The 115,343-nt window shown below is 64.7% G+C and carries 69 protein-coding genes, 2 tRNA genes, 1 other RNA gene and 3 pseudogenes (2 of these 75 cut by a window edge); 25 read left to right on the top strand and 50 right to left on the bottom strand.

Annotated features, from left to right (window positions below):
* From ABQU90_RS12990 to ABQU90_RS12960, 7 genes are all read right to left on the bottom strand, one after another.
* Positions 1–492, bottom strand: partial view of a lysophospholipid acyltransferase family protein gene (locus ABQU90_RS12990; RefSeq protein WP_055853173.1) — the 5' portion only. Its footprint begins 141 nt before the window's first position; the window shows 492 of its 633 coding nt (coding positions 1–492); it begins with the start codon at positions 490–492; its stop codon lies off the left edge, out of view.
* Positions 489–1,133 (bottom strand): CDP-alcohol phosphatidyltransferase family protein, encoded by a 645-nt coding sequence (locus tag ABQU90_RS12985; protein WP_323522841.1) that lies wholly within the window; start codon positions 1,131–1,133, stop codon positions 489–491. The genes ABQU90_RS12990 and ABQU90_RS12985 overlap by 4 nt, the downstream gene beginning before the upstream one ends.
* A complete protein-coding gene (locus ABQU90_RS12980; protein ID WP_323522840.1) occupies positions 1,133–2,626 on the bottom strand; it encodes a TIGR04222 domain-containing membrane protein in 1,494 nt (497 codons plus the stop codon). Before ABQU90_RS12980 ends, ABQU90_RS12985 begins: the two co-directional genes overlap by 1 nt.
* A complete protein-coding gene (locus ABQU90_RS12975) occupies positions 2,623–3,066 on the bottom strand; it encodes a hypothetical protein (RefSeq protein WP_323522839.1) in 444 nt (147 codons plus the stop codon). The genes ABQU90_RS12980 and ABQU90_RS12975 overlap by 4 nt, the downstream gene beginning before the upstream one ends.
* Positions 3,063–4,400, bottom strand: coding sequence for a phosphatase PAP2/dual specificity phosphatase family protein (locus ABQU90_RS12970; RefSeq protein WP_323522838.1), 1,338 nt, complete (start codon positions 4,398–4,400; stop codon positions 3,063–3,065). The genes ABQU90_RS12975 and ABQU90_RS12970 overlap by 4 nt, the downstream gene beginning before the upstream one ends.
* Positions 4,397–6,151 (bottom strand): bifunctional alpha/beta hydrolase/class I SAM-dependent methyltransferase, encoded by a 1,755-nt coding sequence (locus tag ABQU90_RS12965; RefSeq protein WP_323522837.1) that lies wholly within the window; start codon positions 6,149–6,151, stop codon positions 4,397–4,399. Before ABQU90_RS12965 ends, ABQU90_RS12970 begins: the two co-directional genes overlap by 4 nt.
* An 86-nt stretch (positions 6,152–6,237) precedes the next feature.
* On the bottom strand, positions 6,238–6,852 hold the full coding sequence (locus tag ABQU90_RS12960) for a CDP-alcohol phosphatidyltransferase family protein (protein ID WP_323522836.1): 615 nt from the start codon (positions 6,850–6,852) through the stop codon (positions 6,238–6,240).
* Positions 6,853–6,927: 75 nt separating this feature from the next.
* On the opposite strand from ABQU90_RS12960, the gene purH reads away from it, so the two are divergent.
* From purH to yccS, 4 genes are all read left to right on the top strand, one after another.
* Positions 6,928–8,511, top strand: a complete 1,584-nt coding sequence (gene purH / locus ABQU90_RS12955; RefSeq protein WP_323522835.1) for a bifunctional phosphoribosylaminoimidazolecarboxamide formyltransferase/IMP cyclohydrolase — start codon at positions 6,928–6,930, stop codon at positions 8,509–8,511.
* A 22-nt stretch (positions 8,512–8,533) separates the two neighbouring features.
* Positions 8,534–9,385, top strand: coding sequence for a hypothetical protein (locus ABQU90_RS12950; protein WP_323522834.1), 852 nt, complete (start codon positions 8,534–8,536; stop codon positions 9,383–9,385).
* A gap of 34 nt (positions 9,386–9,419) precedes the next feature.
* Positions 9,420–10,715 (top strand): phosphoribosylamine--glycine ligase, encoded by a 1,296-nt coding sequence (gene purD / locus ABQU90_RS12945; protein ID WP_323522833.1) that lies wholly within the window; start codon positions 9,420–9,422, stop codon positions 10,713–10,715.
* A 314-nt stretch (positions 10,716–11,029) separates the two neighbouring features.
* A complete protein-coding gene (gene yccS, locus ABQU90_RS12940; RefSeq protein WP_323522832.1) occupies positions 11,030–13,243 on the top strand; it encodes a YccS family putative transporter in 2,214 nt (737 codons plus the stop codon).
* 166 nt (positions 13,244–13,409) lie between these two features.
* On the opposite strand, the gene ABQU90_RS12935 is transcribed toward yccS, so the two are convergent.
* Positions 13,410–13,486: non-coding RNA, sX9 sRNA (locus tag ABQU90_RS12935), on the bottom strand.
* 61 nt (positions 13,487–13,547) lie between these two features.
* Positions 13,548–14,738 (bottom strand): MFS transporter, encoded by a 1,191-nt coding sequence (locus ABQU90_RS12930; RefSeq protein WP_323522831.1) that lies wholly within the window; start codon positions 14,736–14,738, stop codon positions 13,548–13,550.
* Positions 14,739–14,835: 97 nt separating this feature from the next.
* Here ABQU90_RS12930 and ABQU90_RS12925 point away from each other — a divergent pair, with 97 nt between their 5' ends.
* From ABQU90_RS12925 to ABQU90_RS12905, 5 genes are all read left to right on the top strand, one after another.
* The gene (locus tag ABQU90_RS12925; RefSeq protein WP_323522830.1) at positions 14,836–15,738 is read left to right on the top strand and encodes a LysR family transcriptional regulator; all 903 of its coding nucleotides are present in this window, start codon (positions 14,836–14,838) and stop codon (positions 15,736–15,738) included.
* A gap of 66 nt (positions 15,739–15,804) precedes the next feature.
* A complete protein-coding gene (locus tag ABQU90_RS12920) occupies positions 15,805–17,727 on the top strand; it encodes an MFS transporter (RefSeq protein ID WP_115552781.1) in 1,923 nt (640 codons plus the stop codon).
* Positions 17,728–18,035: 308 nt separating this feature from the next.
* Positions 18,036–18,380 (top strand): CD225/dispanin family protein, encoded by a 345-nt coding sequence (locus tag ABQU90_RS12915; RefSeq protein ID WP_115512730.1) that lies wholly within the window; start codon positions 18,036–18,038, stop codon positions 18,378–18,380.
* Complete coding sequence (locus ABQU90_RS12910) at positions 18,380–18,790, top strand: DUF2752 domain-containing protein (protein ID WP_055853205.1); 411 nt, start codon at positions 18,380–18,382, stop codon at positions 18,788–18,790. The genes ABQU90_RS12915 and ABQU90_RS12910 overlap by 1 nt, the downstream gene beginning before the upstream one ends.
* A gap of 75 nt (positions 18,791–18,865) precedes the next feature.
* Positions 18,866–19,198 (top strand): hypothetical protein, encoded by a 333-nt coding sequence (locus ABQU90_RS12905; protein WP_055853207.1) that lies wholly within the window; start codon positions 18,866–18,868, stop codon positions 19,196–19,198.
* A gap of 199 nt (positions 19,199–19,397) precedes the next feature.
* Here the strand turns inward: ABQU90_RS12905 and ampE are convergent, their stop codons facing one another.
* The 5 genes from ampE to ABQU90_RS12880 form a co-directional block, all read right to left on the bottom strand.
* A complete protein-coding gene (gene ampE / locus ABQU90_RS12900) occupies positions 19,398–20,291 on the bottom strand; it encodes a regulatory signaling modulator protein AmpE (RefSeq protein ID WP_055853208.1) in 894 nt (297 codons plus the stop codon).
* 136 nt (positions 20,292–20,427) lie between these two features.
* Complete coding sequence (nudC, locus tag ABQU90_RS12895; RefSeq protein ID WP_323522829.1) at positions 20,428–21,327, bottom strand: NAD(+) diphosphatase; 900 nt, start codon at positions 21,325–21,327, stop codon at positions 20,428–20,430.
* A 313-nt stretch (positions 21,328–21,640) separates the two neighbouring features.
* Positions 21,641–22,027 carry an iron-sulfur cluster insertion protein ErpA gene (gene erpA / locus ABQU90_RS12890; protein WP_055853212.1) on the bottom strand — a complete coding sequence of 129 codons (387 nt, stop codon included), beginning with the start codon at positions 22,025–22,027 and terminating at the stop codon, positions 21,641–21,643.
* 80 nt (positions 22,028–22,107) lie between these two features.
* On the bottom strand, positions 22,108–22,557 hold the full coding sequence (locus ABQU90_RS12885) for a bactofilin family protein (RefSeq protein ID WP_055853213.1): 450 nt from the start codon (positions 22,555–22,557) through the stop codon (positions 22,108–22,110).
* Between the two features lie 3 nt (positions 22,558–22,560).
* Entirely contained in the window at positions 22,561–23,298 is a 738-nt protein-coding gene (locus ABQU90_RS12880; protein ID WP_323522828.1) for a DUF6776 family protein, read from the bottom strand.
* A gap of 128 nt (positions 23,299–23,426) precedes the next feature.
* Between ABQU90_RS12880 and ABQU90_RS12875 the strand changes: the two genes are divergently transcribed.
* The 3 genes from ABQU90_RS12875 to ABQU90_RS12865 are packed head-to-tail and all read left to right on the top strand — an operon-like array spanning position 23,427 to position 28,354.
* Positions 23,427–24,053 carry a DUF4126 domain-containing protein gene (locus tag ABQU90_RS12875; RefSeq protein ID WP_323522827.1) on the top strand — a complete coding sequence of 209 codons (627 nt, stop codon included), beginning with the start codon at positions 23,427–23,429 and terminating at the stop codon, positions 24,051–24,053.
* A 38-nt stretch (positions 24,054–24,091) separates the two neighbouring features.
* The gene (locus ABQU90_RS12870; protein ID WP_323522826.1) at positions 24,092–26,056 is read left to right on the top strand and encodes an EAL domain-containing protein; all 1,965 of its coding nucleotides are present in this window, start codon (positions 24,092–24,094) and stop codon (positions 26,054–26,056) included.
* 39 nt (positions 26,057–26,095) lie between these two features.
* A complete protein-coding gene (locus ABQU90_RS12865) occupies positions 26,096–28,354 on the top strand; it encodes an ATP-binding protein (RefSeq protein WP_323522824.1) in 2,259 nt (752 codons plus the stop codon).
* A 651-nt stretch (positions 28,355–29,005) separates the two neighbouring features.
* Here the strand turns inward: ABQU90_RS12865 and bfr are convergent.
* The 3 genes from bfr to ABQU90_RS12850 all read right to left on the bottom strand — a co-directional run bounded on the left by bfr (position 29,006) and on the right by ABQU90_RS12850 (position 30,653).
* Complete coding sequence (bfr, locus tag ABQU90_RS12860) at positions 29,006–29,476, bottom strand: bacterioferritin (protein WP_055853222.1); 471 nt, start codon at positions 29,474–29,476, stop codon at positions 29,006–29,008.
* A 269-nt stretch (positions 29,477–29,745) separates the two neighbouring features.
* Complete coding sequence (locus ABQU90_RS12855; protein ID WP_115526897.1) at positions 29,746–29,955, bottom strand: (2Fe-2S)-binding protein; 210 nt, start codon at positions 29,953–29,955, stop codon at positions 29,746–29,748.
* A gap of 80 nt (positions 29,956–30,035) precedes the next feature.
* Positions 30,036–30,653 carry an RNA pyrophosphohydrolase gene (locus tag ABQU90_RS12850; protein WP_055853227.1) on the bottom strand — a complete coding sequence of 206 codons (618 nt, stop codon included), beginning with the start codon at positions 30,651–30,653 and terminating at the stop codon, positions 30,036–30,038.
* A gap of 118 nt (positions 30,654–30,771) precedes the next feature.
* Here ABQU90_RS12850 and ABQU90_RS12845 point away from each other — a divergent pair.
* Positions 30,772–30,848, top strand: a tRNA-Met gene (locus ABQU90_RS12845).
* Positions 30,849–30,901: 53 nt separating this feature from the next.
* Positions 30,902–30,975 (top strand) — tRNA-Gln (locus ABQU90_RS12840).
* Positions 30,976–31,465: 490 nt separating this feature from the next.
* Here the strand turns inward: ABQU90_RS12840 and rpsI are convergent.
* Positions 31,466–31,858: a 30S ribosomal protein S9 gene (gene rpsI / locus ABQU90_RS12835; protein WP_055853228.1), complete on the bottom strand. Its 393-nt coding sequence runs from the start codon at positions 31,856–31,858 to the stop codon at positions 31,466–31,468.
* 2 nt (positions 31,859–31,860) lie between these two features.
* The gene (gene rplM, locus ABQU90_RS12830) at positions 31,861–32,289 is read right to left on the bottom strand and encodes a 50S ribosomal protein L13 (RefSeq protein ID WP_006451009.1); all 429 of its coding nucleotides are present in this window, start codon (positions 32,287–32,289) and stop codon (positions 31,861–31,863) included.
* A gap of 181 nt (positions 32,290–32,470) precedes the next feature.
* Between rplM and coq7 the strand changes: the two genes are divergently transcribed.
* On the top strand, positions 32,471–33,124 hold the full coding sequence (gene coq7 / locus ABQU90_RS12825) for a 2-polyprenyl-3-methyl-6-methoxy-1,4-benzoquinone monooxygenase (RefSeq protein ID WP_323522823.1): 654 nt from the start codon (positions 32,471–32,473) through the stop codon (positions 33,122–33,124).
* A gap of 559 nt (positions 33,125–33,683) precedes the next feature.
* On the opposite strand, the gene ABQU90_RS12820 is transcribed toward coq7, so the two are convergent.
* Together ABQU90_RS12820 and speD are read right to left on the bottom strand one after the other, a co-directional pair.
* Positions 33,684–33,998, bottom strand: coding sequence for a DMT family transporter (locus tag ABQU90_RS12820; RefSeq protein ID WP_323522822.1), 315 nt, complete (start codon positions 33,996–33,998; stop codon positions 33,684–33,686).
* A 164-nt stretch (positions 33,999–34,162) separates the two neighbouring features.
* Complete coding sequence (speD, locus tag ABQU90_RS12815; RefSeq protein ID WP_005990692.1) at positions 34,163–34,957, bottom strand: adenosylmethionine decarboxylase; 795 nt, start codon at positions 34,955–34,957, stop codon at positions 34,163–34,165.
* A gap of 137 nt (positions 34,958–35,094) precedes the next feature.
* Here speD and crp point away from each other — a divergent pair, with 137 nt between their 5' ends.
* Entirely contained in the window at positions 35,095–35,787 is a 693-nt protein-coding gene (gene crp, locus ABQU90_RS12810) for a cAMP-activated global transcriptional regulator CRP (RefSeq protein WP_055853235.1), read from the top strand.
* 317 nt (positions 35,788–36,104) lie between these two features.
* On the opposite strand, the gene ABQU90_RS12805 is transcribed toward crp, so the two are convergent.
* From ABQU90_RS12805 to ABQU90_RS12775, 7 genes and pseudogenes are all read right to left on the bottom strand, one after another.
* On the bottom strand, positions 36,105–36,821 hold the full coding sequence (locus ABQU90_RS12805) for a haloacid dehalogenase-like hydrolase (RefSeq protein ID WP_055853237.1): 717 nt from the start codon (positions 36,819–36,821) through the stop codon (positions 36,105–36,107).
* Positions 36,814–37,611 carry an indole-3-glycerol phosphate synthase TrpC gene (trpC, locus tag ABQU90_RS12800; protein WP_311239007.1) on the bottom strand — a complete coding sequence of 266 codons (798 nt, stop codon included), beginning with the start codon at positions 37,609–37,611 and terminating at the stop codon, positions 36,814–36,816. Before trpC ends, ABQU90_RS12805 begins: the two co-directional genes overlap by 8 nt.
* 141 nt (positions 37,612–37,752) lie before the next feature.
* Complete coding sequence (gene trpD, locus ABQU90_RS12795) at positions 37,753–38,790, bottom strand: anthranilate phosphoribosyltransferase (protein WP_323522821.1); 1,038 nt, start codon at positions 38,788–38,790, stop codon at positions 37,753–37,755.
* A 126-nt stretch (positions 38,791–38,916) separates the two neighbouring features.
* The gene (locus tag ABQU90_RS12790; RefSeq protein WP_323522820.1) at positions 38,917–39,549 is read right to left on the bottom strand and encodes a flavin reductase family protein; all 633 of its coding nucleotides are present in this window, start codon (positions 39,547–39,549) and stop codon (positions 38,917–38,919) included.
* A 202-nt stretch (positions 39,550–39,751) separates the two neighbouring features.
* Positions 39,752–40,330 carry an anthranilate synthase component II gene (locus ABQU90_RS12785; protein WP_055853244.1) on the bottom strand — a complete coding sequence of 193 codons (579 nt, stop codon included), beginning with the start codon at positions 40,328–40,330 and terminating at the stop codon, positions 39,752–39,754.
* A gap of 604 nt (positions 40,331–40,934) precedes the next feature.
* A pseudogene (locus ABQU90_RS12780) lies at positions 40,935–41,799 on the bottom strand (IS3 family transposase); the annotation flags it as partial.
* A gap of 73 nt (positions 41,800–41,872) precedes the next feature.
* Positions 41,873–42,004 (bottom strand): annotated as a pseudogene (locus ABQU90_RS12775) (transposase); the annotation flags it as partial.
* Positions 42,005–42,192: 188 nt separating this feature from the next.
* On the opposite strand from ABQU90_RS12775, the gene ABQU90_RS12770 reads away from it, so the two are divergent.
* The 3 genes from ABQU90_RS12770 to ABQU90_RS12760 all read left to right on the top strand — a co-directional run bounded on the left by ABQU90_RS12770 (position 42,193) and on the right by ABQU90_RS12760 (position 46,293).
* Positions 42,193–42,855: an imm11 family protein gene (locus ABQU90_RS12770; protein ID WP_323522819.1), complete on the top strand. Its 663-nt coding sequence runs from the start codon at positions 42,193–42,195 to the stop codon at positions 42,853–42,855.
* Positions 42,856–43,751: 896 nt separating this feature from the next.
* Positions 43,752–45,734 (top strand): XVIPCD domain-containing protein, encoded by a 1,983-nt coding sequence (locus ABQU90_RS12765; RefSeq protein WP_503064304.1) that lies wholly within the window; start codon positions 43,752–43,754, stop codon positions 45,732–45,734.
* A gap of 100 nt (positions 45,735–45,834) precedes the next feature.
* Entirely contained in the window at positions 45,835–46,293 is a 459-nt protein-coding gene (locus ABQU90_RS12760) for a hypothetical protein (RefSeq protein WP_323522817.1), read from the top strand.
* 97 nt (positions 46,294–46,390) lie between these two features.
* On the opposite strand, the pseudogene ABQU90_RS12755 reads toward ABQU90_RS12760, so the two are convergent.
* Positions 46,391–46,842: pseudogene (locus tag ABQU90_RS12755) on the bottom strand (DDE-type integrase/transposase/recombinase); the annotation flags it as partial.
* Positions 46,843–47,269: 427 nt separating this feature from the next.
* Between ABQU90_RS12755 and ABQU90_RS12750 the strand changes: the two are divergent.
* From ABQU90_RS12750 to ABQU90_RS12730, 5 genes are all read left to right on the top strand, one after another.
* On the top strand, positions 47,270–48,112 hold the full coding sequence (locus tag ABQU90_RS12750; protein ID WP_323522816.1) for a hypothetical protein: 843 nt from the start codon (positions 47,270–47,272) through the stop codon (positions 48,110–48,112).
* A gap of 125 nt (positions 48,113–48,237) precedes the next feature.
* Positions 48,238–48,642 (top strand): helix-turn-helix transcriptional regulator, encoded by a 405-nt coding sequence (locus ABQU90_RS12745; RefSeq protein ID WP_323522815.1) that lies wholly within the window; start codon positions 48,238–48,240, stop codon positions 48,640–48,642.
* A 12-nt stretch (positions 48,643–48,654) separates the two neighbouring features.
* Positions 48,655–48,942 carry a hypothetical protein gene (locus ABQU90_RS12740; protein WP_323522814.1) on the top strand — a complete coding sequence of 96 codons (288 nt, stop codon included), beginning with the start codon at positions 48,655–48,657 and terminating at the stop codon, positions 48,940–48,942.
* The gene (locus ABQU90_RS12735; RefSeq protein ID WP_323522813.1) at positions 48,939–50,378 is read left to right on the top strand and encodes a YfjI family protein; all 1,440 of its coding nucleotides are present in this window, start codon (positions 48,939–48,941) and stop codon (positions 50,376–50,378) included. Before ABQU90_RS12740 ends, ABQU90_RS12735 begins: the two co-directional genes overlap by 4 nt.
* 651 nt (positions 50,379–51,029) lie before the next feature.
* Positions 51,030–51,746, top strand: a complete 717-nt coding sequence (locus tag ABQU90_RS12730; protein ID WP_323522812.1) for a MobA/MobL family protein — start codon at positions 51,030–51,032, stop codon at positions 51,744–51,746.
* Positions 51,747–52,107: 361 nt separating this feature from the next.
* Here the strand turns inward: ABQU90_RS12730 and ABQU90_RS12725 are convergent, their stop codons facing one another.
* The 4 genes from ABQU90_RS12725 to ABQU90_RS12710 are packed head-to-tail and all read right to left on the bottom strand — an operon-like array spanning position 52,108 to position 53,992.
* A complete protein-coding gene (locus ABQU90_RS12725) occupies positions 52,108–52,740 on the bottom strand; it encodes a hypothetical protein (RefSeq protein WP_323522811.1) in 633 nt (210 codons plus the stop codon).
* 10 nt (positions 52,741–52,750) lie between these two features.
* Positions 52,751–53,020, bottom strand: a complete 270-nt coding sequence (locus ABQU90_RS12720) for a hypothetical protein (RefSeq protein ID WP_323522810.1) — start codon at positions 53,018–53,020, stop codon at positions 52,751–52,753.
* 2 nt (positions 53,021–53,022) lie between these two features.
* Positions 53,023–53,241, bottom strand: a complete 219-nt coding sequence (locus ABQU90_RS12715) for a hypothetical protein (RefSeq protein ID WP_323522809.1) — start codon at positions 53,239–53,241, stop codon at positions 53,023–53,025.
* 25 nt (positions 53,242–53,266) lie between these two features.
* Entirely contained in the window at positions 53,267–53,992 is a 726-nt protein-coding gene (locus tag ABQU90_RS12710) for a J domain-containing protein (protein ID WP_323538551.1), read from the bottom strand.
* Positions 53,993–54,229: 237 nt separating this feature from the next.
* Here ABQU90_RS12710 and ABQU90_RS12705 point away from each other — a divergent pair, with 237 nt between their 5' ends.
* The gene (locus ABQU90_RS12705; RefSeq protein ID WP_228318198.1) at positions 54,230–54,427 is read left to right on the top strand and encodes a helix-turn-helix domain-containing protein; all 198 of its coding nucleotides are present in this window, start codon (positions 54,230–54,232) and stop codon (positions 54,425–54,427) included.
* Positions 54,428–54,534: 107 nt separating this feature from the next.
* Here ABQU90_RS12705 and ABQU90_RS22800 read toward each other — a convergent pair whose 3' ends face one another.
* The 17 genes from ABQU90_RS22800 to ABQU90_RS12620 form a co-directional block, all read right to left on the bottom strand.
* Entirely contained in the window at positions 54,535–55,044 is a 510-nt protein-coding gene (locus ABQU90_RS22800) for a JAB domain-containing protein (protein ID WP_407078749.1), read from the bottom strand.
* Entirely contained in the window at positions 55,044–55,994 is a 951-nt protein-coding gene (locus tag ABQU90_RS12695) for a DUF932 domain-containing protein (RefSeq protein ID WP_323522807.1), read from the bottom strand. The genes ABQU90_RS22800 and ABQU90_RS12695 overlap by 1 nt, the downstream gene beginning before the upstream one ends.
* Before the next feature lie 356 nt (positions 55,995–56,350).
* Complete coding sequence (locus tag ABQU90_RS12690; RefSeq protein ID WP_323522806.1) at positions 56,351–57,313, bottom strand: IS1595 family transposase; 963 nt, start codon at positions 57,311–57,313, stop codon at positions 56,351–56,353.
* 105 nt (positions 57,314–57,418) lie between these two features.
* The gene (locus ABQU90_RS12685; protein ID WP_323522805.1) at positions 57,419–58,135 is read right to left on the bottom strand and encodes a 4'-phosphopantetheinyl transferase superfamily protein; all 717 of its coding nucleotides are present in this window, start codon (positions 58,133–58,135) and stop codon (positions 57,419–57,421) included.
* Between the two features lie 88 nt (positions 58,136–58,223).
* A complete protein-coding gene (locus ABQU90_RS12680; protein ID WP_323522804.1) occupies positions 58,224–59,207 on the bottom strand; it encodes an acyltransferase domain-containing protein in 984 nt (327 codons plus the stop codon).
* Positions 59,208–59,253: 46 nt separating this feature from the next.
* Complete coding sequence (gene fabD / locus ABQU90_RS12675; RefSeq protein ID WP_323522803.1) at positions 59,254–60,387, bottom strand: ACP S-malonyltransferase; 1,134 nt, start codon at positions 60,385–60,387, stop codon at positions 59,254–59,256.
* Positions 60,384–61,670 (bottom strand): beta-ketoacyl synthase N-terminal-like domain-containing protein, encoded by a 1,287-nt coding sequence (locus tag ABQU90_RS12670; RefSeq protein ID WP_323522802.1) that lies wholly within the window; start codon positions 61,668–61,670, stop codon positions 60,384–60,386. Before ABQU90_RS12670 ends, fabD begins: the two co-directional genes overlap by 4 nt.
* The gene (locus ABQU90_RS12665) at positions 61,657–61,896 is read right to left on the bottom strand and encodes an acyl carrier protein (protein WP_039412192.1); all 240 of its coding nucleotides are present in this window, start codon (positions 61,894–61,896) and stop codon (positions 61,657–61,659) included. The genes ABQU90_RS12670 and ABQU90_RS12665 overlap by 14 nt, the downstream gene beginning before the upstream one ends.
* A gap of 88 nt (positions 61,897–61,984) precedes the next feature.
* A complete protein-coding gene (locus tag ABQU90_RS12660) occupies positions 61,985–62,770 on the bottom strand; it encodes an enoyl-CoA hydratase/isomerase (RefSeq protein ID WP_323522801.1) in 786 nt (261 codons plus the stop codon).
* Complete coding sequence (locus tag ABQU90_RS12655) at positions 62,758–64,017, bottom strand: hydroxymethylglutaryl-CoA synthase family protein (RefSeq protein WP_323522800.1); 1,260 nt, start codon at positions 64,015–64,017, stop codon at positions 62,758–62,760. The genes ABQU90_RS12660 and ABQU90_RS12655 overlap by 13 nt, the downstream gene beginning before the upstream one ends.
* Positions 64,018–65,129: 1,112 nt before the next feature.
* Positions 65,130–65,333 (bottom strand): hypothetical protein, encoded by a 204-nt coding sequence (locus ABQU90_RS12650; protein ID WP_323522799.1) that lies wholly within the window; start codon positions 65,331–65,333, stop codon positions 65,130–65,132.
* A 241-nt stretch (positions 65,334–65,574) separates the two neighbouring features.
* Complete coding sequence (locus tag ABQU90_RS12645; RefSeq protein ID WP_323522798.1) at positions 65,575–66,012, bottom strand: lipocalin-like domain-containing protein; 438 nt, start codon at positions 66,010–66,012, stop codon at positions 65,575–65,577.
* Positions 66,013–66,105: 93 nt separating this feature from the next.
* Entirely contained in the window at positions 66,106–67,023 is a 918-nt protein-coding gene (locus ABQU90_RS12640; RefSeq protein WP_323522797.1) for an ACP S-malonyltransferase, read from the bottom strand.
* Positions 67,024–67,091: 68 nt separating this feature from the next.
* Positions 67,092–74,309, bottom strand: coding sequence for an alpha/beta fold hydrolase (locus ABQU90_RS12635; protein ID WP_323522796.1), 7,218 nt, complete (start codon positions 74,307–74,309; stop codon positions 67,092–67,094).
* A complete protein-coding gene (locus tag ABQU90_RS12630) occupies positions 74,306–88,846 on the bottom strand; it encodes an SDR family NAD(P)-dependent oxidoreductase (RefSeq protein ID WP_323522795.1) in 14,541 nt (4,846 codons plus the stop codon). Before ABQU90_RS12630 ends, ABQU90_RS12635 begins: the two co-directional genes overlap by 4 nt.
* 57 nt (positions 88,847–88,903) lie before the next feature.
* Positions 88,904–113,470 (bottom strand): non-ribosomal peptide synthetase, encoded by a 24,567-nt coding sequence (locus ABQU90_RS12625; protein ID WP_323522794.1) that lies wholly within the window; start codon positions 113,468–113,470, stop codon positions 88,904–88,906.
* 106 nt (positions 113,471–113,576) lie between these two features.
* A protein-coding gene (locus ABQU90_RS12620; RefSeq protein ID WP_349775720.1) for an SDR family NAD(P)-dependent oxidoreductase crosses the window boundary here: on the bottom strand, positions 113,577–115,343 show its final stretch. It continues 13,242 nt past the right edge of the window; 1,767 of the gene's 15,009 nt are visible here — the last part of the coding sequence; its start codon lies beyond the right edge, outside the window; its stop codon occupies positions 113,577–113,579.

Raw genomic sequence — 115,343 nt, 5'->3', positions numbered from 1 at the left:
CCATTTGCCCTTGGGCATCACGCGTTTGAGGTTGTCGATCCACACCGGCACGAACTCCAGTTCCGGGCGTTGCCGCGCCAGGTGATACAGCCCGCTCTTGAACGGCAGCACGCCTTCGTCCGGGTTGCGCGTGCCTTCGGGAAACAGGATCAGCGAATCGCCCGCATCCACCGCGTCGCACAGGCATTCGATCGGGTCGCGGGTGCGTTGCGCCGGGTTGCGTTCGACCAGCACGCCATTGAACACCGCATGGATCAGATAGCGCCGCAACGCGGTGCGTTGCCAGTAATCGGCCGCGGCCACCGGGCGCACTTCGTGACGCAGGCTGGCCGGCAACGAAGACCAGATCAGCACGAAATCGCCATGGCTGGCGTGGTTGCCGTAATACACGCGGCGCTCGTTGGACGGCGCGCAGCCGCGCCACAAGGCGCGCGCGCCGGTCAAGGTACGGATGGCGCCGCTGCAGGCACGCGCAATCAAACGGGCAATCATGTCCACTCCAATGTGCGCACGATCATGCGCAGCCGCAGCACCACTGTCAGCACCGCACCGGCGATCAACACCGCCAGCGCGCCGATCAACACACAGACCGCGATGCGCGGCTGGCCCATCCACTGCCACGGCATCGCCAGCACGGTCATCAGCGACAACCAGTGCATGCGCTGCACGCGCGCCATCGGCCCCTGCCGTGGCTCGGCGGTGCCACAGGCCAGGCCGAGCATGCGTACGTAGGCGGTGGCCACACAGCACAATGCCGCCGCCCAGCCCAGTTGCGCGGCCCACGGCACGCTGGCTTGCAAACCGTAGCCCAGCCCGACGCAGACCAGTACATCCGACAGCCGGTCCGGCGCATCGTTGTAGACCTCGCCGGCGCGCGACACCAGCCGCGCCTGTCGCGCCAGCACGCCATCCAGGCGGTTGCACCACAGCCGCCCCTGCAGGCCGAGCAAGGCCAGCAGCAGGGGGGCGGCGCCTTCGCGCGCCGGTGCACTCAAGGCGATGTAGAACATCACGCCGGCCAGCGCGGCGAAGGCGATGCTGGCCCACGACACGCCATTGGGCGTTGCGCCGCGTCCACGCAAGGCGCGTGCCCAGCGCTGGCGTCGTTGCAACAGGGTCTGCTTGCGTTGCATCAGTCGCCTCCTCCACCGCAACCACCACATCCACCGCCACCGTCTCCACCGCTATCGCCGCCACCACTGTCGCCGCCACCGCCGCAACTGCTGCCGCTGCTGTCGGTGTTGCTGGTCGTTGGCGCGCGCAGCGTGTGGTAGCTCACCCAGGGCGTACCCACCAAGGCGACGGTGCCGTACAACGCCACCGCTTCGCCGGGGTCGTTGCCAGTGCGCGCCGCATCGGGCCGGACTTCCGATCTGCGCTCGTGCAGGCGCGCGTCGCCGGCCCCGCTGCGGCGCACCGGCACCAGCAAAAATCCCAGCAGCAGCATGCTGACCAGCACCATCAACGCCAGCAGATAGCCCACCGGATACCCACCCTGCAGCCCGATCACCAGCTTGCACGCGCCCAGGGTCCACAGTGCGGCTACCGGCACGGCGCTTATCCCGCGCACCAGCAGCGCCATACGCCGATCCAGCAACAGCCCCTTGTCGATCAGCCGCTGCTGCACCGGTGCGGCCAGCGTGCGCAGCGTCTGCCATGCCAGCACCGGATCTTCTCCATCGCGCACGCACTGCAGTGCCGGTTGCAGCGCCGCCGGCACTGCAACGGTGGGATCGCAATGCACCCACTTGCGCGCCTGCGCATCTTCATCGCGCTGCAGATGCACCGCATCGCAGACCAGCAAGCGGGCAAACAGCAGATCGGCCACACGCCCGGCGCCACCGCTCAGGCAGGCCAGTTCCATCGTATCGACCGCGTGCACCGGCGAGGCGCGTCCGATACTGCGCAACTGGCGGCGCAACCACGCCGAAGCCGACCAGGCCAGGCCGATGCCCACCACAAACACCGCCAGAAAACTGCTGCCGCGCCAGTGCAGCGGCGAGGCGGCCTCCCCGTTGCCGGCAACCACGCCAATCACCAGCGTCGCCACCGCCCAGACCAGCAGCGTGCCGAGGCCGGCACCGCGCCGCGCGCGCATCGGCTCGCCGCGCAGGGCGCGCAAGCTGGCTTCGGCATCGTGGTGCTGCGCCGGCGTGGCTGCAGGCTGCGGCTGTGGCGCAGGCCAGACCTGCGTCGGCGGCGCGCCGAAGTGCGTGCTGTAGCGCTCCAGGGTCTGCCGATACTGCGTCTGGAAACGCGCAGCGTCGTCGCTGTCGCCACGTCCGGGCTGATGATGCAGCGTGGTCTGCAACACCTGCGGGCAGAACTGCTGCCAGTACTCGCGGGTATCGGTGAGATGGGTGTGCCAGACCTGATCGACCAAGGGGCTGGGCGTGACATCGTGGGTGTCGCTGCAGGCCAGAAAACAGAACCGTCGGTACTCGTCCACCGCCAGCTGCGCCTGCGCCACGCTGCAGTGGGCCTGCTTGGCAACACGCCGCACGAACGCCGGCAACGCATCGGCATCGCTGCCGAAACGATACGCCTGCAAGCGCTGCCACAGCGCCAACTGCGCCGCGGTGGCCTGCATCGGTTCGGGCTGACCGGAGGCGTGCGCGTTGCTCATGCGAACACCCGCAGTGCCAGTGCTGCGACCATCCACAGCAACTGCGCTGCCACGCTCACCAGTTGCCAGCGCAGCAAGCGGCGCATGCCGCTCCAGCGTGCCGACCAATCGCGGGTGGGTGGCAGCGTCGCGCGCAGGCCGATGGCATGCAGGGCCGTATCGAGTTGTTGCGCAGCCTGTGTCTCGTCGTTGCCGCGCGCGATCTGTGCGATCACGGCTTCCAGCAGGTCGACATCCAGGCCGACGCGGAATGCCCAATAGCGTTGCACCAGCCCCGCCGCTGCGCTGAGCGCAAAGCTCAGTTGTATCGATGGCGGCGCTTCGGCAACGCCCAGCAAGGCAATCGCGGCGGCCAGCAGCAGCAACGAGAACCGGTCCAGTGCCGCGCCCTGGCGCAACACCGCGCGCATGGCTGCCAAGGTCATCAGAGAGGTGTTCATTGGAGGCTCCGCACGGCCGCGCCGTCGTTCTCTAGCTGACCCGTGCACGCCGCCACGATGGCAGCGCGATGCTGTGCGCCCAGCACGATCGAAGCGCGCGCGGTACGCAGTTGCGCGATGGCCGCGTCCACATCGTTACTGCGGCCACTGCGCACCAACCAGGTCGCAACGCTGGCGGCGCTGCGCGAGTAACCCAGTGCGCAGCACACCAGCACCGGGCCATGCACGCGCGCGGATTCGATCGCGTCGGCGGCGGCGCGTAGCTGCGCGGGCGTGGGCGCCACCAGATCCAGCATCGGCAGCGTGCGGTCGTGCGCACGCGCTGCGTACAAGGACAACTCCGCACTCACGTCCACCACTACGGCGAACGCAGCGCGCTGGCCGGGCAGCGGAATGCGGCCCAGCCACACGCCATCGCAGACCACGCGCGGCAGCGGGTCGCGGCGGGTCCATAGCCGCGAGTTGCACCAGGCTGCCAGCAGATACGGTGCATACAACCAGCGCGCGGCCAGGCTCAAGCCACCATCGGCGCGTTTCTGGAAGCCGAGCGCACCAAGCAGTGCATAGTTCAGCGCGACCAGGCCCAGCGACAGACTCACCCACAGCATCCACAACCCGACGCCGCCGATGTACAACGCCGCCACGGCGCTGGCGACTGCACCGACCAGGTACAACGCGGCCAAACGCCAACGCCGCGGATCGCGCGCCAGGTGCGCCTGCGCAAACGGTGCGGCAATCCGCTCCGGCCACAGCCACACGCACAGCCAACCCGCTGCAAGGCCGGTGGGGATATCCAGAAAATGGTGTTGATACGTGGTCAGCACCGACACGCCGATCAAGCCGAACCAACCGTGCAACAGCCAGCGCCACACACCGGACAGATGCTGCGCGTAACGCACCCACAGCACCACCAGCAACACGATGTGCAGCGACGGCGCCTGATTGAACGGCTTGTCGAAGCCCAGCAGCACGGCGAACAACCAGCCGAACACACCGTCCGTATCCGGGCGCACGAAGCTGTACCGCAACGGCCACAGCACAAAACAGGCCACGCACAGCACTTGCGCGCTGAGCAGACGCAACGCATGCGTATCCAGTTCGCGGCGGGTCCGGCAGACGAAGAACGAGGCGGCGTAGAACAGATCGATCGTCCAATACGGCACGATGGTCCACGGCCAGAACGGCATGCCGTGTTCCCAGCCGAACACCACCGACGGCACCTGCACCGCACGCCCGGCCAGCGTATTGGCCAGGCCATAACTGAGGAAGAAAAACGGCCCCAGGAGCGCCAACCACAGCGCGGCACGACCACTCGGGCGCGCGCCGTGCGTCATGCGTCGATCCGCTGCGCCATCGACACGGTGAAGATGCCGAATGCATCGATCCGCTGCGCCACCTTGCGGAAGCCTGCCGCCTCCACCAGCGCATCCATCTCCTGCTGGCTGCGTCGGCGCATCACCCAGGCCACGCCATCGCGGTGACTGGTGAGCGCGCGCGCGATGAATTCCAGCTGCGGATGCCACGGCTGCCCGGTGTAGAGCAGATAGCCGCCCGGCTGCACCGCGGCGGCCAGGCCGGCCAGCGAGCGCGCCACCTGGTCGTTGTCGGCAAACAGTTCGTACAACCCCGACACCACCGCCAGGGTGGGCGCCGGCTGCACTGCGGCCAAGGCGGCCGGGTCGAACGCATCGCCTTGTTCGAAGCGGGCAATGTCGCCGGCGCCGAGCGTGCCAATCAGCGCACCGCCCTGGGTGACGTTAAGCGCGCTGAAATCGCGCAGCACGATGGCATCGGCACGTTGCGTACCGCTGCCCAGCGCTTCCAGCACATAACGGCCGTGGCCCGCGGCCACATCGAGCACGCGCACCGGCAGGCCGGCCTGGCGCAAGCGGCCTGCCGCATCGCGCAGCAGTTCGCCCAGATGCGCGCCACGGATGCGGATGCCACGCCAGCCGATCGCATCGAGATAATTGCGGTCGATCATGCGCCCCAGCGGGCCACGTCCACGCGCTTGGTTACGGTAGATGTAATCCAGCGTGCTACCGGAATCGAAGCCGGTCTGCAGGCCCAGCGCAATGCCCTCGGACAACGTGCCGCCCAGGCGCAACCCGGCACGCACGCCGCGCCAGCGCAGGTCCTGCAGGCTGTTGCGTTGCGGCGGCCAGGCCAGCCGTTCGGCTTCTTCGAAGCTGGGGCCGGCGCGATGCGCATCGCGCAAGTCCGCACGCACTGGCGGCTGTGCGAAACGCGCTTCGATAAATGCGCGAATGGGCGCGATGGCCAGTGCGCGGTCGCGCTCGCCCAGGGTGTCGTGGAAGAAACCGGGCAGCCAATGCCGCTGCTTGATCGGCGAGCGCAGGTTCTCGTAAAACCGATCCTGCGGGCCGCGGTGCACCACAAAGTCCGAGCCGGACACTAGCAGTTGCGTCGGCACGGTGATCGCCTGCGCATCGGCCACCACGCGGTCGGCCGCCGCATACAGACCCAGCAGCACGCGCACCGAGATCGGACGGGTGATCAGCGGGTCGGTGCGATAGCTTTCCACACGTTGCGCATCGTGGGTGAGCCACTGCGGCTTGACGTAGCTGTTGACGAAGAAGTTGCCGCGCAGCGCATGCATCAGCGCCAGCCCGGCACGTGCGAACGGCACGTACAACTTGACCTTGAACGCCGGCGAGGCCAGCACCAGCGCGCGCAGCGGCGGGGCGTAATCGTGCACCCAGGTAGCCGCGACCACCGCGCCCACGCTCTGCGCAATCACCGCGATGTCCTGCACCGCGATGCCGTGCGTGGCGCCCAGATGCGCGATGAAGCTGTCCAGGTCGCGCACCAGCGCATCGAAACCCGGTGCATCGCCGCGTACGCCCGGCGAGCGGCCATTGCCGCGCGCGTCCCAGGCAAAGAACTGCGCATCGGGCAGATTCAATTCTTCGGCCAGATGCATCACCCGGCCGGAGTGCTCATGCCCGCGATGCAGCAGCACCACCGCCTTGGGTGCAGCACCTGCCAGCTGCGCCGGCCAGTGCCGATAAAACAGCTGCGCACCATCGAAACTGGCGAATTCGCGCTCTACGACATCACGCATCGGATCATCCTGAAATCAGTGAGAAAGAGTTGAGAGCCGTGAAGCGCCAATGAGACGCGGCAGCGCACGGCGCGTCGCGATGTCGATCAGCGCGCCGCTGCCTCGGCCAGCCCGGCGCGCACCCGCCGCCACACCGTGGCACTGCAGGCAAGACTCAAGGCAATGGCGACCCAGGTGACGCCGCGCGCGCCCAGCAGCCCGCAGGCAAGGCCGACCCCCACCACGCCGATCACGAAGGCGCGGTCGCTCTTGCCCATCGGCCCGTCGTAACGGCGACTGGCACCGACCATCAGCCCGAGCACGCCGGTGTATTCGGTCAGCGCCGCCAGCAGCGCAAAGATCCACAGCCAGTGCGCGCCCACGCCGGGCACGCCGAGCAGACTCAAGTACAGCGCCGCATCGGCCACCACATCGCACAGCTCGTTGAGGTAGGCGCCCAGGCGCGACTGCTGGCCGAACTCGCGCGCCAACATGCCATCCACCGCATTGAGCGTCATGCGCAGCAGCATCCACACCGGCAGCAACAGATACAGCAGCGGCCAGCTGGCGCCGGCGCGGTAGACCACCGCGGCCACCATCACCGACACCGCTGCGGCGATGAGCGTCACCTGGTTGGCGGTGATGCCGCCGCGGTACAGCGCGCCGACCATGGGCCGCAGCAGGTCCTGGAAGCGTCCTTTCAGAGCATAGATCGAGGCCATACCAGTGGTTGAGTCCATTCGAGCGCTGGCGCAGCCTACAATATCGGCTGCCCCGCAACGACTGTTCCCTCACTCATGGCCTCCGATTTCCTGCCCGTGCGCCGGGCCCTGCTCTCCGTTTCCGACAAGACCGGCCTGATCGACCTGGCCCGCGCGCTGGTGGCGCGCAAGGTCGAGCTGCTGTCCACCGGCGGCACCGCCAAGGCGATCCGCGACGCCGGCCTGCCGGTCAAGGACGTCGCCGATCTCACCGGTTTCCCGGAAATGATGGACGGCCGCGTCAAGACCCTGCACCCGCTGGTGCACGGCGGCCTGCTCGGCCGCGCCGGCATCGACGAAGCGGTGATGGCCGAACACGGCATCGCGCCGATCGATCTGCTGGTGCTCAACCTGTATCCGTTCGAGTCGGTCACCGCCAAGGCCGATTGCACGCTGGCCGACGCGGTGGAAAACATCGACATCGGCGGACCGGCGATGCTGCGCAGCGCAGCCAAGAATTTCGCCCGCGTGGCGGTGGCCACCGACCCGGCGCAGTACGCCGACCTGCTCGCCGAGCTGGAAGCCAACGACGGCCAGCTGTCGGCCGCCAAGCGCTTTGCGCTGTCGGTGGCTGCGTTCAACCGTGTTGCGCAATACGACGCGGCGATCAGCAACTATCTCTCGGCAGTGGCCGACAGTGCGGAAAACATCCCCACGCGCAGCCCGTTCCCGGCGCAGATCAATTCCAACTTCATCAAGGTCATGGACCTGCGCTACGGCGAAAACCCGCACCAATCCGGCGCGTTCTACCGCGACCTGTATCCGGTGCCGGGCACCTTGGCCACCTTCCAGCAGTTGCAGGGCAAGGAGCTGAGCTACAACAACCTGGCCGATGCCGATGCGGCGTGGGAATGCGTGCGTCAGTTCGATGCGCCGGCCTGCGTGATCGTCAAGCACGCCAACCCCTGCGGCGTAGCCGTGGGCGTGGCCTGCGGCGATGCCTATGAGCTGGCCTACGCTACCGACCCAACCAGCGCATTCGGCGGCATCCTGGCCTTCAACAAGACCCTGGATGCAGCGACCGCCAAGGCCATTTTGGATCGCCAGTTCGTCGAGGTGCTGATCGCCCCCGACTACGAGGTCGGCGCGCTCGAATACGCCACCAAAAAGGCCAATGTGCGCGTGCTCAAGATTCCGCACGGCGCCGGCCTCAACAACTACGACACCAAGCGAATTGGCTCTGGCCTGCTGATGCAGTCGGCCGATAACCGCGGCATGTCGCTGGGCGAATTGAGCGTGGTCACCCAGCGCGCGCCCAGCGATGCGGAGCTGGGCGATCTGCTGTTCGCCTGGCGCGTGGCCAAGTACGTCAAATCCAACGCGATTGTCTACGCCAAGGACAGCCGCACCATTGGTGTGGGCGCCGGACAGATGAGCCGCGTGGTCAGCGCCAAGATCGCCGCGCTCAAGGCCGAAGAAGCCAAGCTGGAAGTGGCCGGCTCGGTGATGGCATCGGATGCGTTCTTCCCGTTCCGCGACGGCATCGACGCCGCCGCTGCTGCCGGCATCAAGGCGGTGATCCAGCCGGGCGGTTCGATGCGCGATGGCGAAGTGATCGCCGCCGCCGACGAACACGGCATCGCGATGGTGTTCACCGGCGTACGCCATTTCCGTCACTGAGCCGAACGACAAGGACAGGTCCATGTGCCGATTGCGCTCCCTCGCCGCCGTGCTGGCTGCTGCCGGCTTGCTCGGTGGATGCAAGCAGGATCCCGTGCCTGCAGCGGCGCCCGCCGCCGCCGCAGCGCCCACCCCTGCTGCGGCCGCCACCACGCAACTGAGCCGCACCGAGCGCCTGGACGGTTTTTTGCGCACGCGCTATGGCGCCAAGGCCGGTCTGGCCGCGCAATGGAGCGGCGAGGCCGATGGCTTCAAGGCCGACAGCCAGGTCTGCGCCGAGCAGCCGGTGGTGGTCGGCGAGCAGGTGCAGCAGCTGCTGGCGGTGTGCCACAGCCTCAGCGATGGCGGCCATGGCAATCCCGGGCTGATCGACTTTTTCGTGCTTCGCAGCGACGGCGACAGCTTCAAGGTGGTGGCCGAAAAACTGTCCGACACCTTCGGCAGCGATGGCAATCCCGGCAGCGTGGACGTGCTGCGGCTGGGCAGCGATTTTTACGGTTTCATCGTGCACAGCTTCTGGATGGGTCAGGGCCTGATGCTGGAATCGCAGGATCTGGTGGTGCCCGGCCCCAAGGGACTGGTCGGCGCCGGCTCGCTGCGCGCGCATATCGACAACAGCGGAGGGCTGGACTGCGACGACCAGGCCCGCGAGCCGGATCAAACCCAGGCGCAATGCATGGCCGAAGCGTTCGATGTGGACTTCACCCTGGACGTGGACAGCAGCAACGCACAGGCACGCATCTGGCCGCTGCGCATCCACGAACACGGCAGCGATTGCGGGCAGACGCTGGACACCACGCATGTGTTCGCACTCGACCCCAAGACCTGGACCTACCCCTTCCCCAACGCTCTGCAGCGCGAAGGCTGCAAGTAGCGCGCCCTTTCCCCCGTCCTAGCGAGCAGCTCTCTTGAAAATCCTTGTCATCGGCTCCGGCGGCCGCGAACACGCCCTGGCCTGGAAGATCGCGCAATCCGCGCGCGTGAGCGAGGTGCTCGTGGCGCCAGGCAATGCCGGCACCGCCACCGAGGCCAAGTGCCGCAATGTCGCGATCAAGGTCGACGACCTCGATGGCCTGCTCACACTGGCACAGCGCGAAGCCGTCGCGCTCACCGTGGTCGGCCCGGAAGTGCCGTTGGTACTCGGCGTGGTCGACCGCTTCCACGCCGCTGGCTTGCGCATCTTCGGGCCCACCGCCAAGGCCGCGCAGCTGGAAGGCAGCAAGGCCTTCGCCAAGGATTTCCTGGCCCGTCATGGCATCCCCACCGCGTATTACGCCGTGCATACCGAGGTGGACGCCGCACTCGCCTACGTGCGCGAGAAAGGCGCGCCCATCGTGGTCAAGGCCGATGGCCTGGCCGCCGGCAAGGGCGTGATCGTGGCGATGACGCTGAGCGAGGCCGAAGACGCGGTGCGCGACATGCTCTCGGGCAATGCGTTCGGCGATGCCGGCGCGCGCGTGGTGATCGAAGAATTCCTCGATGGCGAAGAGGCCAGCTTCATCTCCATGGTCGATGGCACCCACGCCTTGCCGATGGCTACCAGCCAGGACCACAAGCGCGTCGGCGATGGCGACACCGGCCCCAACACCGGCGGCATGGGCGCGTACTCGCCGGCCCCGGTGGTGACGCCCGAGGTACATGCGCGGGTGATGCGCGAAGTGGTCGAGCCGACCGTGCAGGGCATGATCGCCGACGGCGTGCCGTTTACCGGATTCCTGTATGCCGGGCTGATGATCGATGCGCACGGCGCGCCCAAGGTGATCGAATTCAACGTGCGCTTCGGCGACCCGGAAACCCAACCGGTGATGCTGCGGCTGCAGTCGGATCTGGTGGAGCTGCTCGAAGCGGCCATCGATGGCGAACTCGACACCGCGCAGGCGCAGTGGGATCCGCGCCCCTCGCTGGGCGTGGTGATCGCCGCCAAGCCCTATCCGGAAACCCCGGTCACCGGCGAGGTCATCACCGGCCTGGACCAGGTACCGGCCAGCGCCAAGGTCTTCCATGCCGGCACCGCATTGAATGCCGCAGGCGAGGTGATCAGCGCCGGTGGCCGCGTGCTGTGCGTTGCCGCATTAGGCGACAGCGTGCAGGACGCACAGCGCACCGCCTACGCCGGCCTGCAGCCGATCCACTGGCCCAACGCCTTCCAACGCAGCGATATCGGCTGGCGTGCGATCGCCCGCGAGCGCGAAGCGCAGGGCTAAGCCGCGTCCTTCCCCCGCCGGCGGGGGAAGGTGCCCGAAGGGCGGATGGGGGCAAGCACGGACATCCGCTGGTTGTCGGCCGAACAGAGCACAGCTCGCTGGTGGTCGCCGACAAGGCGGTGTTCAAGCTCGCAACCACAGGTTGCAAGGTCGCCAAGCGCGGTAGACGGCCGTGCAGCGGGGGCGGCGGCGCAATCGCGCACTCCGCTCCAGTCCGCACACATGCTGGCTACTGACAAAGAACTAGCCGCTCTCCACACCGGTGGCGCGTGCCTGCGGCAATAATGCCCGGGCACGCTTGCCCATCAGAGACCGTGGCCACCACTTCCTTCGAATCCCGCCTCAGCCGCCTGTGGGCCCATGAAAAGGCCAGTTACGGCCTACGTGTGTTCATCGCGCTGGCGGTGGCCATGGGCGTGTGCTGGCACTGGCAGCAACTCACCGCAGTCCCGGCGCTATTTCTGGGCACCATCGCCAGCGCCATCGCCGAAACCGACGACAACTGGTTGGGCCGCATCAAATCGGTGCTGCTGTCGTTGCTGTGCTTTGCCGCAGCGGCGGCGGCAGTGACGCTGCTGTTCCCGTACCCGCTGGCGTTCGTGATCGGCATGGCGGTGGCCACCTTCTCGCTGACCCTGCTGGGCGCACTGGGCGAGCGCTACGCCTCCATCGCGCAGGCCACGGTGGCGTTGTCGATCTACGCCATGATCGGCATGGACCAGCACGGCAGCCACGATCCGCTGGTGGCCTGGCATGGCGCGGCGTTGCTGTTGATCGGCGCCACCTGGTACGGCGTGCTGTCGATCCTGTGGACCATCCTGTTCGCCAATCGCCCGGTGCGCGAGCGGCTGTCGCGGTTGTTCTTCGAGCTGGGCCTTTATCTCAAGCGCAAGGCCGACCTGTTCGAACCGGTGCGGCAAAGCGACCTGCATGCGCGCCGGCTGGCGCTGGCCGAACAGAACGCCAAGGTCGTCGGCGCACTCAATGCCGCCAAGACCGCGATCATCAGCCGCTTCGGGCGCTCGGGACGGCCGGGCGTGCAATCGGGCCTGTATTTCCGGCTCTATTACATGGCGCAGGAATTCCACGAACGCGCCAGTTCGTCGCACTATCCGTACGAAGCGCTGACCGATGCGTTCTTCCACAGCGATGTGCTGTACCGCTGCCAGCGCCTGCTCGCACTGCAGGGCAAGACCTGCACCGCGTTGGGCGAGGCGATCCGGCTGCGGCAGCCGTTCGACTATGGCGACAACAGCCGTCTGGCCACCGAAGACCTGCGCCAGTCGCTGGATTATCTGCATGCGCGCGCCGACCCCGCACTGGCGCGCCTGCTCGGCGCGCTGGAACTGCTGGTCACCAATCTGCAGACCATCGAACGCAAGCTCTCTGAAGCGGCGCAATCCGATTCCACCAGCGACAACCTCGACACCCGCCTGCGCGATTCCTCGCCGCACACCTTGCGCGAAATGGCCGCGCGGCTCGGTCAGCAACTCACGCCCGGCTCGGTGCTGTTCCGGCATGGCCTGCGCATGGCCATCGCGCTGGTCGCGGGCTACGCGGTGATGCAATCCATCCATGCCGATAACGGCTACTGGATCCTGCTCACCACCGCGTTTGTGTGCCGGCCCAACTATGGCGCGACACGCCTGCGGCTGGTGCAGCGTATCGCCGGGACCTTGATCGGCCTGGTCGCCACCTGGGCGCTGATGCAGCTGTTCCCCGGTACCGAAGTACAGCTGCTGCTGGCCCTGGTCGCGGCGCTGGTGTTCTTCATTGCGCGCACCGATCGCTACATGCTGGCCACCGCCGGCATCACGGTCATGGCGCTGTTCTGTTTCAACCTGCTCGGCGATGGCTTCGTGTTGATCTGGCCGCGGCTGATCGACACCGTGATCGGCTGCGCCATCGCCGCGGCTGCCTCGTTCCTGATCCTGCCGGACTGGCAGGGCCGTCGCCTCAACCAGGTGATGGCCACGGTACTGGCCAGCTGCGCGCGCTATCTCACCCAGGTGCTGGAGCAATACGCGAGCGGCATGCGCGACGATCTTCCCTATCGCATCGCACGCCGCGACATGCACAACGCCGATGCGGCGTTGTCGGTGGCGCTGTCCAACATGCTGCGTGAGCCGGGCCGCTTCCGACGCAATCTGGATGCGGGTTTCCGCTTCCTCGCACTGTCCAATACCTTGCTGGGCTACCTGTCGGCGCTAGGCGCGCACCGCGCCGCGCTCGATGGCGAACACGACCCCACCATCGCCCGGGCCGGCGACTATCTGCAGCGTGCGCTCGGCGACATCGCTACCGCATTGAGCCAACGCCACCCACTGCCGGCGCACGACGAAACCGAAGAACTGGCCATGGCCGATGCGCTGGAACAGCACGCCGTGCAGTTGCCGCCCAAGCAGCGTCTGGTACGCGACCAACTCGCACTCACCCTGCGCCTGCTGCCCAAGCTGCGCGCTGCTGCGGTGGCGGTGACCGATGCGCCGGCCGAGGGTGCCGCGCGTCTGGTGGTGAGCAAACACTAGCGGCGTTTGAGGACAGTGCGGGCTGCTGCCGGTATCGACCACGCCGCTCAGCCCGGCGGCGTTGGCGCAACACCTGCGCGCAATACCGCAAAAGCCAAGCTTTTCAGATGTGCGCATCCATGAAGCGCGCAAGGACGCGTCACTACGCGTCGGCAGCGCGTGGAGCGGCTAACACACCGTAGCGAGCCGCCTTGAGGTGCCTGCGGACGGCGCACGCAGAACCGGAATGCACGGGTGGTACCTACCGCACCGAGCACCGGCGACGCCCGCCTGACGGTAAGCGCAGTCGTTGTGTTAGACGCTGCTACTTCCAGGTGTTGCGCGACACACTCCAGCCCACCCAGCCCAACGCCGCTACGGCCAGCAGCGCACCGCCGATCACCACACCGCTCCAGCCGGCCTGGGCGTACGCCGCTGTGCTCAAGGTCGACCCCAGCGCGCCGCCGATGAAGTAGCAGGTGATGTAGGAAGAGGTGATGCGGTTGCGCGCATCCGGATTGCGCTGATAGATCACGCTCTGATTGGCGATGTGCACGCCCTGTACGGCGATATCCAGCAGCAACACGCCCACGATCAGCAACGCCATCGAGTGCGGCGCAAACGCCAGCAGCCCCCACGACACCAGCAACATCAGCAGCCCACCCCAACTCACGCGGTCGCCATGGCCATGGTCGGACCAATGCCCGGAACGATTGGCCGCCAACGCACCGGCCGCACCGATCAAGCCAAACAGCCCGATCACCGCGGTGCCATAACCATAATTCGGACCGGACAACAGAAACGCCAGCGTGGTCCAGAACATGCTGAAGCCGGCAAAGATCAGCCCACCTAGCACCGCGCGCGCGCGCAGCACCGCATCGTCGCGCAGCAGCGTCAACACCGATCCCACCAGCTGCGGATACGACAACTGCGCATTGCCCGGATGCCGCGGCAGCCCGCGCCATAGCAGCGCGGCGGTGATCAGCAGCAGGCCGGCGGCAATCCAGTACACCGTGTGCCAGCCGCCCACGCTGGCCAGCAGCCCGGCAGCGGTGCGCGCCAGCAGGATGCCCAGCAGCAAGCCGCTCATCACCGTGCCGATCACCCGGCCCCGCTCGTGCGGTGCCGCCAGCGTGGCGGCGAACGGCACCAGGATCTGCGCCGCCACCGAACTGGCGCCGGTGACAATGGTGCCGACCAGCAACATCGCAAAGCTGTGCGAGCTGGCACTGATCAGCAGGCCCAGTGCGCTGAGCACGAACAGGCCAACGATCAGGCTGCGCCGCTCCAGCCGGTCGCCCAATGGCACCAGCAACAGCAGCCCGGCTGCATACGCCAGCTGCGCTGCGGTCACCACCGCCCCGGCGCTGCGCACCTGGATGCCGAAGGTCTGCGCCAGCGTTTCCAGCAGCGGCTGGGCGTAGTAATTACTCGCCACTGCCAGCCCGGTAGCGGCGGCCATCAACAGCACCAGGCGGCGCGGCAATGGCGGATGGGCAGCGGGGTCGACGGTCATGGCAGAGGCCTGTGGAAGGAATGGACGCAGTGTGGGCAGCGGCGATGCATCTTTCCAATGTATTGTTTTCACCGTCACCATCGCGTTTCGAGATCGCATGCTCACCCTGCGCCAGCTGGAATTTGCCGTGGCCGTGGCCGACGAAGGCGGCTTCACCGCGGCCGCACGCCGCTGCAACACGGTGCAATCGGCGCTCAGCCATCAGGTGGCCAAGATCGAAGAGACGCTTGGCGCGCGGCTGTTCGAGCGCGGCACCCGCCGGGTACGCCCCACCGCGGCCGGCGAAGTCTTTCTGCACAACGCACGCGAAACCCTGCGCGCGGCCGAGCGCCTGCACGAAGAAATGGCCCAGGCACTGGGCACCGTGCGCGGCCGGCTCACACTGGGGCAGATCTCCTCGCTCAGTACGGTGCAGGTGCCGCAGCTACTGCGCCAGTTCCGCATCGCACATGCGCGGGTAGACGTGCACCTGCGCACCGCCATGAGCGAGGCCTTGCTGCACGATCTGGGCGAAGGCCGGCTGGATGTGGCCTTGGTCGGCGTCGGCCCGCAGGTCGCGGTACCGGAGCAGCGCCTGCTCCTGCACGAAGAACCGCTCGCCTTGATCGTCGCCCCCAGCCATCGCTTTGCCGCGCGCAAGCGGGTGGCCCTGGCCGAGCTGGAGGACGAACCGATGGCCGGGCTGATCCCCGGTGCCGGGGTGCGCGGCATCATCGATGCGGCCTTCGAGCAGGCCGGGCTGCGGCAGCGCCAGCAATACGAGGTGACTCACGCCGACCTGATGCGCGAACTGGTTGCCGCCGACCTGGGCGTGGGCATCGTGCCGCACACCATGGCCAGCGCCATGCGCGAGGTGGTGACGGTCGCGCTCAAGGAGCGCTTCCGCTTTTTGACCTACGCGGTGTGGCGGCCCGACCCCACCCCGGCCGCACGCGCGTTCGTGGCGCTGCTGCGTGCCCAAGCGGCGCCGCATGCGCCATCGCCTGGCCGGTCGCGCTAAGCGCATAGGCCCTCCACCAGCACCGTGGAAGCCTGCTAGGCTGCGCGCGTTCGCAAAGGAAACTGCATGTCCGGTCACAGTCAGTTCGCCCTGCTCAGGCAGCGCCGCTTCTTGCCGTTCTTCGCTGTCCAGGCCCTGGGCGCGTTCAACGACAACGTCTATCGGCAAGCCATCATCGGCTTGCTGTTTTATCTCGGCATCGATGCGGCGCAGCGCACGCTCTACACCAATCTGGCGCCGGCGCTGTTCATCCTGCCGTACTTCCTGTTCTCCGCGCTGGCCGGCCAGATCGCCGAAAAAATGGAGAAGCAGAAGCTCATCGTGATCACCACCACGATGGAGATCGCCATCATGTCGCTGGCTGCGGTGGGCTTCATCACCGAGAACATGGTGATCCTGCTGATCGCGCTGTTCTGCACCGGCCTGCAATCCACGCTGTTCGGGCCGGTGAAGTATTCCATCCTGCCCTCGGTGCTCAAACCCGAGGAACTCACCGGCGGCAACGGCCTGGTCGAGATGGGCACCTCGATCTCGATCCTGTGCGGCATGATCTTCGGCGGGCTGATCTTCCAGATCGCCGGCAGCCATGGCCCGGTCGCCGCAGCCACCGCGGTGATCGCCATCGCCGTCACCGGCAACCTGGTCGCGCGGCTGGTGCCCAAGGTCGATGCCGGCGCGCCAGAGCTGAAGATCAACTGGAACCCCATCCCCGAATCGCGCGCCATCATGCGCCTGACCCGGCGCACGCCGGCCGTGCGCAACTCGGTGCTGGGCGTGTCGTGGTTCTGGTTCGTCGGCACCGTGCTCACCGCGCAGCTGCCCACCTACGCGCAGCTCAATCTCGGCGGCCAGCAAGACCTGTACGTGTTTGCGCTGGCGCTGTTTTCGATCGGCACCGGCGTGGGCTCGCTGCTGTGCGAACGGCTGTCCGGGCGCACCGTGGAAATCGGCCTGGTGCCGCTGGGTGCGTTCGGCATCAGCGCGTTCCTGCTGGACCTGTATTTCGCCCGCCCCGGTGCCGCGCCGGTGAGCGATCTGTCGATCGGCCAGTTCGTGCAGCAGGCCGGCAGCGTGCGCTTGATCATCGATCTGGTAGGCATCGGCCTGTTCACCGGTCTGTTCGTGGTGCCGTTGTTCGCGCTGATTCAGAGCCGCACGCCCAAGGCCGAACTTTCGCGCGTGATCGCCGGGCTCAACATCCAGAATTCGCTCTTCATCGTGGCCGCCGCCGTCATCGGCATTGCGCTGCAGCTGCCGCAGGTGGTGCTGTTCGGCCACCGCATTCCGATGCCTGGGCTGAGCATTCCGCAGGTGTTTCTGGCGCTGGCCATCGCCAATACGCTGGTGGCGCTTTGGATCTTCACCCTGGTGCCCGAGTTCCTGATGCGCTTTCTCAGCTGGGTGCTGGTGAGCGTGTTGTACCGGCTGCGCGCACGCGACATCGACACCCATGTGCCCGACAACGGCGCCGCCTTGCTGGTGTGCAACCACGTCAGCTACATGGACGCGCTGATCCTGTCGGCGGTGATTCCGCGCCCGGTGCGCTTTGTCATGTACTACAAGATCTTTCGCATCCCGGTGATGCGCTGGATCTTCCGCACCGCCAAGGCCATCCCGATCGCCGGCGCGCGCGAAGACCCCGCACTGATGCAGCAGGCGTTCGATCGCATCGACGCCGCGCTGGCCGATGGCGAGCTGGTGTGCATCTTTCCGGAAGGTGCGTTGACCAAGGACGGTGAGATTGCCGCGTTCAAATCCGGCGTCGAAAAGATCCTGGAGCGCCGCAAGGTGCCGGTGATTCCGATGGCGCTACGTGGCATGTGGTCGAGCATGTGGAGCCGCCGCGATACCCGTCTGGGCCGCATGCGCGTGCCGCGCCGGATGCGTGCGCAGATCGAAGTGGCTGCAGGCCCCGCCGTTGCCGGCGACCAGGCCAGCGCCGCGTTGCTCGAACAGCAGGTCCGCGCACTGCGCCAGGACCAACCGTGAGCCGCGCCGGCGCGGGCTTTGCGTCCTTCGCGGACCGCGAGTAGCCTGTGCGCCACTGCACGCTTTACCGCCGCGTTCGCCAAGCGGACGCGGCAGGTCGTACCGGGGGAAGTCGTCGTGCGCAACATCGTGTCTGAGGCATCTGCCGCAACCGGCAGCCGTCGCGCCTGTCGGCGACCTGCAGTTGCAGCGCTGCACCGCGGCCCTGCGAGCACGACGCACGCTGCCATCCGTCTTGCTGCGGCCGTCATCACCCTCCCCACGCACCCGATCCGTTTGTTGTCGTTTACCACCCAAGGAGCTTCACCATGAGTGCCATCCCACCGCCGATCCACCCCTCGTCCAGCGCAGCGCCCGGCCCGGTGCCCAATCACCTGATCTGGGCGATCGTCTCCACCGTGCTCGGCTTCTGCCTGTGCTGCCCGTCCCTGATCACCGGCATCGTGGCGATCGTGTTCTCCAGCAAGGTCAACGGACTGCTCAACCAGGGCGATATCGACGGCGCGCGTCGCGCCTCCAACACCGCCAAGACCTGGTGCATCGTGACCAGCGTGCTGGCCGCGATCGGCCTGCTGGTCAACATCGGCATGGTCGCCACCGGCGGCATGCAGGGGTACTCGGATTACATGCAGCAGCTGCAGCACATGCAGTAATGGAACTGCGTCCACGCCATTGGCTTGGACTGGGGGCGGCCACCAGCGTGGCCGCCTTTGGCGTATCGCTGCTCTATCGCTTTGACCCGAACGCGAGCAACAGCCCGTTCCCGCCCTGCATTTTTCGCACCGTCACCGGCTGCTACTGCCCCGGTTGCGGCATGACCCGCGCGTTGTATGCGCTGGTGCATTTCGATCTTCCTGGCGCCTTCGCCATGAATCCTGCCGCCGTGCTCGGCCTGTTCACCCTGCCCGGCCTGATCGCCTGGAAAGCCGGCTGGCGCGCCCGCTGGTTCGCACCGGTGGTGAGCGTGATGTCCGAACCGAAATTCTGGTTATGGGCACTCCCCACGTACTGGATTGCACGAAATCTGCCGTGGTACCCGTTTACGCTGCTAGCGCCGGGTTAGGAAAAACCAGATATTCCGTAGCGCAAGAGATCCAACGATTTCACCTAGCTCATATCCGGAACTTACAAGGCCAGCATGGACTTCGAGGTCGGCATTGAATTCAAAGTGATTGGAATAGGAATTATCGTCCTGTTCTTCTTCGTAACCGGAGCCGTGAATTCTCTTGCCGTCAGAATGGCAAATGACCCTCCGAGCAAAAGCAGGAGCATGGGAGTCGTCTTTGGATGCGTCGGAATTCTACTGATGGACCTGGTGTTGTTCTGGCCTTTAATCAGATTTCTCTATTCCTTCACTGACACTCTATCCGGCGTGGCGAATCTGCCACCGTCTTTGCTGACTTGCGGAATGTTTTGCACATTGGGATCCGCATCCATGCTTATCGTTGCTGCATTCAAAAAGAAGCAATGAGGCTTAACGATCACTCAAGCCAAACTCACCTCAAAAAATCTATAAGTAGCTAGTCTCAGTAACTAGCAACTAGCCGCCGCGTGACCACAGGTCGGCTGATGAAGTTAGACGTCAAGCGACAAAGCCACATTCGACAAGATGTCATCACTACGCAAACTTGCGCCTTATAGGCGAGCCCGAACATCCGCATTGCACAAGATCACCGCACCCAACCCGCAATCACCAACAACGCCAGCACCACCATCCACAGCAGCAGCACGCGCCACACCAGGCTCATTGCATCGCGCACTTCCGGCAGCCGGCGCCAGACCGGCACCAGGCCCGAATCGGTGTAGTCGTGCGCTTCTTCGCGCAGCTCGGCACTGACACTGGCACGCGCAACGGCACCGAGAAAATGCGGCTCCAGCGACCAACGGTTGCCATGCGCTTGCCGCCACGCGCGGAACACCGTGTCGAAGTTGCCGACCAATGCCATCGACACCGTGATTAGCTGCGCTACCGGCCATTCCAGCACCGCCAGCAGCCATCGCGCGCCGGCAAGATTGCGCGGCGGCAGCAGCACCGCCAGCGGGCTTTCCACCGCCAGCGCGGTCAGGCGATACAGCACCGCGCCGAAAGGCCCCAGCAACAGAAACCACCACAGCACCGCAAACCAGCGCCGCAGGCCATTGACCACCACCGCCTCGACCAGCGACGGCGCATCCTCGTGCACGCTGCCGCCGGCGGCCTGCAACTGCGAGATCGCATCGCGCCGCGCCCCGGGTTCGTCGGCATCGATCACCGCCTCGACATCGCGATCCAGATCGCGCGGCCCCCAGGTCCAGGCCAGCACCGCCACGCCGAACAGCAGCGACAGGAACCCGTGCCAGACATCGTCCAGCAGCCACTGCAGCACGAGCACTACAAACAAGGCCGGCAACAGCGCCAGCAGCACCCCGTAGCGGCCCTGCCAGGCGCCACGTCCGGCGGCATAACTGTCCAGCCGGCGCAGCCAATGACCAAACCATTCAAAACGCCGCAGCCTGGCCACCTGCGCCGGCACCAGATGGCCCAGCGTGAGTGCGACGACGACGGCAACCAGGGTGGTGAACATGGGTGTCCCTCCTCAGCCGAGTCTAGCCGAGCGGGCACAACCGCCCCGTAACGCGCTTCGCGCGCCGGTACCGTGAGCACCGAGCAAGGGCGCGCATGCGCTTGCCGCAAGCCGCGTGCATGCGCAAGCGATGCCCTCAGCCATGCGTGCGATACCACTGCTCGATCAGCGCGCGCGCAATCGAAATGGCAGGCGGCAGCCCAATCCCGTCCTCGCCGCCTTGCCCAGCCAGCGCGGCGCCGACCTCGGCATGACTCACCCAGCGCGCATCTTCCAGCTCACCGGTCACCTGCGGCACTTCGCTCGCCGCCGCATGCGCAGTAAAGCCCAGCATCAGCGCACCCGGGAACGGCCACGGTTGCGCGCCGACATAGCTGCAGTGCTGGATCCGCACCCGAGTCTCTTCGTGCACCTCGCGCGCCACCGTCTGTTCCAGCGACTCGCCCGGCTCCACGAATCCGGCGATCACCGAATAACGCCGCGGCGCCCAGCTGGCCTGGCGGCCCAACAGCAGACGTTGCCCGTCGCTGACCGCGACAATGATCGCCGGGTCCACGCGCGGATAGTGCTCGGTCTGGCACTGCGTGCAATGCGCAATGAAGCCAGCGCGGCGGAACACGATCGCCCCGCCGCACACGCCGCAAAAGCGCGTGCGCGATTGCCAGTGCAGCATGGCCCGTGCATACGACACCGCGGTGGCGATCTCCGCCGGCCACTCGGCCGCCGCCTGGCGCAGGTCCACACGCTGCGGCGCCTTGACGTCGAGCGGGTCGGCCGACAGGCAAAACCAGCCTTGGCCATCGCGCACGCCCAGGAAGATCGCCGCCTCCGGGCTATCGGCAAGCGCCGAGCCCTGCAGCAGCAACGGTTGCCCCTGCGCATCGGCCAGCGCGGTGCCCTTGGCATCGATCAGCAACACGTTGCCTTGCGGCCACAGTTGCGCCAACGCAGCGGGATCGTCACGCAACGCATCTCCACGATCGAGCGGCGCGTGGGTGAAGGCAAAACCGGACAACGGAAAAATAGACTCGGACATCGGCGCAAGCCTGCCGATAATTGGCGACACCCGCAACCGGCAGTGCATGACGATCGCCGCAGCGTAATCGCATGCACTGCGCTCGCACTCGTGACAGGTCGCTGATGATTACAACCGGTTCGTCGCTGCAGACGCCATGCATCCGCAATGCGGACCTGCCGAAACGCGTTTTGCTCCATCTGCATCGATCATCGCAACAGGGCTTGCCCGCTGTGCTCGATCAGGACGCGTCAGCCAAGTGTGCGACAGGACCATTGGCGACGCAGACCCGCGCCGTCAAACGATCACGACCGCGTCAGACCGCCGAACAGCCTCAGACGCTAAAGCTGCTACCGCAGCCGCAGGTGGTCTTGGCATTGGGGTTACGGATCACGAACTGCGCACCGGTCAGGCTTTCGGTGTAATCCACCTCGGCGCCCATCAGGTATTGCAGGCTCAGTGGGTCGACCAACAGCGTCACGCCATCGGTGGCCACGGCCAGATCGTCTTCGGCACGGTTCTCGTCGAACTCGAAACCGTACTGGAAGCCGGAACACCCGCCTCCCTGGATATACACGCGCAACGCCAGCTCGGCGTTGCCCTCTTCCTGGATCAGCTCGCGCACCTTGGCGGCGGCAGCTCCGGAAAAATTCAGCGGCCGGTCGATGGACTGATAGTCCGGGGCCGGGGCGGCAGTAGGAAGTGAAACGAGCGTACTCATGGCGTCAGCATGGGGGCCAGACGGCCCCACTTCAAGCCGGTTGTGCCAGCGACAGGCTCGCGCTTCAGCCGCGTGCCCGCTCAGGCCTCGGCGGTTTCGGCCTGCAGCGCCTTGACCGGCTCGGTGCGGCTGCCTTCCGGAGCCGGCAGCGCGGCGGTCGCGCCCGCCGTGGCGGCATGGATCAACCGTCCGGTGAGCTGCGCACCAGCGCTCATTTCCACCACCTGGTAGTGCACGTTGCCCTGCACTCGGGCATTGGCGGCCAGTTCGACCCGCTCGGCCGCATGCACGTCGCCGGTCAGCTGACCATTGATGATCACCACCGGCGCACGCACTTCGCCCTCGATGCTGCCCTGCTCGGCCACGGTCAGGATGGCGCTGGCGCCGTCTTCGGCAATCACCTTGCCCAGGATGCGGCCTTCCACATACAGGCCACCGCTGAAGGTCAGGTCGCCGCGGATCACCACCTGCGGTCCGATCAAGGTATCGACCACGGTCTGCGCACCACGGTTGGACTTGTTTCCGAACATGAGCTACTCCCCCGCGCCATTGCCGGCGACTTTCCAATCGAATGTCTGGTTGACCGGCGCCCCATCGCCGCTCAGGGAGATTTTGACACGTTGCGGAGTGAAATCCTTCGGCAGGATCACGCTACCGTCCAACTGCTGGAAATAGCGGAACGAATACGGCTGGGCGGCGGCATCGGGCTTCTGGTGCAGCTCGTTCCAGCTCACCGTCACCAGCTTGCCGGCGCGCACGCCTTCCACCGCAAAGCGCAGCTGGCCCTGGCTGATCGCGCCACGGTTGAGGTTCTGGGTCAGCACCACGCTGTAATTCCAGGTCCCGCCGGCCTCGGCGGTAAACTGCACCGAGTGCGCATTGAGCCCCTTGCGCTGCGCGGTGGAGCCCACCAGCCGCTCGTAGAAGGCCACATCGGCGCGCAGCGCGGCGATCTGCTCGTCGCGCTCGGCCAGCGAGGCCTGCACTTCGGTATTGGCGACGCGGCTGATCTTGTCGGACATCGCCAGATTGACCTGGCGCTGCTGTAATTGTTCGATCAGCCGGCGCTGCTGGGCCTGACTGCGCTGGGCCTGCTGCAGCGAAGCCTCGGCCTCGACCAGACGCGGCGCGGCGGTGCGGCTGGCCATCCACCACACACCACCCAGCGATGCCAGCCAGAGCAGGACGACCACGATCCACAGCCAGCGGCCGCTGGAAGGGCCACCACCGGAGTCACGTTGGACGATCTGAACGCGTGCGGCTGGTCTCATGGGCATCGGGTCCGGACGGGCCGGCGGTGTGGGCGGCGGCGTAGTGTGCCAGAGCCTCGACGGCCGTCGCGCTGGCGCTGGGCCGGCGGTTATCCGATAGTTCCGCATTGTTCGCAGGAAGCAACGCCATGAGCGAAGCCCATCTGTTCGTGATCGGCATCCTGCTGGCCTGGCTGGCCGGCATCCGCGTCTACCTCACCGTGTTCGGCGTCGGCCTGGCCGGCCTGCTCGGCTGGATCGAGCTGCCGCCGGCCCTGCTTCCCGCGCAATCGCTGTGGGTGCTGGGCACGTCCGGCGCGCTGGCGGTGGCCGAATTCTTCGCCGACAAGATTCCCGGCGTGGATTCGGGCTGGGATCTGCTGCAGACCCTGGCGCGGGTGCCGGCCGGCGCGTTTCTGGCCGCCGCCACACTGTCGCCGGACGGCGACCTGGGCGCGGGCGCGTTGGCGGCCGGCGCTGGCGTGGCGTTGACCAGCCACACGCTCAAGGCCGGCACCCGCGCACTGCTCAACACTTCGCCGGAGCCGGCCAGCAACTGGGTCGCGTCGCTGGCCGAAGACACCATCGCCACCACTGCACTGGCGCTGGCCTTGGCGCATCCGTGGTGGGCATTGAGTCTGTCGGTGGGGTCCAGCGTGCTGGCCGCGCTGGTGGTGTGGTGGGTGTGGCGATTGCTGTGGCGTGGCATGCGCCGGCTGGTCGCGCCGATGCGCGCTTCAAGCACGCCGGCTGCACGCCGCTCCCCGCTATCGTGAAGTTCATCGCATAATCATCGCGACTGCAGGGAGTATCGATGGCCGCCCGAGATCCGGTTCCTTTCACCACCCGTGACGACACCGCCACGCGTAATCGCCCGCTGCGCGCCGAGACGCCGCCGGCCGACTATTGGCGTCGCTGGGCCGACGAGGCTGCCAGCGCGGCTGACGACAGCGCGCCGGTGAGTGCGGCGATCATTCCCGCGCCCGCCGCCGCCAACGTTCCCAGCCATGCGACACCCATTGCACCGGCGCGTGCCGTGTCCAACGCCGGCGCAACGCGCGTTGCGCCTGCGTTGCCGCCGTCCTCCGCCGCGCCCGCAGTCAACACCGACGGCGGCGACAACGTCGCGGCCGATGCGCCGTATCGCGTTCTGATCGTCGAAGACGACCGCTCGCAGGCATTGTTCGCACAGAGCGTGCTGCATGGCGCCGGCATGCACGCGCAGGTCGAAATGACCGCCGCCAGCGTGCCGCAGGCGATCCAGGACTATCACCCGGATCTGATCCTGATGGATCTGCACATGCCCGAGCTGGACGGCATCCGCCTGACCACCTTGATCCGCCAACAGCCGGGGCAGCAGCTGCTGCCGATCGTGTTCCTCACTGGCGACCCGGACCCGGAACGTCAGTTCGAAGTGCTCGACAGCGGCGCCGATGATTTCCTCACCAAGCCGATCCGCCCGCGCCATCTGATCGCCGCGGTGTCCAACCGCATCCGCCGTGCGCGCCAACAGGCGCTGCAGCTGGCCGGCGAGCAGGTCAGCGTGCGCAGCAACCCGGAAACCGGCCTGCCCACGCGCGGCCACGTGATGGAGTTGCTCGCCAATGCACTGGAGCGCAAGCAGCCCGGCGGGCTGTTCTTCATCGAAATCGCCAGCGCACTCGGCCTGCGCGAACGCTACGGCTACGCCGCCTACGAACGCCTGATGACCCAGGCCGGGCATCGCCTGGCCACTGCCGCCCAGCCATATCCGCTGGCGCGTCTGAACGACAACAGCTTCCTGCTGCTGGCCGTGGAAATGGACGAAGCCAGCCTGGAACAACGTGCGCTGGATATCCGCGAGCGTCTTTCCGCCAACGCCTTCCCGGTGCGCGAAGAAGAATCGGTACATGTGCGCTGCGCCATCGGCGTGGCTCCGCTGGGCCTTGGCTTTGACGACACCGGCAGCGCGCTGGAAGCGGTCGAGCGCACCGCGTTGCAGGCACGCCTGCGCAGCGACGGTGTGCAGGCCTATCTGGCGCCCAGCCAGGCCGAGCAGCAGGAGCAACTGCGCCTGGTCGAAGGCCAACTTGAACTGGCCTATCAGCCGATCGTGGCGGTGGCTGGCGGCGACACCGCGCAGTACCAGGTGCTGCTGCGGCTGCGCCAGGCCGACGGCACGCTGCTGTCGGCCGGCCAGGTGATCCCCGCCGCCGAGGCGGCCGGACGCATCGCCGATCTGGACCAGCAGGTCATGGATCACGCGCTTGGCTTGCTGCATCTGTATCAGCACGCCAGCCCGCCGCTGCGCCTGTTCGTCTCGCAATCGCCGCGCACGCTGGCCCGCGATGCCTTCGCCGACTGGCTACTCAAGGCATTGGTCGAACGCGGCGTGGCCGGGCAATCGCTGATCGTGGATCTGCGTCTGGACGATGCCCTGATCCACGCGGTCACCGTGCAGCAGTTCTGCGCCAAGCTCATGCCGGCCGGCGTGCAGTTCTGCCTGAGCCAGTTCGAACCCGGCGACGAAGCCAATGCGCTACTGAGCCAGTTGCCGCTGAGTTTCGTGCGCATGGCCAACCGCTTTGCCGATGCGCATGGCAATGCCGCAGTGCGCGACGAGCTGCGCGGCGTGATCGACATCGCCCATCAGCGCGGCCTGTTGATCATTGGCCAGCGCATCGAAGACCCGCAGGCGGCCGCTGCGATGTGGATGAGCGGCGTGGATTTCATTCAGGGCAACCTGGTGCAGACCGTCGGCAAGGAACTGGATTTCGACTTCACGAACGCGGTGCTCTAAATGACGGCGCAGGCGGGAGGCCTTCGCGTCTGGAGCGCTTTGGCCACGGTGACCGCACTCACCGCAGCGGTGGGCGCAGGCCTGCAGTGGAGCGACATCCAGGGCCCGTGGCGCGCGCTCACCGCCATCGCTGCTGCGCTGGCCGTGGTGTTTGCCCTGTGCGCAGCCGTCGCCGCCCAGCGCAGCGCCCGCGCTCAGCGGCGGTTGTCGCAGCGCCTGGACGAGGCGGAGCTGGCCCGCGAGCGCCTGCAACAGGAACTGCAACGCCACGGCGAACTCGAACAGGAACTGCTGCGCGCCAAACAGGCGGCCGAAGCCGCGACGCTGGCCAAGGGTGAGTTTCTGGCAACCATGAGCCACGAGATCCGCACCCCGCTCAACGGCATCATTCCGATGCTGGAGCTCATCTCCAGCGGCCAGCTCAGCCTGGACCAGCGCGACATGCTGCAGACCGCCACCGGCAGCTCGCTGCAGCTGCTGCGCATCGTCGACGACATCCTCGACTACTCCAAGCTCGAAGCGAACAAGCTCGAACTGGAGATCACCACCTTCAATCTGCGCGAGTTGCTCGACGGTGTGGTGCAGCTGCTGCAACGCACCGCCGAAAGCCGCCAGCTGCGCCTGGGCCTGGACATCGAACCGTCGGTGCGCCTGCTGGTGCGCGGCGACCCGATCCGCCTGCGTCAGGTGCTGGGCAACCTGATCGGCAATGCGATCAAGTTCACCGAGCGTGGCAGCATCGATATCCAGCTGCGCCGCCTGGGCGAAACTCGCGCGCAGCACCTGCTGCGTTTCCAGGTGCGCGACACCGGCATCGGCATCGCGCCGGATCAACAGGCCCGCCTGTTCCGCTCCTTCGCCCAGGCCGACGCCTCCACCACCCGCCTGTACGGCGGCACCGGGCTGGGCCTGGCGATCTGCAAGCGCATCATCGACCTGATGGGCGGGCGCATCGGCGTGGAATCCGAACCCGGCCGTGGTGCCACGTTCTGGTTCGAGATCCCGCTGCTCAAGGTGATCGGCGACCTGCAGCAGAGCACCGGCGCCGATGCGGCACGCGTCATGGTGATCAGCTCCGACGCACGCCTAACGCAACGGCTCAAGCGCCTGCTCGACGGCTGGGGCGTGTCGCACGTGCTGATGGAAACCACCCAGGAAGCGCTGGAACGCGTGCGCCGCCACAGCGATGGGGAAGGCTTCCGCTGCGTCATCGCCGACCACGACACGCTGCGCTACAGCGCGCGCGCCGTCCATCGCGCACTGGCTCGCCCGGAAGACATCAGCGGCTCGAAGCTGATCTGGCTCTACGGCGACGAGCCGGTGCCGGTCGAACTGCAGGACAACGCCACCCTGGTGCCGCGCCAGAGCCCGGACGAGATCCTGCGGACGCTGGTGCTGCCGCAGGACGCCAAGCCCGTGCATGCGCTGGCCGCGTCGATGATCCCCGAGCCGCTGCCGCCACCGATGGCCAACGCGCGCGAAGTGCGCATCCTGCTGGTCGAAGACAACCCGGTAAACCTGCTGGTCGCGCAGAAGCTGCTGGGGGTGTTGGGCTTCGAAGCCGATACCGCCACCGACGGCGAGGCCGCGCTGAGCAGCATGGAATCCACGCGCTACGACATGGTCTTCATGGATTGCCAGATGCCGGTGCTGGACGGCTACGCCGCCACCCGCCGCTGGCGCGCGATGGAAACCGAAAGCGGCGGCCGCCCGATCCCGATCGTGGCGATGACCGCCAACGCCATGGCTGGCGACCGCGAACGCTGCCTGGCCGCCGGCATGGACGATTACCTCTCCAAGCCGGTCGCCCGCGAACAACTCGATGCCTGCCTGCAGCGCTGGCTGCCGCGTCAACCGGTGTTGCCCAGCCAGACCAACGGCGCAGCCCCGGCCGATCCGGAAAGCGCCAGCGCGGGCGCCCAGGCACGTGCGCTGCCGATCCTGGACAGCAGCGTGATCGACGAGCTGTACGAAGTGGCCGGCGCGGACACCATCACCATCCTGCAGCTGTTCCTGGACGATGCACCAGGCATCATCGAACAGCTGGAAGCAGCGGCCGCCAACCGCGACAGCATGCAGCTGCGCGACCTGGCCCACACGCTTAAATCGTCCAGCGCCAACGTCGGCGCCCAGGCCGTGTCCAACGCCGCACGGCGCATCGAACTGGCCGCCCGCACCGGCACCATCGAACGCCCCTCGGTAATGGTCGCCCTGGTGATCGCCGAATACGCCCGCGCCCGCCTGGCCCTGCTAGGCCAGGTCGCCCGCCTGCAAGCCGCAACCCGCGCAGCCGGCTAAGCCGCGCAGCTCCTGAGCTGCTGACAAGAACCGGCCAGGCAATGCAGTCGAAGCAATCCCGCAGCGAAAGAACGGTCGCGCCCCTCTCCCCTAGCGAGAGGAGTTGGGGTGAGGGTACGGAGCACCCGATCCAAGACGCCCGATCGCTTGCCATGGCGATACAGCAATACGTGCATCTCAACCGCAAGGCTGACCGGTCATCGGCGTCGAACGTTGCGCTGCATGTGCAGCGGTACTTGAGCAGCGCTGGAGCATTACCTGAGCAGCACTGGACAGGCTGAAGTTCCGCAGAGGCGCTGATCCACTCACAACGCAGCAGCGGCGGCAAACCCTCGCCCGAGGCACACTCACGCGATGCGCGAGGGAATCAAATAAAGCCCCTCGCCCGACGGGGCGAGAAGGCACGGGTCGCACGCCACTGGCGCGCGTGCCTTGGAGCGCCCGCGTCGCAAACGCGGGCTGGGGGGGCGCAGAGCGGGGTTTGGAGTGAGCGTGCGCGCGAAGCCACAGGCAGCCAAGCAGCTACAACACGACACAACACACACGCATCGACCGCAGCGCTTGCATGCTCCCCAGCATGGCACGCGCTCACTAACCACCATCTGCGCTGCACTCAACACAACGCCGACCAGCACCGCGCTGAGCGCATGCTCAGTCGTCCAGCTTGGTCAGCAGGTAATTCGGCTCGCCGATCCGCGCCACCAGATCCAGCTGGGTTTCCAGCCAATCGATGTGCTCTTCTTCCGACTCCAGGATGTCCACCAGCAACTGGCGGCTCACGTAGTCGTTGACGGTTTCCGCATAGGCGACCGCTTCGCGCAACACCGCGACAGCTTCGCGCTCCAGCGTCAGGTCGCAGCGGAACATCTCAGTCGGGTTTTCGCCGATGCGTAACTTGCCGAGCGCCTGAAAATTAGGCAGCCCTTCGAGAAACAGAATGCGGTCGGACAACTTGTCCGCATGCTTCATCTCGTCGATGGATTCTTTGTACTCATGCTCGGCCAGTTCTTTCAGGCCCCAGTTTTTCAGCATCTTGGCATGCAGAAAGTACTGGTTGATCGCCGTGAGTTCGTTGTAGAGCACCTTGTTGAGGTACTCGATGACTTTGGTATCGCCCTTCATGCGATGTCTCCGAGACAGTGAGCCGGCCGCACTCTAACGCGTTGGCGCGGCGCATGAAGGAACGCGAATCGTGATCAGTTGCGTGATGCCGACCGGGCGGCTACGAATCCACGCATGCCGCATGGAAAGCGACTAGGGGACGCGGGAGAGCCTGTCGACTAAGCGTGCACCGCGTGAGACAGGATTTGCATGCCAACCGCTGATTGAGTCGCCAACCCAGCTAGATCCGCGTCACATGCTGGAAGCAGACCAAGCGCGCCCCACACCACTCAGGCAGCGCTTGCCAGACCCAGCAACGGAAGCGGCAGCGCGCGGGTCGCGTGCGCCTGCCTCAACAGGTCGGCCGCCATGTCCAGACACGAGCCGCAGTTGGATCCGCAACCGGTGCGCATGGTCAACTCGGCAAGGCTGGCGCAGCCGTTCTCGGCCGCTTCGCGGATCTGGTGGTCGGTGACCCCATTACAGATGCAGACGTACACGGTATCGGTCGGGTGCTGGCGATCCGGAGAGGACCGGTGCTGATTGCACCGCAAACGAGAATAGGTGTCAATTCCAAACGTTAATCATTATTAATCCGCACCTGCCGAGGCCCGCCACGCTTGCGTGGACGCTTGCGCGGACTGTCGTGGCCAGCCGCGCTGCTACCGGGCAACCAGGCTTCCAGCGCACGCTCGGGCATCACACCGACCGCCGCAGGGCCTGCCAGCGTCTGTGCAAGCGGCGCCAAATGCCGCAGCGCACGCGCATAGACGCCACGCTTGAAGATCACCACGTGCTCGACCGGGTACCAGAAGTCCACCCAGCGCCAATGGTCGAACTCGGGGGTATCGGTGTGGTCGAGCTTGAGATGGGATTCGTCGCCAGTGAATTGCAGCAGGAACCACACCTGCTTCTGGCCGATACACACCTGTCGCTCATTGCGGCGCACCGCCCGGCTCGGCAGGCGATAGCGTAGCCATCCAGGCGTGGCGCCGAGCAATTCCACATGCTCGGGCAACAACCCGGTTTCTTCGCGCAACTCGCGGTACATGGCTTCAACGGGCGTCTCATCGGTGTTCATGCCACCTTGCGGGAACTGCCAGCCGTCCCTGCGCACACGTCGTGCCCAGAACACCTGACCGTCCTTCCGCATCAGCACGATGCCAACGTTTGGCCGGAAGCCGTCCGGATCGATCACGATGCGGACTCCTGAAAATCTACTGTGACCGACTCTGCCACGGCGACGCCCGGCTCACAAGCTGAAAACGAAATACTTGACAACACCCAGGCGCATCGCGAGAATTGCCGGCTCCCTAGGCTATGTAGCTCAGCCGGTTAGAGCACAGCACTCATAATGCTGGGGTCGGTGGTTCGAGTCCACCCATAGCCACCACGGTATTCAAGCCTGCACAGGCATGCGATACTCTGGGACAACATGTTTTTTATTGCCCCGTCGCCAAGCGGTAAGGCACCTGACTCTGACTCAGGCATCGGTGGTTCGAATCCATCCGGGGCAGCCAAACACAGAAGGTCCGATCGAAAGATCGGGCCTTTTTTGTTGCCTGCGCCTCATGCAGATGATTCAAATCTCTGCACAGCATTTGGCCCACCCGCGGAGGCAGCGCCTTGCATCCGGCCACTGCCTACCCCGGAACTACGCAACTCCCAAACCTTCGACATCTCAGCGAAATAGGGCAACTGCCGCGCACCGGAATCCACCAGGAGCGCAGCCTTGTCGCGCGGGAATGTCACCGACCTTTTCCCATGCGCGCGCACAGACATGGGCACACACCAGGTGACCGGTACCAACTCACGATCCCGCCACACCAAACACAGATCCCGCGCCAGCCACTGACCTCGGCGCGCCGGGAGCCGCCATCAGAGCCGCCACCTTGCCGCGCAGACCAACAAGGATTCCGGCCAGCACCACTGCAAAACGACAAAAGCCCGGCAATGCCGGGCTTTTGAAGCAGTCGTCCCAGCAAGCCGGGACGCAGCAAACGCGATGGATCAGCGCTTGGAGAACTGGGTCGCGCGACGGGCCTTGTGCAGACCGACCTTCTTACGCTCGACTTCACGGGCGTCGCGGGTCATGAAGCCAGCCTTGCGCAGCTCGGACTTCAGGGTTTCGTCGTACTCGACCAGCGCACGGGAGATGCCCAGACGGATCGCACCGGCCTGACCGGTGGTGCCGCCGCCGGAGGCGGTGACCAGGATGTCGAAGCTTTCCGTGTTCTTGGTCAGCTCGAGCGGCTGACGCACGATCATGCGCGCCGTCTCACGGCCGAAGAACTCATCCAGCGGACGGTCGTTGACGGTGATCTTGCCGGTACCCTTGCGCAGGAACACGCGAGCGGTGGAGGACTTGCGGCGGCCAGTGCCGTAGTTTTGCGTGATAGCCATGATTAGATATCCAGAACTTGCGGCTGCTGGGCGGCGTGCGGATGCTCGGCACCCGAATACACCTTGAGCTTGCGGTACATGGTGCGGCCCAGGGGGCCCTTCGGCAACATGCCCTTGACGGCGATTTCGATCACGCGCTCCGGGTGGCGCTGCAGCGCCTGCTCCAGGCTCTCGGTCTTCAAGTTACCGATGTAGCCGGTGAAGCGGTGATACTTCTTGTCTTTCAGCTTGTTGCCCGTGACCACGATCTTTTCGGCATTGATCACCACGAGGTAATCGCCAGTATCGACGTGAGGGGTATAGATCGGCTTGTGCTTACCGCGCAGGCGGCTAGCCAGTTCGGTGCAGAGACGGCCAAGCGTCTTGCCGGCGGCGTCAACGAGATACCAGTCGCGCTGGACGGTCTCGGACTTGGCGGTGAACGTAGTCATGAGGAAGCTCTTGAGTAGTCGGGCGGATTGCAGCGGCGATGACCGCTGGAACTTTGCCACGCGTTGTGAAGGCGAAACAGAAGAGGCGGGATTGTACGCGGCAGCCCGCAGCGGCGCAAGTCGCGCGTCCGTCAGGGTCAAGGCGGTTGGCAGCGGATCGGCCGGGCGCCAGAATCGACGCATGACCCAGACCTCCCCCAACCGACTGCACAGCCCGCTCGATCGGCTGCTGGTCGAAGCCCAGCGCGCGCTGGAGACCGTCTTCGGCAACCCGCCCGCCGAGCGCCCCAACCCCGCTGCCGACACCCCCGATGTCGCGCTGCAACCAGACCAGCGTCGCCATGCCGCCGGGCTGATGCGCATCAACCATGTAGGCGAAGTGTGCGCGCAAGGCCTGTACTTCGGCCAGGCTGCGGTCGCCCGCGACGCGCACACCCAGCACCATCTGCTGGAAGCCGCGCAGGAAGAAACCGACCATCTGGCCTGGTGCGCGGATCGCCTGCACGAACTGGACAGCCGCCCCAGCCTGCTCAACCCGGTCTGGTATGCCGGCAGCTACGCGCTGGGCGCACTGGCCGGGCTGCGCGGCGACGACTGGAGCCTGGGCTTCGTGGTCGAGACCGAGCGCCAGGTAGAAGCTCACCTGGACGAACATCTCGAAACCCTGCCGGAAATCGACCAACGCAGCCGCGCGATCCTGCGCGTGATGAAGATCGACGAAGCCCGCCACGCCGACCAGGCCGAACAAGCCGGCGCCCGCATCCTCCCGCCCCCCATCCCCACCGCCATGGCTTTGGCCTCCAAGCTGATGAAGACCGTCGCTTACCGCTTCTAGGATGGGTGACTAGTGATTGGGATTTCCGGTTGCCGGTTGCCGGTTGGCAGTTGGCAGTTGGCAGTTGGCAAGCAGGTTCCGGCCTGCAGTGACGCACACACCGCAAAGTAAGAAACGCCACTGCAACGCGGGCCGAAAGTGATTGCGAAAACGCAGCCTGCCGTCAACACAACCACTTCGAAAGCAGTGCCCACTCAGCACAACATGGCTGCGCCCCAACTAGCAGCAAGAAGCAGCGACGGAGTCGAAATCCCTAGCAGAAATCGCAGGGAAAGCAGGCCATAAAGCGCAACACGCGACTCGTCGCCTGCTAAAACATCGCATCACGCCCCGCAGCACCCAACTGGAGCAAAGCCCGCTTGGTTAAGGGGGCGCGCTGATAAGCGCGGGGATAGGCAGCCACGGGGTCGGGGCCCAAAGATTTGCGAAGCAACCTTGGGGGTCAGGTCCGCGAAGCGGACATGACCACGGCCGAGGGCGCGGGGATAGGTAGCCACGAAGTCGGGGCCCAAGATTTACGAAGCAAACCTTGGGGGGCAGGCCCGCGTAGCGGGGCTGACTAACTGACCAACTTCAAGCCGATCACACCGGCAACGATCAGTCCAATGCAGGCCAGACGCGACCACGATGCGCTGTCGCCAAACAAGGCGATACCGGCAATGGTCACGCCCAGCGCACCGATACCGGTCCAGATCGCGTAGCCGGTGCCGACCGGAATGGTCTTCAGTGCCTGGGTCAAAAACCACAGGCTGATGCCGGCCAAGCTGAGCGTCAGCACGGTTGGCCACAGTCGCGTAAAGCCGTCGCTGTATTTCAGGCCCAGGGCGAAGCCGATTTCGAACAGGCCGGCCAGTACGAGATAAATCCAAGGCATTGCAGTACTCCTCAACAGAAAAAACGGACAAAAAAAAAGCGACCCAGTGTCTGCACACTGGGCCGCCGTCGGCTGTGGAACGCGAGATCATCGCGTGGCGGGCCGTCCCGCCTTGAGTCGTTGTCGCACCTGCGAACAGGCGCGCAAGCGGTCGTTCTTTGCGATTACTCGCTCAGGTTGCGCCCGTGGAACAGTTCTTCGATCTCGCGCTTGAGCAGCGTTTCGATCTTCATGCGCTCCTTGAACGACAGGTTCTTGGCACGCTCTTCGAACAGGTACTGATCGAGATCGAAATCCTTCAGATGCATCTTCGTGTGGAAGATATTTTCCTGATAGACGTTGACGTCGAACATCTCGTAACGCGACTTCACATTCTTGGCAAGAAAGTGCTGGATCGAGTTGATCTTGTGATCGATGTAGTGCTTTTTACCCTTCACGTCACGCGTAAAGCCGCGCACGCGGTAATCCATGATCACGATGTCCGATTCCAGACTCTCGATCAGGTAGTTCAGCGCCTTCAGCGGCGAGATGACGCCACAGGTGGCAACGTCGATGTCGGCGCGGAACGTGGCGATGCCTTCCTGCGGATGCGTCTCCGGGTATGTGTGCACAGTGATATGGCTCTTGTCCATATGAGCAACCACAGCGTCGGAGATGAGCTCCTTGCCGGCCTGCTTCTTGTCGATCACCGGCTCTTCGGAAATCAGGATCGTTACCGATGCGCCCTGCGGATCGTAGTCCTGACGTGCGATATTGAGGATGTTGGCGCCAATGATCTCGGCCACATCGGTCAGGATCTGCGTCAGACGATCGGCGTCGTACTGCTCATCGATGTACTCGATGTAGCGCTGACGCTCCTCTTCAGTACGCGCGTAACAGACGTCGTAGATGTTGAAGCTCAACGCCTTGGTGAGGTTGTTGAACCCCTGTAGCCTCAGGCGAGGCAACGGCTTGACCACGTCGGTCTGTCCTTATGGAAGGCGGGAAAGGAAACAATTATGAGCCAAAGATCCCAGCAACGAAATGCCGATGTTAAGAATGGTTTACCTTGCATGACTCATGCCGTTAAGCTTCAGGAATTACACGCGGAACTACCATGAGCCCAGGAAACACGACGGTTGTCACTACGACGGTACGTAACGCTTCCCCTTCGCTGGCGCTGGACGCAGGCACCATTGAGCGTTTTCTTGCGCACAGCCACCGCAGGCGCTATCCGACCCGGACCGATGTGTTCCGGCCAGGAGACCCGGCCGGCACCCTCTACTACGTCATCAGCGGCTCGGTAAGCATCATTGCCGAGGAAGATGACGATCGTGAGTTGGTGCTGGGCTACTTCGGTAACGGCGAGTTCGTTGGCGAGATGGGGTTGTTCATCGAATCCGATACGCGCGAGGTGATCCTGCGTACCCGCACACAGTGCGAGTTGGCGGAGATCAGCTACGAGCGCCTGCAGCAGCTGTTTCAGACCAGTTTGTCGCCGGATGCCCCCCGCATCCTCTACGCGCTGGGCGTTCAGCTTTCAAAACGACTGCTCGACACCACAAGGAAAGCCAGCCGCCTGGCGTTCCTGGATGTGACCGACCGCATCGTGCGCACCTTGCACGATCTGTCCAAGGAGCCGGAAGCGATGAGCCATCCGCAAGGCACGCAGCTGCGTGTCTCGCGACAGGAGCTGGCACGCCTGGTCGGTTGCTCGCGCGAGATGGCCGGACGTGTGCTCAAGAAGCTGCAGGCGGATGGTCTGCTGCATGCACGCGGCAAGACTGTCGTGCTGTACGGCACGCGCTAAGCGCACGATGCAGCCAGTGCCCAGCGCACTGGCTGCATGCCGAGACGGCAGAATTTAGGCAATGTTGCTGTGTTCTTGGGCTCGCTTGGCGCGCCGCAACACTGCAGTTTTGCGCGATACCTCTTATACGAGTGTTTTCAACCGATCAGACCGCACGGTCTGCATCGCGACTGCATCACAGTCCTGACGATCCGTTAATTGCAGCAACCTCATGCGCGTGCCGCCTACTCACTTGCGAAGCGGGCAGCTGGTAGCCGGACTGGGGCGATGTCTTTGTCAGTTGCACACAGTCCGCCACATAGAGGCTTGCGCCTGCCTCAGAGCGCCTTGCCACCACGGTCGCGGCAACCCCAATTGAGGATCGGCGTGCCGGCAGGCAGCACCTGGCGGAACAGGTCTTCGCGATTGGCCTTGGGATTGACCACCACCGGCGCGCGTGCAGCCTTCAACAACGGCAAATCTGCGGTGCTGTCCGAATAGGCGATGGCGATGTCCGCGTAGCCGCGTTCGCGCAGCATGCGCATCTTTTCTTCGTTGTGGCAGTGACGCCGCGCAGTGACCGCGCCCAGCCGCGGCCCGACCAGGCTGCCGATGACCGGCACGTCCTGATGGGCGACGAACCCAAGAATCGCGCGCGCAAGCTCGGGCGGCGCGCCGGTGGCGACCACCACGCGATCGCCGGCGGCACGGTGGTCGGTGAAGACTTTCAATGCATGCGGAAGCAGACGCTGCCGGATCTGCGCTTCATGCTTGAGCACGTAAGCATCGATGAAGCGATTGAACTCGCGCGTACGGTGCAGGCCGAACGTGGCGATCCAGACGTAGCCGGACACCCCGCGGCGGCGGGTGGGCAGCATCGCCACCATGGGTCCGAGAATCGGCGAGGCCAATACCGCGACCAGCAGACGTAACGGATTGCGCTTGATCAACCAGGCAAACAGATGGCTGCCGGAATCGCCGTCGTACAAGGTGTGGTCGAAGTCGAAGACCACCAACGGCGCATCGTCGCGCGGTGCGGGAAACGACTCAGTCATGCGCGAAGAATAGCTGACGCAGCGACTCGCCGGGTTCGGGCGCGCGCATGAAGGTCTCGCCGACCAGAAACGCGTTCACACCATGGCCGCGCATCAGCTGGACATCGGCATGGGTGACGATGCCGCTTTCGGTGACCAGGATGCGGTCGCGCGGCACCGCGGCGCGCATGTCCAGCGTGGTCTGCAGCGACACCTCGAAGGTGCGCAGATTGCGATTGTTGATGCCGATCAGCGGCACCGGCACCTGCACCGCGCGCTCGAGCTCGTCGATGTCGTGCACTTCCACCAGCACGTCCAGGCCCAGCTGCATCGCCAATCCGGACAGATCGACCAGCTGCGCGTCTTCCAGCGCCGAGACGATCAACAGAATGCAGTCGGCACCCAACACGCGCGCTTCGTAGACCTGATAAGGGTCGACGGTGAAATCCTTGCGCAAGACCGGCAGCGTGCAGGCGTCGCGCGCCTGGCGCAGGTAGGCATCGGCGCCCTGGAAGAAATCCACGTCGGTCAGCACCGACAGGCAACTGGCGCCGCCGAATTCGTAGCTGACCGCGATGTCGGCGGGGTGGAAATCGGGGCGAATCACGCCCTTGGACGGGCTGGCCTTCTTTACTTCGGCGATCACGGCCGGGTCGCCGGCAGCGATGCTAGCCTGCATGGCCGCGGCGAAACCGCGCGTGAGCGGCAGGTCTGCGCTGCGCGCGATCAGCTCGGCCAGCGGCACGCGCGCACTGCGCTCGGCGACTTCGTCGGCCTTGCGGGCAAGGATGGTGTTGAGGATATCGCTCATCGTATCGGGTCCTGGCGGGCGGGCATTATCGGTCAAGACGGCCGCAATGGGCCGCGGCTGCACGCCAACCTGCGCAGCATGCCTGCGGAAGGGTGAAGATGCCGCCGCATGATTGCCGAAGCGTTGCAGCGCCAGGCATGGTCAGGGCGATGCGCTGACCTGGCGCGTAAAGGCGACATACGCGTCCAATTTGGCGCGCGCCGAGCCATCGGCCAGCACGGCGCGGGCGCGCACGATGCCTTCGGCGATGCTGTCGGCAACGCCGGCGACGTACAGCGCAGCGCCAGCATTGAGCGCAACGATATCCAGCGCCGGGCCGGGCACGTTCTCCAGCACTTGCAGCAGCATCGCGCGCGACTCGGCGGCGTCTGCCACCTTGAGGTTGCGGCTGGCCGACATGGCAATACCGAAATCTTCCGGATGCACTTCGTATTCGCGCACCTGGCCGTCGCGCAGTTCGCCAACCAGGGTGCCGGCACCGAGCGAGAGTTCGTCCATGCCGTCGCGCCCCCATACCACCAAGGCGCGTTCGGCGCCCAGCTCTTGCAACACGCGCGCCTGGATGCCGACCAGATCCGGATGGAACACGCCCATCAGGATGTTGGGCGAACCGGCCGGATTGGTCAGCGGGCCCAGGATGTTGAAGATGGTGCGCACGCCCATTTCGCGACGCACCGGCGCCACCACCTTCATGGCCGGGTGATGCACCGGCGCATACATGAAACCGATGCCGGTCTGCGCCAGCGATGCAGCAACCTGCTCGGGCTGCAATTCGATCACCGCGCCGAGGGCTTCCAGTGCATCGGCGCTGCCGGATTTGGATGAGACGCTGCGATTGCCGTGCTTGGCCACCCTGGCACCGCCGGCGGCGGCCACGAACATCGCGCAGGTGGAGATGTTGAACGTATGCGACCCATCGCCGCCGGTGCCGACGATGTCGACCATGTGCTGGCGATCGCTCACCTCCACGCGGCGCGAGAACTCGCGCATGACGGTAGCGGCGCCGGCAATCTCGCCGATGGTTTCTTTCTTGACCCGCAGCCCGGTGAGGATGGCGGCGACCATCATGTCGGAGACTTCGCCGCGCATGATCTGCCGCATCAATTCGACCATTTCGTCATGGAAGATTTCGCGATGTTCGATGGTGCGCTGCAGGGCTTCTTGGGGCGTGATGGGCATGGGAACGGCCATAGACAGAAGGAAAACGGCTGCAAGCGAGGGCCTGCAGTGTGTCGCGCAGGGATCGCTGCGCAGGGCTGCTACAGGCAGCCAGGTGCGCAGGACCGAATCGATGCAGTCAGTCGGTCATTGGCCGGGCCGACGCATCTGGAAGCGCGCCTGCGGCTGCACTTCGAAATAATCGGCCGGGCCACCGGCACGCAAAATGGTCTGCACCTTGGCCGGGTCGTAGACGCCGTTATCGAGCGCGGAGTGCGCAAGATGCACGCCCACCACTTCGCCAAGCACCAGCCAGGTTTCTATGGCCTGACCGCTTGCACTGTGCAGCTGCACCAGTTGACTCAACCGACATTCGAAACTGACCGGGCTTGCCGCCACACGCGGCGCATCGATCAAACGCGACGGCGCCATCTGCAAGCCGGCAAGCGCGAACTCGTCGACCTCCGACGGCACCATCGCCGCGCTCGCGTTCATTGCTTCAGCGAGCGGACGGGTGGCCAGATTCCAGGTGAACTGACCGGTCGCTTCGATGTTGCGCACGCTGTCCTTGCGGCCGATGCTGGCAAAACCGACGATCGGCGGGGTGTAGTTGAAGGCGTTGAAGAAGCTATACGGCGCCAGATTGGCGATGCCCTCGGCGCTGCGCGAGCCGATCCAGCCGATCGGGCGCGGACCGACGATGGCATTGAACGGGTCGTGTGGCAGCCCGTGGCCGTGCGCCGGTTCGTAGAAATGCATGCTGTCGTTGGACGTGTTCATCGTGAAGCGACCTTGGCGAATTGCGCAGCGTACAGGCCTTGCTCAGCACCGGCTTCGCTGTCTGTGTGCTGCAGCGAAGCCGTCAGCAACCCACTGCGTATTGCGCTGTAGCCACGCGTGGCGGCGCGGTAGTGCCACGCGGATGCATCACTACCCGGACGAGCTGCACCGCCAACGGCAACAGGTGTAGCGCCCATCGCGATCACCGCTCCAGAAAGTTTTTCAGCAGGGCATGACCGTGCTGGGTCAGGATCGACTCGGGATGGAATTGCACGCCTTCCACCGGGAACTGACGGTGGCGCAGGCCCATGATCTCTTCCACCGAGCCATCCGGATTCTCGGTCCAGGCGGTGACTTCCAGCGCATCCGGCAGGGTGGTCTTGTCCACCACCAGCGAGTGATAGCGCGTGGCCTGGTAACTGTCCGGCAGGCCGGCGAACACACCCTTGCCCTCGTGGCGGATCGGCGAGGTCTTGCCATGCATGATGTTGCCGGCGCGGATCACATCGCCGCCATACACCTGGCCGATGCTCTGGTGACCCAGGCACACACCAAGAATGGGCGTGGTCTGGCCAAGCTGCTCAATCAATTGCAACGAGATACCGGCCTCGTTGGGCGTGCACGGGCCGGGCGAGATCACGATGCGCTCGGGCTTGAGCGCAGCGATCTGATCGACGCTCATCGCATCGTTGCGCACCACCGTGACCTCGGCACCCAGCGCCTGCAGGTACTGCACGAGGTTGTAGGTGAAGCTGTCGTAGTTGTCGAGCATGAGCAACATGTCAGGCCTATCTATTTGTTTTTAAAAGGGACAAAGCCCGAAAACACTCACTGATACCCGCTCTGATACCCGCCAATTCGTTTGATACCCGAGCTACTGGGGAGCGAGCAACACAGGATCATATCTTCGCACGGGCTCGCTCGAGCTTTTGGACCCTTGCGCGGCTGCAAGCCTACGAGACTGCCGTGCAAGCCGGTTGACGCCACTGAACGTGAAGTATGGGCTGTGCGCGCAAAACGCCATCTATCACAGCCTCAGGGGTCTGATAGTCGTCGCGCGCCACTATGCTCAGTACAGCGAGACATACGGGCGAGCACAGGGCTACTTGCTCAATTACGTCGCCCAACAAGCCATGGCCGTGTGAGATAACAGATCGGGCCACAAATGAGATGGCTGATAAGACAAAAGCCCTCACGCTGTGCCTGAGCTGTGTCGGGGCCGAAGCCTGAACCACCGCGTGAAGAGCATGGAAGCAGAAACATGACTGCGTCCACGAAGTCCTCGTCCAAGACCCCCGACCTACCCACGCGGCACGGCAAGCCGTGGAGCCCTAAGGAACTTGGAGAACTACTCGACGGCATCAGGCGCGGCATGTCCCGGCTCGAGCGATGCCTTTGCGCTCGGCCCACTCGGCCAAGGCTAATGCGACAACTCCGGGACATTGTCTAGGCGAAGCTTAGCGGGATAGCCGCGCCAGGTCGCGATACGTTCCAACGTGCGGATGACGCGGGCGGTCGGAAGATTGAAGCCCACTTCGATCGCCAAGGCTTCCCGACTGAAATCGTCGATGACATTGAACGTGCGAAAACGCCGACCGTCCCATAACGCATCGGACATGAAGTCGATTGACCATCCGGCATTGGGCCGTTGTCCGCACGCCAGCGGCTGTGGATGGCGCGTCGGGACCCGGCGCCTGCTGCGACGACGTTGATTGAGCTTCATCAGGCAATACACGCGCCACACCCTTTTGTGATTCCACACATGCCCACGACGGCGGATGAGTTGAAACAGCTTTCCAAAACCACGCTCGGGAAAGCGCTCGGCCAATTCGGACAACAGCGTAATGACCTCCTCGTCGCGATCGGGACGGCGCCGATAGTGCGCTGTCGAGCGCGCCACGCCAACGACTGAACAGGCCCGGCGCTCGCTCCAGCCATGCTGCTCGACGAGCCAGGCAAGAAGCGGGCGCTTGTGCGCCGGGTCTACAGCTTTTTTGCGATGACATCCTTTAGTGCATGGTTTTCCATTGCAAGCTCGGCATACATGCGTTTGAACTTGCTGTGCTCGGTCTCCAGGTCGCGAAAGCGCTGCATATCAGCTGCCTCCATGCCACCGTACTTGGACTTCCAGACGTAGTAGGTCGCCTCGGAAATGCCCAGCTCGCGACGGACATCCTTGACCTGGCGGCCGCGCTCGACCCGCTTCAGCGTGGGGACGATCTGGCTCTCGGTGACCTTGCTCTTGCGCATGCTTGGTCTCCTTGGGGCTAGTGTGCCCGGAGACCTCTAACTATGGATGGATCAAGTTTACGGGGAGTCAACACTTGGACTTCCAGACGTAATAGGTCGGCTCGCTGATCCCGTGCTTGCGGCAGGTCTCGCCAACCCTTGCACCGGCCTCGACTTCTTTGAGGATCCGAACCATCTGTTCTTCGGTGAACTTCGACTTCTTCATACAGAGCTCCTTGGGATGGAACTCTACTTCCAAGTGGATCGAGTTAACGAGGACGCTTCAACGGGGCGCCAATGGTGGAGGTCTCCCTAGCGCATGTTCGGCCACCTGCCTTACAGGCATGCCGCCCATTGCCATAGAATCCCTCACACCAAAGGAATCAGCTGCGATCTGCGGCGCACCCGTCCACGATGGAAATCACCATGAACGATGAGGCAGCAATCCCCGTCACTGTCGCGAGCGACTCCCATCTGGGGGAATTTTTTGTCCTCCGGCCAAGCTTCCGAGGCAATGGTCAAAGCGCTGGCTTGAAGATTGCCAATGAAGAATTGCTTCTGCCCCCTGGCATGAACACCATGGATCCTCCCAATGGTGATCCGAGCCAGTATCCGGTGAGGCCACACCTAGTGCAGGTGCCGGGACAGCAAGAGATGCCGCGTGATTTCGAGAAGCTGGCGGGCATCTGGATCGTTTCGGAAGCATTGAAGCAGGTGTTCGACACCTTCGATTCGGAAGGCTTCGCCTTCGCGGCATGCGACTTCACCCTTGCCGACGGCACGCAGGGTCCTCAGTACTACCTCTGCAGCGTGACGCGTTGGCTTGATGCGATTGACGAGAGTGAATCGCGGGTCCAGATCGAGATCGAACACGATTACGAGACCGGGCAAGACCTCAACTTCTACAGCGTATCCGGCGGTGCAAGCCTTGTATTCAAGCGCGAGGTCGTTGGTAACGCCCACATCTTCCGCCAGTCACGCCTAGGAACCGAGGCCATTTGTGACCGCGTTCTGTTCGATGCCTTGAACGCAGCCCAACTTAGCGGCCCTTCGCTGCGAGACGCCGCAGACCTCTGACGCGTCAAACCCTCGATACGGATTTCTGAGCGGGAGTTGCACCGATGGCTGATACACCGGCTTTCCAAGGGCACCATGTCATTGAGCAAGCGGCTTTCAGTGAGAGCCGCTTGCTGCAGTCGCTTTCCAGAAGCGGTCTGTTCGAGCTGCATGGTCCACGCAACATCCTCAATCTTCCTGCGGACCAAGCACTGGCCGCGAGGATGGGTTTGTCGCCTCACCCCGGTGGACCGCTTGGGGCGTACTCAGAGGAACTTGCGAATCGGCTTGAAAGATTGGAACTGTCCCCCGACGGGCAAGCAACGCTGCGCGGCGATCAAGCCGCAGCACAGCGCATCGCGGCTAGAGTCAACGGCCTGACCGACACACTCAAGGTGGGCTTGGTCAATGGCGACCTTGTAAGCAACACGCCGCAGGGCATGACCCCACAGCAGGCGAACGCAAAGATCCGGGCCTTTCATGGCGATCTCGCGGCTTACCAACAAAGTCATGCTGGGCAGATTGCCGATGTGGGGAAGATGGCCGCAGCAGAGGCGCGCTGGGCCGGCGTGACGCGGTCTGAAGGCAATGTCCAACTTGCGTTGGACGCGATCGATCAGCCGGGAACCTCCACCCTCAGTGATAGATGGGGCGGCCGGCAATCACTGGGCGAAGCAGTCGCTGAAGCGAACCAAGCCGGGCGCCTGCCAATCACACAACCGATGGAGGCGCGTCTGCGCCTCACCTTTCCTCAAGAGATGCCACCGATCCTCGCACGGCCACCGACTGCGCCCTGCATGCCCGGCGTCCCAGGCGAAGGCAGCATCGTGGCCGGCGAAGGGCTTGCTGCAGCAGAAGCGGCCGGAGCGCGCGGGCTTTCTGGTGCTCGCGTCGCGGGTGCTGCCGGCGTAGCGCTGATAGCCTACGACTTCGCCGTGACCGGCCATCGCGTGGTCCAGCTAAGTACGCAAGGCAATGACACAGGGGCCGCCTCAGCGGCCACGCACTTCGTCGGCCGCAACGCTGGCGGTATCGCAGGCGGCTTCCTGCTTGGTGCAGGCTATGGTGCCGTCACAGGGTCGTGGACGGGGCCTGGCGCGCTGGCTACTGGCTTGGTTGGCGGCGTGGCGGGCGCCTACCTTGGCGAACGTTGGGCCGAGAAGCAGGACATCAACCGGATCTACACACAGCCAGACCGCAGCGGCAACGAGTGGACGCGCAACCCGGAAGATCCCCAAGGCACCTGGTCACGCAAGGTGAGCGCACCGATGCCAAACGGCGGTTTTCAGGAAACGCGGCTGGTTGCTGCTGGCCGTCTTGCCGACGAGCTGAATTACCGCGCGGCCAACGACTCGTACTCACTCGGGCTGGCAAATCCACCAAAGCCACAGGATCCATACCGCCTGGATGCCAAGAACGAAACGCATCCGCCGCGCGAACCATTTGAAACGGGCCGCGACTACGTGCGCGATGCGCAGACCGGGAAGTGGCAGCTTGAAATCAGGGAAAATATCGACGGCAAGATACCGATCACACATAACGCCCCGATTAGCACCGAGCGTGCGACCGCGTTGGAGAGCCAATCGCAGACGATCATCGCGCAGAACGCCGCCAACACTCCGGAAGCAACAGCGGCCCGCTACCAGATCGCCTACAACCAATTCGGCTGGAATGAGTTCACCAATCGCGAACCGGTGCCGCAGGCCATCACGAACGCGCGGACGCAACCGCAGCCCTTACAGGCTTCTGACGGTAACTCATATATCCGCGACGCCAGGGGCGAATGGACCACGCCCGGCACGTTCTATGGCACCAATGCGGCCACTGGCAACACACGCGAGGAATTGAACCGAACGTGGCAGAGCCAACAGGCCGGGCTTCAAGACATGGCGTCGATGGCGGAGGTCGCCCGCAGCAATCCCACGCCGACGCAGAGCGACTTGCACAGCCAGGTGGCCGGGATGTACGCCCGCGCTGGCATTACGCGCACTGACGCGCAGATCGATGCAGCCACGACGGCAGTTGCACAAGACCATGCACGCGATACGGGCAAGCAGATGCCCTTTTTCCTGCAGCTGCAGAAAGATGGCTCAATCGCCACGGTGGTTGGCCAGAACGACGACCGCATGGAGATCAGGGCGACCACGACGGCAGCAGAGATATCGCAAGCAGAACGCCAGCAGGCCATACCTGTGAATGCCACCTCGCCCAATCCCCCTACGCAGTCGCCTCAGACGCAGCAGCCTGCAGCACCGCCTACGCAAACCGCCTTACCCAACGCGCCGTCGCCGCAGACAGCACCGGGACGTTCATCTGCGCTGGATGATGACCACGTGCAAGGGCGTGCAGCGTCCACGAGCACGACCACAACACAGGTCGCCGCACCGGGAATGCAGATGGGTGCGCGCTCTGTTGCATCGCACGATCCTCGGGAAGACGAGCAGCTGTCTGTGAATCGTCTGAGCGCCGCCGGCCCGAAGCCACAAGATGCGGCATTGGTGGAGCAGCTACGCTCTTCCATCGCAAGGCTCGATGAAAGCGCCAACAAGCCGTGGGATGAGCGCAGCGATCGCATGGTTGCGAGCGCCTACAAAATAGCCGTGGAGGCGGGATTCAAGCCCGGCGACAAGGTGGACGTGGCACTGAACGTCCCGACCGACAAGCTTCCAGGCGGGGTGACGATGTTCGTGATGCGCTCAGGCCCAGGCTCCTCCCCGGATCCTTTCGCCAACCGGGCACATATGCCGACCAGCGAGGCGCTAGCGGCAGCTCCGGAACAGCAATACCTAGCTGCGAGTCAGACCCGCGATACGCAAGAACAGACTCGATTGCAGGAGCTAGCGCAAGCACGTGACCAGACCCAAAACGACCCGAGCAGGACGGGGCCGAGAATGTCATAACCGGGACAGGTAGCTGATTGAATCGAAAGTTAGACTTTGACAACGACAGCCCACATCTGCCGCGCAGGCATCTGTACCGCGTTTTACGCTAGGAGCAACAATGGCAAAGAAATCGGATGCAGCACGAAAAGCGAAGCTCAAGGAGCGTCGCAAGAGAGCTGAAGAAGCGCAGGCGCGACTACTCACAGCCCCAAGTAAGGTTAAAGATTGGATGGCCGCTTTTGATGCCGAGCGCAACATCATTGTTGAACTCATTGGGGAAGATGGAGCTGTTCTTGCCTACGTTGAGGGTGACGATACGGATTCTTGGACAGTCGTAGTGAAAGATGATCCTGTCGCCGGCACTGATGATGAGATGGTTGCACTTGGCTGGCTCGTCGGCGCCGCAGTTGATGACATCGCAGAAGGCAATGCACCCGTGCTGGTCTACTCGCATTGGATTGTTGAGCAAGTTGAGGCGCGCTGCGAGGCTACAAACCTCGAATGGTACGATTTTCTGCGCTCTCTTTTGCCTGCTGAGAAGCAGCACATGCAGCTCCCGCAACAGCGGACAATGTAGCAGCGCCCACATCGTCTCTTGCCCAGTAAGCGAGGGACGGCGCCACGCCTCATGCGATCTTCGACACACCCATTTCTTGCGTCAGCAGCGAACACCGCGCCGAAAAACTCCTTGCCTTTGTCAGCACGGATGACTTGAGGCGAATCGCGACTGTGCACCAATCGGTCCAGCACGCGTGTCATCGTGGCCCGAGATCGCGCGCTCCACGTCGATTGCGACCGCTTCGCGCGTTGCGTCGTCCAGGGTCACAAAACACATCATCACTCGACCTTCGGCGTTGCGGTCGAACACGAAACCCATTGGCCACACTTGGTTAGCCTGCGATGGCCGCAACAGCGGCTGACCGTCGCCCACGGGTACCTTTTTTCGTTTGCGCCGTCGGACCTTCAGCTGCTGCTCGCAATACAACCGCTCCACGCGCTTGTAGTTCACGAGGCGTTCTTTCTGTCGCAATGTGAGATAGCTCATCGCCACGCCTTAGCGGCGATGGCAATGCGCCAACGCAAGGATGCGCGCGCGCAGTTCGACGTTGCGATCTTCGCTCTCGCACGCCGGCTGCTTGAACTGGTCTCAACCGGCTCCGAAGAACGCTCGCGCATGGTGTGATGGCCTGATTCGTTGAGCCCTCGGCAAGGCGCGCGGATTCATGGCGATAGAGTTCCTTGATGTTTCTTGGCTTCAGTGTATGCAGCATCAACATACTTAAATATGCGAATACTTACATACATACATCTCTTTGAGTTCTGATGCTGCTCATCACTGGGTGCCACTCTCTCTCGATGGACCTATCATAGATATGTGACTTCCTCGACTGGTTCTGATGTTCGAAAATGCAGGGGGAAGCCACTTCCCACCCCTCCTAAAAGCCCGAAGCATCCAGACTAAAAATCGAGCAATGAACACAGCACCTGATCGCACTACACCTTTCAATGACAGGCGCCTCCGGCACCTTAAACTCCCGATAGTTGCACTGAGCTTGGGCGAGCAAAGCCGCAGTCAAGGCCGCTATGACAGCAGCGCGACGTTGCCAACTACCACGGCCCTCCTTGAACGTACCTTGGTGCAGATCAAAACGATCTACGAAGAACGTGCTGCTGCAGGAGAGTCCTTCGAAGAGCGCTGGCTATCCGCCACAGAGAATCTCCAGGAATACGGCAACGCCACCAGCTACAGGCATTGGAAGGAGGAGCGTGCGCGACCAGAGGACGAGTTGAAGCTCTTTCTCCTCCCCTTCATCAAGACCCGTAAGGATTCAGCGGCCAGCAGAAAGGAGGGACACGAAAAATGGCTGCGACAGGCAACGCGTGAAGTCACGGACATCGCCATCGGATACTGGGTTGAAGCAAAGAATGCCGCTGATGCCGGCGACGAGACACGGATGCTGCACGCATTGATCGAGTGCCACTACTACATCGGCATCATCAATTCACCGATGACGCACTCCGAAGCAATGAGCGCGCAAGGCAGCAAGCGCGGCTTGCAACAAAGGCAAGCTCTTGAGCAAGCCGCGATTGAGGTGCTCACGTCATGGATGGAAAGCAGACCGAGAGATGCGTCGCCTAACAAGCGCTTCCACAAGGACGCAATGATGGAGCAGGTATCGGAGGAGCTATTGTCTTCCGAACGGTACGCCGCTGTGGTGGCGGACTACGACAAAACCATCAAAGGCCCCCCTGCAGAAGAGGGCGAGCCAGGGCACCGGCTCGCAGGTCCGCTGCTCCGTTGGGCGACCAAGGAAGCCGCTAAGTACCCAGAGCTCAGTAAGGTGGCCGAAAAGGCCTCCCGCCTCCTTTCTGACCCACTACTACAAAAACGATAGACCGTCAAACTCCAGCCTGTTTTTACCATGACAGGATTCAAAAGCAGCTCCAAAGTGCGACCCCTCAGACGGCAATGACGCCGTCTGAGGGACGGGCTCTCAGCCCACAACCACTTGGAGTCAGCATGAACAACATCGCCAACGCACACCGTCACGCCCGTACCCGCATGGCAGAGCCTGCAGCGCGCAGCGCTTCGGCTTCGAGCCTTGATCAGGTCGACCGCGAGTTCCAGGCCATCGTCCTGAAGCATCTCGAACGCATCCTTGCCTCCTTCCGCAGCAATGGTCAATCGAACCAGACAGGCCAGGCTCCTTCACCTCGCGCGGTACGCCTGCCTGAAGTCCTGCAGTTGCTGGGGATCTCGCGCAGCACGCTGTACAACCGCCTCGACGAGTCTTCTCCGCAGTACGACCCTGACATACCCCGCCCTTTCAAGCTGGGCAAGGGCGACCGCGCACCCACGGCTTGGCTGCACCAGGACATCGTCGTTTACATCGAATCCTGCGCCGCTGCGCGCAGCTCGCACTAAGGAGGCCGACCAATGAACGAGATCAACATCAAGTCGGCTGCCGCCAGCGTGCAGACCCAGGCCGAGCGCATCGCGATGTCGCTGCGCACCCTCAAACCCAATCCGAAGCAGCAGAAGGAGGAGCTGTTTGCCCTGCTCTACCCGGTGATCACCGAGCTGATGGACCAGGGCATCACGCAGAAGTCCATCCTCGCCATGCTGTCCAAGAAGGGGTTGAAGCTCCACCCGGCTCGTTTCAAGGAACTGCTGGAGCAGCACGCCAAGGAAACGGTCACCTCGGACGGGGAGGACGCAGCATGATCCGCCGCAACCCCGACAACTTCCCGACCAACGCGCTGTATCCGCTGATCCGCGACGCCGTACTGGAGACCCAGGACAACCTCCAGGCACCGCTCGCGCTGATCGCCAGTTCCTTCGGCACGGTCATGTCTGCGGCGTGCCAAGGCCTGGTTGTGGTGGAGACACCTACCGGCCAGGAGCGTCCCGCGTCGCTGTTCTACGCAACCATCGCCGACTCCGGTGAGCGCAAGACTGCCTGCGACAATCTCGTAGGTGATCCTTTGCTCGAGTACGACATTCGCCTCGCATCCACCTCCGAGAGCGATATCCATACGTACCAAGCAGAGGTGACCTGCTGGAAGGCAAAGCACAAGGTCCTTCAGCGCAAACTTCAGAAGGCAATCGAGGCAGACTCCGATGAGGAGGTAAATTCGATTCGCACTAAGCTGATCGCACTCAACGCCGAGATGCCGCAGAAAATTGAACACGCCCAGCTGATTCACCAGAGCATCACCGAACGCCCACTGATGGAGGCGTTGCGTGGCGAGGGCAAGTCCGTGGTGATTATGAGTTCCGAGGGTGAAATCATCTTGAAGGGAGGTGTCACCAACAAGTTCGGCGTGATCAATGAGGCGTGGGATTGCCCGAAGATCCTCAGCTTCCAGCGCGCCGACGTGAACTATGTTGCACGGCATCCCAACATGACGCTCAGCTTCATGGTGCAGGAGGAGGTGTTCAAGGACTTCATGGACAAGCGTGGCCGGCTCGCGCGCGGCTCCGGTTTCTTGGCTCGGTTCCTGGTCGCTTGGCCGTCTTCAACCATGGGCTTTCGCTACATGACTCTGGATGAGCCAGTGTGGGAGAAGCTGAAGCTCTTCCACACCCGGGTTCGCGAGCTCCTCGAACTACGTTTCCAAGCTCGCTCGACGCCGGTGCGGCTGACCTTTGCCCAAGAGGCAAAGGAGCTCTGGGTAGACCACCAGAATCGTGTTGAGGCAGCCATGCATAAGGACGGGCAGCTCTTCGGTATCCGCGACTTTGCCGCAAAGGCACTGGACAACGCGAGCCGCCTGGCAGCGATCCTGCACTTTTTCTCGGGCCAGGCGGGGACGGAGATCAGTCACGAGACGCTTAAGCGTGCGCTGGCCGTAGTTAACTGGCACATCAACGAAGCACTTCGGATGTTCAGCGGAGACGATATCCCCGAGGATGAGGATGATGCCTACAAACTGACCAATTTCATGCATCGCAAGTACTACTCACGTGGACGGTCAACTGTTCGCCGCAACCTTCTCCGGAAGGAAGGCCCGATCCGCCATCAGGGACGCTTTGAGGCAGCGCTTGACTACCTCCAAGACACCGGCGTGATACGGGTTCGTTATCACAACGAAGAGAGCGGCAGCGGACCGCTCTGGGTTGAGATGCTGCGGAGCTTCTTTGACAAGCCCTCCTTGTAGAGGGGAGCCCCCCTCCAAGAGCCGCCCACTGGGCGGCTTTTTTGTTCATCTAAGACGCTGCACACCATGCACAGTGCCCCAAAAGTAGCGGTGTGCATTGTATGCACGGCCTAGGGCGAGAAGCTTCTGCCGGGGCTAGCACCCAGCCCCTCTCCCCGATGATCTGCGGGCAGCGGAGGCACCGACGATGCAACTTGGTGTCAGGACGCATTCACTGGCGTATCAGCGCTCCAGCACTGCGGCTAGCGCGCGCTGGATCTTGGGGCATCAGGCAGGGCCTTCGACGCTTGCCCGGCGTGTCACCTCCAGATGAGTAACTGTTCCGGTCCGATACTTCTTGCTTCCTCAGCTCTGACGTCCCCAAGGCAGGCGCTGGCTCCCTAGTATCCTGCACTAGCCAACAGCCGCAGGATGTTCGCTCCAAAGATCATTCATACGAAGTCGATGATCGGTATTTTTCTACCGGAAGGGTAACCGTATGTACGGATACACCGCACACACCCCGCACACCCCGATCAGACAACAGCGTACTCGCCTCCATTGAGAGCCTCTGTTGGTCAACCACACATAGGGGAGGAATGAGGAGGCGGACTTAACGTTTCTCAAAATGTGCGCCTGCCCACGCCTTCCTGCGCAACCGGAGTAGCACCAGTGTTCGAGTTCCACGCAGAAATCAAGAAAGGAAACAAAGGCAGCGCCGCCGAGCACTGCCGGTACGATGCCCGCATGGGCAAGTGGGCTGCGCAAGATGACCTACTCGCTTTCGCCTTCGACAACATGCCCGAGTGGAGCCGGGACCATCCATTGACGTTCTGGAAGTACGCTGACGAGTGGGAGCGCAATGGCGGCGCCGCCTATCGAGAGTGGATCATTGCCCTCCCCAACCAGCTGAGCATCGAGACCAACATATCTTTGATGAAGGAGATCGCGCAGGCTGTTGTCGGGCCGCGCCCTTGGCAGGCCGCCCTGCATGGCCCAGAGGCAGAGCTTGGCGGGTGCATCAATCTCCACTGCCATCTAATGTACTCCGATCGCCCTGACGACGGCACCGCACGTCCTGCCGATCGCTATTTCACCCGTTACAACCCAGCCCATCCCGAGCGTGGCGGCTGCAGGAAGCTCAGTGGCGGCAAGACGCCGTTCGAGATGAGCCAGGATCTCGTCGCATCTAGGATGACGATCTCCACGATCATCAATCGGTACCTGGCCGAAGCAGGCCTCTCGTGGCAGGTCGATCACCGCAGTTTCAGAGCACGCGGCATCGACCGCAAGGCCGAGACCCATTTGGGCAAGGCGCAAATCAGGCACATGAGCCAAACGCAACGGGATGAATACGTTGCTAACCGCCAGTCGGCGCACAGCTTGTGAGGCTCAACTGTGCGCCGCGCCTTCATCAACCACTTCGGGCCCGCGACTTTGCTAGCAAGAACTTAAGCTGCAACCGTCGTGGCAGCTCGGAAACGATGCCAGATCATGCTTCACAGCCTAGAGCCTATCCAATTTGCCTGGCGATCTTCTGCTGGCATTGCTACAGCATGTAGAGCCAGAGAGCGCAAGCAAGAATACGCAATGAGGTCGGTTGGCAGAGCCGTTGACACTTTGACTGCGCTTAGTGGCCTCGGACACCAGATCCCCCTCACCTTAGAGCGTCTGCAAAAAAAGAATGGCTCGGCGTCGGTACTACGTAAAGGGAGCAGATGCTCCCTTTACGTAGTGAGGCAGGCAGAGATTAGGGTGATGGCTGCACCTGCAGCCACTTGCCTCCGTGGAAGACGTACAAGCTTTCCTCTTCCGTAGAGGGACAGCAAGCCGGATCATCGGGTCCTGGCACCAGCAACGTCACATGCACGGTGCCGTCCTTCAAGCTCACCTTCTGGGCTGCGACCCCGAAGCCAGCTACCGACGTCGTGCCGGCCAGCTGCAACTGGGAACCCTCCTTGCGTTCAAATGCCGCCAGATAACTGCCCGCACCATTGCCGTTTCCGCTACCCTCTAACGTATAAAGGGCCACCACTTCTGGCTTGCCATCCGCGGTCAGATCGCCTTCGATCACCTTCCGCGCGTCCTTGTACTCGGTCGCTCCGTCAGCCTTCCTCGCCTCTTGGGCGATGGCTGCGTTGATGACCTCAGCGTCCGGGGTGATCTGGACAGCTTCCAGCGCAGGCGCTTTCTCTGACTCAGCTGTTACGCCCTTGGCTGCATCGCACTGGATAGCTTCGGCCTCTACTCGCTTGGTACCCGCGGGCACCTTGCAACCAGCGAGATTGAGCTCGCCGGCTTTTGTTACCTCATCTGCGTTACCACATCCTGTTACGGCTAGCGTGGCTAGCAGGATCATCGTGGACCGGTAAATCTGCTTCATCTTCATTTCCTTATCGCTTCCTGCACTGTTGTGCGGCATCGGCCAATTGATCGATGAAGTCCGGGGGCGGAGAGCCCTCGGACTGAATTGCAACAATTCCTTCTTCCCCGTAATGCGCCTGCAGCTTGTCGAAAGCGCATTCGCAGACAGACTCGCTCCCTCCGCTGCTGGCACAGCTGCCGATGAATTCGCTGCGTGCCTTGTCCGCCTTGCTGCTGCATGCTCCAAGCATCAGCAACGCCGCCAGAGCGGCCGCAACCTTCGCGATATCTCGTGCCATGACTAGGCCCTCCTTTGCACAAGGACCAGCACGCCGCCGATGACGCCAAGCCAAATCAACCCGCTGAGAAGCCCCCCGAACGACGGGAACACAATTGCTGGCCAGACCAGCGCGCGGCCGAGGTTGTAGGCAAAGCCTTTGTAGGCGTATTGCCCCCAATTGGCGAAACAGATTGCAGCAACTACGACCGAGGCTCCGTAGAGCCCAATCAGATATTTCATCTCTTTCCCCCTGTTGTTGTGATGGTTAATGGCCTTGCTGCAGATAGCGGCTTACGGCCTTGAAGAGCGCCTTCAAGTCGCCTTTGTTAGGCATGTTCAGATCGGCGAAGCGCTCGCCATTGATGTAGACGTACTTCCCTTCTGTCGTGATCGCCGACAGGACTCCAAGCAGGCGAATCTCCACTGGTTGGAACACGGCTTTGCATCTGATCTGTGCTTCGGTGATCAGGACACCTTCGCGTGCACCGCCAAAGAGCGTGTCGTCAATCAGCACAACCACATCCTGTGGTTGCAGTCCTTGCCCGTAGGATTCCAGTGCGCCGGCAAGTTTTTTCTGAGGGATACGCGGGGCGATGAAGATCCTCTCAAGCGGTTCACCGTTTAGTGCCAGGCCGTCCAGCGCCTGCACCAACGTCGGTGCATACGACGGCTCCGGCTTGGGCGCGCGGGTGGCGTATGCCGGGCCTGCTGGGCGCGCTGACTTATTTCGCACTTCTTCATCTACGCGTGCACGACTGACCGGATCCCGAAGTGCCGCGTAGGCCTGGTTGACCTCCTGCATCTTCGAGGTCGCCCAGTCCAGCGTCTCCGAATCCGAGTTTGCGTAGCGGTCCGGGTGGTACTGGCTACGTCGGCCCCGATATGCCCGCTCTATCTCTTCTGGCCCGGCATTTGTACGGATCCCGAGTACTTCGTAGTAGCCCTTCCCCAATTTAGATCTCCTGCTTCTCGTCGATTTGAGCGTGCCCATGTGCGTAAGCCCAGGACGGCCGCCTCCCCCTACGACCGACCAGGAAGGCAGACGCCGGCACCACGCAGGGAGGAGCCACTTTTTTCATTCATCCACCCAACTTCTGATCTGCTGCCCAACCGGCTTGACCCTGCCGAAGCCGGCTCCAGCCCAAGCTAGTGCTAATCGTAGTATGTCGAATAGTAGTATTCAAACCCAGACCATCTCGCGATGGCTCGGGCAGTTCACGAAACTCGGTTGGTCACCGTCTTTGCTGGCAACGTCCGGCGATTGAGAAAGGAGCGCGGGCTGTCGCAGGAAGACCTTGCCGAGGCAGCCGGCGTCCACAGGACCTACATCGGTATGCTCGAGCGTGGCGAGAAGAATGTGACGATCTACAACATCGAGCGCATCGCACTGGCGCTCCGGGTTCGCCCCGGGTCACTTCTCGACTGACGGCAATCCTGTGGCCGGCCCTTCAGGGCTCGGCCACTGAACGTGGAACACGAAGAGTCGATGTACGGCGCGCTGTGCCGAGACCGAACCCAGAGCGGATGTCAGCCCTACACCCATCCCCGGGAAGCCATCGAAACCGCCTGGTGTGCCGTGACCACGAAATGGTCCAGCAGCCGGATTTCCACCAACTGCAAGACGGTCTTCAACTGGACAGTGACAGCCCGGTCGGCTGCTGAAGGCTCAGTGTGGCCACTTGGGTGGTTGTGAGCGACGATGACTGCCGCGGCGTTCAAGGCCAGCGCGCGCTGGACGACGATGCGCGGATGCACCTCCGCGCCCTCTACGGACCCGGAAAACAAACGCTCTACGCCGATAAGCCGGTGCTGGCTATCAAGAAACGCAATCTCGAAGTGCTCGCAAATTTCACCGCCCAACCGCAGCCGGAAGAAGGCGCCGCACTTGGAGACATCACCAAGTCGCGGCCCTGGCTCACAGGCACGCTGTTCGAGGATGCGCAAGGCCAGTGCAACGATCCTGTCATTCCGTGCCCGGGCGACTTCCTGAGATGATGCAGGCTCGCCGCTAGACGGCGTAGATGTGCGTGATCCGGCCCGCATCACGCCACCATCCCCAACACTTCTTCCCATGCGCGTTGCTTGATCTGGGCGCCCTGCCCGAACCAGGCTGCGTCACGGCGATGGTCATCGCTTCGAGCACGCCGATGATGATCAACGTGTTCGGTGATGGCATTGAGCAAGCCCCAGGCCGTTGTTCGGCTGGAAGCAAGCTGGGATCCTCGCCCATCGCCCTTGTACAGCGCGCGCACTTTAGCCACAGCCTGTTCATTGACCACCTGTACTGCGTTGGGAGCCGTACATGTCAACACACGACGCAACAGTGCATCTGAAGAGTCCGGCTCAACAGGGAATTCGCACAGTGCTTTCATACGCTCTACGAAACCATCCCAGGCTGAAACCGTAATGCCGAGCTGGCGCTTCACGAGGTCTGGGTCGAAGTGACTGCGGTGCGGCACCTTGATTGCACCACCGTTGCCCAGTGCAACTGCCAGGGTGTTGTTGCAGACGACGCGGATGGAAGTGAATTGAGCCGTCGTGGCCAGTGTTCCGTCGCACGCAGTCGCCAATAGGAGATAGCCATTCACTCTATCTCGCCCCCGAAGCACGGTACTTTGACCGGTCCGAGCCAGCGCCCAGAACTTGCGTCCCTCGCGCAGGACGCCAGCTGTCTCAAGCTCGAAGCCGCTGCTTGCCGTCAGGTCGCGATAGAACTCCAGGATCTCCCCTGGCTGGACGACCTGGAAGCGCTTTGAGACCACCGCCAAGGGCGCTTTGGTGTCCGAACGATAAAGGACCTTGTTTCCAGGGAACGCATTGATAGCTCCAACGTTCTGGTTGCCGGCGATGTATCGAACCTCGGACTCCTCGATCTTCCAATCCATCCCGGCCTGCTGCTTCCATCTTTCGATGGACTGCTGCCGAGCAAGTTGGTTCCCAAGGCCATGCCACGGTTTCGTGCCTACATAGGCCATTGATTCAAGCAAGTGCATTGTCGTTTCCGAATAGTTGAGGGGCATAAAAATGCACAAGGCCCGGACAAGCCGGGCCTTGTGGAGATATGACGTTAGTTGTGCTGATCAGTGATCGAAGAAATCACTGCAGTTAGGGCAAGTAGACGCTACCGTGCATTTGACGATACCCGCCATGACGGCTGTCGCAACGACCATGATGCAGTAGATCAACTCGACCTTGGTCTTCATCATCACGTGTGCATCCCAAGCTGGCACTGCAATGCGGAGCGCCGGACGCGAGGCAGGACACCCTGCTTCGTTTAGGTAATATGGGTCTGAGAATAATTTTGTTGCTGCACATGCAGTTCAAAAGACAACCTGATTAGCCCTGACTCTCAGCCATGAAAATTGCTCGCTGCACGCAGCACCAGTTCTGGACAGGGTGTGGACTGCATCATGGCTGTAGCAAGTCGTGGCAGCATGTCGCGCAAGCGGAATCGGCGATTAAAACGATAAGCCGCTTCTCCCAGGTAACGCCTTGCGTATTTGCCTTGCGCGACAGCGTGATACACCCCACTGATGGCGCGCTTGAGATTGCCCAGCACCACGTTGACCCAACGGGCACCGGCGGCTTCGGTCGCAGCACGACCACCACCGGTGTCCAGCGTGGTGTGCGCGTGGCCTGCCTCTTCCAGGCGGCGGAAGCAAGCCAATCCGTCGGTATAGACCTCGCAGTCGGGCGCCAGGCGACGGGCAATCCAGTCCTGCAGCGAGATGTTGTCGAAGCTGCGCACCGGCTCGATCACCACAAAGCGTGGTGCGGTGAAGGTGGCATCGGTCTGCACCGCAATCAGAAACGGCTGCTTGTTCTCCGATCCGCGTCCGGCCTTGCCGCCGTTGCGCTCACCGCCAAGATAGGCATCGTCGATCTGCACGAAACCAGTCAGTTTGCGCATGGCTTCACGCTCGGCCATGACCTGCATGATCTTGTGCTTCATCCGCCAGGCGCTTTTGTAATTGATACCCAGATGGCGCATCAGCTCCAGCGCGGCCATGTTGGTTTTGGTCGAGGTCAACAGGTGCAAGGCCAGCATCCAGGTGCGCAGCGGCAGCTTGGTGCCTTGGAACATCGTGCCAGCGATCAGGCTGGTCTGGTGCCGGCACGCGCTGCATTGGTAGTAGATGGCACCGCCACGCTTGAAGCGCGACCGCGCCCGTTCGGTGCAGGCAGGGCAACGAAAGCCTTGCGGCCAGCGCCACTTGTAAAGCGCGCGATAGCACTTGGCTTCGGTGCCGTAGAACGCGAAGAACTCAGGCATCGACAATCCTGCTTGGAACTGCACGGCATTGATGCTCATCACGCTACCTCATTGGCTTCCGGTGACAGCAGCATCCACAAGGCCCGACGCAGATCCTGCGACTGGCGGCTGAAGATCAGGGCTAATCAGGATAATCCATAAAAGCTAAAATTTAGGCAACGCAGATACGCGTGTCAGTCGGTAGGAACACGGTACTTCCTTTAAAAATGGCACTATCGATGTCATCGATAGTTTCGGCGGATCCGTTCCTAGATTCTCCGCACACACGGCGACCACATGTTCATCATCTGGCCACAGCTGCCATAGATACCAGCGAGAAGATTGATCCGACCATATTGGATCGAACTTTAATTCTATCAATCCTTCTTTTTTTAAATCGAAATCAACGGCTTCTAGAGGGATATAGGTACCCAGCCCACGCGCCTTTACATATGCCTCTTTGAGCGTCCAATGCTCGTAAAATCTTTGATTTTTCTCATCTCCTGGCAAAGATAATATGCTGGATATTTCCGAACTCGAGAAACTACTTTTTAGCACTCCCAAAGGAGCCAAACGTGAAGATATACTTTCCGTATCTACACCAATATCAATTCCACGCGTAACAGCGATAATTATTAAATTACCACCGTGCGTTATATTGAACGAAATATCAGCAGCGAGCGAGTGTGGACTACTAATACTTGGCTTTCCATATTGAGATAACGCAAAAACCCAATCTTCTGGTGCTACCGGTGCGTACTTCGAAAGCACAATCCGCACTAGCGCACGCGTTACAAGATAACGGCATCGATCACGGTCAAAATACATTCGCATTTCTTGCGCACGCTCTGTTTCACTGAGCAACTTTCGATACTCGCTCATAAGTGATTCATCGATTTGCGAAGGCGTAGCGCACCATAGCTCAATTGCCCGTCGCCGGTCGTCAATCCGAGATACCCGTCGCATGATTTCATCTCACACGTGAAGCAGCGAACGCGCTGTGTGCAGTGAATCGAGAGATTACATGAGCAAGCCGTTCGAGGTCATTGCCTTGAATCGTCAATATCGTATGAGTACGTGAGGTGGCGCTGGGTATCGCGTATTTTACAAACGTGGCAAGCGTTCCAGACGGCCCCACATCTATATAGTCGTGATGACCGGAAAGTTCCATTTGCTCAATCGCTTTTCCAAAATAGATGGGCTCGCGCACTGCGGCGACAAAATGTGCATGGCTCATTGGCTTAGCAAGGTCCCCGCTTGCGCAACACACTACCGGCATATTCCCTTCGCGCACTTCCATCTTATCTAGCGCGGCCTTAAGTGGCAATTCAGCAGCACGGACATGGCGCGAGTGATAAGCAAACTCAACAGGTAGCCTTTGAAATGTGAGCTGACGTTTGCGCAGGATCTGTTCGACCTCAACTGCACCTGCCAGCGTCGCAGCAACTACAAAATGCCCGTCAAAATTTAGCGCCGCGAGTTCGGCATGTCGCCCTAGCTTCGCATCATCGAACACGCTTGCTTCCGCAAAAATAGCGATCATAGTACCAGGCGCGCAGCTCGCCTCGAGCGCCTGTGCGTGGCGGATGACTGCCGCGAGCGCGTCGCGTGCATCGATGCATCCCGCCACTGCTGCCGCTGCGAAGGTGCCGAGGCTCGCGCCGAGAGTCGCATCGGGTTCAACCCCCGCAGCGATCAACGTGCGCGCGAGCGAGTATTCGGTCATGTAGATCGCCGGATGGCTCAGCAGCGTGCGATCAAACGGCTGAGTCCGAGCGTGGTTGCGATGGTAAAGCGTTGCCAGAATCGACTCACCGGCCAGTTCGCTTGCGACGTCATCGAGCAAATCCATCCACTCGCGGAATACCGGGTTCCGTTCGTAAAGTGGGCGCGCCATTTGAAACGACTGCGAACCTTGTCCGGAAAACAAAAATGTGACGCGTGATTTGGACACCTGGATGCTTCCCGAAAAACGACGACGGATTGATCAAGACAAGCATTCAAGCGGCGGTAAGATCGTCGAGATCGAAGTAGCCGTGATAACCGTTCATATAGACTGCTGCACGATGTTTGAACAGCAGCATCGCCTCCGTCCGCGTAGTCAAGTCCCTGTAATCTGGCAACCGCGAAGTTACACGCGTGCCGACAGCATAGCGGCGGTTCCATTCTGCAACTTTATCCTCAGCAGTCCGCGATTCTGTCGAAGCCGTACGACCGGACGCGTCACCAATTGCGCCCCTATCCGTCGCGATGGCGGGCGCAGCCACGCCCTGCGGTGTTTGCTGCCGGATTGCATCCACCAAACGTGACAGCACGTCGCCGTGCCCTAATTCTTCGAATTCAACGCTCTCACCGCAGCGCTCGGCGATGCCAAGCAGATACTGGACACCCTCGGACCAGCGCACAGCGCTGTCGATCTGGTTTGCGAGGCACTCGTCGATGCCGGACAGCTCGTACGGACGCGCGGATACGTTTGAGATCACAGGCACTTGCGGCGCGTTCAGACGGAACGACTTCAAGAAGCGCGCGAACTCTTCGCGTGCCGGACGCATGAAAGACGAGTGAAACGCGCCGCTTGTGTTGAGCGGGTAGTAACGCATCGGATTCTGGCTGAACAGCGCTTGCGCCTTCGCGATCTCGTCGGCAGCGCCCGAGATCACTATCTGCGACGGCGTGTTATAGTTCGCGATGCTCACCTTTGTCAGCTGGTTCTCGGAGAGAATCCTCTCGATGGTCGGCTTATCTGCATTGACGATTGCGGCCATCGCGCCATTCGACACGCGCGCCATCAACTCGCCGCGATACTGGACAAGCTTCAGTCCGGTCAAAAAATCGAAGCATCCGGCCGCGAGCAGCGCATTGAACTCGCCGAGACTGTGGCCTATCAGGAAGTTCGGGGCGCTGGCGCCATCCTCGATTCGCGCGTAATAAGAAAGTGCGTTTACGACATATAAAGCTGGCTGCGTGAAGCGCGTCCGCTTCAGCTCACCGCGCGGATCGTCGACGCACAGGCTGCGAAGCGAATAGCCTAGCACCTCGCTCGCTTCGTCAGCTAGGTGGACGAACCGATCGAACAGCTCGCGACCCATACCTTTAGCTTGCGAGCCCTGGCCCGGAAACATGAATACTTTCATAGCGCTTGCTCCTGGAAAGAGTTAATGGCGGCGACGTCGTGGCGACTCACACACACAGCAGTATTGATGCCTCCGAAACCGAAACTGAGATTCAGCGCGTGTCGGATAGCGTGCGATATCGGCTTCTGCCGCACCCAATTTAAATCTGGCGCAATCGGGCAATCGAGATTGCGCGTCGGATGCAGGCGTCCAGCGCGCATCTGCAACAGCACGGCAACCAGCTCGACTGCGCCGGAGGCGGTCAGGCTGTGTCCAGTGACTGACTTAGTGGCGTTCAGATAAGCATGCGCAAGCCCGCACTCGCGTAGCGCCTGCAGTTCAATGACGTCTCCGACCAGCGAGCCGCTGCCGTGCGGATTCACGTAGTCGATGTCGCGCGCATCGAGGCCGGCACACGCGAGGGCGCCACGGATCGTGGCGATCTCCCCGTCAAGCGACGGATCGGGATTGCGGTTCGCGTCGAGCGAGAGACTCCAGCCGGCGATGCGCGCATAAGGCGTCACACCGTCGCGGTGCCGCGCGCCATCGCGCTCGATCACGAGCGCCGCGCACGCCTCGCCGTAGATGAAGCCGTCGCGGTCGGCATCGAACGGCCGACTCGCGCGCGCCGGCTGCATAGCGTAACGGTCGGACCCCATCGCGCCGAGCGAGCGGAACCCCTGGCATTCCCAGTACGACAGGTCCATCAACGCGCCGAGCGCAATGCAGACATCAACACGTCCGGACAGTACCGCGTCGATCGCCTGCACCACCGCCATCTGGCCGCTTGCGGAGGCAGCCCCCACCGTCTGCGCGAAACCACGAATGCCGAACATTTCCGAGCACAGTCCGCACAGATCGGTGTCCATGAACGACATCGCATAGGTCGGACGCAGGAACGGGACGCGTTCGCGATAGGCGTCCTGCAGCAGCACGAGTTCGCGCTGCTGCACGTTGGACCCGCCAACCACGAGGCCGACCCGTTCCGGTGCGACGTCGTCGAGGCGTGCGTCGCACCATGCCTCATGCAGCGCCGCGAGCGCCGCCTGCGCGGACAACGACGCAGTACGCAACGGGCCGCGCGGGATGGTCTCCGGAATCATCAGTTCGCCGATTTCGGCACCGAGGAATCGGGTGCCCTGGGTCTTGCCGTCCAGTAACCACTGCCGCCCAGGCCGACGCATCACATCGAAGCTGTGGCGTCCCTGGAACAGTGCATCGGCGAACGCCGTGCTGCCCTGACCTATCGCCGACACCACGCCGACGCCGCTGATGATTGGGGCATGTGATTCACCCATTTGCATGGATGATATCCGCAATTTCGCCGATGTTCTGCGCGCCGGCCATGTCGACGAGCGGGATATTCAGTGACAGCGATTCGAGCGTCATCATGATGATGTCCGCCCGGTCGATCGAATTGGCGCCGATTTCGCGCAGCGAATCACCCGGCGTGAAAACGTGATTTTCCAGCCCGGGAACGACGTCGCGCACGTGGCGGATAATCACTTCCAGAATATGTTGCTGACTCATGGCTCTTCTCTCGTGTTGGTTGAAGTATCGGTGATCGAAGCATGCGTTGATGCACCAGATCGGGCGCGCGGCCGCCGTGCATCCGGCGTCAGTCGCGTTCCCACGGCAGCCTGCCGGCGTTTACGAAGCGCGAGATGCCGTCCAGGTTGGCCGCGTCGCCGAACACCTCGACATTGGCGGCAAGCGCCGGCGCACGGGATTTAGCGAGGCTGTCGTCGAGCGACGCCGCGTAACGCTTGTAGCGGACGATCGCGTCCTTTTGCAGATGCCGCAAGCGCAGCAAATGCCGGCGCAGCAGATTGTCACTGTTCGCATCGCAGACGTCGACGAGCCCCCAGTCGCGTGCTTGCCGGGCGTCGACGGGCTGTGTCGTCAGCGTCATGTAGTGCGCCTTCGCAAATCCTACCCGACGGATCAGAAACGGCAGCACGCAGGCCGGCATCAAACCGAACAGCAGCTCGGAGAGACTGAAGCTCGCAGTTGGCGCTGCGAGCACGACGTTGCAGGCGGCGGCGAATCCGACACCGCCCGCGTTCGCACGTCCCTGCACATGCGCGATGCTGATATAGGGGCCGTCCGCGAGCCGCCGCCACAGATCGTAGAGCGGCGCCGGATCCGGCGCCGCCGGCGGTGCGCCGCCTGCACGCCGCGCGTCCAGCTGCGCGAAATCCATCCCGACGCAAAATGCGTCGGGCAGCCCCTCAAGCACGACGATCCGCGCCGTCGCCTCGAAGCGATCGAGCACGTCCGCCATTTCGCCGACCAGATGCGCATCGATCGCATTGCCGGTATCCGGCCGATCGATCTGCATCCGGCAGACGCCATCGTCCAGCCGGACGCGCAGGTTGGGCCATGTTCCGTTCAACTGACCCATTCGTATTCCCGATGAAAATCGCGAATTGCCTTCAGGAACAGCGTCGGCCTGGCATGCACGCCGCGCGCCTGCGTGATGAAGCTGGCGTCCGAGTCGAGATTCCGGGTGCCGAAGCGAATCTCGCGGCTGTGCTCCAGCAGCGTGTCGTATTGCGCCATCGTCAGGTCGTAGCGCCGGTCGAGGCTTTCGCCAATCTCAAGCGCCGCAAGATGGCGTGCGCCCTCTTGCGTCGCAACGCCGCTGAAGAATTCGGAGCAGCAACCGGAGCCGTACGAAAACACGCCGACGCGCTGTGGTTCCACGAAATCGCCATGTCGGATCGTGCTCGCGAGCGACAATGCGGCGGTCGCGCCCATGATGTTGCCGACGCGCTGACAGTCCGCAAGGCCCGGCGCCACGCGCCGCTCGAAGTCCGCCTCGATTGCAGGCGGTTTCGCCATCGCCAGCTTGCGCATCATCGTCCGATGCGCGCCCTTGACCATGCCCCCGAACGGTGTATGGAACGCCAGGTACTCAAAGGTCGTCGCGAAATCCGCGTCGGCGACGCGCTCGCGGTAGTTGAGGAACGCATTCTCGCAGCAGCTCAGATATGAGAGCAGCGACAAGTCGGCGTTGCCGGCATCGGTGTCCGACGCCGGACGGCAGGTGTCCATCACCTCGAAACCGTAATAGCCATTGGCACCGGCATCGATCTGAAACACGTGCGGCTGATCGCTGACCAGCATCGCAACCGCGCCGGAGCCACCGCTCGGCTCGGAGAACGACCAGTCTGCCGACAGCGCGTCGCTACCCTCCTCGACCATGAAGCGCGACACGTCGGTCGCAAGCACCAGTGCCTTGCCACCGGGGCACGTCTGCGAGAGCACGAAGTTGACCGCCATCTGCAGACCGGCCATGCCCGAATAGCAGGCGCCCTTGATCTCGAACATCCGGCAATGACGGCTGAGTCCGAGCAGATCGTGGCAATACGTGCTCATCGACTTGCTGAAGTCGAAACCCGATTCGGTACAGGTAATCACCATACGGATCTGGTCGCGCTCGCGCTGCGCCAGCGCATCGACGATGGGCTTCGCCGCGTTGACGGCGAACGTCACAGGATCTTCGTACGGCAACGCGACGGTCTTCTCTTTCATGAGCAAATTCTCAAAGCGCCGCATGTCGAGACCGCGATGCCGGGCCAGCGTCGCCACGTTCAGACGGGCAACACCCGCATACAAATTCATTGCTTCGATTCCGACCATATCCATTTTTATCTCAAATTAGACGGCGCGTCCTTCGGGGCGAATGCGATGCAGATTCCGATGCGCCAGGGCAATACATGCCTTACCACTCTTACCTTGGCGCCAGTCAAGCCTTTGCCATACAGCACCCGCTCCGCCAACGACCATACATCGCATCTCAACTTGCACAACACGCTCTAGCAAATAGCAAAAGTACGACCCAATGTTCGGCGAAAGCGGTGCAAAAAAAATCCAGGAAAAATCCCAGATACAACGAAGGATGCCCAAATTTTTCACAAAAAGCTCTTTATCTGCGCACTAATTTAGCTGACCGGCTGATCACTATATTTATATATTTTACTAGCCATTTTAATATCTTATCTGCTGCTTAAAAAATTACCTGATTAGCCCTGACCCTCAGCTGGATGTTTGTTGCAGTCCTGCAAATCGCTTCGTTTTCCTAATGTTTTCCGTGATGTCCGCTCTCGGCGCCGTTGACGCTAGGAGCCGGTCCGAAGTTCTTTCAGCCAGGACCCCATCGTGGCCTTGCATTGGGCGGGTTTAGCGATAAACGCGGAGGTGCTGCAGCTGAAGGTCAGGGCTAATCAGGAAAAATTATGCTAGCGCTACGCTTGCAGGGGATGACAATAAAAGCGTGATCGCCTTTTATCATATACGCAAATAAAGCAGCAGTAAAAACTGCCGGATACCCTGGCAGACCTGTTAAGACAATTAAGATATTTTTTTCTAACGTAGGCCGCACAAGCATGTGCGCTAAGTGGCTATGACTTTGCGTTAACGGTCTACATGAAATAGTTCGCTGAATAATTAATTTATAAATAATTTTACACAACTATTCATACACGAAAATACCGACCTAATAATCGAACAGCGCGCGGTTAATTCGATAATTCGTCGACGTCACGGTATATTGTCGCTTTGTCGCGCCCGGCACGCTGGGTTTTGTTGTGAAGCGCACCCGCATCGGCGTACGACCCAATGGCCTCCGATGATCTGAAGCTCGAGACCAAAGCCGCCTACGTGATCGGCCTGGATCTGCACGCAGCAATATTTTGCATAGATTAAAAAGACGGTGATCCAGGCGCTTGATCGCAAGGATCGTATGCTACCGCTACCGCTCAGGTACGCTGAAAGCTACTGATTCGACTACAAGCGTAGAAGCATACTCCCCTGTCCGCTTCGCTCAATACCTGCACCGATGAATTATTGGGCAAGGCCACCGCGCGCCACACCAGCAGTTCGTAGGCTGCCTCCAAGATATGCTCGACACTCAGTTCAGCCTTCGCCAGATCCATCTCATATTCGACAACGTCAGCGGTCATAAGACACCCCTGGTGCAGGCGCTCATGGCCAAGCATTGCACTGCCTGATCCAGCAAAGCCAAGGTCGCAATACCGCGAGACCGATTGCCATGAACACAGCAATTGCTACCCGAAGCAGGCCATCGATAGCGGCTATAGCGGGTGGAGCGGGATGCCAGAAGATTCTCAATCCACCACCGTCTAGGTATGACTCAAACGGACCGCAACAGGCGGGTCCGGTTGAAGGAAGAGACAGGCACCGTCACGCGAGCCGCCACCACACAAGCTTAAGAACCAACTCGTGGCCACACGAAAGAATTGGTGGCGTTGACAGAACCAGATGATCATTATTCTCGAACTTGTAGTATCGGATTTGGTCCGTGCCGATCATGTTGGGCCGACTGGACAGCGCGACGCGATGCGCTACCTGGTTAGCGGCGACATCAATTTCATAGATCCCCGCATAGGCGTCGAACCAATCAGATGTAATATGGAACTCGGCATCCATCCTCATACTTTTTTCGTCGGATGCAACCAGATGTCTCGGCATTCGGCACAGAGTTGCGGACACATGCCCCGTTGGGGTGTAGATGAGCCGGCCCATCGGTTCTTCACCAAAGGGAAGTGACTCCTCTCCAGATGTGCTCCGTGCGACATATGAAATAAGTGACCAAACGCCTTCAAGTGGAGGCTTTTTCATCAACGAATTCTCTTGAGCTGAATGCATGAATAACCTCGTTGCCTGGAGCGTTTATGAATTCCAAAGGGGTCGACTGCATCGCCGTGGCGAGCCTCACGTGCACTGAAACGGCGCGTTTTCGATATGGCGTTGCAGCCGGCTAAGCACGTCCCCCGGTCCGACTTCGTGAAACTCGCGATAATCTCGCGTCAACAGCCGGGATATCGATTCGTACCATCTCACCGGACTGAACATCTGGTTGACCATCGCAGGCCGGTAATCACCGCCTGGATATACGCGCGAAGTCCAATTTGAGACGACCGGCATCTTCAGCGGTGCAAGTGCGATGTTGGACAAAAAATCGGCAAAACGCGTAGCCAGCGTTTTCATGCGCGCAGAATGAAACGCGCCACTGACATCCAGTGCAATGAAGCTCGCGCCGGCGTCATCGAAGCGCTGCGCGAGTGACGGACCGGTCACATGCTCACGTGCCCCGGATATCACGCATTGCAGTCTATGATTCAGATTGGCGATCTCGACCACGGACGCGGGAGCAGACGAAACAGCGCCCTGCACTCGCGCGTTATCGGAAATTTCGTCGTTGTAACTGTCCAGTATTTCTCGGATACGCAGCTCTTCAATACCCTGCACCGCAGCCATCGCGCCATCGAGCGCCTCGCCCATCAGCATCGCGCGTTTTGCCACGATCGAAAGGCCTGTCTCAAAATCGAATGCGCCGGCGGCGAACAGGGCCGCGTATTCGCCAAGACTGTGCCCGGCCACGACATCGGGCGCACTATCGCCAGTGTCAATCCGATGCAAATAGGACAGACAGCTGACGACGTAGAGCGCCGGTTGCGTGAAACGGGTCTGGCCGAGTTCGCCATGAGCATCCTCGGTGCACAGCTCAGCGACGTCGTAGCCGAGCTGCTCGCTCGCTTGCGCGACGAGCGAGCGGTACTCGCCGAACAGCTCGCGCCCCATACCTCGACGCTGGGAGCCCTGTCCGGGGAACATGAATACTTTTCTCATTATGTACATCGCTTCGCAGGATGAAAGGGGGCGTTGGAGGCCTCGCTGCGTCCTCCAACGAAAGACGATTAGAACGTCGTTTCCAGTTGCTGACGCAGCCGCTTGTTGAAAAATCCGGCGTGCGTCATCGGCAGGTAGTGCCCGGCTTCGTTTAACACTTCGAACCCAGCTTCGCCCAACCGTGCGTGCAAGCGCCGCGCGGTCTCGATCGGAACCACGCGATCGCGCTCGCCCGCGAGCACAAGTACCGGAAATGGCGGATATGCTAACCAGGAGAGCACTCCGCCCTGCATCACGAGACGCTGATAGACGTCGTACGTCGACACGTCGTAGCAAGCTTTGATCGCGCGATGGTCCCCGTCAAAATGACGGTTAACCTCCGGCGCGACGTGCGTCGATATCTCGCCGACCAGTGCGCGCATCGCGCCGGCGACCCCACCACCGACATCGCTCGGTCCTTCGATCGAATTCACCAGCGTCAGCGATGCGACCCGGGCGCAAGCCACGCGCGCCATACACTGCGCGACAAGCCCGCCCATCGACCAGCCGACCAGATGCACCGGCGCGTCGACCCCGAGACAATCGAGAGCCGACCAGAACAGTTCCGCGACGCAGTCCAGGCCGCCGGCGCCGTTGCGCAGCGCACCCGCCCCGCTGCTCGCCGCATGGCCGGGGTAATGGCAAACGAACACCGAGTAGTCGGCAGCAAACTCGCGTACCTGATGCAGCCACGCGGTGCCAAGACACGCCATCGGCGATAACAGCAGCAGCGGCGGTTTCGGGTTGTCCTGGTCAAAGTTGTGCAGCACATCGAGCGTCATACCGTTCGGTAGCGCGACAAATTCACGGCCGAAACCATCGATCGCACCGAACGCCATCCGATAGTAGCGTACGAACAGATCATCGGAGGCATCAAAGGCTTCGGGCGCCTTGGCGGTCCCTTTCGGCAGCACCCCATCATCACCCAGATTGTCGTGCTCGTGCGAGGTATGGACGTTGTCGCGACGCTGGGCGATGTCCATGCGCTGTGACGTCGCGGCATGCTCCGCCAACGCGAGGTCGGGCGACGTCTCGGGGCCGGCGTCACCAATGCAGGCCTCGAGATCGAGATCCGGATAGGTGCGCAGCAGGCAGTCGGCGAGTGCGCGCGCGGTGCCATGATCGAAGAATAGGGTCGGCATCGTATCAATCGAGAACAGGCGATTCACCCGGTTCGACAACTCAGTGAAGCTGAACGAGTCGAGACCAAACTGTGTGAAGTCGTCGTCGAGTCCGATCTGGTCGGGATCGATTTTCTGTAATTGCCCGACCTGTTCCTGAAGCCAGCGTTGCAATGCCGCCGACCGATTCGAGGCGGCGCATGTCTCCACGACGGACACGGCAGGCGCCACTCGCGGCGTAGCGTCGTCCAGCGCGACCAGTACGAGCCGCGTGAGCTTCATCACCGCCCTGCCTTCGAGATCGGCGACGCGGATATCGTAAGCACGCGTGCGCGCACTGCCCAGTGTCTGCAGCATGCGGATCTCGACCCGCACCTGTTGCATAGGTGCGCGATACAGGAGGCATTCTTCGATTCCGTAGGGCACCACAAGCCCGGCCGAGTCATCGCTGCCACCGCAGATGTCGACGATCACAAACCCCAGGGCAAAGCTTGTCGTGCCAGCGTCCGGCGTGGCATTACCAGGCCTGTTGCCGCAATTAAGGGTCAGCCGGATCGTGTCGTCTCGGCGCGCCCATTCGACGACCTCGATCCCGTCAGGTACGCGCACCGAACCGGCGAGCAAGCGCGCTGTGTCTTGCGCCTCCGACGGATCGGCCAAGTCGTGCGCGAGATCGGCCCAACCATCGATAGCGGGCGCATCCGTCATCCACATGAGTTCGCATTGCCCATAGACGACCGCGTTGCCACCTTCGTCGTCACTTTCGAGAGCGACCGTCCAGCCGCCGTCGCGGGGGACGATCCGCATTACCGCATCGCGGCCCGTCGTGCCGACGAACAGCGGCTTGCGCCATGTCGCGCGGCCGATGCGCAGCACTGCGCCATCGTCGTGCGGAAGCGTATCGGAGACGCTGCGCGCGAGATCGATCATTGCAAAGGCCGGCATCAGATAGCGCCCGTCAATCTGGTGGTGTCGCAGATACAGGTCGTCCGGATGAAAACGAAACGGATAGACGCGCGCGCCCTGCTCTTCGCGCCAGGCCACCGACATTGACGCTGCCTGCACCGTCTCGCCACGCGCATGCGCTGACCGGGCGGGCACATCAGGTTTCACACGGCGCGCGCTGTAGCCTTCCAGCCTCGCGCAAACGGCGCCGTCGCCGTCCAGCAGATCGACATCTAGCTTCACGACCGGGTTGCCGGCCGTATCCGCACGCCGGCGTAGATGCACGCAGCGGACTTGGCGCGACAGATCGGAGGCGCGATAGCAACGCAGCCGTTCGAGCCCGAACGGCAGAAGCGGCATCGCGGCGCCCCCTTGTTCGAGTGCATCGAGGCCAAAGCCGATCGACGCCTGTAAGGCGCTGTCCAGCAGGCCAGGATCGAGCAGATAACCCGCCACCGCAGGCACGCTCGTCTCCGGCAAACGCAGGAGTGCGAGCACCTCGTCGCCGTCGTGGAACAGCGTCTCGATGCATTCATGGCTCGGACCGTAATCGAAACCCAGCGCGCGGAAGCGCCGATAAACCTCCGTACCATCGATCCGCGCGCCGCGCACATGCACTGGCAGCCGTTCGATTGCGACGGCCGGAGGAGAAGCGAGCGTGGCGCGCGCCTCCGGATACGCGATGGCCTGCGCATAGGGCGGTGCTTCGTCGGCGTGCGCGTCCTTGGCCAGCAAGCGGAAAGCGTCGTATCCGGGGACGCCTGGGTGGCGCGCCGACGCATCAAGCCGCTCCATAATGACCGCAATGGCAACCGGCGCGTCCGTCAGCGCCAGCGGGCGGGTCCAGACGAGGTTATCGAGCCGGTAGCCGATTGATTGCCGCTCACATTCCGGCATGGTCATAGTCGCTGCGGCGATAAACATCTCGCAATAAGCGGCGCCCGGCAGCGTCATCGCGCGCCGCACACGATGGTCGCGAAAAAACGCCTCGTCGCCGGCGAACGTGCTGACGAAACGCAGATTGCGATCAGAGCCGGACATCCGGTGCAGCAAAGGATGCAGCGCGGTGGACGACGACTGCGTGGCGGCGAACGCCGAGGCCGGCATGATGGCAGGCGGGCGCACAGAATCGCGGGGCTGCGTGACCCAGTGCCGGGTCGCCGCGAACGGATAGGTCGGCAGACGGATCCGCGTCGGGCGCACCGGGCGATAGAAACGCGCCCAATCGATCCTGGCGCCGTTCACCCAGAGAGCGGCGACGCGCAGAGGCGCGTCGAACGCTTCATCGTCGGCCGAGACGCCAGCCGGCGCCGCGACACCGGCCAGCAACCGTTCGTCGCCCTGGCCGTGCTCAAGCCATCCGTCGAGACGCCCGAGTGCGCTATGCAGCGCAGTGTCCGTGGGCGCGTCGTCGATCAGCAGCGCAAGACGGTGTTTCAGCGACTGGCGCCCGGTTTGCAGCGTATACGCGATTGATTCGACACCCGGCTCGGGCTGACCGTATAGCCGATATCCGCCGTCCCGCAGGTACGCAACGAAGCGCGCAACCGTCTGCCGCAGCTGCGCGGCCGTGCGCGCGGAAAAAATCCAGAGCCGCGCGAGCACGGGCCAGCGCAGGGCAGCGACGGGCAGCGGCAGGCATTCGCGCACCAGCAGATGGCCATTCACGCCGCCGTAGCCGTAGTTGTGTAGGGCGGCGACGCGCGGCACGCGGCGGCCCTCGATGGTCTTCGGGGGCCATTCGACATGCTCGGTGAGCAACCGGCACGCGAACGGCGCGTCGTGCGGCCAGTTGAGCTGGCGGTGATGCAGCACGGGCAGCAAGCGATTCTGGCTCATGCACAGAAGAACCTTAATAAGCGCGGTCACGCCGGACGCCGCGCCGAGATGGCCGATGTGCCCCTTTATGCTGCCGATCGGCAGCGGCGTGCGGCGAGTGCTGGCTCCGTACAGCGCGTGATAGGTGTCCAGTTCCATACGGTCGGTGACTTGGTCGCCGCTGCCCTGTGCTTCGAGATAATCGATGTCGTCGAGCGACGCGCCAGCCTGATCAAGCACGCTGCGGATCAGCGCCTCGTGCGACGGCGCGTGCGGCGATGTCAAGAACCTGCCGCCGCCACCGTGCGCGACGTCGGCGGCACGAATCACGCCGTGCACCGGATCGCCGTCGCGCAACGCCTGGCGTAGCGGCTTCAGCAGCACCAGTCCCAGCCCCTCACCGAACAGGTGGCCGGACGCGTCCCGATCGAACGGCTTGACGTGTTCGTCGGCAGTTAACATTCCCATCTTGCGGTTCAACGCGAAGAGGCCAGGACTCAGCAGGATGTTCACGCCGCCAGCGAGCGCCATCTCGCAATCGCCGCTACGCAAGCCTGCGACGGCAGCCCAGATCGCGGTCATCGAGCTCGAACACGCGGTGTTTAGCGTGATGCTCGGCCCGGTCAGGCCGAAAAAGTAGGACACGCGATTCGTCAGCATCGCGTGCGCGTTGCCGGTGTTGATGTAGGCATCCATCGCGACGTCGGCGTCGGCGATCAGCGACAGGTAGTCGTTCTTCTCCGCGCCGAAGAACAGTCCGATCTTGCGGCCACGCACGGAGTCGGGCGCGATCGCCGCGTTCTCGAACGCCTCCCACGCGCACTCGAGCAATAACCGCTGCTGCGGATCCATCAGCTCCGCCTCGCGCGGCGAGATACCGAAGTGCGCGGCGTCGAACCGGTCGATCGCGGTCAGGAACGAGGCATGGTGGCAATCGGTGCCGCCCGGCTCGCCAGGTGCATCGACCACATAGTCCTGCCAGCGCCAGCGATCAGCAGGAATCGCTGTCACCGCACAGCGGCCTTCGATGAGATTGCGCCAGAAACCGGCGAGATCGTCGGCAGCCGGAAAACGTCCGGCCAGGCCGATGATGGCGATTTCCTCTGTGGCGCCCGGCGCGTCGTCTGCGGGCGTGCTGTCGGACGCACCGCCCTCGTGCACAACGATGCTCGCAAGTGCCGGCGCCGACGCTTGCGGAACCTGCGCCGGCAGCAATGCACCCAGATGCGCAGCCAGTTCCGCGAGCGTGGCGCACGACAGGAACAGATCTGTCGCGATGGACGCGGTCGGGAACGCACGTGCAATCAGCGTCGCGAATTCGCTCAGGGTGATCGAATCGAAACCAAACTGCGACCACGACGTGTCCGCGTCGATGTCGGCCTCAGGCAGTTTCAGGATCGTCGACGCCAGCGCGCGTAACCCATCTAGCAGCACGTCGTGCGCTGGCATCACGCTATCTCCAGGACGCGAAGAGGATGCGTCATCGTCGCCGGCGGCCTTTGCCGGCGCGGCTTCCGGCGCCGCCGGCAGCCGCGCATGCATCCACGCGCTCAGCTCGCGCAGCGTCGGATGATCGAGGAATACATCGACCGCGAGCGTGAGGTCCGGATAACGACGGCCGATCGTCGCGGCGAGTTCGGTCAACAGGATCGAGTCGAAGCCATATTCGTTGAATGGGGTATCGCAGGCAATCGCCTCTGCTTCCATCTTCAGCGTTTGCGCGATCAGCGCACGAAGTTCGGACTCCAGAGCGTCAGCAGCGTGCGGTCGCGCGCGCGCCGGCACAGCGTCGGTAATCTCCGCCGCTCCCGACCGTTGGGGCGAAAGAAAGGCGCGGTCGATCAGCGCGCGATTTCCTGGCAAGACGACGACCTGTGGCGCCGGATGCGCGAGCAGATGCAGCAGGCTGGCAAAGCCCTCGGATGCGCCGAGCGAGGTCAGGCCGCTCTGCGCGGTTAGCCGCTCGAGACGCCGTGGATCGGCGCGCATCCCGCCTTCGCGCCAGTACGGCCAGTTGATGCTGATGTAACGGCATTGGCCTGCACCGGCATCCATCGCTGCCTGTTTGATTCGGCAGTATTCGTCCATGAAACCGTTGCCGCTCGCATAATCCGTCTGGCCCGCGCTGCCGACGAGCGAGGCGATCGAGGAAAAGCAGACGAAGTATCTGACGCCGAGACCGGCAGAATGACGGTCCAGCAGTTGAGTGCCCAGCACTTTTGGCGCAAGCACCGCGCGAATCGCGCTCAGCGGCTTGTGGCGCAACGGCGCATCGTCAACGCTGCCCGCTGCATGGAAGATGGCAGCGAGCCGTGCGGACGCGCCGAGCTCGGCCATCAGTTCGCGCACGTTCGACGCATCGTTTACATCGATGCATGCGTAGCGCACGTTGGGATGCCGTGCAAGCCAGTCGCGCTGACAGACGTCCAGCACCGCTGCCGACCGGCGCCCGCATAGCACAACACGCAGATCGAAGCGAGCCGTCAGGCGACTGGCGATCGCAAGGCCGACCCCGCCCGCACCGCCGGTGATCAGAACGGTCTCGCCGCGAGCGAACAACCCAGACGTTGGAACGCCGCCGTCCTGTGCTTTGGCCACAAGCACACGCATGCAGCGTTGGCCATCGATCCATCCGATGTCGCGATGCCGCTCCGGTTCCATTTCGGCCAACTCGCGCACCACCAGCGCGACCGTCGCGCGACCGAGATCGGAATCGGACAGCCAGATACCGGCGCTCGCGAAACGCGGGCACTCGAGCACGGCGCTTTTCGCCAGACCCTGCCACGCCGCAGCGTGCGGCAACGCGTGCCCCATCGGTAGCAGATGCAGAAGATGGCAACGCTCGATTTCGCGTCTGCAAAGCAGCTCACGCATCAAGGCGAATCCCGACAGCACGCGCGCCAGATAGCGTTCGGGCACATCGACATCGGCTGCAGGAGTGTCCCGATGGAGGTCGTCGAGCAGCAGCACGGCGACACGCGCACCGACGGGTATCACCTTGAGCGTATCGGAGGTTTGTTCGGCTTCGGCCACATCGATCCGCACGATCCGGGCGGACGGATAAGCCGCCGCGAGCCCGTCGCGCCAGTCGCGCCAGTCGGACGCACCTGCAGCGTCGCAGATAAGCAATATCGTATCGAACGCCATGTTTGCCGCTAGCGTCTCCTCACGATACGTCCGAGGAACCCAGTTCGGCGTAGCGAAGCGCGGCAGCTGCATGCTGTCGTCATTGGCGCCGCCGCCTTGCTTCGCGCCGTCGTATTGGAGCGTGTCGCGGAGTTTCGCGAGCAGCGCGATACCCTCGGCTACGCCCAACTCATCGTTTCGCAGCCGATCCAGTAAACCGTCAAAACTCTCGTTCATGTCAATTCTCCCTGCTCTGCCAGGGCGCTCAGCACGCCCTGCATATCCAGTTCTCCCGCCTTCAGCCGAGCTAGCAGCGTCCGATAGCTGTTCCATTCCGGGCTGCCTGGCCGCAGCTTGCGATCCGGGAGTTGCGGAACGCGCTCGGGTTGGGCCGGCTCCGCAACGTCCGTGCGCAGGATGTATTGCAGCTTCCAGTCGAGCGTGATCGCATCGGCCACGTGTCGACCAGCGTTCCGGTAGTCGTCCTCGTCGATCTCGCCGCGCGCGACCAGGTCGCGCAACGCCGCGTCACCGAGTCCCGCCAGCATCCGGTAGCGGACCGTGTCGAGGGCTGCGCTCGACTTGGCGCTCGTCAGGTTGCGCCGGTTCAGCGCCTTCAGGCGCGCGGCGGCATTCGGGTCCGCGTGATCGCCACGCAGCCGGTAGATCGGCGGGAACGAGGGCAGATTCACGAGTTCCCAGAAGGCGCGGAACTCGCGCGCCGGATCGGGCAGCAGGCCGAGCCTCAGGCCGAACATCACATTCGCGATCGGCCCATTGATCGCCGCGTGACGGCGATCGAAACGGTAGTCGCGTTCGCTGCGGGCAAGCTCCGTGTTGCCGGACATCATGCGCGAATACCAGCGGGCCGCCATTTCCGGGAAAAAGAACGTGCCGGAGTACGCAACGGGCAGCGGGCACGACGTCGATACGAGGCTTGGCCTGTCGCGGTGGAAAATCCCCATCGCAAAATCGGAGCGCATCGATACGCCCGGCAGGCAGTCGAGTTGCTCGTCCATCGTGTAGCCGGTGCAAAACACCACGACGTCGACATCGACGCGGCGCCCGCTATGCCGGAACCGGCAACCGCTCGCGTCGAACTCGCCGATCTCGTCGACCACCGCCTCGACCCGGCCGCTCGCGACGAGCGGAACGACACCGTCGTTGATCTGCACCAATGGCTGCTTGCGGAAATCTTCGAGGTCGGGCAGCAGGCCACTGTCCTGGTACTGACGGAAGTACTCGGGCATCGAGTAACGGAGCCGTTCCAGCATCTGTCCCGGATCGACCGTCGCCAGCAGACTTGCGGGCGACTGGAAGTCGTTCGGCACGAACCCTGTCATCCGCGGCATGATGAATTTCGGTTTGCGCATGGTCCAGATCACCTGACTGGCGCTCTTCGTCGCCTCCTCGGCGATATCCATCCCGCTGATCCCGTTGCCGACGACGAGCACGCGCTTGCCCTTCAGGCAGGCTTCGTCGATGTACTCGGCGGAATGCAGGATCTGGCCGCGGAACGTGTCGAGTCCGTCAAACGCGGGGCGCCAGGGCTTCCAGTACAGCCCCTGGCACAGCGCCACGCCGTCGTAAACCTCGGCGCGCGCTTCCCCGTCGCGCAACGTGGTGACGCGCCATTGCTCACCGTGCGGTTCGATACGGCTGACCTCGGTCCGGTAGCGAATGTGCTTGGACACACCGAAGTGCTCGGCATAGTCGCGCAGATAGCGATGCATGTCGGCGACGCCATGAAAGTGCCCGTCGGTCGACGCGCCCTCGAAATCGGAAAATGCGCTCGTATGCTTGGACGTCTGGAAGCGTGTCTTGCGGTAAGCGCCCGCGCGCTTGTTCTGCGTGTGCAGCAACCAGACGCCGCCGAGATCGGCCTGCCGATCGAATACATCCGGCTGATGGCCTTCCTCGAGGAGCGACTTCGCCATCACGAGTCCCGCCGGTCCGGCACCGACCACCGCGATCCGCTTGCGCGACCGGCCGGCCGCCGGCGCATCGGCATGCCGAGCGGCGGCCGGCGCATCGACATGCGGAGCCGGCGCCGGCGTCGCACCGCCGATCCAGTGACGCTGTTTGGCGAACATATACCCGGGCAACGCGATCCGACGCGGCGACAGCCCATCGAACGCACGCGTATCGCCGCCGATGTCGCCGCCCTTGACCCACAGCGACGCCGCCTCGCGCGCATCGCCGTCGGCGAGCGCCTGCGCGACACTCGCCGAGCGTTCGGCGGCATGCGATGCCGGCGCCGTGCCATCGTGGATGCCGACACCCGCATCGGCCCCGCGCGTGAGCCATGCGTCGAGCCGCTCGATCAGTGCGGCGACCGACGGCGCGACGATCGCGAGCCGGTGTCGGAACGCGGCACGCCCGGTCTGCAGCGTGTATGCGACATCGGTCAGGTGAGGCGGGTCATCGATCGCGATGCCCGCTGCGAGCGCGTCGCGCAGTCGCGCGGCGGACGCCCGCAGCGACTCCGGGTTCCGCGCCGACAGCACGACGAGACGGTCGCGCGCGCCGTCGTCGGAAGAGGCGCGCCGGTCCTCGGCGTGCGCCTCCTCGACCACCATATGCGCGTTGGTTCCGCTGAAACCGAACGAGCTCACACACGCCATCCGCGACTCGTCGTCGAGCGTGCGCCAGGCCTGCGCGACACGCGGGACGTGGAACGGAGAACGCGCCAGATCGATGTGCTCATTGACGTTCTCGCAATGCAGCGTTGGCGGAATCGTCCGGTGCCTCAGGCTCAGTAGCACCTTCATCAGACCGGCGATCCCCGCGGCAAGCGCGAGATGTCCGATGTTGCTCTTGACCGAGCCGAGCGCGCAGTAGCCGGTACCGGCGTCGAACTCCCGAAACGCCTCGGTCAGCGCGCGGACCTCGATCGGATCCCCCAGTTTGGTGCCGGTGCCATGCGCCTCGGCCATCGTGATGCGCTTCGGGTCGATGCCGAAACGGCGGTAGACGCCAGCGGCAAGCCGCCGCTGCGCGTCGGGATTGGGCGCAGTGATGCCGTTGGTGCGTCCGTCCTGGTTGATGCCCCAGCCGCGGATCACGCCGTGGATGGTGTCGCCAGCGGCGATCGCATCGTCGAGCCGGCGCAGCAGCACGGTGCCGACGCCCTCGCCGGGAACGAAGCCGTCCGCCGCGTCGTCGAACGTGCGACAACGGCCGGTCGGTGACAGCATCCCGGCCTTGCTCGACAGGATATGCAGGGTCGGGCCGGCCATCACACACACGCCGCCGGCGATCGCCAGATCGCAGTTGCCGAGCAACAGGCTGTTGCATGCTTCGTTGACCGCCACGAGCGCCGATGAGCATGCGGTATCGATCGCCAGACACGGGCCATCGAGATTGAGGAAATACGGCATCCGTGCGGACAGGATCGAACTTGCGCCGCCCATGAACGACTGCGCACCGGCTTCGTTGCGCTCGCCGAGATCGGCGTAGTCGCCGGTCGCGCACCCGACGAACACGCCTGTGTGCTTGGTCGCGAGGCTGAACGGGTTGTAGCCCGCGTGCTCGATCGCATGCCAGCAGTTCTCCATGAACACCCGCTGCTGCGGATCCATGTGTTCCGCCTCGCGCGGCGAGATGCCGAAGAATTCGGCGTCGAACGCGTCGGCGTCGTCGAGCAGCCCGATCCAGCGGCTGTAGGTCTTGCCTTTCGCCTGCGGGTTCGGGTCGTAGTACCCGTCGAGCGACCAGCGGTGCGCCGGCACCTCGACGATGCTGTCGCGCCCTTCGACCAGATTGCGCCAGAATGCGTCGAGGTCGGTTGCGCCCGGGAAGCGCCCGGCCATACCGATGATCGCGATATCGACGCGCTTGCGGGATTCAGGCTCGCCTGGCGACCTCGCGGGTGCTGGTGCTGGTACTGATGTTGTTGCCGCGCTCGAAAGGGTCGCCTCGCGCGAGGCGGGGACAACCGCAGAAACGCCCACGGCGGGTTCGCCGGGCTTGCTGCCGTGCAGCGTGACCGAGGCCGGCGGCAGCGCGCTCGCCACGTTCGTCGCGGCGGGTTGCGCAACGCGCAACGATGCGCCCGCGCTACCGAGATATGCGCTCAGCGTAGCGACGTTCGGATACTGATAGAGCTGGGTCGGCGACAGCTCGACGGACAGCTGTTCGTGCAGTTTGCGCGCCCAGGTCACCGCCGTCACCGAATCGAGGCCGAGATCGACGAAGCTCGCCTGCGCGTCGATGTCCTGCGCGTCGAGCTGCAATTCGGCCGCAAGCGTCTGCATGACGATGTCGGCGATCGTGCGTTCGGCGGGCGCCGGTGTCGGCACAGGCAGTACCGGCGACTCGGCACGCGCGTCCGCCGGCACGGGGTGTTGCACGAGCCCACCGCTGGTGATGTCGAGCAGATACGCGAGCAGCCTGGCGACGCTCGGATACTCATAGACGTGCGCGGGCGACAGCTCGACCGACAGTGCGCGGCAGATCGTGCGGGTCCAGGTCACCGCGGTCACGGAATCGAGTCCGAGGTCGACGAAGCTCGCCTGATCGTCGAGTTCCTCGACCGCGAGCTGGATTTCGGCGGCGAGCGTCGATTTCAGCAGCGTCTCCAGGGACCGGGCGCGCGCGGCGGCGGCGTTCGCGCCCGGCGCGTCACCGGTGCGCGCCGCGCCGAGACCGAAGGAGCGGTCGATCAGTGCTGCGACGGCGGGGTTGTGATAGAACGTTTTTTCGTGCATCGCTAGTTCCTTTTGAATCGTTTCGGGTAGCCCCTGCACAAGCGGCGCAAGACGCAGCTGCTTGGCGCGGATCAATTCCTCACGCGTCTGTGGTGTCGCCCAGCGTGTCGCGATCCGGTGCGCAAGCGCGAGCACCTCGCCCCGCGGCACGACCGACAACCCGGGCAGCCGTTCGCGCAATTCCCGTCCCTTGTAGGGCTGTGCGCCGAGCAGGATTTCCCGGCCGAGATCCAGGCCTAGCCTCATCGGGAATACGAGGGTGGACCCTGCGCCCGGCGTAAAGCCGTACGACAGATACGGGCTGTGGTAGACGCTCTCCTCCGCGAACAGCACCGCGTCGCACATCATCCCCATCGACCAGCCGGCGCCGATCGCGTGTCCCTGCATCGCCGCGATCACCGGCACCGGGCACGCAAGCGGCAGTTCGTACAGACGCGCGTCGGTGAATTTCGCGTTGCCCTGCTGGATCGCCTTCAAGCCCTGCAGCGTCCCACCGGTTGCGAAGTAGTGACCGTAGCCGGTCAGGATCAGCACCTTGCACGCAGGGGTCGCGCCGGCCCAGGCGACGACCGCCTCCATCGCGGCGACCAGTTCCGGGGTGAATGCGTTCTTGCTGGCCACCTGGTTGAGCCGCGCAGTGGCGACGCCGAGCGCGTTAAACGTCAGCTCGACGCACGGATGCGGCAGCGGCACCGGGCTGCCGAGGTCCGTCGCGTCCGGCCCCACGGTCGCCACATCCGGCGCGTGCGCACGGTCCGCAAGCAGCGGCCACGACGACACGTTCCCCAGCGCACCGTCTTCGCCAAGGAAGGTCGTACGCCAATGCGCCTTGAGCAGGCCGCCCGCGCGACCGCCACCGCCAACCAGCGCTTCGGTGGTCGTGAGCGCTTGTGCGGCGATCGCGTGTGCGGGTAGTGCGAGGATGCCGAGATTTTCCGCCTGCCACGCCGCGCCGGTGCGCACCTCGCCCGACAGCATCGCGGCGGCGCCGGGGCGAGCGCCGAAACGCGCACGAAGCGCGCCGTCGATCGCGCGACGCGGCGCGGACGGGCAGCCATAGCGGCCGTCGATGTCGACAATCAGCAGATCGCTTGCGGCGCCGATCACCCAGCCGAGTTCGATCGCATCGCCGTGGAACGCGGCCAGGACGACCGACGACGATCGGCCGATCGCATCGACGAGCCGTGTCGCCGCGCCATCGGACACGCCGTCGAGGGATTGGCGCAGTCCGTCGGGCGGGCCGTGCAACACCACCACGTCGATCGGATCGCCGCCCGCAGGCTGTTCGAACAGCGCGGTCAGTTGCGTGACCAGCCGCATCGCGTCGCAGCCGGCGGGCAGCGCAACGTGAACGCGCGTCGGATGCGCGCTATCGCGCAACGGGACGAGCGGTTCGCCCGGGTAGCTCGCGCGCGGCGGCTCTGCAGCCGGCAAACGCGTCGCCGGAGCGGATTCAGACGCCGCGCTCAGCCTGGCGTTTGCGCGCGCGGCAGGCGCCGCGAGCGTGATCGGCATCGCCACCGTGTGGCGGCGCGACGCAACGAACGCGCGCGGCGCCGGCAGTCGGATCGCGCCGCTGCCGGTCGCTTCGCGGGCATCGCCGACCGACACCGAGTTGCGCGGCGACGTCGGACCCATCGCGCCGCCGTCGGCGATTGCCGAGGTAGCCGCGCCGTCGCGCGCATCGAGTGCCAGCGCGGGCGGCAGCGTATCGAGCCAGAACCGCTGCCGCTTGAACGGATAGGTAGGCACGGCGATGGCGCGGGCCGGCCGCGCACCATGCGGCAGCGCGCGCAGCGCGCGCCAGTCGAGCGCCGCGCCGCGCACCCACGCACCTACGCATGCGTCGAGGTCGCCCGGCGCAAGCGGTGCCTCCGGTTCGCCGGCCGCGGGCACGCCGGTGATACGTCCACGGTGGAAGCCGTCGACATGCTCGCCGCGCCGATGCGCGCGCAGCGCGTCGAGCAGTTCCGACGTCGAGCGGCAGACGAACGCGCAGCGCTCCGGCATCGCCGTGCGCCCCGTCTGCAGCACGCAGCACAGCTCCGCCAGCGGGCCGCCGCCCTTGGCGAGGAAGTCGATTATCCGGTCCAGATAGGCGTCGAGCCGATCGGCGTTACGCGCGGACAGCACGAACATCGCGGGCGTCTCCTGACTGCCTGCCGACGTGTCGAGCGCGGCATCGGCGTCGCGATATTGCTCGACAATGAGGTGTGCGTTGACGCCGCCGGCGCCGAACGATGAGATGCCCGAACGCAGTGGCGTGTCTGTGCCCGACTGCGCCGTCCAGTCGCGCAGCGTGTCGGACAAATAGAAGCCGGAGCCGGCCAGCGCGATTTCGGGATTCAGCTCGCGGGCGTGAAGCGTCGGCACCAGCGTGCGATGGCGTAGCTGCAGCACGACCTTCGTCAGCGCGGCAATGCCGGCCGCCGCCTCCAGGTGCCCGATGTTCGACTTCACCGAGCCCAGCGCGCATTGCGCGCCGTCGCCGCGTTCGCCGCCAAACGCCTGCACGAGGCCGCGGAACTCGATCGGATCGCCTAGCGCAGTGCCGGTTCCGTGCGCCTCCAGATAACTGATCGACACCGCATCGCAGTCGGCTTTCGCCAGCGTCTGGCGAATCAGCGCCTGCTGCGACGCGGGGCTCGGCACCATGTAGCCATGCGTCTTGCCCGAATGGTTGATGCCGCTCGCGCGGATTACCGCGTGAATGGTGTCGCCGTCGCGCCGTGCGTGCGCGAGCGGCTTCAGGATCACCGCGCCGACGCCCTCGCCCGGCACGAAGCCGTCCGCGCCCGCGCCGAAACTGCGGCAGCGCCCTGCTCCCGACAGCATATGGCCCGAACACAGCGACACGTAATTGGCCGGATGCAGATACAGGTTCACACCACCGGCGATCGCGATGTCGCAGCCGCCGCGGCGCAGGTATTCGCAAGCCTCGTGAATCGAAACGAGCGAACTCGAACACATGGTGTCGATCGCCAGGCTCGGCCCCGCGAGATCGAGGCAATACGACACGCGGTTCGCGATCGAGCCGAACGAGGTTCGTGGCAGGAACGCCTTGTCCTGACGCCAGAACTCCGGCCCGTACAGCTCGAATCCCGTCTTGGTCGCGCCGACGAACACGCCCGCACGGTCGCGATGCCGGGCAAGCGCTTCGCGGCTGTATCCGGCGTCCTCGAGCGCCTCCCAGGCGCATTGCAGGAACAGCCGCTCCTGCGGATCCATCAGATACGCGTCGCGTGGCGCGATCGAAAAGAACTGCGGATCGAAATCGGCGAAACCGTCGATGAAACCGCCCCACTTGCTGTAGCTGCGGCCGGTCCGCGACGCTTCGTCCTTGTCGCCCACGTAAAAACCCTCGAGCGGCCAACGCTCAGCCGGGATTTCGCCGATGCAGTCGACGCCCGCGACGAGATTGCGCCAGTATTCGTCAAGGTTCGCGGCCTTCGGATAGCGGCCCGCGATGCCGATGATCGCCACCAGGCTGTCATCGTTGGTGCGGCCGTTGTCGCCAATGCCGCGCGCGTCGGCGACAGGCGTGGGCGTACGCTCCGCGGTGGCGTCGATCGCCGGCGTTGCAGTAGCGACCGTCGCGTGAACGCCGGCCCAGGTACGGCTCTCAGCCGGGTATTGCGCGACCAGATGCGTGGCTAGGCTCGCGAGCGTCGTGTGCTCGTACAGCACTGCGGTGCCGATGCCTGGATAGTGCTCGCCGAGCGATTGTTGCAGATGCCGGATGCGCACCGAATCGATGCCGTAGCTCTCGATCTGCGCAAGTGGATCGATGCGCTGCGGCGACAGTTTGCAGAGCCGGCCGAGCATTTCGCGCAGCCGGTCCGTCACGCGTTCGTCGATCCCGGAGGCGGACGGCGGTGGTATCGCATCGCCAGTCGCCGGCCGCGCCGGAGCCGGTTGGCCGTGCTCGGCGGCCTCGGCGGCTTCGCGAATGCGTTGCGCGTCGCCGAAGACGACCAGCAGGTGTTCGCCGCTGTGTGCGAGTGCGCATGTCAGCGCATGCATGCCGTCATCGGCGGGGAGCGGCAGCATGCCGGTCTGTTCGCGCAGCAGCCGTGCCGCATGCGCGTCCGGCGCCATGCCCTCGCTTTCCCACCACGGCCAGCCGATCGACACGGTTCGGCCGCGGCGTTCTCCTGTCGCGACCAGCGCGTCGCGATAAGCCGCGTAACGGTCCATGAACGCGTTGGCGGTTGCGTAGTCGCTCTGGCCCGCGTTGCCCATCGCGCCCGACAGCGACGAATACAGCACGAAAAAATCGAGCGGCAGGTGGCGCGTCGCCAGATCGAGATTCACGGTGCCTGCCACCTTCGGCGCGAACACCGCGCGGAGCGTGTCGGGGGTCTTGCATAGGGCCACGCCGTCGCGCGTCACGCCGGCGGCGTGGAATACACCGTGGAGCGCGCCGTGCTCGCGTTCGATGTCGGTGACGAGCTGCTCGCATGCTGCCGGGTCTGCGATGTCTGCTGCCCGGTATTCGATCGTGATTCCTTGTCCGCGCATCTCGTCGAGCAGCGTGCCGACCGGCGTGTCCGCGCGCCCGGATTGCGCGCGGCGGCCGGTCAGGATCAACACCACCGACGGCATAGCGCGCGCAAGCCGTCGCGCGAGCAACGAACCGAGTGCGCCGCCGCCGCCCGTAATCAGATACACGCCGCGCTCGCGCCACTGCGGCTCGACAGCCCCGGCCACTGCCGCATCGCGCCACACGCGGCGCGACAGTACGCCGTCGCGGCAGCGGATGAGCGATGCACGCAGATGCCGCGCGGCCGTTTCGGCCTGCTCGCGCACTCCGCGCGCGGCGTCGTCCGAGGGCGCGTCGTCGCACTGAATGAGCTGGCCGGCAAACGCGGGTTGTTCGAACGCCAGGCTGCACAGCATCGCCTCGAGCGCGGTCAGCAGGTCGCCACGGCCGCCGGACGGTACCAGCACTTGCACGCGAACGGCGGCGCCAGAGCTGTCGGGCAGGAGGCGTTGCAGTTCGGCAAACAGCGACAGCGCGCTACGCGTGAAGTCGCCGTCGACGGAATCGGCAATATCGCCACCGGCGGCGACACGACAGTGGCCAGCCGGCCATTGCGACATCAGCCGTCGTGCCGCGTTCGCGTCCCATCCGCACAGCAGCACGTCCGTCACGCGCCCGCTTCCGGCCTCCTCGCTAGACGCCGCAGACGGCAACCGCTCCCATGCGGGCACGCGATAGCCGAGACGCGCCGTGCTGGCGCGGTCCGGCGTGGCCGGCTGCGGAACATCGGCGCCCGCCGACGGCAGCCAGTAGCGCTCCTTCGCGAACGGATAAGTCGGCAGGTTCGCCCGGCGCGGCCGACGGCCTGTTGCGCCAGCATCGTCGCGATACAGGTGTTCCCAGTCGAGATCGATGCCCTCGACCCAGGCAGTCAACAGCTGCGTGTATTTGCGTTTTTTGAACCAGACATCGATCAGCGCGTGACTGTCCTGGTCCGCGCCGAGGAGTGGCAGCAGCCGGTTGCCGTTCGCACGGGTACCGGCAAACGTGCGGTGCTCGTCCGGCCGCCCGTCCAGATAGCGGTTCAACAGACCGAGCAGCTCGTCGCGCGAATCGGCGATAAACGCGACGCGCGCCTCCCAGGGCTCGCGCCCTGTCTGCAACGTGTACGCGATACTGGCGAGTCCGGCAGGCGGTCGCAGCCAGTCCTTCGCGCTGCGCGGCTGGCCGCCGGCCCGGGCCTGTGCACAATCGGCCAGGTATGCAGCCAGCGCGCGCGCTTGCAGCGTCAGTTGTTCCGACGTGCGCGCCGACAGCGGTACCAGACACGGCTCGCCGGCGTCGCTGTCGGCGGCCGGCAGCGGGTAATCCTGCAGCACGATATGCGCGTTCGAGCCTCCGGCGCCGAACGACGAGATACCAGCGATCCGTCGCTCCCCCGAGACCGCCCAAGGTTGCCGCTGCTGGACCACCGAAAACGGACTCGCGGCGAAATCGATGTGTGGATTCAATCGTTGTGCATGCAACGACGGGAACAGCTCGCCGGCGCGCATCTGGCCGATCACCTTCGTCAGCGCGGACATTCCCGCCGCCGCCTCGCAATGGCCGATGTTTGACTTGACGGAGCCGATCGCGCAGAACTGCGTGTCTCCGGTATCGCGTGCGAACACGCCGCTCAGGCCGGCGATCTCGATCGGATCGCCGAGCGAGGTGCCGGTGCCGTGCGCCTCGATGTAACTGACCGAACGCGCGTCGACGCGCGCGTGTTTCAGCGCCCGGCGGATCACGTCCTGCTGCCGCTGCGGCTGCGGCACGCTGTAACCCTGGCTCTTGCCACCGTGATTGATCGAGCTGCCGCGGATCACCGCGTAAATCGGATCGCCGTCGCGCTCCGCGTCGGCAAACCGCTTCACGCAGATGACGCCGACGCCTTCCGACGGAACGTACCCGTCGCCGTCCGCGCCGAAGCTGTGGCAGCGGCCGCGCGGCGAGACGAAACGGCCTTGGCTCAACAGGTGGTATTTGTTCGGATGCAGGTTCAGATTGACGCCACCGACGAGCGCCATTGCGATATCGCCCGACGCGAGTTCGCGGCACGCCAGATGCAGGCAGGTCAGCGAACTCGAGCACATCGTGTCGATCGCAAGGCTCGGACCGCGCAGATCGAGCGCATAAGACACGCGGTTGGCGATGCTCGCATAGCTGCTGCCAACGAGCCGTTCCGGATCGTTGTCTGCGCACTGGATATATTCGCTGTACATGACCCCGACGTAGACGCCTGTCTCGCCTGGGCCGGCCGTGTCGCGCGCGCGTCGGGCCCTTGCGAGTCGACTGCGGCAGTAGCCTGCGTCCTCGAGCGCCGCCCATGCGTGCTGGAGGAACAGACGTTCCTGCGGATCCATGATTTCCGCCTCGCTCGGCGAAATGTTGAAGAACAGCGGATCGAATTCGTCGACGCCGTCGATGAAGCCTCCCCACTTGCTCGCGTGCGCGCCAGGGCGATGGCCGTCGCTGTCGCGGTAGTACGCGTTCCAGTCCCAGCGCTGCGCTGGAATTTCGCCAACCGCGTCGACACCGCCCGCGAGGTTGTCCCAGAACGCAGCGATGTCGGTTGCGCGTGGGTAGCGCCCGGACAGGCCGATGATCGCGATGTCAACTTCCGGGTCGCCGAACGACGGCAACGCGCCGGGTCGGTCGCGCTGCGCAGCGTCAGGCAGGTCGGTCGTGGTGCCCGGATGCGCCGCGCGCCGCGCGCCGACTGCTTCGATCTCCTGCTTGGCAGGCGCTTGCACCGGTGCCTGCGCGGACGCAGCCGGCGTAATCGGCGCCACCATCGCGGTGAGCGGTCCGGCATGCCTGTCGGCGAAATACGCAGCTAGTTCGTCGATCGTCGGGTACTGGAAAAACAGCGTCTTCGGCAGGGCGCCAAAGGTCTTCTCGAGTTCACGCGTCGCCTTCATCATGTCGACCGAATCGATGCCGTACTGGTCGAGCGGCTGGTCGGTCCGTAGTTGATCCGCCGACAGCTTCAGTGCGGCGGCGACGACCCGCTGCAGCAGGCGCGCGGCGGCGGCGTGTCGTGTCGCCGCATCGGCTTGCGGCGTGTCGGGCACGCGCTCCGCGTCCGTCGCTCGGCGCGGTTGCACCGCTGCAGCGCCGAGCGTTCCTTCGTCCTGCTGAGCATCGGCGCGATCGGCGCCCGGCAAGTGGCGTTCGAGCCGGTCGCGGTCGCCCGCCGCCGCGATCAGTTCGGTGCACGGCGCCACGAGTCCGCGGCAGAACGCCTCGATACCGAGCGCAGCGCGCATCGGCCGCATGCCGGTCGCGCGGTACAACTGGTCCGCGTCGAACGTTGCGTCAGCCATCCCGCCATCCCACAGCGGCCAGTGGATACACAGCGAGCGGCCATGCGCGGCGCCTCGATCGACATCGGCCTGGCGCCGTTCTGCGTACCAGCCCAGATACGCGTTCGCCACGGCGTAGTCGCTCTGTCCGGCGTTGCCGAAGACGGCGCTACCCGACGAGAACAGCACGAAACAGTCAAGCGCCATGTGGCGCGTCGCCCGATCGAGATTCGCCGCGCCCAACACCTTCGGACGCAGTACGCGCTCCCACTCAGCGTCTGTCTTGTTCACGAGCAGGCCATCGCCGATCACGCCCGCCGCGTGCAGCACGCCGTGCAGCGGGCCATGCTCGCGCTCGATCTGCACGACGACGTCCCGCAACGCGTCGGCATCGGCGACATCGACGCGGTACTGCACGACCTGCGCGCCGGCATCGCGAATCTCGCACAGACGCTGCTGCTGCCGTTCGTCGAGCATCGCCGGGTCGCTGCGGCCGAGCAGGAAGATGCGTGGCGCGGCGACCGACACCGCGATATCGCGCGCGAAATCGAGGCCGAGATGCCCGGCGCCTCCGCTGATCAGGTAGGCGCCGCCGTCGCGCCAGGCATGCGCGGGCGCGGGCGCATCGCCGGCGAGCGGCTTCCAGAGTTTCACTTCCCGCTCGCTGGCGTAGCGCACGCAGTCGGCGCTGTCGCCCGCGAGCGCCTCGCCGACGAGCGCGTCGGCGATTTCGTCTACGGTCGCAGGCCGGGCCCAGGACACGAGTTTCGGCTGGCGCTGCGGATATTCGGCCGCGACGCATTTCAGCAGCGCATGCGCGCTATGCGCGAGCGCCGATGCGTCGTCGATGGCCAGCAGCAATCGTTCGGACTCCCGAGACGGTGTCGCGACGCACTCCTGCAGGCAATGCTTCAGGCTCAGGCTCCCCGCGATCGGATCGCCGCCGTGCGCCACCGCTTCGGAGTCGATGCGGACGACCTCGGGCCTTGGCAGACCTGCCGGCCAACGCGCGTTCAGCGCCGCGACGAGCGCCTCGCCGGTGTGCGCCCCAGCGCCGAGATCGCCGACCAGCACGATCCGGTGCGCTCCGGGCTGCCGCTCGCGCCCGGTCCGCAGTGCAAGCGGCACGGAGCGCCAGACGGGCTGCGCAAGCAGCAGCGCGTCGTCGTGCGACGCATGCGTACGCCGGGCGCGCGACGTCAGACCCTTCAGGCTGACGCAGAGCCGCCCCCCGGCGCCGTAGAGGTCGACATCAACGCGGCTGACCGACCCAGCGTCGATCGCGTGACGGGTAACCCGTGCCCGCATGCGCGACTCGCATGCACGCCACACGCTGATCTCCTCGACCGCGAACGGCAGACCGGCTTGCGTGCCAGCGGCGTCCGCGTCCGCAAGATGGAAACCGACCGCGGCCTGCAGTGCGCCGTCGAGCAGGCTCGGATGCAGCAGCATCCCCGGCAGGCTCGACGCGAGCGACGCCGGCAACACGAGATCCGCGTACAGGCAATCGTCCGACTGCAACGCGACCTGTTGCAGCGCGCGTTGCCGCGGGCCGTATTCGAAACCGCGTGCCGCCATGAAGCGATAGCAAGTCTCGGCGTCGAAGCCTGTCAACCCGGACGACCGCTCCGACGCCGCGAGCGGGTCGGCCGACGCCAACGCCGGCGCCGGCGCCGGCAGGTAGACGCCCATACAGTGAACGGTCAGTTCCGCAACGGTCGCAAGCGCGCCAGGCGCGGTCGTGTCGAGGCGCGGTGCGGCCTCGGCGAGCGGCAGCGCGGTCGAGGCAAGCGTGAATCCGATCCGGCCGCGCGCGTCGGCCAGCAGCTCGACCACGAGCAGATGCGCCTCGTCGCCATCACCGTCGCCGTCGAGCGGGAGCGGCCGCTCAAGACTGACATGCTTCAGCACGAAGCCGTCCGACGGCATCATGCCCGCGTGCCGGACCGCTGCGCGCACGAACTCGAAATAGGCGGCAGCCGGCAGCACGCGCACGCCGTCGATGCGGTGATCGGCAAGGAAGAACTCGCGGCCGGTCAGCGCACAGATCAGCACCGCGCGTGCGCCGCTGCCGGAATGAAGACCCACTCCCGGCAGGCGCGTATGCAGCCAGCGAACGACGCCCGTTGCGTCGACGCAGCCCGAACGCCGATATTGGCGCAGTAGATCCAGCGCTTCGTCGCGCCGCAGATCGCTTCGCTCCACTTGCCCAAAGATGTCCAGAGTGAAATTAGCCATGAGTTTTCCGTAGTGGGTCTTGCCGGCGGACGCCGAAGCGCCGTCGCACGACCAGGTTCATAGACCGGAACGAACAATCTGCAGCGCCGCGTGCGCGTCCAGATTCCGGTGCATCAAATCGTCGATCACTGAGGCATACAGGGCCTCGTCAAACGCATCTTCGTCTCCGCCATCGCCGACACCCGCTCCGGGCTCCGCGCACGACGTCGCCTGCGCGCCAGCACGCCAGTACGACGCACCGGCGAACGGATAGGTCGGCAAATGCAGCCGGCGCGCAGACACCCCCGGATCGCGCTGCAAGCGCGTCCAGTCGACCTGCGCCCCGTTGACCCAGACGCGCGCGACGCCCGCCAGTTCACCGTCGTCGAGCAGACGTCGCACATCGGCATCGGCGTGCCGTGCGCCCGCGCCGCGCGCGCCAGTGCCAGTGTCGTTGCCGGCCTCGCCCTCCAGCACGAGCCAAGCGTGCAACTGGCTGAGCACGGCTTCGACGCTGTCGCCGATCCACGCGGCGCGCCAATGCATCGCCTCGCGGCCGGTCTGCAGAGTGAATGCAAGATCGGTAATCGAGACGCCGGCGCCATCCGTTTCCAGATAGCGCGCGAGATCGCTCACTTTCCTGCGTAGCGCGTCCGCGCTTTTCGCGGACAGTACGACGATCTCGGGCGAGCACGTGGCACCGGTCGCGGATAGCGACGCGGCGGTCCGGCGCTCGGGCGCCTCGGCGATGATCACGTGCGCGTTCGCGCCACCCGCGCCGAACGACGAAACGCCAGCGATGCGTGCCGGCACGCCGTTGCCCGACCTGCGTGGCGCCCAGTCCGCCAATTGCTGCTGCACGCGGAACGGCGTGCGGCCGAAATCAATCTCAGGATTGGCATCGGACGCGTGGAGCGACGCGACCAGCTGGCGATGCCGCATCTGCAGCAGCACCTTCGCGATGCCGGCGACGCCGGCCGCGCTCTCCAGATGGCCGATGTTCGACTTCACCGAGCCGATCGCGCAGTGCGCGGCGTCGCCACCTGCGTCGGCTGCACCGGCGAACACGTCGGTGAGCGCCGAGATCTCGATGGGGTCGCCGAGTGCGGTGCCGGTGCCGTGCGCCTCGACGTAACCGATCTGCGCCGGCGTCACGCCGGCGCGTTCGAGCGCCCGGCGCAGCGTCTCCGACTGCCGGACGGGATTGGGCACCATGTAGCCGTGCGTTTTCCCGCCGGCGTTGATCGCACTTCCCTTCAGTACTCCGTGAATCGCGTCGCCGTCGGCCAGCGCCCTGCGCAGCGGTTTGATCACAAACGCACCGACGCCCTCGCCATCGACGAACCCGTCCGCATCGGCGCCGAACGCCTTGCAGCGATCGCCGGGCGATAGCATCGTCATGGCGCACAGCCCCTGGTACTGGACAGCATCGACGATCAGGCTGACGCCGCCGACGATCGCCGCCTCGCATGAACCGCACAGCAGGCTTTCGACCGCGGTATGCAACGCGGTCAGCGATGACGAGCACGCAGTGTCGATGGCCATGCTCGGGCCGGACAGATCGAGGCAGTACGAGACCCGGTTGGCGATCGACCAGAAATTCGGCTGCGCGTTGTAGACGCCGTTCATCGCGCCAACGAACACACCGACGCTGCCAGTGTCGCTAAGCCCGCGTGGCGTGTAGCCGGCGTCCTCGATCGCACGGTAGGCTTCTTCGAGGAACAATCGCTCTTGCGGGTCCATCCGTTCCGCATCCTTCGGCGAGATGTGGAAGAACAGCGGATCGAAGCGATCGATGCTGTCCAGAAACCCGCCCCAGCGCGCATAGATCTTGCCGTCCTTGCCCGGTTCCGGATCGTAGTAGTCCTGCCAGCGCCAGCGCGACGGTGGGATTTCGCTGATGCAGTTCACCCCATCGCGCAGATTGCGCCAGAAAGCTGCGAGATTCGGCGCTCGCGGAAACCGGCCACTCATGCCGATGATCGCAATATCGGTGTCCGCGATGCCGTCGTCTCCGGCGCCGTGCCAGTCATCGCGCGGCTTCGGCGCCTCGTCGTCCGGACGGCCCGCTGCAGGGTCCAGAGCCACTGCGACGAACCCGCTGTCCGGCAAGTCCGGCGAAGCGAGACGAACGTGTTCGACCAGCCGTTCGCGTTCGGTCTTCAGCAGATGCGCGGTCAACGCGCGCACCGTCGATACCTTGAACAGCAGCGGGCTGGTGATGTCGGCGAAGTAGTGGCGCAACCGGTTCGTTAACTGAACGACGAGAATCGAGTCGAGCCCCAGCGCCTGGAAATGCTCGTCGGGCGTCAGTTCGTCCGGTTCGAGCTTCAGGGTATCGGCGACGAGCCGCTGCACGAACGCGAGCGAACGCTCCATCAGCGTGTCTTCCGACGGCGGCATTGGCGTGGTTACGGCCGGTAGCGCCGGCACTGCGATGCTGCCCGCGGGCGTTTCGGGCCTGTTGCCCGTCGCGTCCGGCATCGCGCTGGAAGGCGGCTGCGCGCGAACCAGGCCGTCGCTCTTGAACACGATGATCTGCTGCCCGAGGTCATGCTGCTCGCGCGCCGGGAACGCGAGCGCACGCAGCCCCTCGGCCTCGCCGAGATCCGCCCATGCATCGGGCGACAGCGCCGGGCTGCCGGGAATCCGCAGCTCGGGATCCTCGCTGAGCCACCAGCCCGGCAGCAGCCCGAATGTGACATGCCCAAGCACGTTCACCTCGCTGACCTCGTTGACCACCGCAAGGCCGGAAGTGCGCAACGTCGCCTTCAGATGGCGCATGGTGTCGCGCATCGACGTTGTCGCGTGCAACACGTTGGTGGCGAGCACCAAGTCGTAACGGTTCTCGGCGATTCCCTGCGCGAGCGGCGCTTTCCCGACGTCGAACAACTGTGTGGTCAGGAACGGATAGCGTGCGCCGTACTGCGAACGACCGTGAATCAGAAATGCCTTGGATACGTCGGTGTAGCAGTATTCGGCGATGTGCTCGTGCCACGGCTCGAGCCGGCGGAGCAGGCCGGCTGTCGTGCCGCCGGTGCCCGCGCCGATTTCGAGCAGGCGCAGCTTCACGTCGGGCTGCATCCGTACCCGCGCCTCGACGTAGGCGGCGATCACCTCGCTCTGCATGGCATTGAAGTGGTCCGACACCGCATTGTTGCGGTAGATGCCCTCTACCCGGGCCATACCGCCATCCGGGAACATCACGTCGGTCGCGGCGACGCGGCCAAGCAGGATGTCGCCGAGCGCGCGCAGGCAGTATTCGAGCAGGTCGATCTGCGCGACGTAGCCGGGCGCGGACACGTAATCGGCGGCGAGCCGTCGCCAGTCGGTCCACAGCGTACTGATGGCGACGGCCGACACCCGGCACGACAACTCGCCGCCGGCGTCCGTCAGATGGCCGGCCTCGACAAGCAGCCGATGGCTCTGCCTGAGCCACTTCTCGTAGACCTCGACGTGCTGCGGCGCATAGGCGCGCAGTCGATCTCCGAACGCAGCAGCGCGCGCGCTCGTCGTACTTTCCGGCGCGAGCGCCGCCTGCTGCAGCGTCGCCAGCAGCAGGCGCTCGACGAGCGCGCCCGCGCGACGCCGGAACGCCAGCGTCTCGCGACTCAGTGCGGTGACGTCGGCCGGCGCCGCGACCGCACGCGGCGCGATAAGCTGCGCGGCGACTTCAGGAATCGTCCGCGCATAGCGGCGCATCACCGTCGATGCATCGTAATGGCGCGCGGAAATCGGCCGGGCGGTCTTCACGTAGGCGATCTGCGCGCCGGGACGCGCAAGCAGCGCATCGACCGCGCGCAGCCCATCGTCGGCGCCAATCGAATCAAGGCCCGCGGCACCCGCGCGAACGCGGTGCCGCTCGCCCGAGACGATACCGACATCGCCCCAGTAACCCCAGTTGACGACCTTGACGTCGCAGCTGAGCAACGTGTCGAGCTTCTTCGCGTAGGCGTCGGTGAAAGTGCAACCGGCGACATAGTTGCTCTGCCCCGCCGAGCGCGAAAACGCGTTCAGCGACGAAAAGAACAGCATGAAGTCGAGGGGCTCACGGCTGAACAGCGGATACAGATTCACGCAGGTCTTCAGCTTGGTGTCGTAACCGAGTGCAAAGGTCGCCTCGTCCATGTGCGCCAACGAGCGGTCGGCCAGCACGATCGGCGCATGCACGACGCCGTGGATCGCGCCGAAACGCGCGACAATTTCTGCGTACGCGCGTTCCAGCTCGAACGGATTCCCCGCATCGGCCTGCAGGTAGGTGACACCGCCGCGGCCGGGCGCGCCGAATGCGTCGAGATGCGTGCGGATCTCACCGTCCAGCGGGCGTCGTCCGATCCAGACGACGCGAGCGCCGAACCTCTCGATCATGCGCCGCGACCAGGTGCGTCCAAGGCCGCCCGCGCCGCCGATCACGAGGTAGACGCCGCCTTGGCGATACAACGGCTCGGCGGTGCCTTCATCGACGACGCGTACCAGACGCTGCCGGTACCAGCGGCCATCGCGATGCACGCGAACATCGCCGTCGGAACCGGCCGTTGCCGCCAGATGCGCGTCCAGCGCGCCGAAGAAGCGGCCGCCGGCGTCAGCCGGTGCGTCGATGTCCCAGTGCCTGACGGTCCAGTGCGGATACTCGTGCGCGACGGCACCGGCAAAGCCGACGATGCCGGCATCGGACACGTCGTGGCGCCCATCGGCAGCGAGCGCATGGACGTTGCGCGTGACCACCGTCAACGCGAGCGGCGCAACGTCGAGACCGGCGCCGATCAGCGCTTTGATCGACCGGAACAGCGGCAGGATGCCGTGCGCCTGACGCGCGATCAGCACATCCGGATCGAGGCCATCGTCGGTGCCACCACCGGCGATCCAGAGCACATGCGGGGCGACACCTCTCGCGTCCGCCACGTGTGCCTGCAATGCGCGGCGGAACGCATCTTCCGTCCCGTCGAGACCGTCGAAGAACGCGACATTGCGCGCGCTGCCGAGCACCCGACGCACCTCGTCGTTTGCGCCGAACACCCACAGCGCATCGCGCTCGGGCGGCGACACCGCTTCGGGGGCCGACAGCGGCTCCCAGATCGGGCTCAGCGTGACCTCGCCGACGGGCAGCATATCGCCATCCGGGCAGGCCGCGCGATCTTGCGACGCGTCGGCGCGGGATTCGCGCACGGGAGCCGCAGCCTGGCTGCGCGTATGCAGCCCGCGCAGCATGATCAACACGCTGCCGTCGGGCAGCGCGATATCCATGTCTACGCTTGCATCGCCGTCGCGGCTCGGGCGAATCCAGGCCCACAGTCGCGATGCGCGAGGCTGCCGCACGATCCGCATCGCGTCGAGCGCGAACGGCAGGCGCGCTTCGCGCTGCCCGCGATCGGGCGCGAGACCGATCACCGCCTGCCAGGCGGCGTCGAGCAGCCCCGGATGCAACCTGTAATGGCTCGCACTGTCGACAAAGGCCGCCGGCAACGCCAGCTCGGCGAGCACATCGTCACGGCCGACGAACAGCCGCTCGAGCGCGCGATGGCCCGGCCCATATTCGATCCCGACCGCGCGATAGCGGTGGTAGCATTCCTCGGCGGAGATGAGCGAGGCGTCGCGCTCATGGCGCATCCGGTCGAGGTCGAGCTTGCCGGCCGGCATGGACGCCGTCAGCGCGATCTCGCCCTCGGCACACGCGTCGCCGCCGCCGTCGTTGAGCCGGTATCGCCACGACCGCACGTCGGCGCCGGACAACAGTTCCAGTGCGACTGTCGCGCGCGCGGGCTCCCAGACGACCGGCCGCGACCAGACGACATTGCGCAGCACTGCGCCCGTGTCGCCGGTTTCGCCGGCCGCGATGCACGCCGCTGTCAGCGCCATCTCCAGACTCGCCACGCCGGGCAGCAGCCGCAGTCCCTGAACCCGATGGTCGGCGAGGAAAAACTCGTTACCGGAAAACGACGAGACGAAGCGACGCGTGCGTGCGTCGACGGGTTCGTCGCGATGGAGTAGCGGATGCAGCGCATGCGCCGGCGTCGCATCGCCGGCAGACGTCGGGGAGGCGGGTATTGCGGCGTTGGGCGCCGAAGGCGCCTGCGACGCCGGCTCCGGATTGGGCAGCCAGTACGCCTTGCCGCCAAAGGGATAGGTCGGCAGGCTGACACGCCTGCCGTCGCCAGCGAGGGTGTCGCTCCACACGTCGAGGTCGCCATGCGCCCATGCGCTTACCTCGCGCAGCGAGTCCGGCGCGAGCGCAGTGCCGCGATACGCCGCGGCGAGCGCATCGTCCAACGGCTGCGTATCGGCCTTGCGCGCGGCGTCGCCGGCGCGGCCGATGGCGATGCCTTGCCTTGCCAGTTCGTGCGCGTCGCCACCTGATCGCGCGCGAGTCAGCTTGCGCTGCAGGTCGTCGAGATCACACGCAACGAACGCAAGCCGGTGCGGCAACGCCTCGCGGCCACGCGCGAGCGTGAACGCCAGATCGCGCAGCGCCAGCTTGCCCGCGGGTCGCGATGACAGGAACGTCAGCAGATTGCCGACGATCTCGTCGAGTTCCGCCGGTCGGCGCGCGGACAACCCGATCGCGAGCGGACGCTGCGCGGTTTCCGGCGTGGCGCCCTGGGTGATCACGTAGGCCTCGGCCGCGTCGACCACGACATGCGCGTTCGAGCCGCCCATCCCGAAGCTGCTGACGCCAGCGCGCCGCTGCGGAGCGGGCCAGTCGTGCGTCTCGCGCACGAGATGGAACGGGCTGCCGTCCAGCTCGAGATACGGATTCGGTTGCTTGAGGTGCGGATTGCCGGGGATTCGGGCGTGCTTCAACATCAGCACCGTCTTGATGAATCCAGAAATGCCGGCGGCGGCTTCGAGATGGCCGATGTTCGCCTTCACCGAACCGAGCGCGCAGTGCGCAGAGGCGGCGGCCCGGCCTTCGGCCAGTTCGGCGAACGCGCGCACGAGCGCTTTCACCTCGATCGGATCGCCGAGCGAGGTGCCGGTGCCATGCGCCTCGATGTAACCGACGCTCGCCGGGTCGATGCCTGCACGCCGGTAGAGATCGACTATCAGCTGGCGCTGCGCGTCGGGATTCGGTGCCGATGGCGAGCTTGAACGGCCCCCGTGATTCTCGCCGCTCGCGGCGATCACAGCGTCCACATGGTCGCCGTGCGCGATCGCATCGGACACGCGCTTGAGCACGACGACACCGACGCCCTCGCCGCGGCCGAAGCCGTCGGCCGCGCTGTCGAAGGTCTTACAGCGCCCGTCCGGACTCAGCATGCCGGCGGCGCTCGCCGCCTCGGTGACGGCGGGATTGGCGATCACGTTGACGCCACCGACGATCGCGATCTCGCAGTTGCCGCTCGCCAGGCTCTCGCAGGCGCGGTGAATGGCGACGAGCGAGCTCGAACACGCCGTGTCGATCACCTCGCTCGGGCCGCGCAGGTCGAACAGGTAGGACACGCGGTTGGCGATCATAAAATGCGCCAAGCCAAGATGGGTCGCCGATTCTGCGCCGATCCGGCTCAGCCACAGATCGCGGTAGTCGCTCGTCGTCACGCCGACGAACACCCCGACGCGGCGCTTCGCCAGATCGCCGATCCGGTAGCCGGCATCCTCGACAGCGCGCCATGCGCACTGCACGAACTGGCGGGACTGCGGATCCATGAACTCCGCCTCCATCGGCGTCAGGCCGAAGAATTGCGGATCGAAGCGCTCGATGTCGTCGACAAAGCCGCCCTCAAGCGGCGGCGTACGGTCGCCATCGATCGTGTCGCGTGCGGACAGCACCGCGCGCAGCCCGGACATGCGGCCGATCAAGTCGCGGTTCTCGGACAGATTGCGCCAGAATTCGTCCGGGTTGTCCGAGCCCGGAAACCGGCAGCTCATCCCGATCACCGCGATGCGCTCCTCTGCCACGGGCGGTGCGACGGCCTCGACGGCAGCGGACCGCGCCAGATGCGAGGCGAGCGACGCCAGCGCGTCGCACGACAGGTCCGGACATGTGCGCGCGAGATGTTCGCCGAGCGCGCGAAGATCGGGGCACTCGTAGAACAGCGTCGGTTGTATTTGGATCGACAGCGCAGCGCTCAACGTGTCGGCGAGCTGGATAAAATCCACGGAGTCGAGGCCGAGCCGATAAAACGCGCTGTCCGCCGTGACCGCCTGCGGCGCGTCCGGGCAGTGCGCAGCAACGACCGCGATCAAGGCGGCAAGCAGCATCGGCGCTGGCGCAGCGCCGGGTGAAGCCTTGCAGCCGTTATCGCCGGCACGCTCGCGCTGGCTGGCGCCAGCGTCGTGCAGGGCGTGTCCGTGGCGTACGACGTGGTTAGCGCGTGCAGCGCCATCGGATTCCTGCGTGACGCCGGCAACGGCCTCACCGGCGTCTGGCGAGGCGTCCGCTCGCATCGGCACGCTATTGAACTGCGCAGCCAGCCGCTCGCGATATGCCTCGACGAGATGGTCCGCGAACGCCCCAAGCGCGGGATATTCGAAGAACAGCGTCGGCTGCAGGCTCAGACCGAGCCGTTCGCCGAGATCCCGCGCAAGACCGATCAGGCTGATCGAGTCGTAACCAAGATCGAAGAACAGCGCGCCGTCATCGATCTTGGCGACGGGGATCGTCTGCTGTGAGGCGATGATCGTCTTCAGCGCATCGAGCACGGCAGCACGAAGCCGTACCGGCTCCGCCGCGACCGCATCGGCGACGCTGCCGGCCACGGCATCGCAGACGGCGTCGGCGACGACGAAACGGCTGTCGAGCATGCGCACGATCCGCTCGCGATCGGCGCCTGGCGCGACCAGCAGCACGCCATCGTCGGGCATACCGATCGGGCATGCGTTCAGCACTGCGTCCAGCACATCCAGGCCCTGCACGGCCGACAGTCCTTCGAGCCCGGTCAACTCACGCATCATTGCGCGGCGCTCCGGCGGCATCTCCATGCCGCCGTCTAGCCAAAGCGGCCAGCCGATCGCGAAGCTTCGGCCGCGCCGGGTACCCGCGAGCACGTCGCGATTGCGTCGCACAGCCAATCGGTTGACGAACGCGTTCGCGACCGCATAGGCGGCCTGCCCGGGGCTGCCGAGCGCGGACAGCGACGAGAACATAGCGAAGCACTTCAGGTCCAACGCACGCGTCGCGTGATCGAGGTTGACGCTGCCGCGCAGCTTCGGAGCGAACACGGACTCCGCAGCCGCCGCGTCGCTATGACGCAGATACGCATCGTCGATCACACCGGCGCTATGAATCACGGCGTCGAGGCGCCCATGCTGCGCGACGATGCGGGCGACCGCGCGTTCGACGTCGCTCTGATCGGCGACATCGACCGCAACATAGTCGATCGTCGCGCCCGCCGCGCGGGCGAGCGCGTCCCACCCCGACGGCTCTGCACGACGGCCGCTGATCGTCACCCGCATCCCGCGCGCCGCGAGATCGCGCGCGACATGCAGCCCGATCCCGCCCATCCCGCCGACGAGCCAGACCACGTCGCCGCGCTCGAGCGGACGCACCCCAAGGATGCCGTCGCGGCGTTGCCCGGCAAGCGTCGCGCGCTCGGGCAAGACGCCCACATCGACGCGCCGCGCGTGGCGCCCTCCGTCGAGCGCCACACGCACCTCCGGCGCGTCGGGGTCGAGCCGCAACAGTTCGTGTTGCAACCGCAACCGGTATGCGTCGGCAGCCGGGTCGGCGACCCCGGACACGGCGTAGAACACGGTCTTCGCTGCCAGCCGGCCGTATTCGAGCGCGGCCGTCGCGCACAACGCCTGAAGGCTCGGCATCACATCGTCGTGCCCGGAGTCGGGCACCAGCATCAGCACGTGCGCCGCGCGCGTGCCCGACGCGCCGGCGAAGTCGCGAAGCATCTCGAACGCCTGCCGGTATGCGCGCTCCAGGCGCGCCACGGCGTCGTCGTCGGGTTCGGCATCGGCGGTGGCGTCGGCGCAACCCAGGCGGCACAGCCGCGCCGCCGGATCGAGGTCGCGCAGCAGCGTCTGCAACGCGACGTCGTGCTCCGGCACGAAGAACAGCCGGTCGACGTCGGTCGTCGCCTGTACCGAGGTCAGCGCCGGAACCGGCGCATCACGCCAGCCCAGCGTCGCCGTCGTCACCGGCACGGCGCTGGCGCGCGTGGCCGTATCCGTCGTCTCGCGGCGCTCGCCCGGCACCCAGGGTCGCACCGAATACCCGCGCATCGCTGTCGCGACGTGACCGCGCTCATCGAGCAGATCCACGTCGTAGCGTTCGAGCTTTGCGCCCTCGCCGGACACGCGACGCACCAGGATGTAGCCGCTATCGGCTGGTCGTGCGTAATCGAATACGCTGTCGATGCCGTAAGGCAGACGATGTGCGCCTGCCTCGCCGCGCGCGGCGATCCACATCTCGACGGCGCCGAACGCCGCGCTGAGGATGCCCGGATGCCAGTGGAACGGCTCGCTGTGCCCGGCTGGCAGCCGGTACGCGGCGATCGCCTCGTCCTCGCCGTGCTGTAGCCACGTCATCACCTGGAACGCCTCGCCGAACGACGATGCCGTTTCGACCAGCGCGGCCATTGCGTCGCGGTCGAGCCGGCCGGACGTGCGTCGTACGACGGCATCAACGTCCACCCTGTCCGGCGTCGACTCCGACGCAGCATCACAGCGGGCGACGAAGTGCAACACCTCGTCGCCCGACGCGCGGCGGCTGCCGATCCGGCAGCGCCGCTCGGCGCCAGCGTCCAGATGCGTCGCGACGGACGCTGGCCGCGCGCCGTCCTGCAAACCGGACGCCTGATACGGTGCGAGCCAAATCACGTCGCGCAACACGCCGGCGTCAACGCCCGCGCACTGGTTCACGTAGCGCGCCATTTCCAGATAACACGCGGCGGGAAGCACCTTCACGCCAGCGATGCGGTGACCGTCGAGAAAGAATTCGCGACCGTCGAAGGCGCTGACATAGTGAGGCTCGTGCGCGTTCGGTGCCGCGTGCACGAGCGGATGCAGGGCGCGCTGGCGCTTCGCCTGCGCGGAACGGCAACCGCGCATCACCAGCAGCAGCCGGCCGCTGTCGTCGAACACCTCAATGTCGTGGCTGGCGCCGGTCGCGGTGCGCGCGCCGTCACGGCTCGGATAGATCCAGACCCAGCTCGGATCCTGCGGCGCGTCGACGATCGTCAGACTGTCCATCGCGTAAGGCAACGGCAGCGTGTCGGCGGCGCTGTCGATCAGATTGCCGATATTCGCCTGCAGCGCGCCGTCCAGGATCGTCGGCGATAACAGGTAGCCGGCGTCGACCCCGGCCGCGCCGGAACGGCCGACCTGCGCGAGCAGCTGGCCACGGCAGCGGAACAGCTTCTTCAGACCGCGATGGCTTGGGCCGAACTCGATGCCTAGCTCGGCAAGGGTGCGATAGCACGCGGTAACGTCGATTTCCTCGGCCTGATGGCGAAACGCCGATGGATCGAGGAAGCACCGCGCATCGGCGTCATCGGTGTGCGCAATCTCGACCGTACCGCTGCAATGGGTCAGATAGACCGCCGCATCGCCGGTAGTATCCGCAAGCCGGCTTTCGATCGTGAAGCGAAAGCGCGGTGCCGAGGCCTGCGCACCGTCGCGGTCGAGATGAACGAACACGGTACGCGGACCGGCGCCGAGCGACAACGGCTGCTGCAAGACCAGGTCGCGCACGACGACCTGGCCCGCCGCGTCCGTGGCCTGCAAGACCGACCAGCGCGTCATCTCCCAGTAGACGACGGCCGGCAGCCAGGGCTCGCCATGCACGCGATGGTCGCGCAAGAACGGCTCCTGCCCGTCGAGACGCCGTGAGAAGCTGTACGCGTGCCCGCGCTCGCCGCCCGTCGCGGCGAGCGGCGGCCAGGGATTACGCGCCTCGGCCGGCGCGCTGGTCGGCGTCTGGACCCAATACGATTCGCGGGCGAACGGATACACCGGCAGCCGCACGCGGCGGTGGCCAAGGCCGCTCCACGACGCCGGATCGAGCCGATCGCCTGCGACGTACTGTCGGGCCCGCTCCATGAGATCGCCGTTGGCGCCGTGCGCAGCGCTGACCACGCCGCCCTGCGCCGCTGGCGCGTTGGCATCGCCATAGAACACCGCAGACGCGGAAGGTTTCACCGGTACGCCGGCGCGGCAATACGCGGCAAATTCGTCCATGCGCGTCGCGACGCAGGCCCAGCGGTGACGCATCTGGCGCCGTCCGACCGCGAGCGTGAAGCCGACGTCGGCAAGCGACAGCTCGCCCGCGTCCGAGCCGGACGCAAACTCCGCCATCCGCGCAAGCTGCTGGTCGAGCTGTTCGCGTGTCTGCGCGGACAGCACCAGCAGCACCGGCTCGTCCGTTGCCGGCCGGCGGCCAGCGGCCGCGACCGGCGGCGCTTCGGCGATCACCGCGTGCGCGTTGGTGCCGCTGAAGCCGAACGAGCTGACGGCCGCCATCCGGCGCTCGCCGGCATCGGCGGCCCACGGACGCAACCGCGTGTTGACATAGAACGGGCTGTTCTCGAGATCGATTTCGGGATTGCCGTTCGCAAAGTTGCACGACGGCGGCAACTGGCGGTGCCGCAGCGCGAGCAGGACCTTCAGCACCCCGGCGATTCCCGCCGCCGTGGTCGTATGGCCGATGTTGGTCTTCACCGAACCGAGCGCGCAGAAGCCGCGGTCCTGCGTGTAGCGGCCGAACGCGTTGGCGAGCGCGGCGAACTCGATCGGGTCGCCGAGCGGCGTACCGGTCCCGTGCGCCTCAATCATTTGCAGGCCGCGCGGGTCGATCCGGAAGCGGTCGTAGACGTCGGTTTCGAGTTCCTCCTGCGAGCGCGCACTGGGCGCCGTGATGCCGTTGGTGCTGCCATCCTGGTTGATGCCCGACGCGAGAATCACGCCGTCGACATGGTCGCCGTCTGCGATCGCGTCCTTCAGCCGCTTCAGCACGATCGCGCCGACGCCCTCGCCCGGCACGAAACCGTCGGCGCGCGCATCGAACGCGTAGCAATTGCCGGTCGCCGACAGCATACCGGCGCGCTGCGCCTGCTGGTAGAAGCCGGCCGTGCACTGGACGAACACACCGCCGCAGAGCGCCATCGAAATCTCGTCGTTGCGCAGTGCCGCGCATGCCATGTGCAGCGCGACGAGCGAGCTCGAACAGGCCGTGTCGATCGCGATGGCCGGGCCGTGCAGATCGAGGAAGTACGAGATACGGGCCGGGATGATCGACACCGCGTTGCCCCAGTACGACTGGATCGGCGGCCGCTCGCCCGCGTCGCCCGCCGCGCCCGGGCCGGGAAACAGCAGGTGATAGTCGCCGCCGGAACAACCGACATAGACGCCGCAGCGCTGCGCCTTGCCGGGCTCGCCGGCGTAACCGGCGTCTTCGAGCGCTTTCCACGCTTCCTCGAGGAACAAGCGCTGCTGCGGATCCATATAGCACGCTTCGGTGCCGGAGATCTTGAAAAAAAACGGATCAAATAGCGACAGGTCGTCGAGGAAACTACCGGTATCGCAACGTGCCTGGCCGGTGTCACCCAGGTCCCAGCGTGTTACCGGCGCGATCAGGCTGGTGCCGGAGGCGAGATGCGTCCAGAACGCATCGAGATCCGGCGAGCGCGCGAAGCGCCCGCTCATCCCGATGATCGCGATGTCGTCGTCGTGGAGCGCGCGCGCTCCGCCGCGCGTCGCGTCGTCGGCCGCGCCGGCCATGCGGGCCGGCGTGCCGGCTGCGCGCATGGCGCTGCGCGCCACCGGCGTCGGTTCGCTGACGCGCACGACGATCTTGCCGATGGTCGCCCGATCGGCGAGACGTCGATAGGCATCGCGAAATTCCCGGAACTCGACCACTTCCGAGATCGTCGGCGCGATGATGCCGCGCTCCGTGAGCGACACAAGCTCGTCCCAGTACTGCGCGATGCGCTGCGGGGAACGCGCGCCCAGGCGCGCGAGATCGACGCTATAGAACGTCTGGTTGTCGGACAGCGATGACAGGTCGATATTCCGCGCGGTCTTCAAGGCCGTCATCGCGATCTCGATATACCGGCCATCCGGTGCGAGCGCGTTCAGCCCCTTCTGCAGCGCATCGCCACCGAGCGTGTTGATCACGACGTCGACGCCGCCAGGCGCGAGTCGCTGGATCTCCTGCGCGAAATCTTGCGTCCGGTAATTGATCGCGTGCACGACGCCGAGCTCGCGCAGATACCGCAGCTTCTGCTCGCTGCCCGCCGTCGCGAAAATTTCCGCGCCGTGGTGCTTGGCGAGCTGCATCGCGATCAGCCCGGTGCCGCCTGTCGCGGTCTGGATCAGGACTCGCTCGCCGTGCGTGACGGCCGCCTTGCGGAAGGCATCGATCATCGTGATACCGACGATCGGCAACGCGCATGCCTGCTCGAAGCTCCAGCTCGTGGGCTTCGCGAACACCTGGCTCATCGGACAGACGACCTGCTCTGCGTGGCAGCCCTGGCTCAGGCAGACGACCGCGTCGCCGGACCGCAACCCTGTCACGTCGGCGCCGACCTCCATCACGACACCGGCCGCTTCGTTGCCTGGCACGAACGGATACGGCGGCATGTTCGGGTACAACCCACGTGCGCACAGCAGATCAGAGAAGTTCAACGAGAACGCGCGCACCGCCACGCGTACTTCGTCGCGTGCAAGGCTGCGCGGCGCTAGCGTCACGATCGACAGGTCGTCGATATCGCCGGGCCCCTCAATCGAGACCGCGCGGATCCGTCCCGGCACGGCGGCCGGCATCGCGACCGGTGCGGAATCCAGCGTCGGCGCGGGCACGACGGCGCGATCGTGCGCGCCTCTGAACGCCGCGGCGGTGGTGCCGCCCGCCATGCTGCGGGTCGACGCAGGGTCCGCGGCAGCCGTCGATTCAAGCGCGGCGCCGTGCGCATCGCACAGATGGGCCACGAGCCGATCGACGGTGTTGTGATCGAAGATCACGGTCGTCGCGATTCGGAGGCCGAGACGCTTGTTGAGCTGATTCACCAGCTGTACTCCTATGATCGAATCGACGCCCTGATCGGCGAAGCTTTTCTGCGCATCGACCTCGTCCGGGGCAATGCGCAGCACGGCCGCCAAGCGTTCGACGAGCAGCGCGCGAATCGCCTGACGCTCCGGCGCGGCGTCGCGCCGCCCGGGGGCAGGTGCGGCCTGTGAGGCCGGTAAAGCGGGTGCGGCGGCTTCAGTCGGTTTCGCCAGCGGCGTCGCGCAGTGCCGTTCGTGCAGGAATCCAGCCAGACGATGCACGGTGTTGTGGTCGAAGATCGCCGTCGTCGCGATCCGCAGGCCGAACAGTTTGTTCAGCCGGTTGACGAGCTGTACGCCGATGATCGAGTCGACGCCCTGGTCAGCGAAACTGCGGTGCGGATCGATCTCATGGGCGCCGACGCGCACCGCGTTCGCGACCTGCTCCAGTACGACCGCCATCACGCCTGCGAACCCGGCGCCGGCGGACGACGCGGCTTCGGACGACGTGGCCTCGATCGCTGCGTCCGCAACCGCCGTGCCGCTGACCGCGCCGGTCACGCCATACCGGTCGACAAGATGCGCGGCCAGCCGCGCGACGGTGTTATGGTCGAACAACTCGATCGTGGCAAGCCGTATTCCGAAACGCGTGTTCAGCCGATTGGTCAACTGGATCGCGAGGATCGAATCGAGACCGATGTCAGAAAAGCTGCGCTCCCGATCGATGTCACCGGCACTGATACGCAGCACCTCCGCGACCGATGCGACGAGCACCGCCACGATCCCGGCCTTGTCATGCCTGCTCTGATCGCGCCTGCTCTGGTCGCTTCGGCTGCGGCTGTCGCGTGCCGCATATGCATCCTCGGGCGCGGACGGCGTCGGCTGCCGGTCGCACGCACGTTGCGCAACGATCACCTGCTGGCCTAGCGACAACGCGCCATCGAGCGGGAAATGCACGTCTGCGAAACCGATACGCTCGAGCTGGCGAGCCCACTCGCCGGGAAAGAGCCCGGGACACCCCGGCATTCGCGCGGACTCGTCGTCGTAGAGCCACCAGCCTTCGAGGAGACCGAACGTTAGATGCGAAAACGCGCAGTTCTCGCTCATTTCGTTCAGCACGAGAAGGCCGCCATCGCGCAGAAACGCATGCGCGTTGCGCAGTGTTCGGTCGATGTTGCGCGTAGCGTGCAGAACGTTGGCCGCGATCACGACATCGTAGCTACCGCGTTTGTCTGCATGCGCATGCTCGGCCGTCAGCGGTGCCTCGATGTCGAGAATCGAAGTCTTCAGGAACGGTGCGTCCGGACCGTAGGTGTCCTGCGCATAGAACAAGAAGGACTTGGAAAGATCGGTGTAGTGATATTCGTCGATCTGCTCGCGCCACGGCAGCAGCTTCGGCAGTACCTTGCTGCTGGTGCCGCCCGTTCCCGCACCAATTTCAAGGATTCGCAGACGTACGCCGCGATCGCGCCCGGCGCGATAGCTCACGTAGTCGATCACCGTTTCCGCAACGCCCTCGTTGAAGTAGTCGGCGATCGGATGATTGCGGTGCACGTTCTCAACGAGCTGCATCGATCCATCGGGAAACATCACCGCAGTCGCGGCGGTTTCGCCGCGCAGGATCGCCGGCAGATTGCGCAGGCACGCATCCATCAGCTCGATGCCGGCGCGCACGCTCGGATGCGCGCAATAGCGGTCGCGCACCTGTGCCCAGGCCGCATCCGGAGCTTCGTCTGCATCCGGCAAGCCAACGCCGGACACGTCGAGCAGACCGTAGCGCTGCAACTGCCGGCAGCTTTCCTGATACCAGCGCTCGTACGCTTCGACGAGGCGGCTGCGCGGACCGGCGCGGTATGCGCCATCGTGGGCACGGCCGATCGGCAGCGCATCGATCTCGCCGAGCGCCTGGCGAACCTTCAGCAGCGCCGCGCGCTCAACGACCGGATCGCGCAGCCCGTTGTGTTCGTACAGCGTATCGAGGTGACGTAGCAGCGGGCTCGCGGCGTTGTGCAACCGGTGCTGCCGATAATCGACCGCGGCATCGGGTTCCGTGGCGGGCGGGAGCGAGGCTTCTGCCGCAGCCATCACCGGCAGTCTTGCGGAAGGCGCGCCGGGCGCAGACAGACGTTGTTCGAAGGCAAGTTGCTGCATGTGATTGTCCTGCATGAATTGCGCGAGTCGTTGCATCGCAAGGTTTGGCTCGACCGAGCCGACGCCGGCCGCTCGCATCCGGCGACGGTATTCGGGCGTAGCGACGATCCCGACACTTCCCCAGTAACCCCAATGAACGAGCTTGACTGCACAGCGCCACTGCTGCCCGATCGCCATTGCATAGGCATCCTGGAAGCTGCAACCGGCAGCGTAGTTGGACTGCCCCCCGGCTTTCACGAACGAGATCGTGCCGGAGAAAAACAGCATGAAATCCAGGTCGCAATCGCCGAATGTGTGGGTGAGATTCACAGAGGTGGCGACCTTCCCGTCGAGCGCGCGGACGAATTGCGATTCGCTCATGCTTGCGATGCCGCGATCGTCGAGCACGAGCGCCGAGTGAACGACGCCGTGCAGCGTGTCGATGCCGAGTCCGGCGAGCGCATGCCGCGCGCGGCGTAGCGACGCAAGATCCGTTGCGTCGGCCTGCAGGTAGATCGGCGCGGGGCCAAGCGTGCCGAGACGAGCGATCTCGTCGTCAATCTCGCGGTTGCGTGGCTTGCGTCCCAGCCAGATCACCTGCGCACGGTAGTCGCGGATCATCGCTTCGGTCCAGGTGCGACCGATGCCGCCGGCGCCGCCGAGCACCAGATAGTGACCGCCCTGCCGATACAGCGTCGGGCGCGGCGCGGGTGTACAGATCTCGACCAGGCCGCGCGCGAACCAGCGGCCATCGCGCCAGGCGAACACGACCTGCCCATCCGCGCGTGGCCAATGCGCCGGCTCCGGGAGTTCGGCGAACGCGCGCACGTCGAGCGCGCGAACCCGCCAGTGCGCGTATTCGCCGGCGAGGCTCTGCGCAAAGCCGATCACGCTTGCGTGCGCAGGAGCGACCGTATCGTCATCGCGCACTTGCTGCGTACCCTCGACAACGAACGTACAGTCCAAGTCCGTGTGTTCGAAACCGTGGCCTACCATCTCCCGAATCCAGCGAAACGCCGCGATCACGCCATCGCGCTGGGCGTCGATCAGCGCTGGATCGTCGGCTGGCGTCTGGACCGCCGGAAACGCGAACACCATCTGCGCGTCGGCCGGCAGGGCCGCCAACAAAGAATTATCCGGCGCCGCGTGCAGCGGCACGTAACGGGCGAGACGGCCGGCAAAATGCACGTCAAGCGCGGCAGACGGCTTTTCGCCGATACTGAACAGCACAACAGGGGCGGGTGAAGCGCCGGATTGGCGATCGGCACCGAGCGCAGTCCAGCCTATCGTCAGTGCGCTCAGGTTGCTGCCGGCCTCGTCGACGTCGTCAGCGCGCGTCACGCCGGACGAATCGGCTTCGACCTCGAGACCGGACCCGGTACGGCGCTCGCCGGGCGCCGTGCGTAGCGCGCGCGTGACGAAACCGCGAATCGCGAGCAGCAGCGTTCCGGAAGCCCCATAAATGAAGATGTCGTGCCGCGCCTCGCCCGCGGCCGGCGCCGATTGGTGGTCGCGCACGCGCACCAGCACTTCCGGTTCGAGCGGCGCAAGCACATCGCACTGCTGAACGAAAAACGGCAACTTCTGCCCCGCGAGCGCTGCCGCCGGCCAGCTGGCAGGGTCGCCGCCGTGCTGCCGAATCATGTCCAGCATTGCGCTCGCCTGCAATGCGCCATCCAGCAAGCTCGGATGCAGCGGGAACGCCGCAAGCGACCCGGACAGCGACTCCGGCAAGCGCACGCGAGCGGTCAACCCGTCCTGGTTCCAGTGCGCCTCGACGAGACCCAGATAAGCCGCTCCGTAGTGCACGCGGCCCGCAGCGATGCGGCGATAAAAAGCCGCGCCGTCGATCCAGTTCGACGACAGCGGCTGCGGCAACGCCGCCGACGCGACCACGTCCTCGCCAGCGCCCGCGTCTGTTGCGTGCCGCCCGTCGCCCGTGTCGAGACTGAGTTCGCCCTCGGCGAACACGAACGACTCGCCCGTCGCTGGATCGGCGCCTGTCAACGCGAACGCGACGGGCGCGCGCCGGTCCTGCTCGCCACCCCGCGCGGCGAGCTCGACTCTCAGCAGCACCTCGTCGCCGTCGCAGACCACCGGTCGCATCCAGACCACCCGCTCGATGCGCAACAACGGTTCGCCTGGGATCGTCCCGTCGGTCATCGCGGCCGCACGCAGCAGTTCGAACGTCATCACCGCCGGCAGCACCGCGCGCTCGTCAACGCGGTGATCGGCGAGGTAAAAATCGTCGCGACGCAGGCGGAACTGCACCTGCCTCGATCCGTCTTCGTCGAGCTGCAACGCGATGCGCGGAGCAGACGTCGCGGCGGAACCCGCCCATATGGCCCCACCGGTTCGCAAGGCCGGGCCGGCGGCAACCGCGTAGTGACGGCGCGCGAACGGATAGGTCGGCAGATGCGTCCGACGCACCCGCACGCCGGAATACAGGGGCTGCCAGTCGATGGCGTGTCCCTGCACCCACAGTTCGGCCAGCGCAGCCAGATCGCGGCGCGCGAGCCCGGCCGCAACCGCATCGGCCGCGTCGCCAGCGGCCGGCGCCGTGTTGTCGGGCCGAGAGATCGCAATCGCCGCGGGCAGCGGCGAGGCCTCCGTACCGCGGGCGTAATGCTGGAGCAGCGCGCAGGCCTCGCTTAGGTCGGCCGCGACGATCGCGAGCCGGTGCCGCATCGGCTGGCGGCCGAGCTGCAGCGTGCAGGCCACCGAATCGAGCGGCAGATCCGGATGCGCCGCCAAGTATCCGGCCAGCGTGTCTGCCATCGTCGGCAGCAAGCGCGGATCGTCGGCGGACAGCACCAGCAGCTGCGGTCCGCGTTCCGGCCCGGCGGCACGCCGGGGCGCAGTCCACGCGTCGGGGCATGCTTCGAGAATCGCATGCGCGTTCGTGCCGCCGAGCCCGAACGAGCTCAGCGCTGCGCGCGGCGGATGCGAGGTCTCGGGCCAGCGCGACGCCTCGCGCGGCAGGCGGAAGCACGACGCCTGCCAGTCGATCGCGGGATTCGGCGTGGCGACATTGATGGTCGGCGGGATCGTGCGAGCGTGCAGCGCCAACGCGACCTTGATACAGCCGGCCAGCCCCGCCGCCGTGTCCAGATGGCCGATGTTCGGTTTCACCGAGCCGATCGCGCAGAACTGCATCGCGTCGGTCCGCTGCCTGTACACGTCGTTGATCGCCATCACCTCGACGGGATCGCCGAGCCTGGTGCCGGTGCCGTGCGCCTCGACGTACGCGATCGATTCGACGTCGACGCCGGCCGCGCGCTCAAGTGCGGTCCGGATCACTCGGCCTTGGCCCTCCACGCTCGGCGCGTAGAAGCCGCTCTTTTGCCGACCATCGTTGTTGACGGCGACGCTACGCAAGATCGCGTAGATCGCGTCGCCGTCCTCAACCGCCCGTAGCGCGTTCTTCAAAACGATCACCGCGACGCCTTCGCCGGCCATCATGCCGTCGGCGTCAGCGTCGAAGGTCCGGCAATGCCCGCTGCTCGAGAAGTTGAGGCCGGGTTGATACAGAAAGCCCGCATTCGGATGCGGAAACAGCGTCGACGCGCCCACGATCGCCTGCCGGCATTCGCCTGCGCGCAGGCTCTTGAACGCGGCGTCGATCGCGACCAGCGACGACGAGCAATTCGTGCCGATGTGCATGCTCGGGCCGGTCAGACCCAGATGGTAGGAAATCAGCGCCGCCGACGAGCCGGCCTGCGACAGCACGTACGCCAGATAGCGATCGTTGTGCTCGATGTCGTCGGCGTTGTCGAGCAACGTCTGGTAGCCGCTGTTGCCGGTCGCGACGAATACGCCTGTGTCGTCGAGCCCCGCGGGCGCATAGCCGGCATCCTCGACCGCCTTCCACGCATGCATCAGCAACTGGCGCGATTGCGGATCGGCGAACTCCGCAAGCTTCGCCGACAGCTTGAAGAAGTCCGCGTCGAACGTCGTCTTGTCCGGGATGGTGAAACGGATGGGGACGTAGTCGGGGTGGTCGGCCAGTTCCGGGCCGACGCCCGCATCGTCGAGCGCGGCGCGCGACAGCCGTTCCGAGCTCTCGCGGCCGGCCAACAGATTGGCCCAGAACGCGTGGTGATCGACGGCGCCCGGGACTTCGCACGAGATGCCGATGATCGCCAGGCTGTCGCCGTAATACGCGGGCACGACCGGCGACGACATTTCATTATCCACACCGGCGATCAGCGGCGTATCGCCAGGCACTGCGTCGCTTTCGACAGCGACCGGTTTGAGATTGTCCAGGTAGTTCGCTATGTCGCGCACCGTCGCATACCGGAACAGATTCGCGGGCGAAAACACGCAGTCGAACGTCTGCTCGATCGCGCGGGCGAAGAAGACCACCGATAGCGAATCGCCGCCTGCCTCGAAGAAGCCCTGATCGAGATGCGCGGGCGCGACGCTCAGCACCTGCTGCCACAGCGCGAGCACTCGCTGCTGTGTGGCGCTCGCGGCAGCGGCGGAGTGCTCGCCGGGCGCCAGCTCGATCGACCTAAGGCTCAGTTCCTGCCGGTCGAACTTGCCGTTGCCGGTCACCGGCAGCTGTGCGAGTTCGACGAAAAAAGCCGGCACCATGTAGTCAGGCAGGCTTGCGCCGACGAATTCACGGAATGCGCGCGCCTCGACGCTGCCGCTCATGGCCGACGTTTTCGCGCAGTAGTACGCGACGAGATGTTTGACGCCGTTGGTGTGCTCGTGTGCGACCACGACGCAGTTCTCGACGGCCGGATGCTGGTTGACGCACGCCTCGATCTCTCCGAGTTCGATGCGGAAGCCGCGGATCTTGACCTGCGCGTCATTACGCCCGATGTATTCGAGCTCGCCCTGCGCGTTATAGCGCGCCAGATCGCCGGTCTTGTAGAACCGCGCACCCGCGTATTCGACGAAGCGCTGTCGCGTCAGCTCCGGCCTGTTGAGGTAACCGCGCGCCACGCCCGCGCCACCGACGTAGATTTCGCCGATCTCGCCGGCCGGCACCGGCACGCGGTTCTCGTCGAGCAGATGGAGATCCAGATCGGGAATCGGTCTGCCGATCACCGACGCATGCGCGCCCTTTACGCCAGCCGCTGTCACCGGCGCATAGGTCACGTGCACTGTCGTCTCGGTGATCCCGTACATGTTGATGAGCGCGGGCCGATGCTCGCCGTAACGCTCGACCCAAGGCGCGAGTTGTGCGAAGTCGAGCTTCTCGCCGCCGAACACCACATAGCGCAGCGACAGCGTCCGTCGATCCGTACCGCCGGTCGCCGCGCGCACCACCGAATAGAACGCGGCCGGTGTCTGATTGAACACCGTCACCTTCTCGTCGGCTAGCACGTCGAGCAGCAGCTCCGTGTCCTTGCGTTGCTCGGCGTCGAGAACGACCAGCCGGCCGCCGTACAGCAGCGCGCCCCAGATCTCCCAGACCGAGAAATCGAACGCCACCGAATGGAACAGGGCCCAGACGTCGTCCCGACCGAAATCGAACCAGTGCGCAGTCCGGTCGAACAGGCGCAACACGTTGCCGTGCTCGATCATCACGCCCTTCGGCTTGCCCGTGGTGCCCGACGTGTAAATCACGTAGGCAAGGTCCTCGCGCCGCACCTCGGGGAGCGCATGCGCCGACGCGCGTGCGGCCGATGCCGCGATCGAGCGACCGTCGCGGTCGAGCACGACGCGATGCGCGACGCCTTCGACCGAGGCCTCGCACGCCGACGTCGTGATGGCGTAGCGTGCTCCGGTGTCCGCGCGGATATGGTCGATTCGTTGCCGCGGCGATGCGGGATCGACGGGCACGTACGCCGCGCCAGCTTTCAGGATCGCGAGAATTGCGCCGATCAGTTCCGGCGATGGCGTGGCGCACAACAGCACGAGATCGCCCGGCTTCACACCGAGCGCCAGCAGATGCCGGGCAAGGGCGTCGCTCTCACGATCGAGATCGCCATACGTGACGTGGCGGCCGTTGAACGTTAAGGCGTGCCGCGCAGGATCGCGCCTGCGCTGTGCGGCGAATCGCGCGGGCAGACTCATGGCATCGGGCGACGGTTGCGCCGCGCCTGCAGCTCCGGCATCCGGCGCGGCTCCGGCATCCGACACAGCCTCGCCATTTGACACGAGTTCGGCATCCGCCATGGGGCCGTCGTCGCGATGCGTATTGCGCGCCGTCAGCACACCCACCGGCTGTCCTGGGTCCGCAAGCGCGTCGTCAAGCACGCCCAGCAATGCGTGTTGCAGCGACAGCACATCGTCGCGCCCGATCATCGCAGTTTTGTACTTCAGATTCACCGCCCAGGTATCGCCCTGCTCGACGACTTCGCAAGTGAGCGGGTATTCGTCGCGCTGGTAGATGTCGTGAGCGAACGTGAGGTCGATCGTGTCTCCGATGCGATGCGGCAACGTGCCGATATCGATCGCGTCGCCAAACTTCTGGTAGGTGAACACGGCCTGGATCGCCTGATGCGGGTTCGAGTGTCGCGGCAGCGCATTTACCAGCCCGGCGAAGGGATACCAGTGGTCGAGCGCGCGATAGACGTAGCGCTGACAGTCATCGAGCCAGCGCGAAAACTGCTGGGTCGGATCGAGATCGCAAACGACCGGCACAAGGTTGGCGAAGTTGCCCACCGTCGACGCGAACTCGCTCGCAGGGCGGCCGAGCGTCGGCAAGCCGATCGTGAAGCGTTGCGTGTCCCGCCAGGCGGACAGCGCCAGCAACAACGCGCCCATCAGCAGCGTGGCCGCGTTGAACGAACCCGTCTCGCGGAATCCGTGCACGCGGGCGGCCAGTTCGGCGTCGATCGCGAACGACAATCGATCGGTCGCAAATACCGACGCATCGTGGGCGGCAAGCGGGACATCGAGTTTCGGGTCGAGCGGCGGCAGGCCGTCCGCACACTGCGAGCGCCAGTATGCGAGGCTCTTCTGCCCCGCCGCGGAGCTGAGATGCTCGGCTTCGAACTTTACGAAGTCGAAGAAGCTGGCCGCCGCCGGCGGCGCAGATAGCGCACGCTGTTGCCGCATGGCCCGATAGTCTTGCCAGATCGTCGATAGCCACTGGCTGAGCGAGCTGCCGTCGCAAACGATGTGATGCACGACCAGCAGCACGACTGATTGGCCGGACGCCGTGGCATACACGTGAATCCGGTACAGCGGACCGTCGTCGAGCGAAAACGGTGCGTCCGCATCGATCTTCGCGCGCGCCACGCACGCCTCGAGCGTGTCGTCGGAATCGAATTCACGCCACGCGAGGTCACGCCCGGAATCGATGCACTGCACGAGTTCGCGTCCGTGAGCGACGATGCCCGCGTTGAGCAGCTGATGGTTGTTCACGAACCGCTGGCACGCCCGCCGGAACGCATGACGTTCGAATCCGTTCCCGACCACGCAGGCGACGGCCACGTTGTACAGCGGATCTGCCGGATACATCATCTGCCGCGACCAGATGCCCTTCTGGTTCTGCGATAGCGGCGACATCGCGTCCAGCAGGAAATGCTGCTTCAACCATACGTCGACGTCGTCCCCGTTCAGAACGCGCTGTGCGTCGTCGCTCTTGTTGCTTCCAGGCTCCGTCACCCTGTTCAGTAGACTCATCGAACCGCTCCCGTCTCGCTTTTGCCTCATCGATCCATCCTCAATTCCGGACGCACAGCGCAGCATGTGCGCCTCGCCCCGGTCACCTTTCGTTTCGCGCCGCCGGTCATTTGGCGAGAGCCTCGACATCGCCGGACGCCGCGCGCAGCGTGCTGCGCAACTGACCGACCGACAGATCGCCGCCAAGAAAGCGCTCCAGCAGACCGGCGGCCTCGCCAGTCGGCGCATCGCGCGTTGGCAGCGCACGCACGGCGTGACCGATCTCGCCGAACTGCCGCCCGAATGCGGCGACCAGGCTGGCGACCGGCGCGTCCAGATCGCGCAGCATCGCGCCGGTCAGTTCGACGATCAGTTGCGGAAGTTTCTGCATCTTCTCGTGCTCGAACAGCGCACGGCTGTACGAGTGGAAGATGTACAGACGTCCATCGATCCGCAGGAACTGGAAGAACATCGAAGCGAGCGGCTGGTCGAGGAAGTGGATGCGGCGCTGCTCGAGCACCGCATCCATGTACGTGGACACGCCGTGCTCGCCTGCGACACTGACGTTCGCCGTATCGATATCCGCGCTGTCCAACACGACATCGCCGACCATCGCCGTGTACCCGGCATAACCGTCCAGACCAACGATCTGTAGCAGTTCCGTCGCTGGAATCCGCGCATGTTGCAACCCGGTCAGCAGGGTTCGGCGCACCGCGTACAAGGTGTCGAGCACGCTTTGCCGCGCGTCGATCTCGAACGGCACGAACGCGACGTTCGAGAAGTCGCCCAGACATGCGGCCAACGCAGCGCGATCGCGCTGGTTGTGGATCACCTGCAGCACCGGACGATCGTTGCCGAAGAACTCGCGCAACACGACAGCCAGCACTGCCGCGAACAGCTGCGGATACGAAATGCCGTGCTCCCTGCTCAGTGTCGAGATCCGATCGCCAAGCTCGGGCGACACAGACACGATCTGGTTCACCGCGAGCTTGCGCGACGACGGCGCCGATGCGATGTCGTCGCGATACGGCAAGCGCATGGCGACATCGACGCCGGACAGCGAGTTGCGCCAGTACGCACGGTGCACCTCGGCGTCGGCCCCGCCCGCATCGTGTTGACGAAGCGCGTACAGCCAGTATTGGTCGCGTTGCGCATAGGCGTCGGCGCGTACTGCTTCCTGGCCATCGAGGCTTTCGTACAGCGCCATCAACTGCGAGAACAGCAGGCCCGGCGTGAACGCGTCCGCGTGTGCGTGATGCGCAACCACACCAAGATGGAACGCACCGTCTGTTTCTGTAAGCCACATCCGAATGGCCGAGCCGCCGTGTTCCTCCAGCATCTGGTGACTGCGGCAGCTCTGGATGAACTGATAGAAGGCCTGACGGCTGCTTGTCGAGATCAGATCAAGCGACACGCATACCAGTTCCGACACGCATTGCGCATAACCGTCGCCAACCTTCACGTAACGCGTGCGCAGCAGGTCCTGCTGCCGCGCGAGCAGGGTCAATGCATGCTGCAGCCGTTCGAAATCGACGGCGACGGCATGCAGGCGGAACACGTGGAACACGTTCCAGGCAGTGTTGTCCATCCGCTCGGTCAGATACAGGTTGCGCGCCTGCTCTTGCGACAGCGGCGCCCACAAGCGTCCGGGTACGAGCGCGCCAAGGCTCGCCGCGACCGCGTCGTGGGGAAAGTGCCGCAGGTGCGCGTCGATGTCGACCGAGCGCGTGGCCAGCAGCACCGCCTTGTCGGTATCGCGGAACACCGCGATGCCCGCGTCGAGCATATACGACAGCACCAGATGCCGGTCGATCTGAGGCTCCGGCGCCGACGCTTGCGGTGGCAACGCGAAACTCGCCACGCTGGTCGGCGCACGCAGCGCCGCGAGCCGTTC

The sequence above is a fragment of the Xanthomonas sp. WHRI 10207 genome (assembly GCF_040202975.1).
GTDB lineage: Bacteria > Pseudomonadota > Gammaproteobacteria > Xanthomonadales > Xanthomonadaceae > Xanthomonas.
The sequence above is the reverse complement of the archived record's forward strand: the minus strand, read 5'-3'. Positions and strand labels throughout refer to the sequence as shown.

What these genes read in the sequence shown, in the direction of transcription:
- trpD (WP_323522821.1), bottom strand. Translation starts at nt 38,790, where the DNA reads ATGCCCATCACGCCCCAAGAAGCCCTGCAGCGCACCATCGAACATCGC.
- ABQU90_RS12625 (WP_323522794.1), bottom strand. Translation starts at nt 113,470, where the DNA reads ATGAGTCTACTGAACAGGGTGACGGAGCCTGGAAGCAACAAGAGCGAC.
- ABQU90_RS12930 (WP_323522831.1), bottom strand. Translation starts at nt 14,738, where the DNA reads ATGACCGTCGACCCCGCTGCCCATCCGCCATTGCCGCGCCGCCTGGTG.
- ABQU90_RS12870 (WP_323522826.1), top strand. Translation starts at nt 24,092, where the DNA reads ATGGCCGCCCGAGATCCGGTTCCTTTCACCACCCGTGACGACACCGCC.
- ABQU90_RS12785 (WP_055853244.1), bottom strand. Translation starts at nt 40,330, where the DNA reads ATGTTGCTCATGCTCGACAACTACGACAGCTTCACCTACAACCTCGTG.
- ABQU90_RS12710 (WP_323538551.1), bottom strand. Translation starts at nt 53,992, where the DNA reads ATGGGCACGCTCAAATCGACGAGAAGCAGGAGATCTAAATTGGGGAAG.
- ABQU90_RS12915 (WP_115512730.1), top strand. Translation starts at nt 18,036, where the DNA reads ATGAGTGCCATCCCACCGCCGATCCACCCCTCGTCCAGCGCAGCGCCC.
- ABQU90_RS12975 (WP_323522839.1), bottom strand. Translation starts at nt 3,066, where the DNA reads ATGAACACCTCTCTGATGACCTTGGCAGCCATGCGCGCGGTGTTGCGC.
- ABQU90_RS12875 (WP_323522827.1), top strand. Translation starts at nt 23,427, where the DNA reads ATGAGCGAAGCCCATCTGTTCGTGATCGGCATCCTGCTGGCCTGGCTG.
- ABQU90_RS12880 (WP_323522828.1), bottom strand. Translation starts at nt 23,298, where the DNA reads ATGAGACCAGCCGCACGCGTTCAGATCGTCCAACGTGACTCCGGTGGT.
- ABQU90_RS12685 (WP_323522805.1), bottom strand. Translation starts at nt 58,135, where the DNA reads ATGAGCGAGTATCGAAAGTTGCTCAGTGAAACAGAGCGTGCGCAAGAA.
- ABQU90_RS12980 (WP_323522840.1), bottom strand. Translation starts at nt 2,626, where the DNA reads ATGAGCAACGCGCACGCCTCCGGTCAGCCCGAACCGATGCAGGCCACC.
- ABQU90_RS12630 (WP_323522795.1), bottom strand. Translation starts at nt 88,846, where the DNA reads ATGGCTAATTTCACTCTGGACATCTTTGGGCAAGTGGAGCGAAGCGAT.
- ABQU90_RS12660 (WP_323522801.1), bottom strand. Translation starts at nt 62,770, where the DNA reads ATGGGTCAGTTGAACGGAACATGGCCCAACCTGCGCGTCCGGCTGGAC.
- ABQU90_RS12725 (WP_323522811.1), bottom strand. Translation starts at nt 52,740, where the DNA reads ATGAAGCAGATTTACCGGTCCACGATGATCCTGCTAGCCACGCTAGCC.
- ABQU90_RS12925 (WP_323522830.1), top strand. Translation starts at nt 14,836, where the DNA reads ATGCTCACCCTGCGCCAGCTGGAATTTGCCGTGGCCGTGGCCGACGAA.
- coq7 (WP_323522823.1), top strand. Translation starts at nt 32,471, where the DNA reads ATGACCCAGACCTCCCCCAACCGACTGCACAGCCCGCTCGATCGGCTG.
- ABQU90_RS12640 (WP_323522797.1), bottom strand. Translation starts at nt 67,023, where the DNA reads ATGAGAAAAGTATTCATGTTCCCCGGACAGGGCTCCCAGCGTCGAGGT.
- ABQU90_RS12770 (WP_323522819.1), top strand. Translation starts at nt 42,193, where the DNA reads ATGGAAATCACCATGAACGATGAGGCAGCAATCCCCGTCACTGTCGCG.
- ABQU90_RS12805 (WP_055853237.1), bottom strand. Translation starts at nt 36,821, where the DNA reads ATGACTGAGTCGTTTCCCGCACCGCGCGACGATGCGCCGTTGGTGGTC.
- ABQU90_RS12965 (WP_323522837.1), bottom strand. Translation starts at nt 6,151, where the DNA reads ATGCGTGATGTCGTAGAGCGCGAATTCGCCAGTTTCGATGGTGCGCAG.
- ABQU90_RS12905 (WP_055853207.1), top strand. Translation starts at nt 18,866, where the DNA reads ATGGACTTCGAGGTCGGCATTGAATTCAAAGTGATTGGAATAGGAATT.
- ABQU90_RS12950 (WP_323522834.1), top strand. Translation starts at nt 8,534, where the DNA reads ATGTGCCGATTGCGCTCCCTCGCCGCCGTGCTGGCTGCTGCCGGCTTG.
- ABQU90_RS12790 (WP_323522820.1), bottom strand. Translation starts at nt 39,549, where the DNA reads ATGAACACGTCCAACGACAGCATGCATTTCTACGAACCGGCGCACGGC.
- ABQU90_RS12740 (WP_323522814.1), top strand. Translation starts at nt 48,655, where the DNA reads ATGAACGAGATCAACATCAAGTCGGCTGCCGCCAGCGTGCAGACCCAG.
- ampE (WP_055853208.1), bottom strand. Translation starts at nt 20,291, where the DNA reads ATGTTCACCACCCTGGTTGCCGTCGTCGTCGCACTCACGCTGGGCCAT.
- purH (WP_323522835.1), top strand. Translation starts at nt 6,928, where the DNA reads ATGGCCTCCGATTTCCTGCCCGTGCGCCGGGCCCTGCTCTCCGTTTCC.
- ABQU90_RS12920 (WP_115552781.1), top strand. Translation starts at nt 15,805, where the DNA reads ATGTCCGGTCACAGTCAGTTCGCCCTGCTCAGGCAGCGCCGCTTCTTG.
- crp (WP_055853235.1), top strand. Translation starts at nt 35,095, where the DNA reads ATGAGCCCAGGAAACACGACGGTTGTCACTACGACGGTACGTAACGCT.
- bfr (WP_055853222.1), bottom strand. Translation starts at nt 29,476, where the DNA reads ATGAAGGGCGATACCAAAGTCATCGAGTACCTCAACAAGGTGCTCTAC.
- ABQU90_RS12960 (WP_323522836.1), bottom strand. Translation starts at nt 6,852, where the DNA reads ATGGCCTCGATCTATGCTCTGAAAGGACGCTTCCAGGACCTGCTGCGG.
- ABQU90_RS12655 (WP_323522800.1), bottom strand. Translation starts at nt 64,017, where the DNA reads ATGGATATGGTCGGAATCGAAGCAATGAATTTGTATGCGGGTGTTGCC.
- ABQU90_RS22800 (WP_407078749.1), bottom strand. Translation starts at nt 55,044, where the DNA reads ATGCGGGCCGGATCACGCACATCTACGCCGTCTAGCGGCGAGCCTGCA.
- rpsI (WP_055853228.1), bottom strand. Translation starts at nt 31,858, where the DNA reads ATGGCTATCACGCAAAACTACGGCACTGGCCGCCGCAAGTCCTCCACC.
- nudC (WP_323522829.1), bottom strand. Translation starts at nt 21,327, where the DNA reads ATGTCCGAGTCTATTTTTCCGTTGTCCGGTTTTGCCTTCACCCACGCG.
- ABQU90_RS12665 (WP_039412192.1), bottom strand. Translation starts at nt 61,896, where the DNA reads ATGAGTCAGCAACATATTCTGGAAGTGATTATCCGCCACGTGCGCGAC.
- ABQU90_RS12910 (WP_055853205.1), top strand. Translation starts at nt 18,380, where the DNA reads ATGGAACTGCGTCCACGCCATTGGCTTGGACTGGGGGCGGCCACCAGC.
- ABQU90_RS12745 (WP_323522815.1), top strand. Translation starts at nt 48,238, where the DNA reads ATGAACAACATCGCCAACGCACACCGTCACGCCCGTACCCGCATGGCA.
- ABQU90_RS12650 (WP_323522799.1), bottom strand. Translation starts at nt 65,333, where the DNA reads ATGACCGCTGACGTTGTCGAATATGAGATGGATCTGGCGAAGGCTGAA.
- ABQU90_RS12695 (WP_323522807.1), bottom strand. Translation starts at nt 55,994, where the DNA reads ATGCACTTGCTTGAATCAATGGCCTATGTAGGCACGAAACCGTGGCAT.
- rplM (WP_006451009.1), bottom strand. Translation starts at nt 32,289, where the DNA reads ATGACTACGTTCACCGCCAAGTCCGAGACCGTCCAGCGCGACTGGTAT.
- ABQU90_RS12670 (WP_323522802.1), bottom strand. Translation starts at nt 61,670, where the DNA reads ATGCAAATGGGTGAATCACATGCCCCAATCATCAGCGGCGTCGGCGTG.
- ABQU90_RS12645 (WP_323522798.1), bottom strand. Translation starts at nt 66,012, where the DNA reads ATGAAAAAGCCTCCACTTGAAGGCGTTTGGTCACTTATTTCATATGTC.
- trpC (WP_311239007.1), bottom strand. Translation starts at nt 37,611, where the DNA reads ATGAGCGATATCCTCAACACCATCCTTGCCCGCAAGGCCGACGAAGTC.
- fabD (WP_323522803.1), bottom strand. Translation starts at nt 60,387, where the DNA reads ATGAAAGTATTCATGTTTCCGGGCCAGGGCTCGCAAGCTAAAGGTATG.
- ABQU90_RS12885 (WP_055853213.1), bottom strand. Translation starts at nt 22,557, where the DNA reads ATGTTCGGAAACAAGTCCAACCGTGGTGCGCAGACCGTGGTCGATACC.
- ABQU90_RS12970 (WP_323522838.1), bottom strand. Translation starts at nt 4,400, where the DNA reads ATGACGCACGGCGCGCGCCCGAGTGGTCGTGCCGCGCTGTGGTTGGCG.
- ABQU90_RS12635 (WP_323522796.1), bottom strand. Translation starts at nt 74,309, where the DNA reads ATGAACGAGAGTTTTGACGGTTTACTGGATCGGCTGCGAAACGATGAG.
- ABQU90_RS12985 (WP_323522841.1), bottom strand. Translation starts at nt 1,133, where the DNA reads ATGCAACGCAAGCAGACCCTGTTGCAACGACGCCAGCGCTGGGCACGC.
- ABQU90_RS12715 (WP_323522809.1), bottom strand. Translation starts at nt 53,241, where the DNA reads ATGAAATATCTGATTGGGCTCTACGGAGCCTCGGTCGTAGTTGCTGCA.
- ABQU90_RS12720 (WP_323522810.1), bottom strand. Translation starts at nt 53,020, where the DNA reads ATGGCACGAGATATCGCGAAGGTTGCGGCCGCTCTGGCGGCGTTGCTG.
- ABQU90_RS12690 (WP_323522806.1), bottom strand. Translation starts at nt 57,313, where the DNA reads ATGAGCATCAATGCCGTGCAGTTCCAAGCAGGATTGTCGATGCCTGAG.
- ABQU90_RS12735 (WP_323522813.1), top strand. Translation starts at nt 48,939, where the DNA reads ATGATCCGCCGCAACCCCGACAACTTCCCGACCAACGCGCTGTATCCG.
- ABQU90_RS12820 (WP_323522822.1), bottom strand. Translation starts at nt 33,998, where the DNA reads ATGCCTTGGATTTATCTCGTACTGGCCGGCCTGTTCGAAATCGGCTTC.
- erpA (WP_055853212.1), bottom strand. Translation starts at nt 22,027, where the DNA reads ATGAGTACGCTCGTTTCACTTCCTACTGCCGCCCCGGCCCCGGACTAT.
- ABQU90_RS12760 (WP_323522817.1), top strand. Translation starts at nt 45,835, where the DNA reads ATGGCAAAGAAATCGGATGCAGCACGAAAAGCGAAGCTCAAGGAGCGT.